The following is a 109,852-nucleotide window of genomic DNA, read 5'->3' as shown; positions in this document are numbered from 1 at the left end:
ATCTCTTGAAAATCGACATCCAGGGCGGCGAACTGTCGGTGTTCAGGAACGGTCGCAGCAAGCTGGCAAAGGCTGTCGCCATTCAGACCGAGGTCTCCTTCGTGCCGCTCTATGCGAAACAGCCGGTGTTCGGCGACATCGATCTCGAGCTCCGCAGCCTCGGCTTCATTCCGCACATGTTCGCGGCCATCAACAAGAAGATGATCGCGCCCATGATGGGGCCAAATCCTGCTGCCGCCATCAATCAACTCGTCGAGGCTGATGTCGTCTATGTCAGGGATTTCATCCAGGCCGAGGCGATGGACAGCGAACAGCTCAAGCACCTCGCGCTGATCGCACATCATTGCTACGGTTCGTTCGATCTGGCGCTGAACTGCGTGCATCATCTCGCCAGCCGCGGCGCGGTCCCGCCGGATGCCAAAAACCGCTACGTCGCCCTGCTCCAAACAATCACCCCAAAGTAGCCGGCGCCAGACTTTAAACTTCAGGGGTTACGACGTAACATGATCTCCGGGCGCGGGACTGCGCCGTACCGGCACACGCTTTCCAGCCAGAACCACAGGCTATCCAATGCTGTCACGGCGCCGCCTTTTGCTGACCGCGGGACTGGCAATCGCCTGCCCTGCAGTGCTGCGCGCCGAGCCGCTGAAGATGCGCCTCGCCCATAGTCTTCCGACCAGCCATCCTGTTCACCCCGCCATGCAGTACTTTGCCGATGCAGCACGCGAGCGTTCGCAGGGCGAACTCGACATCGCGCTATTTGCAGACGGGCAGCTCGGTCAGGAGGTCGACCTGCTGTCGCAGGTGCAGGCCGGCAAACTGGATTTCCTGAAGGTCAGCGCCAGCGTGCTCGAACGTCTCCATCCTGCTTACAAGGTTCTCAACCTGCCCTTCACGTTCCGCGATCGCGCGCATTGGCTGAAGGTGACGAGCAACGAGATCGGCAGCGACGTTCTGGGCTCGACCACATCGAAGGGCCTCACCGGCCTGACCTTCTACGATGCCGGCGCGCGCAGCTTCTACGGCCGCAAGCCGATCCTCCATCCCGATGATCTGAAGGGCTTGAAAATCCGCATCCAGCCATCGGAGACGATGGCCAAGCTCATGCAGTTGTTCGGCGCCGAGGGCGTCGAACTGTCATGGAGCAATGTCTATGTCGCACTGAAGTCGGGACTGGTCGATGGTGCGGAGAACAGCGTGGCAGCGTTGATCGTCGGCAAGCACGCCGAAGTCGCGACGCATTATTCGTTCGACGAACACACCATGATCCCGGACGTGCTGCTGGTGGGCACCGGCCGGCTCAACAGCATGACGCCAAAGCAGCGGGAGATTATCCGCGAAGCCGCGGCGCTCTCCTATCATCACATGAACGAGTTGTGGACCGCATTCGAGGCGCAAACGCGCCTGCAGGTCGAAGCGATGGGCGTGACATTCGTCAAGCCGGACAAGGCCCCCTTCATCGCGAAGGCAGCGCCCCTCGCCGACATCTATGCCGGCGAGGAAGCATCACGGACGTTGCTGCGCAGGATTGCGCAGGCGTAGGTTCATTGGATCGGGCTTATTTGACGCCGAGCAATTCGACGTCGAAGATCAACGTCGCATTCGGCGGGATCACGCCGCCGGCACCACGCGCGCCATAGCCGAGATCCGGCGGAATGATCAGCGTGCGCTTGCCCCCGACCTTCATGGTGGCGACGCCTTCGTCCCAGCCCTTGATGACACGCGACATGCCGATCGGGAATTCGAACGGCTCGTTGCGATCGACCGACGAGTCGAATTTCTTGCCCTTGACACCGTTCTCATAGAGCCAGCCGGTGTAATGCATTACGCAGGTCTGTCCCTTGGCTGGCGTTGCGCCGGTGCCAACGATGGTGTCTTCGATCTTGAGGCCTGAAGCTGTGGTCATGGTTTTTCCTGCGGCTGGCGCCATGTTCTGCGGCGCTTGTTTTTGAGGCGCTTGCGCCATGGCGGAAGAAAAGGAGACGTCGGACACGGCCACAATCATGGCCGCACTGAGCGCGACGGCCGTGGCTCTGACGGCACGCTGGGATATTCGCATCATGTCTCCTGGATGGTTGGGTCTGCGAGCGGCGCAGTCATGCCCCGTCATCGCACCGCAACGCAAGTCCCGGAAATGCCGAGTCCCGGAGCCGTTTCGGTCGAAGGAAAACGGTAAGGAGAATCGCTAATCCGGTCTTAGCCGGCCTTCGGGCTGCGCCGGGCCAGTTGACCCTTGTAATTCTCAAGCAATCGGGTCGCGAACTCGGTCGCCTCATCGCTCCCCTGGATCGACGGACTGTCGGACATCGGCTCTCCGAGCGAGACCGGATTCCTGAAGGTAAACGAGCGGATAACGCGATCGATGGCTGCTTGCATGGATAACTCCCGATGGCGATAGAAACTCCGCATTTTACAGAAAGTTCCTGATCAGTCAGTCGGAGGGCACCGCAGGTTCAAGGCCGCAGCGCGGCCGCTGCAAAGCCACAACAAGGCCTTTTGGTTACAAATGTTGCTAACCGCTTGCTTCTGCAGCGAATTGTAGCCCCTTGAAAGTCAGCTGCCAAGGTCCCGCCCGCTCGCCAGATACAGCCAGCGAATGAAGTGGTCGCCATGTCGCGACTGCAGTCGGCCAGGATGACCGCGGCATAGACGGCCGTCTTCCGGGCATCCATGTCCGCCTCGCGCAGGCTTCATTGTCCGCAAATCATGCGGAAGATTGCCGTAAATCGCAGATAGTTGATGCGTTGCTGCGCTGTCGGCTGTAAACCGCAGCAGAGTTTCGGCCAATGCCAGAATATTTGCCCGGCGGCCGCCCCCGACAATGACCCACCCCAAACGAAAGAAAGCGACAAGGCCTCGTTCATGAGCGGATTCAAGGAACCCAGCTTCGCAGATCGTCAGAAGGCTGCGATCGAAGCCAGGAAGAATATTCTGAACAAATTCAAGGCAGCGCCGGGCCCCGATGATCCTGCCGTGAAGGCCCGTGCCGCCGAGCGCGAAGCCGCTGCCGTCGCACGCGCGGAAGCCAAGGCCATCCGCGACGCCGAGAAGGCCGTCCAGAAGGCCCGCGAAGCCGAGGAAGCCGCCGCCGCTCTAGCCCAGGCTGCGCGCGAGAAGGAAGAGGCGGCGCTTGCCCAGGCTGCGCTGGAAGCCCAGCAGAAAGCTGCCCGCGACGCCCGCTACGCCGCCCGCAAGAAGCGTAAATAAGCACGAGATCAGCGTGCCATCATCCGATGGCACGCTGTCTGAATTGATTGTCCGGGGTCAGTTCGTTTTGCCGAATTGCGGGTCGTCGGGTTTGACGAAATTGTTGCCGCTCGGGCCATAGCCGGTGATCTGGATCACCGCTCCCTCTTCCCGCGTCCCGTCCCAATGCACCGCACCGGCGGGATGCACCATGTAGCCACCGGTCTTCATCGGGATCGACTTTTCGGGCACGAAGGCCTCGCCCGTGCCAGTGTACCAGGTGCCCGACAATACCACGACGTGGCGATCTTCCGGATGCTTGTGAGGCTTGCTCATGATGCCCGGCGGCCATTTGATCCGCAGCACATAGATGCCCTGCTTTGAGGGATCGCCATAGAGTGTCGCGACTTCGACGCCGACACCGAACGGGTTCTTCCAGACTTCCTCGCCCTGATTGATGCGCACGAAGCCCATCTCATCGGTGGCACTCCATGTCGTTACGCTTGGAAACAGCGTTGCCGCAAGCAGACAAGCCGCCGCAACGACAATGCGTCGCTCTTTCTTCATCATGGCCTCCCCGGCATTTTCTTATGTGCCGAGGCTATGCCGAGTTGTCAGGTCCGGCAACGAGCAATGCAACATGACGAGCCCGCCGCGATGACAGGCCCGTCACTGCTATGATGATGACGTTACTTCTTCATCATTCCATCTTCCTTCTTCATCATGCCGTCTTTCTTCATGCCATCGTCCTTCTTCATGGCGTCGTGAGACATGGCATCTTTCTTCATACCGTCACCCTTCGACATGGTGTCCTTCTTCATGCCGTCATCCTTGCTCATCTTGTCCTGAGCGAAAGCGGCGGGTGCCAGCACGAGGCCGAGCGAGACGACAGCGGCGGACACGCCGAGCGCAAACCTGGTGGAGATGGTCATGATGTTCTTCCTCTGATCCATTTCTGAAGCGCGACGTCTGTCGCTATGAACCAGACGCAGGGAGATCGTGGTTTGTTACGTCGCGTCGAAAAAAGTCTTGATGATGCATTCGATAGCCGTTTCATGCGACGCAACATCACTTGCCCGCCGGTTCGGAATGTATAAACGAAGGGGCGCGGTGACGGAGCAACAGGACGCGGACGCATTATGATGTCCCGCCCGGCACTAGACGAATATTTTCAGGAGTTACGCATGTTGACTCGCCGCCACATTCTTGGCTCGGCCCTCGCTGCACCCGCGATCCTCCGTTATGGTATCGGCACGGCGCAGGCGGCGACCACCCTGAAGATCTCGCATCAGTTTCCGGGGGGCACCGTCGACAGGGGCGACTTCCGCGACCGTCTGGTCCGCACCTTCGCAACTGCCATTGCCAAGCAGAGTGGCGGCGACCTCGTTGCCGAGATCTATCCGAATTCGTCGCTGATCAAGGCGGATGCGCAATTTTCGGCCATGCGCAGAGGGACTCTCGATCTGAGCCTCTATCCGTTGCCCTATGCCGGTGCAGAATTGCCGGAAGCGAATATCGGCCTGATGCCCGGTCTGGTCTCGACCTACGATCAGGGCCTGCGCTGGAAGGGCCTGCCGATCGGTAAGGCGCTCAGCGACATTCTCGCCGACAAGGGGATCGTGTTGCTCACCTGGGTCTGGCAGGCCGGTGGTGTAGCCAGTCGCGCGCGCCCGCTGGTGGCCCCGGAGGACGCCAAGGGTCTCACGGTGCGCGGCGGTTCGCGCGAGATGAACATGATGCTGCAGACCGCGGGCGCAAATGTTCTCTCAATGCCGTCCAACGAAATTTACGCGGCGATGAAGAGCGGTGCCTGCGACGCCGGCATCACCTCGTCGACCAGCCTGATCTCATTCAAGCTGAGCGAAGTCGCCAGGAACCTGACCTCCGGCGCTGGCGCGTCCTACTGGTTCATGCTGGAGCCGCTGATGATGTCCAAGGCGGTGTTCGACAAGTTGCCGAAAGCGCACCAGGATATTCTGGTGTCGGTCGGCGCCGAGATGGAAGCCTTCGGCAAGGCCGGCGCACAGCAGGACGATCTCGAAGTATCCAGGGTTTATGAGAAGGCTGGTGCCAGGGTCAGCGCGCTCGACGCTGCGACCGTCGGCAAGTGGCGCGATATCGCGCGCGATACGGCGTGGAAGGACTACGTCGCCAAGACGCCGCTCACCGCGAACCTCCTCAAGCTCGCGATGGACGTCCCGGCATGACACGTCACGTCATCCGTTTGGCACTTCTCAGCGGTTTTTTGCGTTGAGCGCAGAGGCGACACGGCTGACCGGCGGGCGGCCAATCAGAGCGCTGATAGTGTTGGTCGCAGCCAGCAGCTTGTTCATGTCAACGCCCGTCGCAATCCCCATGCCTTCCAACATGTAGACCACATCTTCGGTGCCGACATTGCCGGTCGCACCAGGCGCATAGGGACAGCCGCCGAGCCCGCCGGCGGCCGTATCGATGACGTTGCAGCCCTCCTCCATCCCGGCATAGAGATTGGCCAGCGCCTGCCCGTAAGTGTCATGGAAGTGCATTGCAAGCTTCGGCATGGGAACCGAGCCTGCAACGGCGCGCAGCATCTGCCGCGCCTTCACCGGCGTCCCGACGCCGATCGTGTCGCCGAGCGAGACTTCATAGCAGCCGAGATCAAACAGCGTCTTCGAGACGTCGACGACCGCCTTTGGCGCGACTTCGCCGTCATAGGGACAGCCGAGCACGCAGGACACGTAGCCGCGCACGCGAATGCCGTCGGCCCTGGCGCGTTCGATCACCGGCTTGAACCGCTCGATGGATTCCGCGACCGAGCAATTGATATTGGCACGTGAAAAGCCCTCGGAGGCCGAGGCGAACACGGCGATGACTTTTGCCCCGACGGCCTTCGCGCCCTCATAGCCCTTCTCGTTGGGCACCAGCACATGGAATTCGCCCGGCAAATCGCGCACGCCGAGAAAGACCTGATCCGAGCCCACCATCTTCGGGATTGCCTTGGGCGACACGAACGAGCCGACCTCGACCGTATGCAAACCGGCCCCAACCAGCGCCTTCACAAAGGCGATGCGGTCCTCGACCGACACCGGCGTCTTTTCATTCTGAAGGCCGTCGCGCGGCCCGACTTCGACGATACGAACCTGATCACTCATGGTTATTTCAATCTCACGCGGCTCTTTGTGCAATCAAGCCGAGGGCTCGACTTCAGCGAGTTCGACGCCTTCTCCAACGATGTCGCCGACCTTGCACTTGATGCGCTTGAGCACGCCGGCGAACGGCGCACGCAATGTCTGCTCCATCTTCATGACTTCCAAGGTCAGAATGGCCGCGCCCTTCTCAAGGATTGCGCCCTCCTCGGCCAGCAGCGCCACCACGGTGCCCGGCAGCGGCGCGACGATCTTGTCCTCGTCGACCTGCTCTTCATCGTCGCCGCCGAACGGATCGACCCAATGGATATCGAAACGGCCATTGCGCGTGCGCAGATAGAGTTCGTGGCCCTCGATCACCGAGACGATGCGTGAGCGCGCCCCATCCAGTGTCAAATCGAAATATCCGTCATCGGCCACGGACGCTTCAAAACCCAACTCGCGATCGCCAATCGAGATCGTTGCCGGTCCGCCGCCGTAGTTCAGCGTTACACGCTGCTCGTCCGAACCATGCTTGAACTTGAACACGCGCTGACGACGCCCGACCGGCATCCAGCCGGCTGTCTGCCAGGGCGACGTCTCGGCAGCCTGGGTGGCCTGCTTCTCGCTCCCGACGATGGCAGCCACAGCCGCGCAAAGTTCGAGCTGGCCCGGCACCGCCGAGTCTGGCGTCAGCACCTTCAATTCACGCTCGATAAAGCCGGTGTCGATGGTGTTGGCACGCACATCCGGATGCGTCACAAGCGCAGACAGGAACGGCGTATTGGTGACGATGCCGCGAATGTCGGTTTCTTCCAGCCCTCGATTGAGCCGGTTGATCGCCGCATCGCGCGTCGGCGCCCATGCAATCACCTTCGCGAGCATGGCGTCGTAATTCGGCGAGACCGCATCGCCTTCGCGATAGCCGGCATCGATGCGCAGCCCGTTTGTCTCTGCCGGCGTGCGCCATGTCCTGATCTTGCCAACCGATGGCATGAAGTTCTTGTGCGGGTTTTCCGCATAGACACGCGCCTCGATAGCGTGGCCGTTTAGCTTGATCTCGCTTTGCGTCAGCGGCAACTTCTCGCCGAACGCCACACGCAACTGCCATTCGACGAGATCGACACCCGTGATCAGTTCGGTGACGGGATGCTCGACCTGCAGGCGCGTGTTCATTTCGATAAAGAACACGTCCTTGCCATCGGAGACGAATTCGATGGTGCCGGCGCCGACATAGTTCACCGCACCAGCCGCCTTGCGGGCGGCGGCACAGACGGCGTCGCGCTGTGCGTCGTTCAACGTGGGCGACGGCGCCTCTTCGATCACCTTCTGATGCCGACGCTGCAGCGTGCATTCGCGCTCAAACAGCGAGACCAGGTTACCGTGGCTATCGCCGACGATCTGCACTTCGATGTGGCGGGGATTGTCGACATACTTTTCGATCAGCATGCGGTCGTCGCCGAATGCTGCTTTGGCTTCGCGCTTGGCGCTGACGATGGCCGGAGCCAGTTCAGCCGCCGAACGAACCACGCGCATGCCACGACCGCCGCCGCCAGCAGAGGCTTTCACGAGCACCGGAAAACCGATCTTGTCGGCCGCTTTGGCCAGCGTCGCGTCATCCTGCGCTTCGCCGTGGAAGCCAGGCACCAGCGGCACACCGGCTTTTTCCATCAGCGCCTTGGAGCCGGACTTCGAGCCCATGGCGGTGATCATGTCCGCGGTGGGGCCGACGAAAATCAGACCGGCATCAGCGCAGGCCTGCGCGAATTCTGCGCTCTCGGAGAGGAAGCCATACCCGGGATGGATCGCCTCGGCGCCGGTCTTTCTGGCCGCTTCGAGGATGCGCGCGATATTGAGATAGCTGTCACGCGCGCGTGCCGGGCCGATCAGCACGGCCTCGTCGGCTTCAGCCACATGCAGTGCATTGGCATCTGCCTCGGAATAAACCGCGACGGTGCGCAGACCCATGGCGCGCGCAGTGCGGATAACGCGGCAAGCGATCTCGCCGCGATTGGCGATGAGGAGCGTACGGAAGCGGCGATACAGGACTTTTGAAATCTCGGCGTTTGCCATCATCACATCCTGAACAGGCCGAAGCGCGTCGGCTCGATCGGCGCATTGGCCGAGGCAGACAATCCAAGTCCGAGTACAAGGCGCGTATCTGCGGGATCGATCACGCCATCATCCCAGAGACGCGCCGTGGCGTAATACGGGCTGCCCTGGGTCTCGAACTGCTGACGGGTCGGCGCGCGAAACGCCTCTTCTTCTTCCGTCGACCAGGTGCCGCCCTTGGCTTCGATATTGTCGCGGCGCAGCTGGCTCAGCACCATCGCCGCCTGCTCGCCGCCCATCACCGAGATGCGGGCATTGGGCCACATCCACAGGAAGCGCGGGCTGTAAGCCCGGCCGCACATGCCGTAATTGCCGGCGCCATAGGAGCCACCGACCACCACGGTGAATTTCGGCACGTTGGCCGTGGCGACCGCCGTCACCAGCTTGGCGCCATCGCGCGCAATGCCACCGGCTTCGTATTTCTTGCCGACCATGAAGCCGGTGATGTTCTGCAGAAACACCAGCGGGATGTTGCGCTGGCAGCAGAGCTCGATGAAATGTGCGCCCTTCAACGAACTCTCGCTGAACAGGATGCCGTTATTGGCGATGATGCCAACGGGAAAGCCCCAGATATGCGCGAAGCCACAAATCAATGTGGTGCCGTAGAGCTTCTTGAACTCGTCGAATTCCGAACCGTCGACAATGCGCGTGATGACATCATGCATGTCGAACGGCTTGCGCGCATCTGCGGGAATGATGCCGTACAGCTCTTCAGCCGCGTATAAAGGATCGCGGGGCGGCTGCATGTTCAGCGCGGCCCGCTGTGGTGGCTTCAGCGTCGCGACAATCTTTCGCGCTATGCCGATCGCATGCGCGTCGTTCTGCGCATAGTGATCGGTGACGCCTGACTGGCGCGAATGGACGTCGGCACCGCCGAGCTCTTCCGCGGTGACCACCTCGCCTGTTGCTGCTTTCACCAACGGCGGACCGCCGAGGAAGATCGTGCCCTGATTGCGCACGATGATGCTCTCGTCCGACATCGCCGGCATATAGGCGCCGCCGGCGGTGCAGGAGCCCATCACCACGGCGATCTGCGGAATGCCCTGCGCCGACATCTGCGCCTGATTGTAGAAGATGCGGCCAAAGTGGCGCTCATCCGGAAAGATGTCGTCCTGCTGCGGCAGGAAGGCGCCGCCGGAATCCACCATGTAGATGCAGGGCAGATTGTTCTGCCGCGCAATATCCTGCGCGCGCAGATGCTTTTTCACCGTCATCGGATAATAGGTGCCGCCCTTGATGGTCGCGTCATTGGCGACAATCATGCACTCCCTGCCCGACACCCGGCCAACGCCGGTGACGACGCTCGCGGAATGGACATCGCCGCCATAGAGGCCGTTTGCGGCCAGCGGCGAGAGTTCGAGGAAGGCCGTACCGGGATCGATCAGGAGATCGACGCGCTCGCGGGCCAGCATCTTGCCGCGGGCGGTGTGCTTGGCACGGGAGGCTTCTCCACCGCCGCCAGCCACGGCGCCGAGCTTGTCCTTGAGCTCGGCGACCTGCGCCTTCATCACATCGACATTGCGCTTGAACTCGGCCGAGGTTGGATCGATCGTTGAGCGAAGCGACATCGGCTTCCGTTTCCTGCAGGGCTGTTTCTTGTTTGCACGGCGGCCCGACAAGAGGCCTGCCATGATGGTGTCATCCCGTCGTGGCGGGGCGCAACCCTAACTTTCGATGCTGTCAGGGCGAGAACTGGAGAATTGCAGGGCAAATTTGCCTGCAAACCGGTCGTCAGCGCGACCGGGTCTTGGTCAGGTCAATTAGTGTGACCAAGGCTCCGAGCGGCGGAACGCGAAATTGTCGGCATAGGCAATGGTCCGGGGCGCACGCACCTTGGGCTCGATCACCTGATAGGCAATGCCTTCGCGCTCGCAATAGGCCACAGCCTCTTCCTTGCTGTCGAAATGAATGGACAGCTGCTGCTTCATGTCGCCCGACGACGTCCAGCCCATCAGGGGCTCGATCACCCGCGCCTGCTCCGGCTCGTAATCGAGCTGCCAGTCCTTGGTCTTGGCGAGACCCGCCTGCATGGCGTTCTTGGGGGCTTTGAAGATACGTGCGGTCATGGAATGCGATAGCCTTTTAGGGATGGGCCTTCGTCTAGAGATCGGCCTTGGTCAGCTGCGACACTGCGACAAATTGGTGAAGACGGCGGGGGTGGTATATCCATTTGCCACGAATTTGATCCGTGATTCCGTCGTTTGGCGGCTTCGTTATTGTGTATATTCGTTCCACGGCGTCGTGACAATCGGGGCACGAAGCGGTCTATCTGATCTCGCAATTCGGCATCACGAAGGGCTCCTGAAGCGGCACCCATGGACATTCACGCCATCCTTCCCCCCAAAGGCCGAGACCTTCGGCTGGATCTGTTCCGCGGTATCGCCAACTGGGCGATCTACCTCGATCACATCCCCGACAATGTGGTGAACTGGGTCACGACCCGGAACTATGGCTTCTCCGACGCGGCCGACCTGTTCGTTTTCATCTCCGGCTACACGGCGTCCTTTGTTTACGCCAAAATGATGCTTGAGCGCGGCTTCATCGTCGGCGCCACCCGCCTCACCAAGCGGGTCTGGCAGCTCTATGTCGCCCACGTCATCCTGTTCGTGATCTATATCGCCGCCATCGGCTATGTGGCACAGCGCTACAACGACCCCGACATCATCAACGAGTTCAATGTCGCAGGACTTGTCGACAATCCGATCCAGACCCTGACGCAAGGTCTGCTGCTCAAGTTCAAGCCGCTCAATCTCGACGTGCTGCCGCTTTATATCGTGCTGATGGGCCTGTTCCCGCCGGTGCTGTGGATGATGCTGCGCAAGCCGGATCTCACAATGCTGGCGTCGCTGGCTCTGTATTTTGCCGCCCGCCAGTTCGGCTGGAACCTGCCCGCTTATCCCTATGGGGTCTGGTACTTCAACCCGTTCACGTGGCAGTTGCTATTCGTGTTCGGTGCCTGGTTCGCGCTCGGCGGCGCGCTGGAATCGCGCTCGGTCATCCGGTCGAAAGTGCTGCTATATTTCGGCATCGTCTATCTCTTGTTCTCGCTCGTCATGACCATGGCCGGTCGTTTCCCCGATACCGGCCACATGATCATGCCGGACTGGCTGTTTGAGGCGTTCAATCCGAACGACAAGACCAACCTCGCGCCCTATCGCGTGCTCCACTTCGTGATCATCGCCTTCTTCGTCACCCGCTTCGTGCCGAAAGAATGGAAAGGCCTGGAGTGGCCGGTGTTCCAGCCGCTCATCAAATGCGGCCAGCAGTCGCTCGCCGTGTTCTGCGTCGGCGTGTTCCTGTCCTTCGTCGGCCACTTCCAGCTGATGATGTCGTCGGGTTCGCTGCTGGCGCAGATCTTCGTCAGCGCCGCCGGCATCGGCATCATGACCTGCGTGGCTTATTACATCTCGTGGTCGAAGAAGCAGGACAAGCCGTTGCCGAAGCCTGCTGCTCCGGCAACGTCAGAACAGCGGGCATCACCGTCGAAAGCCGCAGAATAGACCCGTTGTCGAACATCGTGCGGGACAAGCGAGAAATCGCCGTCAGGTGCCTTGCTGCCCCCCGCCTAAGCGTGTATCGACACCGGATCGTCGGGGTATAGCGCAGCCTGGTAGCGCGGCGGTTTTGGGTACCGCAGGTCCTAGGTTCGAATCCTAGTGCCCCGACCATCCCCCATTATATTCAATGACTTACCGCTTCTTGAACAGCGGATGGACCACCTGGTCCCCGGGTGCAATTCCGTATTTTTTAGCGGTGCCTGCGACCACTTCGAGAACCGCCCGTGCCGGACCACCCGAGGAAATGATCTTGAGGGATTGCGGCTCGGTATTCTCCGCGATCCGGAGCACCCGGCCATCACCGGCGATGAAGACCATGTCGAGGGAAACGAAGGTGTTCTTCATCCACATGGAGACCTGCTGCTCTGGCGTGAAGTCGAACAGCATGCCGCGACCGTCTGCGAGCTCCTTGCGATACATCAGGCCGGTCGCTCGCTCTTCGTCGGTCTTGGCGATCTCGACGGAGAACATCCGCACGCCGGACCTGGTGACGATTTCAAGCGGCTGGAATTCGGCGGCCAGGGCTGGCTTGTGAGGGCCGACAAGGGCCAGAGCGGCGATCACCGCCAGCATCGAGAGGCGGCAGCGGGCGGCGAAGCTAAACAGACTCATAAAGGGCAATCCACGCAAGAGCCCGGTCGGGACGCCGGGCGGCGCGACCCTAGCCTGACGATGTATGCCCGCGCCAGACGGTCGCGATGCACAGCCGCGTGATGGACCTATGGTAAAGCCGGCGGGGAACCTGCAAGAACCCGGAAACCGCGAACGGCTTAGTGCGACGAGAGGCCGGGCGCACCGCCCTCGGGCTGGATCTCCGCAGCCATCATGCCCTTGGAGCCGGGCCCGAAGCGCACCAGTACATACTGGCCGGGACGCAATTCGGTCATGCCGAAACGGCGCAGGGTTTCCATGTGGACGAAGATGTCCGGCGTGCCTTCGCCGCAGCTCAGGAAGCCGAAGCCACGCAGCCGGTTGAACCACTTCACCTGCGCCCGCTCGAGGCCACTGGTGGGCGTCACGCTGACATGGGTGCGCGGTGGCAGCATCTGCGCCGGATGGATGGCGGTCGACTCGTCCATCGAGACGACGCGGAAAGCCTGATAGCCCTTGGACCGCTGGGTACATTCCACGACCACACGGGCACCTTCATAGGCAGTCTGGTAGCCGTCGCGGCGCAGCACGGTCACATGCAGGAGCACATCGGCAGCGCCGTTATCGGGAATGATGAAGCCATACCCCTTGGAAGCATCGAACCACTTGATAACACCGCTGATCTCGACGAGATCGACTGCGTTGCCTTCGCCGATACCCGCGAACGGGTCGAGTGCATCGCGGCTTGCGTTGCCTGAGTGCTCATTCCCTGGTCGCGGACCCGCAGCTCCGGGAATCAATCCCCCGACACGCTTGGACTCAAATGCATCCGACCCCATGGCCCCGGATCCTACTATCATTTGCGCTGTCAGCCCTGTCAGCGCCATCTCGCATGCCCCATCGATGCTAATTCATGATGGTACGGTGCGAATCTCTCGATTCGAAGATAACACTGTCGCCTGATCAGCAAAGACAAAAAACGAACACAGTGACAGCTATGAACAGCTTGCACTCCAACGAATCGATCGCGCATCAATTTCCGACGAACGGCCCGAGCGTTTCACCGATATCGTGGCGAATGACAAGGTCGGCATGATCGTCCTGCTCTGTCGGCTCGTTGTTGATGATCACGAGTCGTGCGCCGGCATGTTTCGCCATCATCGGGAATCCCGCTGCGGGCCACACGACGAGCGACGATCCAATCGCAATGAACAGATCGCAACGCTGCGACAGCTCGGTTGCGCGACGCATCTCATGTTCAGGCATCGCCTGACCGAATGAGATCGTCGCAGTCTTCACAGGTTCGCCGCATACCGTGCAGTCTGGCGCCCGTCTTTCGGAATCGAATCTGCTCTTCACCCAATCGAGCTCATAGCGCCTCGCGCAACCAATGCAGCGCGCGTAGGTCGTGTTGCCGTGTAGCTCGATCACGGCGTCAGCCTTGAAGCCGGACGCCTGATGCAGATTGTCGATGTTCTGGGTGATCACGGCGGGAATCTTGCCGGCCTTGTAGAGCGAGGCGAGCGCCCGATGCCCGCGCCCGGGCATGGCCGCAGCGAATGTCTCTTCCATCGCAAAGCGCCGCCGCCAGGCTTCATCGCGTGCTTCCTGGCTGGCGACGAACTCGTCGAACGGAATCGGCTGGTTACGGGTCCACAAGCCACCAGGCGAACGAAAGTCGGGAATGCCCGTTTCGGTCGAGATCCCCGCGCCGGTGAACGGCACGATGGTTCTGGCCTCGGCGATCATCTCGCCAAGACGATCTACGCCGGTGCGAAGGTCGGTTGCAATCATTGGAAGGTCCGAGAAGAAGTGATCCGACGACAATGCCGCAGACCAGAATCCGGTGCCATCAGGCCGGGATCAACGGATGTTTTGCTTCGTCACGGCGTTTCCCCCGATCTATTTCGCTTTGGCGCGTCCGTTCCTGGCGGGCCTGTCGATATCCTCCCGCAATGCAGGATGCTCGGGAACCGAGAGAGATTTGATATCAAGGGTCGGCACAAATACGGTCCGACAAAATATGTCCGCACTCTTTCCCAGGCGCGTCAAATGCGCGCCAGCGCGTACCAATTGAATAAAATATGGACGGTGTCAAAACACCGCATCAAGATCAAAGATCAGGACGGGGCTGAAATGCGCTCCGCCCTCAAGCAGTTAAATACCGATCTGAACAATCTTTATGCAGCCCGCGAAACGTCGGCGGAAAGCTCATTCTTCGACAGATCGTCCTTCTTCGGCTTTGCCACGGGCGCTGTCTGGGACTTCTTCGTGGACTTGCCATACTGCGCGAGCTTATCGAGCTCAGCTTCGAGCTCAGCCTGCCGCGCAGCTACTTTTTCCGCCAGCTTGTCGGATGCATGATCGCGCAATGCCGCAAGTTCCTCGATGCTCAGTGAGTCCAGATCGATCTTGGCCATGGAAATCTCCCGTTTGTTCCGAACTAGCGGTAACACCCATGCGCCGCAAGCATGGCAGCGAGATCATGCACCGAAGACATCACGATGGATGCAATTCAATTGACGTCGAGCTCGCGTTTCGCAGACAATGTATGTGGGATTGAGGAAACGCGTCATGGCATCTTGGAAAGAAGAGCGTGACCGATTGGTCGCGCAGACGCTCGCATTCGTGCAGGAGGTCGCAGCGGCGCATCCGGTCGCGGCCCAGCGACTGAACATCTGGCAGCCGCCGAACCACGCGCCGTCGCAAGCATCCGGTTCAACGGAAGCCGCCACCTCGCCCGCCATCACGGACGCCGATCATACGACGGCCCCTGCTTTGATTGTACATGCGGCGGACGCGGCAATTGCCCCCCCGGAGTGCAGTGCGCAGGACATTCCCGGTGCAGCTCCAACCAACGCGCCATCTCCGGCCCGGAAAAATCCGCTCTATTCCGGCCCATCTGAACGGGCCGAGATCCTCAAGCGCGTTGCTTCGTTCAAGGCTCGCCAGGCCCAGATGATCCACGAGCGCGACGTTTTCTACGAAGCCATGCAGACGCGTATCCGGACAACGCTGCGGAACGATTCCGGACGCGACCGTTTATAAAGCCGGAGCAGTCTCCCCGATGCTCTGTTTTCAGAAAGCCCCGCCCTTCCCCGGCGGGGCTTTCTCCTTACGGCTTCCACGCGGGGAGAGGTCTGTTGGTCCGGGTTATTTGCCGAGGTGTCGCCGCACGGCGGCAACCGAGGAGCCGACCTTTTCGATCGCAGCGTTCAATTCGGTCGGCGAGACGTTGAACCGGTAAGCCCAATAGTCGCGCTGGGAGGCGTCACTGGAATCGATCGCCGGCGGCGGCCGGACGCCGCGTTCGGACGCCAGGACGGCGGCGACTGGGACGAGACTGATCATGCCGGCAGGATAACACGTCGCCCGTACAGCCCAAGCGCATGCTCACTCCAGCGTTAACCGGCGATTGACGCGAACTCGGAAAGCCGGCCGGCCAAAGCAAGCCTTGCCGCGAGCGGCTACTGAACCACCGAGCCCAGCGAGGCCTGGACCTCGTTCAGCGGAATGCACAGCTTCTTGCGGCGCAGGCCACGAATGGCGCCGGTCACCTTCAAGATCTTGCCCGCCGCACATGACCCGTCCTGAACCAGCGCACTTTCGTAAGGCGCCAGGATGAGCGGTTCTGCTGTCCGAATGGACTGAGCGGCGGACGGTGTGGCCAACGCCACCAGAGATATTCCGAAAGTCCCCAAAACCCAAAAACGCATGGTCTTCCCCAACACAGCAAATACGCACCGGTCCAAGGGTAACAATTTCACGCCCTGAATTTTTTGCAGCCGGCTCTAACCGAGCCGTTGCCGCAATTATTGCCCCGGACCACCGCGAAACACAAAGCAATTTTCGCGCCGATGTCCGGCTTCAGCAAAGGGTCAGAGCGTGACTTGCTCGTGACCGCATTCCTTGCAGGTGAAGGACACCCGCGCAACGCCCTTCGGCGCCGAGACCTTGTTCGACGCGCCGCACTTGCCACAGGTCGTCATGATCCGTGTGTCGCCCTGCTTCACCACCAGCGCCTTGCGCTCCATGGTCTCGCGGATCAGACGCTCGGCCTCTTCGCGCATTGCCTGCTTGCTCATGCAGTCCTCCAAAACAGACGCCGAAGCAAAAGGCCCCGATCGAGCGGCCTTATAACCGATGACAATGACACTCTCCATCGCGGATCAAAATCTGGAGCCTGGGATCACACCAGTCCCCTGCAGAATCTCCGTGCAATTCAATCTGCCGCGGCAAGATCGCGGTGGACAGAACGGCGGAGCCAAACTAGAACATAACAAGAACATTCTTCGCCAGTTTTTTATCGGGACGTCACAGGAATCGCCGGGTTGGCGGGGCATATGCGACTGGGAAACAGGGAGACTGACATGGATTTGCTGGCACGTGTCGAGCTTTGGAAGAGCATCGATCCGGATCCGGCATTCTGCCGCAAGGCAGAACGGGAAATGCTGTTGTTGAGTTGTCAGGACGAAGACTGGGTCGATGCGCGAATGCGGGATTTCGAACAGGCCCTCGCTCTGGAGAGTGCTGAATAGCGGAACCTTGTCGCGTTGTCGGCGTCGAAATATCCAACCTCGCTTCAGGGCCGTGAAGCGAGGTTTTGTTTTACCGGTGATTCGGTGCGGGAGATCTCAAGCTGGTGTGAGCGTTGCGGGCTGCGACTTATCCACCGGTCGCCTTGCAAAGATCAGATTGATGCCGCATTCGACATCGATGCTCTCCTTGGGGAGCGAAACAAAGAGAAGAGAATGAACGAAGAAAGAATTTCAGCGGCACGCGCCGACATGGAACGCCGGGTGGCAGAATTTCGCGAGAAGCAGGCAAAGTTTCAGCGCGAGCGTGAAGACTATTACGAGACCACCATCGAAAAGGTACGCGCCACCGACTGGAACGAGTTCGTGACACCACGTCAGGAACGCCGCGCGCGGCACTAGTTACAACCTGCTCGCGCAGGAGCATTCAATAAAAAGCCCGCCATGATCTGGCGGGCTTTTTATTGAATGCGAGTCACGTTCAACGCAAAAGGCCCGAAGCTATGCTCCGGGCCTTGATATTGTTCGGCGCCTACCAATAGCCGTAGCTGCGATAGTAGCGCGGGCCATAATAGGCATAGGGGCCGGGACCATAGTAACCGCCATAGTAGGCCGGCCGATAATAGCGCGGTCGGTAATAACCGTAGCCGGGACCGTAGCCATAATAATAGCGTGGTCCGTATCCGTATCCGTAAGGTCCATACGCGCCAAGCGCCCCCGCTGCCAGCGCACCTGCGGCAATGCCGAAACCGATTGCGGGACCCGGTCCCCAACCTCGACCCCATCCCCGTGCTTCAGCCGGCGCCGTCATGGCAGTGGTGCCGATGGCTGCGACAGTGGTCAGGATCAATGCTGCCTTTTTCATGTGAAATCCTCTCTGTTCACCACTGGCCAAATAACGCCAAGCTTTTTTGTTGGTTTCACGGCCTGTAACATTTCACTGCTCAGGTTCCAGACCGGGAGTGCGTCATGACGCCCATCCGCTATCGCCGCGCGCAGCTCGCCCGTCAGCTTCAGGCCTTTCACGCGGCGCACCCCGAATTCATCAGAGAGCGGCTGCGCCTCTTCGATGAACACAACGGACACGACAAGATGATTCCCGTGACGCATCGCAAACTGAAACCGTCACCCTATACGCATCGTTGCGCTGCACTCCCCCGCGACAAGGCACCGATCATCTCGGGGTGAGGCCTTAACGCAGCCCGCACCGTCTTCATGCTTCATTCACTATGAAGGGCCGGTTATCGGAACGGCTCGTAAAGCCGACGCTTTCCTCTTCATGAATGTACGCGGTGTCGCACAGACGCGCGTACGAGCAGTGGAGTGATGGCGATGATCGAACAGATCGCAAAGATCGACAAAGCGCTCGACGAATTGCTCGTCGGCCTCGGCCAGATGGTGCTGCGCCTGTCGAGTCCGCATGTCACACGTACGCGCGAAGAACGCGAAGCGCTTGCCCGTTCCGTCAATCAGTTCTCCACATGCGCGGCCCGCTCCAGCGATCCGCGGGTTCTCAAGCTTGCTGAAGACTTGCAGGAGACGCTCAAGCCGCGCCTGCGCCTGGTCGCCAGCCGCTGACGGAACTACGTCTCCAGAACGTCCGCGCAGCAACGACGCAGGAACGTTTCTCCCTTTCACCGGTTGGCCAGACACAACCCAAAGGGAGGCTCTACATGCCCATCGAAGCAAGTGAACAAGGTAACCTGATTGGCAGCGACAAGGTCGAAGGCACCGCAGTGTTCGGCGCCGATGACCAGAAGATCGGTTCGATCGAGCGCGTGATGATCGACAAGAAGAGTGGCAGGGTGTCTTACGCTGTGCTCAGCTTCGGCGGCTTTCTCGGCATTGGCGACGAACATTATCCCCTGCCCTGGCAGTCGTTGAAATACGACGCGGAGCTTGGCGGCTATCGCATTGGCGTCACGCAGAAGCAGCTCGAAAATGCGCCAAAATACGGTAACGACAATAGCTGGAACTGGGCTGATACATCGCGGGCCCGCGCGGTGAACGACTATTACGGCGTTCCCATGGGCGTCTGACTCCGGTATGTCACCTATGTCACCCAGCAAAACGGCACCCGATCGGGTGCCGTTTTGTTTGCCTGCTTTGACAGATGCATCGCTTCTAACGGGCCAGCTCCTTGCGCACGGCCGCAGCAGCATTGCCGACTTTCTCCACCGCCGCCTGCAGCTCCTCGCGGGAAACGCCGAGCTGATGGGTCCAGTATTTCACTTCATGCGCCTCGTGCATGTTGATCTTGCTGCGGTCCGGCTGCCCCTTGTTCTTCAGGTCGTCCATCGTTGTTGGCCTCTTCAATCAACTGGTTGATGTAAGTGGCGAGCTGCTCGCCGCTGTCACTGAATTCTTCGTCCATTCAACGAGTTCCGTATGTCGTTTGGTGAGTGCAGAACACGCATTATTGTGACTTGTTCCTGGCGCCGCTCGAGCGATCGTTCAAATGCCGCAGATCTCGCCAACCCGTCTTTAACTGCACTTCCAGAACTCGGAGAACCCAATCGCGCCCCCGGTATTGTCGGGAGATGACGTCCAGAGCCCTTATCGTTCAACCCGTCGAACTGAAGCCGAACCCACCGCCTTACGGCCGGCTGTCATTGCGTATGGGGGCATGGGACCAGTTGCAGGCGAAGCGGGCCTATGACGACCATCGCGAGCCGCCGGAGGAGCCGAGTGAGCTCGACAAGAAGGTCTGAGGCAGCCACCACCTGTCCCGGCAGCGATCCGTGCCTTAGTGCGAAACGCCGCCAGCGACGCCGAGGCTCCCACCGATCCTGATGCAGGTCGACGTCCCCTCGACCAGCACGAAGCCGGCGCCGTATTCCGCACAGGGATTCGGTTTCCGCGGTGCAGGCTTCATCGCCTGCTTGGTCGCGACCGGCTTCCTGGGAGTCTCCGCAAAGGCCTGCAGCGGCATGACAGCGATCAGCAGTCCGACACCGACAATTCTCATGACCTTCCTCCCGCAGCCGCTCGTATACGGTCATATAGCCCATCGGAACGAACGCCGCAGTGCGGTGTTTCCATGGCATGGGACCGAGAGAAGAAGATAATGGCCTATTCCTGCTCAGCGCGGTCGCGCTTGTCTGTGGAATGATCGCCTTTGTACCGCGGCTCCTCGAGCCGACATCCGTTGTTGCCAGCAAGGGCGCCCAGCGTGTCGCCTATGAGCGACCAGCGCCGCAAGAGCCGGTACGCGTGATCGTGCCTTTCACGCCCAACACCGTGCCGAGCCAGCGCTAAAGCTGGCGGGGCCTAGTTGGCCGCTACCGGCTGGCCCGCGGTGCGCACAAGCTTGTCCGCCTTGAGCAGGACGTGATCTGACGTTGGCTGTGGCCGAGCAAAGAAGCTCACGGCAACAAAGGCTGCGCAGAACAGAAATCCTACGAGCATTACCCGTCGATGCGTCGGCTTGTCGGCATTGTGAAACGAAGCGGACATGGGTCACTCCCTCGATGGGAAATGAATAGCTCAGCCGTATTTCCGCGCAATCATACTCTGGTTTTAACCTAACCAATGAAGGTTAGCAGTCAGAACGGATTTTAATGAAGCCGTTTGGGACTGTTAATTTTAGCCGTTTCCGCGATCGAACTAAACTACAGATTCCGCATCGGGAGGCGACCCTGCCCGATCCGTTAGTTTCCTGCTGTGCTACTTCGTGTCGATATTGTCCTGCGAGATCGGCGGAGCGCAGGTCTGCTTCGCATATTTTTCAGCGAGCTCGAATATTTCGCGACGGCGCTCCGGCTCGTTAATGGTGAGGTAGGTCACAACCATTTTTAAGGCCTCCTCATCCGACGCTCTTCCAAACCGCCACACGAGTAACACTCCCAAGTTGTACAGAAAGGTTTCGGAACCTTTTCCCTGTACGTCGAATTGAATGCCTATCAATATACGTAATACTACGACCGATCGGCCAACAAGTTCCGGAGCCTCAGATGATTGGGATCGCTGCATGATCGCCGGTCGGCCCATCTCGGAGATCTGCAGGGAGCTCGCCGTTTCGGCGGAGACCAGCCATCAAACCATTCTGGCGCAACTCCTGCGCATGGCGTCGCTCGAAGCGGCCCGGACCGGCACGCGCCATCAGGACGACGCCAGCATTCGCGACCGTCTGGTCGGCACCTGGGATTGGGATATCGCCAACGACCGTGTCTATGCCGACGGCAAATTCGCCCGCCTGTTCGGCGTCAATGCGGACCTGGCCTCGCGAGGCACGCCGTTGCAAGACTGGCTGGATGCCATTCATCCGGATGACATCGCTGATGTCGCCGCCGATATCAATCGCTCGCTGACGACAGGTCAGGTTTTCTCGCGTGAATATCGTGTCGTCTCTCACGGCGACATTCATTGGGTCTATGCGCGCGGTAAATGCACACTCGATTCGTCGGGCAAGGCGGTTCGGTTTCCCGGCGCCATCGTCGACATCACGCAGGAAAAGATCGAGGACTATAACCTCAGCATCGCCCCGACCTAGCCCTGCCCTTTGGGGCTGCCCGCACGACAAAGTCGCCGGTAAAACAACAAGCGAGCCGACCAGACGGATCATCCGCGGGAACGTAGTCTTGCGTCGGCGGTTATGCCCGCATGGCAAAGAAGTTTTTTAGCGTCGTCGTCGTTCGCTCCGTAGAGGAATCCGTGGAGATCGTTGTCGAGGCGAAGAGTGCCGACGACGCGCATGTTGCGGCTCTCCAACATCTGCACGCCAGCGGCGATGAATATGCGTGGGAAAAGCCGCGCAAGGATTTGACCGTCTGGCACAAGCGCGAGATCGATACGCCCGCCATTGTGGATGTCAGCGCCTGAGGGCAGCGCTCTTGACAATTCAGATGGGGCGCCCTCTTTCTCGAAGCGACATCTGCCATTTGTCTCGTTTAGCTGCTATGGCAGGCGCCGCTGCCCTCGTGGTTGCTCGCTTGTGTCGATCCCATGGAGACAATTCCAATGCGCTACCTTCACACCATGCTGCGCGTCCGCAATCTGGATGCGGCCCTGAAATTCTATGCCGATGCGCTGGGCCTCAAGGAAGTCCGCCGGGTCGACAACGACAAGGCGAAATTCACTCTGGTGTTCTTGTGCGCCGCCGAAGACGAGGTGCTGCTGGCCAAGACCAAGGGGCGCGGCGCGCCGCTGATCGAGCTCACCTACAACTGGGATGAAGAGACATACGGTGAGGATCGCTATTTCGGCCATCTCGCTTACGAGGTCGACGATATCTATGCGACCTGCGATCGGCTGATGAAGCTCGGCATCACCATCAATCGTCCGCCGCGCGACGGCCAGATGGCCTTCGTGCGTTCGCCCGATCTGCATTCGATCGAACTCCTGCAAAAGGGCGACGCGCTGCCGCCGCAGGAGCCGTGGTCGTCCATGCCCAACACCGGACATTGGTAACTCACAAAATGCATCGCTGGATTCGCAGCGGTGGAACGTCATGAGCAGTGCTGCGTTGATGATGCGATACTGATTTCATGGAGGCTGCGACGATGGGACGTGGAATTTTGCTCTGGCTACTGGGTGTACCGATTCCGGTGATCATTCTGCTGTGGCTCTTCTTCGGTCGCTGACGCTTCCCGAGCTGAACCGATGAACAGGCCTCGCTCACGCGGGGCCTGTTTCGTTTGCGGGCTAGCTCCATTGTGAGAGATTGACGCGCGACCGGCCTTGCGATGGCGGCACGTTGCTGGCTAAACCTACGGTGCTTATCCGCCAGCGAGGTTCATCGTGCCACAGACTCCCTCTCCGCCTCTGCAGATCTGGGGCCGCGCCAATTCGGTCAATGTGCAAAAGGTTCTTTGGTGCTGCCAGGAGCTCGATGTCGTCTATGACCGCATCGATGCCGGCATGCAGTTCGGCCGCAACGACGAGCCCGACTATCTGGCGATGAATCCCAACGGCCGCGTGCCGACGCTGGTGCAAGGCGATTTCGTGCTGTGGGAATCCAATTCGATCATGCGCTATATCGCGCTGGCCTATGGTGGCACGTCGACCCTCTATCCCTCCGCCCCAAAGGCGCGCGCCGGGATGGAACGCTGGCTCGACTGGACATTGACGACATTGCAGCCGGCCGAGCGCCCGTTGTTCTGGGGACTGGTGCGCACACCCAAGGCTGAACGGGATATGGCGGCGCTGCAGAAGGTCGCCGACGCCAATGCGCTGCTGTGGGAAATTATCGACCGGCAGCTCTCCCGGAGCGCCTGGATGGAAGGCGATGATTTCAGCCTGGCTGATCTGGCCATCGGCTGCTACGCGCGGCGCTGGTTCGGCGTCGAGGGCGTCACCCGCCCGCCACTTCCGCACCTGCAGCGCTGGTACCAGGCGATCTCGGCACGGCCGGGCTTCCAGACCTATGTTGCGCCGCAGCTTTCCTGAACGCTGACGCGCTCTTATGCGCAGGCGCTCTCTTGTGCGCAGGCGCTCTCTTGTGCGCAGGCGCTCTCTTGAGCGCTATTACAACGAACGTTCGATCAGCAGGATGCCAACGATCACCACCAGCGTGATCGCGGCCACGACAAGGCGTGTGGGCCAACTCATGCCGCGGCTGATCCACCAGAGCAGTGCGCAGCCCATCAATACCGGGATGACGATATCGGGTCGCAAGTCGATCCCGTCCTAGATAATGAAGCGAACGCCAAGCGTCTTGCCGCGGCGCCAGACCACTTCACAAGTACGCCCGGTGCGCGCATCGCGCGAGAAAGCCAGCTTCATCCTGTTGGGGACCGAGGTGGGATCGTCGACAACGACTTTTGCGCCAGAGGCCGAGAGATCCAGCACATTGCATTGCCGGGCCGCGAAGCCGCCATCCAGCGTAATCCATCCGGCCTGGTGCACGGACCGGCGTGTATCGCGTTTTTTTGTCAGTGCCATCGCATCGCTCCACGCCCCCAAAGGAGAGCCTTAGGCCCGCATGCTTTAAGAACCGTTGAAAGGTGCGGAAGAGTTCGAAATGTCCTGTGCACGAGGTTGGCGCGCCCCATGGGGATCATTTACCTGATCCCTCACCGACCACTTGCCGACCCGAACAAACGTCACTATACGTTCGGCCGCTGGCACCAAACTGATTTGCTTTCGGTCGGTGCCGCCCGCGATAGATTAGCCCTAAAGCTTTGATGTTGCGGCGATTTTAGAAATAACCGTGCAGAACCGCGGTATCCTTGGCCTGATTTCGGGCCGCTGGATCGGCCGGGGTTTTTGCTCCCTTCGTCTATCGGTTAGGACGCCACCCTTTCACGGTGGAGAGAGCGGTTCGATTCCGCTAGGGAGCGCCATTTGCCTCCACTCCGAACAGATCCGCGAATCTACAACGGCACGGATGCCGTCAATGTGGTGGGTTTCCGCCATGGCGAAGGCATCAACTTAAGTGCCGCGCCAACTGACCGTGCCTGATCACCAGACTGGGGCTGCCGGGACCGACAGGCGTGAGGCTTGGATGGTATCGTTGCGGTGGATGGCGTAGGTTTCGGTACGCGGGAAATTCGGCTGCTCGCCCCCGCCTATTTCGCCTTGATGCAGCGTCGCAGCAGTCGCGACTGCGGGCAGTCCGCCGGTGAAGGAGGAGCGCATGTACGCCGCCATTCGACAGGGCAAAGCAAAGACTGGCATGGCCGAAGAGCTGGCACGCAGGATCAAGGAGGGTGCCATTCCGATCATCAGTGATGTCGAAGGTTTCATGGCCTATTATGTGGTCTATGCGCCGGACGACACGGTGATGGCGATCAGCATCTTCAACAACCACGCGGGAGCGGAGGAGTCGAACAGACGCGGGCTCGCATGGATCGAACAGAACCTCGCGCCCCTGCTCATCGGGCCGGCCACGGCGGTCGCCGGGCCGGTGATCGTGCATACATTGGCATAAAATACCCGATAGCGTTCGTGCAAATGTACCATTCGTTAGCGTCACGAGGGGACGAGCCACGCTCTTGCCCGATTGCGTGATCCATGCGGATCGGGCTGACCTGGCGAGGAAGCCATCGGCTGATCCGGCCCTGACAAAATCCGAAACAGGCTTCCGCGATCCCGACGACGGAACTTCAAGCAACCGCGCGCCGCCCTTCGCCTGCAGTTCCGTCCAAGAATCAAGCGGCGGGCGTTCCTTATTTCCGCTATCATCAACCCATGACGATCGGGATCACTGGACCCGGACGGAAGGCACCAAGGCAAAACGCCGTGGTCAGATTGACCATTGCGGCTCTCTTCGTAGGAATTTGCCTGATCCTGCTTGCCCTGGCGAGCGACTTTCTGGTCGATTGGTTGTGGTTTTCCTCGATCGGCTATCTGCAGGTTTTTTTAACGGCGATCAGCGCCAAAGCCGTCGTCTTTCTTGCCGTCTGGACGCCGACCGCCGCCGTCCTTTGGTTGAACGGATGGCTCGCGCGGCGTTTTGCCGGGCGGCCGGCGATACAGGCTGCCGCCTCCGCGTGGAACCCGGCTGGCAATGCGCCGCCCGATCCGTTCGCCATTATGATGCGCGATCGACTGACTTGGCCCCGGTTTATCGCGCTCGGTGCAGGTTTGCTCGCTCTGCTGGTCGCCGCTGCAGAGACCGGCGATTGGGGCATCTTCCTGCAATTTCTCTATCAGGTGCCTTTTGGCGCAGAGGATCCCCTCTACAACAAGGACATCGGCTTCTATCTCTTCTCACTGCCCGCCTATATCGCGGTCAAGAACTGGATGCTGTTCACCCTCGTTCTAAGTGCACTTTTCGCCGGAGCGATCTACTGGGTGCGCGGCGACATCGAATACAGCGTTCACCGCCGATCAATCTCGCCGACAGTGATTGCTCACGGCTCGGCGCTGGTCGGCCTTCTCTTCGGCGTGAAGGCCTGGTCCTACGGCCTCGACCGCTATCTGCTGCTTTACGGCGACAATAGCGTAGTCGTCGGCGCAAGCTTCACCGATATCCACGTGGGACTACCGGGCCTGTGGCTCATGGTCGGGCTTGCGATCATCGCGGCGTTCACCGCCTGGGTTAACATGCGGGTGCGCACCTACCGATTGCTTGCCGTCGCGTTCATCCTCGTCGGCGTCGGCTCTGTCGTGCTGTCCGGCCTCGCCCCTTCGCTGTTCCGGCACTTCTTCGTCAGGCCGACCGAGTTGCAGCTTGAGAAGCCCTATATCGAACGCAGCATCGCACTCACGAGGCAGGCCTACAATCTCGAACAGATCGCAGCCAAGCCGTTTGGCGCCGAACATAATCTTACGTTCAAAACGCTGGAGGCCAACAAGGCGACAATCGAAAATATCAGGCTGTGGGACTGGCTGCCGTTGTCGGATACCTACGCGCAGCTGCAAGAGATCCGCACCTACTACAAATTCCTTAATCTCGAGGTCGATCGCTATTGGCTCGACGGCTCCTACCAAAGCGTGATGCTCTCGGCTCGCGAACTGCGACCCTCGTTGTTGCCGCCGAACGCCCAGACATGGGTCAACCGCCACGTGCTGTTCACTCACGGTAATGGCGCAGTGATGAGCCCGGTCACCCGCAAGACCACTGAAGGACTTCCGCTCTTCTATTTGCGGGATATTCCGCCAGTCGCGGACGGAGGTCCCAAGATCGACGAACCTCGCATCTACTACGGTGAAGAGAGCAGCGACTACGTCATCGTCAAGGGGAGCACGCCGGAGTTCGATTATCCGAAAGGGAAAGACAACGTCTATGCCGCCTATGACGGCGCCGGAGGCGTTCCGATCGGAGCGATGGTGTGGAGAACGCTGTTCGCCTACTATTTCAACGACCCGAACCTGCTTCTCTCAAGCTACATCACGAGCGACAGCCGGATCATGATCCGACGCAACATCCAGGAACGGGTGAGTACGATCGCTCCATTCCTCAGGCTTGATCATGATCCCTATCTGGTTATCAGCAATGGGCGAATGTTCTGGATGCAGGACGCCTACACGACGAGTTCCTATTTTCCCTCTGCGCAGCCTGCGCAAGATCTCGACCTCAATTACATTCGTAATTCCGTGAAGGTTACTGTCGACGCCTATAACGGGACCGTCGACTTCTATCTGATCGACCCCGGCGACCCGATTGCGGCGACCTATCAGCGTATCTTTCCGACCTTGTTCAAGCCGTTCACGGCCATGCCTCCGGACTTGCGGAAGCACATTCGCTATCCAAAAGATATGTTCCGGATTCAGGCGCGGCTGTATCAAACCTATCACATGGAGGCTGCCGACGTTTTCTATAACCGCGAGGATCTCTGGCAATTCCCGCGTCAGCCGGACGGCGAAGGCGTCTCACCGATGCCCCCCTATTATATTATCATGCGACTGCCTGGCGAGCCGCAGGCCGAATTCTTCCTCATGGTTCCCATGGTGCCGAGCCGCCGCGACAACATGATTGCGTGGCTCGCCGCGCGTTGCGACGCACCCGACTACGGAAAACTGATTGTCTACGAATTTCCCAAGGACAAGCTCGTGTACGGCCCGTTCCAGATCGAGGCGCGGATCAATCAGAATACGGAGATTTCGCAACAACTCACGCTGTGGAATCAAATGGGCTCGCGGGTCATTCGCGGGAATCTGCTTGTGATCCCGATCGAGAACTCGCTGCTTTACGTGTCGCCACTCTATTTGCGCGCGCAGCAGGGGCACCTGCCGGAGCTGAAACGGGTGATCGCAGCCTACGGTGAACATGTCGTAATGAAGGAGACGCTCGACGAGGCCTTGGCGGCGCTGTTCGTAGAGCCCGGCGCAAAGTCGCCAGTCTCAAGCACGACAGAGGAGACGCCCCTTGCAAGCCCGGCGCCAAGTCACGCACGGGAGGCGCTTGATCGCTACAATCAAGCGGTGGAGCGATTGAAGTCCGGAGATTGGAAGGGCTTCGGCACGCAGTTCGATGCAATGCGCGAGCCGTTGGAGGAAATGAACCGGCGTTGAAAAACTTTCGCAAGAGGTTCGGCTCTCGCATTGATAACCGGCAAATACGCCGCCTGCCCCGACGAAGGAAAATACAAACTTGGTGGCAGTTGGGTCACTGGACACCCAGCGTTGATGCGCGCCGCTCGGAGACGGCAAACTGGACAGATGACGACCTATGCGCGGCGTGCGGGCTACAGCCCAGTCACCCCTCGACCGCCAGCTAGAATTATACCGTAATATCAATAGCATAGACGTTCGAAATTTTACTCTGAACGGGCACCATTCGCTCACGGATCCGGGCCAGACGGCCCCATAACCCCTGCGAGCCTTATTTTGGTTGAACTTGGCCACGAACCTGCTCGAATCCACACGCTTTGGACGGTTTTCCGCGGATTGGAACGATCACACGCCGTAGGACTTTGAGTTTCATGGTCGAAATCACGCCAAGCGCTCCCCGGCACAGTTACGCATCCGAACACAGTCACATGTGGGGGATCGGCCCGCAGCCGATCATGGTTGCCGCCGCAGCCCTGTTTCTGGTCGTCATCGGCATCGGCGGCATCTTGGCGTGGCGCAGCTATAGCGGCGCAACGCCGGAGCCGGAGCGCCTCACCGCATCGCGCCTGCAACAGGCCCGTGTTGCGCAAGCATCCGAACAGCTGATCGAAAAGACCAAGGGCATCGAGGCTACGCAGCAGCAATCGATCGACCAGCTCCAGGTGGTGCAGGATCAGCTGCAGACCATGCAGCGCCTGATGACAGCGCAGCAGACCGAGGCGCGCAAGCTCAACGAGCAGGTCGGCGCCCTCACCTCCACCCTCGACAATCTCCGCCAGTCCTTTGCCAGCACCTCGGCGACTGACGACAAGCCCGCCGCACGGGAGCAGCCGCGTCGCTCGCGATCCCGCGCTGCCGCCAGCAAGGGCCGTACGAAAATGAAGATCGTTGTGCAGCGCAAGCGCCCGGGCGCGCGCGGCTAAGCCATCCCGGCTGATTGCGGCCGGGCACACGTGAACTGCTTGTACTCTCCACAACACCGCGCCTAGTCTGTTCAGCCGAACGCAATCTGCACTACTCAAGGTGCGAGGTCATGCGATCCCGGCAGGGAGCGAGACATGAAGCACGACGGTGGCGATTACCTTCACGCGCATGACAGCGCGATAGCCGAGAAATACGGCAGCACCACCCTGGCAACACTCCGCAAGATCTACGGCAAGTTCTTCGCGGCCGGGCATCCCGACACACTCACGCTCAGCGAAGTGCTGCCGAAGCTGAATGACACCTCGCTCAGCCAGCTCCGCCGCGATCACGACACCGGACATCTCAAGAAGAAGATTTCGAAGGCGGCGTGACAACGAGCGCCAGCGCTGTTTTCAAAACACCTTGCGCAGCAACACTACCGTCAGCACGATCACGACGACCGGCGCTCCAAATGTCACCGGGAGCAGCCATGGGCTGCCCGCGTCGATGAACGTGCCGGGAATGGCGCCGATCAAGGCGTGATCGACGATCCAGACCGCCGCCGACAGGATGCTGGCCGTTTCGAACTTCAGGCGGGGCATTCCGGCGATACCCGCAACGCTGGTGACCAGCGCGCGCGCCGGCCCGATATGATAGCCGACCATGATAGCGGCGAGGCCATAGCGGTCGAATAGTCCGCGCACCCGCGCAACCAGTTGCTGGCGCGATTGAAGCATCGGCATGTCCAGCAGCCGCGGTCCATATCGTTTGCCCAGCTCGTAGGACACGCTCATACCGAGCGCCGCGCCGCAGATCGTCCAGAGGATGAAAGTCCATGACACGACGCCGGCACCGATCAGCACGCCCGTCGCGGTCACGATGGCGGCGACCGGCACAACGAAACTGGAGCCGGCCAGACACCCGAAGAAGGCGATGACGAAACCCAGCGGCCCGGCCCAATCGGCCTGCGCCGCGATCAGCGCCGAGATCTTCTGAATGATATCCATCAGGGAGGGGATTCCGACCGGCACGCTGTGTTTCAAACAAGCAATGAAACAAAACGGTCTCCGACGGAACCATTTCCTTTGTTCTTGCATTCGGCGTGCTGACCGGCGGCGGCCACGCTTACAGCGCCGAGCAGGAGCAGCTTTGCACCGGCGCCGCGATGCGGCTTTGCACTTCGGAGATCCCGGATGTCGATCGCGTCACGGCCTGCAGCGAGGGGGCAAGCTGGTGTCTCCCCCCTCTTCGGCCTGTCAGCCGGCATCGCCGGGGACCATGAAGCAGATCCGGTGCCGGCCAGGATTCGCTGACGTCTAGCGTCGGCGCGCCACGGCGACGCCGAGCAGAAAAGCAACCAGCAGCGAGCCCAGCGGCGCTTCGCGCGCGATATTGGCCAGGATGCTTAAGGGCATTCCTGGCTTTTTGCCGGACTCGATGGCCCCACCGATGCGGTGCACGGTGTCGGTCACCGCCTCCTTCACATCAGTGATCGTCTCTGTGATTGTCGCCCTGCCCTCAGGCGCGGGCTCGATCCCTTCGTAGATGTAGGGCGGTGTCGTTGGGTCGTCGGCCATGGTCATTTTCCGTGCGGCATGAGCTGTCTCAGCCCAATCGACCGAGCGCTGATTGGTTCCAGCCTTGGCCAGGCCACGCCGGCTTCTCTTTTGCCGCAGGCGGCTCCCCCAAGAGTCGCTCTTTCCGGTCTGCTCGCCCGTCTATAATTAAATTCCATGCATCTGCTCGAATCGCTCCCCACTGTGATCGGTATCGCCGCCGTGGCGCCAGCTCTGCTGGTGCTGTGGCTGGTGATTGCTGCCGATGAACGGCCGGGACCACCCGGACTGGTCTGGGCGTCGTTCCTGCTGGGGGCCGCCAGCATCTCCCTGCTCGGCTACGCCCGCGCGCTGTTCGCGGCAATTCCGGGCCTCACGGACAACCCGACCCTGGCCATGGTGCTGCACGCGGTGTTCGGCATCGCCGCCCCCGAAGAGATCGTGAAGATCTTCGTCATCATCGCGGTCTCCACCCAGCGCGCCCGCACCGCCGATCCGATGGACACGGTCGTCTACGGCGCCGCCGCCGGCCTCGGCTTCGCGGCCTACGAGAATCTCGTCTATCTCCTGCAATATCCGGACATGTGGCGGACGCTCGCGGTACTACGCAGCGTGCTGACCGTGCCATTTCACGGCGCGCTGGGCGTCATCGCCGGCGCTTACATCGCCATCGCCCGCTCCGGCCGCGCGCTCGGCGCCCATCGCCGCGACGGCTGGGCCTTTATTCGCACGCCCATGCTCATCGTCCTGGCGCCGGTGACGCTACATGCCTGTTTCGACCTTCCTCTACTGACGCTGCAGCGACATCCGGAGATCGTCGGTATACTGCGTCGCGTGCTGGAGGCCGCCGGCGTGGTGATCGGCTTCGGCACCATTGCTCTCGCTGCACGGCTGGTCCGGCGGATCGGCGCGCATCATGCGCCGCATACCGAGGTGTCACGCGAGCGGCTCAACCAGTTGCGCGGGATGTGGGCGCTGCTGGTGGCCGGCAGCGGTGCAGGGTTTGCCGGCACAGCATTCCTGGTGACGTCGATCCATCATTGGTACATTAACCCGGCACGCAGCGTCACCATGGTGCTGATCCCGCTCGGTCTGGCATCGATCGCCATCGGGGCTGTGCTGCTGGTGCTGACGACGGCGGTCTATATTCTCGGCCGCAACCGCATGCGCACGGCCGCACCAGCACAGTCATAACGTTCAAGACCCCGGCACGACATTCGAGCTATTCCCGATCAACAAACTTGCACGCTTCCGCATGTGAGCGGATAAATGCGAGCCACGGTCGGCATGCTGCCGGCCAGATCAGGACATCGCCGCCATGACCATGCCGCCCAACCTCGCCGAGCTGCAATCGAAGATGAGCGACGCCGTGCGCGCGCATTGGAAGGCATTTCTGATCGAGGGCATCATCCTGGTGATCCTCGGTTTCGCCGCGATGATCGTGCCGCAGGTGGCCAGCATCGCCATCACCGTCATGCTGGGCTGGATGTTCTTCATCTCGGGCGTAGCAGCCCTGCTGATGACCTTCTGGGCGCGCCAGACGCCGGGCTTCATCTGGTCGCTGATTTCAGCAATCCTTGGCATCGGCGCCGGCATCATTCTGCTTACGCGCCCGGCCGAGAGCACGCTGACGCTGACATTCGTGGTGGGCGTCTATTTTCTCGCCGAAGGCGTCGCGACCATCATGTATGCGCTCCAGCATCGCAAGGAGCTGTCCGAGCGCTGGAGCTGGATGGCCTTCTCCGGCCTGATGGATATCTTGATCGCCTTCATCATCATCTCGGGCCTGCCCGGTACCGCAGCATGGGCCATCGGCCTGATGGTCGGCATTAATCTCGTGATCGGTGGCGCGTCGCTGATCGGCCTGGCGATGGCCGCGCGCAACAAGGCCTGACCCGGCCGGTGGTCTGCAGGGGCTCAGCAGCCCTTGCAGATATTCTTGATCATCCGATCGAGTTCGCGATCCTGCGCGTCGATGCGGGACGGATCGTTCTTGCCGGTCTCCGGCGGTAGATCGCCCGGGCGCGGCTGGCGATGGCCGACGGGAGCCTCTGGCAGAGCGCCGCCGCTATTGCTCTGCGTGGTGGGCTGCGAGCGCAGCGTCCTGGGCGGCAGGTTACGGGATGAGTCCTGCGCCAGAGCCAGCGAATGTCCCAGTACGAACAGACCCGCCGTGATCACGAATAATGTTTTCATTTTCTGTCTCCAACACCAGGTGGCGCGTGTAAGCCGAATGTTACGGCTTCGGTGGATAGATATGAACGTCGCCGCAGTAGTCCACCACACGATAGCCCGATTCCGCAGAAGCTTCACCGTCAGCGATGCGGTTGATTGAAGAATTCCCGGACAAATACGCGGGACCGATCGGCGCCTTGCCGTAACCGCCGGGAATATCGAGCACATAGTCCGGCTGGCACAATCCGGAAACATTGCCTCGAATGGCGCGCATCAGGGCCTGCCCCTCGGCGACGGTCGTGCGCAAATGCGCGGTGCCGGGCGCAAGATCACCGTGATGCAGATAATACGGCTTGATACGGCACTCGACGAAGCCACGCATCAGCGCCGTCAGGGTCGCGGCATCGTCATTGACGCCGCGCAGCAACACGGACTGGCTGACCATGGGAATGCCGGCATCCACGATCAGCGCGCACGACGCACGTGCAGCATCCGTCAGCTCGCGCGGATGATTGGCATGCAGGGCCACCCACGTGCTCGCACCCGTGACTTTCAATGCATCCACCATCTCCGCGCTGACGCGGCCGGGATCAGCCACGGGGACCCGCGTGTGCAATCGAATGATCTTCACATGCGGTATGGCCGCGAGATCCGCCATGATCTCGCTCAACCGCCGCGGCGACAGCATCAGGGGATCGCCGCCGGTGAGGATCACTTCCCAAATCTCGTGATGGGTCCGGATGTAATCCAGCGCAGCTGCATAGGCCTCGCGCGATAGCGCGGTCTCCTTGCCGGGGCCCACCATCTCGCGGCGGAAGCAGAACCGGCAATACACCGCGCAGACATGTACCAGCTTCAACAACACGCGGTCGGGATAGCGATGCACGATGCCGTCAATCGGCGCATGGGCGTGATCGCCGATCGGATCGGCATTCTCGTGCAGTTGTGCGTTCAGTTCATCCACACTCGGAATGTACTGACGCGCGATCGGATCGTTGGGATCGCTGCTGTCGATCAGTGCAGCAACGGCCGGCGTCACCGCGACGGCATAACGCGCGGCGACTTTCTCCAGATCGGCCAGTGTCGACGCCGGCGCGAGGCCGTTTTCGATGAGCTCACCGGGTTGCCGAAGGGTCGTCGCAAGTTTCACGTGACGGTTCATAATGCACCTGCCGGCGGCGTCCACACCACCTGATCGATCCGCGTCGCGCCCGACGCGAGCATCACCAGCCGATCGAAGCCGAGGGCAACGCCGGATGCTGCCGGCATTGCCGCTACAGCTTCGAGAAATTCTTCGTCGAGCGGATAGCGCTCGCCATAGCGACGCTCTTTTTCATCCATCGCTTCCGCGAAGCGTCGGCGCTGTTCGTCAGCGTCGGTCAACTCGCCGAAGCCGTTGGCGAGTTCGACGCCGCAGGCATAGACCTCAAAGCGTTCGGCGACGCGCGGATCGCCCGCTGTCGTGCGCGCCAATGCCGCCTCAGGCGACGGATATTCGAACAGCACCGTCATCCGCCCCTGCCCCAGATGTGGCTCGATATATTCTACCAGAATCTTGCTGAAGATATCCGACCAAGTGTCGTCGTCGCTGATCCGCACCTTGCCGGTCGCGGCAGCCGCCAGCGCATCGCGATTGCCCTTAGCACCAGCGATGCTCGCCAGCAGATCGATATCCGCAAAGCGCGTGAACGCCGCTGCCACGGTCAACATCTCCGGTTCGGCAAACGGATCGGCAACATGACCGCGAAAGGCGAACTGCCGAATGCCTGTCGCCTGCGCAGCATGGGCGATGATCGCCACGCAATCGGCGATAACGGTCTCGTAGCTGTCCTCGGCACGGTACCATTCCAGCATCGTGAATTCAGGCAGGTGCTTGTCGCCGCGCTCGCGGTCGCGAAACACCCGCGCGAATTCGAAGATTTTCCTCTCCCCCGCCGCCAGCAGTTTCTTGCAGGCGAATTCCGGCGAGGTCCGCAGATACCGCAGGAGACGTTCGCCATCGCGGTCGATCAATGCCGTCTTTGGCGCGTGCAGATGGGTCTCGTTGCCCGGCGAGACCTGCAGGATGCCGGTCTCGACCTCCAGAAAGCTTTGGGCGCCGAACCACGTCCGGATGGCCCCGGTGATCTCGCCCCGCGCCAGCAGGAAGCCCCGGCGGTCCTGGTGCCGCGCCGGGCTCCACCATGGCGACGGACGGTTAGTTCCAGTCATCAGCAAACGGCCCTTTTGGGTTGCAAAACGCTGGCATCGCCGCGTGAAATCAGTATGTTGCCCCCCGAAACCGCTTCGCTGGCCACAGGACACACACGTCCGGATCGGTCCCGGGCCTGAAATCTAGGAAACATATCTGTGAAAGTCATCGCCAGTTCTATTCGCAAGGGCAACGTCATCGAGCAGGAAGGCAAGCTCTACGTGGTTCTGTCCGCGGAGAACATCCACCCCGGCAAGGGAACCCCGGTCAGCCAGATCGAAATGCGCCGAATCAGCGACGGTGTGAAGATCTCGGAGCGCTACAAAACCACTGACCAGGTGGAAAAGGCGACGATTGAAGACCAGAACTTCAATTACCTCTACAAGGACGCCGACGGCTTCCATTTTATGAACAACGACAATTACGATCAGGTTCAGGTGCAGAAGGACGTCATCGGCGATGCCGAGCCCTATCTGCAGGAGAACATGACCGTGAAGCTGTCGCTACACGGCCTCGTTCCGGTGGCGATCCAGATGCCACAGCGCGCGACCCTCGAAGTCGTCGATACCGAGCCGGTGACCAAGGGCCAGACCGCCTCGTCATCCTACAAGCCGGCAATGCTGTCCAACGGCGTGCGCACCAACGTGCCGCCGCATATCGGCACCGGCACCCGTATCGTGGTGCTGATCGAGGACGGCTCCTACATCGAACGCGCCAAGGACTAAGAGCGCCCGGTCATCGCAAGATTGCCGCAAGGCGGTCGCATCTTGCTCGCAAGACCGCCGGAGGTCCGAAAACGGCTTCCGGCGGTCTTTTTCATGCGTGATTTCAATGTGTTGGCGGTCTGTCCCGCGCCGCGACGCATTGCCCCTGCCACGGCGCAAATCATGCGGCTACAGTGGGGCATGACCAGACGCGATTCCCTGATCGACCGACGCAGTCTGCTCCGCTCCGGCCTGGGTGCCGGCACGCTGTTGGCCATGCCCGCGACCGCCTTCGCGGCGCCGGCGGGCTTCGACCAGTGGCGCGACGCCTTTCGCGCAAAGGCGATTGCCAAAGGCGTCTCTGACGCGACCTATGCGCGCGTGATGGGCCGCATCGAGCCGGACATGTCCGTGTTCACCAAGATGCAGAAGCAGCCGGAATTTCACGAACAGCTCTGGCAATACGTCAACCGTCGCGCGTCCGACTGGCGCATCATCGCCGGTAAGGAAGCGCTACGGAAGAACGAGGCACTGTTCGCGCGTATCGAGCGCGATTTCGGCGTTGAGCGCGGCACGCTGCTGGCGCTATGGGGCGTCGAATCCGCTTATGGCGATCCGATCGTGCAGCAGAACCATATGCGTCCGGTGTTTCCGTCGCTCGCGGCACTGGCGTGGCGCGAACCGCGCCGCCGTGCCTATTGGGAAACCGAGCTGATCAACGCGCTGAAGATCGTTGACAAGGGCTGGAGCACCCCGGACGAGATGCGCGGCTCATGGGCCGGTGCCATGGGCCACACCCAATGGATGCCCGAGGTCTGGCTCAATGTCGGCATCGACTATGACCACGACGGCCGCGTCTCGCCGTTCGGCAAGCCCGACGACGCACTGGGCTCCAGCGCACGCTTCCTGGTCAATCGCGGCAAGTATCCGCGCGGCGAACACTGGGGCTACGAAGTCCGCGCCGACGGCGCTGGCTCATCGGATAGCAATCGCAGTTTTGCAGCATGGTCCGCTGCCGGCGTGACGCGCGCCGATGGCCAGCCGTTCCCGCAGCCCAATGCCAATGCCAAGCTCTGGGTGCCGGTGCAGGGCGGCCCGGCCTTCCTGCTCGGCCAAGGCTTCTATGCCGTGCGCAGCTACAATCCGTCGATGAACTACGCACTGGCAATCTGCCATCTCGGCGATCGCATTCTTGGAGGATCGCCCTTTATCCAACCGTTCCCCGGCTCCGAACGCGCGCTGACGCTCGCCGAAGTGCAGGAAGTGCAGACCCGCCTCACCCGCGCGGGCTTCGACACCGGCGGCGCTGACGGCCGTGTCGGCAACGACACGATGAAGGCCGTGAAGGACTATCAAACCAAGATGGGCCTGCTGCCGGCGGACGGCTATGGCGGGCTGAAAGTCCTGGCGCGTCTGCGCCAGGGCGGGTGAAGCTACCTGATCATCTTCGGCCCGGGATCGGGCACCGCGACGTCGATCACCCGCATCTGCACGCGTTCGGCGCCCTGCCAGCGATCGACGGTGAGCGAGCCCGCCACGTGTAGCAATTGCCCGCGGTTCTCCTGCAGGGCATTGCCGAGCTTCTGTCCGACCGAGCGAAACGCGATGCCGTTGACCATGGCGCCGTCACTGGCCTTGAAGCGCAGTCGCAGATGCGCCTGGCCAACTTCGTCAACATAAGCGAGCTGATGCGCCGGCAACGCAATCACCGGCTCGGGATTCGCTGCACCAAAAGGTCCGGCACGGTTGAGCGTATTCACGAGGTCAGTCGTCACACCGCGCGCGGTGACGGCGCCGTCGATGAACAGTTCTTTTTCGTTGCGTGACTTGCCGACATCGGCGGCCAGCGCGCTTTCGATATAGGCGCGGAATTCGCCGAGCCGTTCCTTGCGGAGCGTGATGCCCGCCGCCATGGCGTGGCCGCCGCCTTTCATCAACAACCCGTCAGTGACCGCCTGCCGCACGGCCTTGCCGAGATCGACGCCGGAGATCGAACGGCCGGAGCCGGTGCCGACGCCGCCCGGCTCCAGCGCTATCGCGAAAGCGGGCCGCGCGAATTTCTCCTTCAGGCGAGAGGCGACAAGACCGACAACGCCGGGATGCCAGCCTTCACTGGCTGTCACGATCACCGAGCCTTTGTCTTCCAGCCCCAATGACGCCAGCGCCTCCGCTTCAGCCTGCGCTTCTGCGGCCTGCTCGATCACGCGGCGCTCGATGTTCAGCCGATCGAGTTCGGCAGCGATCTTCGCGGCTTCGGATATATCGCCCTCAAGCAACAGCCGCACGCCGAGATCGGCGCGCCCGATCCGGCCGCCGGCGTTAATGCGTGGCCCAAGCATGAAACCGAGATGCCACGCTTCCGGCGGACCGTTCAAACGCGCCACATCCATCAATGCGGTATGGCCGACATGATCGCGGCGACGCAAGGCGATGAGACCCTTGGCGACAAAAGCACGGTTCAGTCCGACCAGCGGGGCGACGTCGGCGACGGTGCCGAGCGCGACGTGATGCAGCATGCCGAGCAGATCAGGCTCCGGCATCTCTGCGGTCCAGAAGCCCCGCTTGCGCAATTCGCGATTCACGGCGACCAACGTGATCAGCACGAGGCCAACCGCCGCGAGATGACCGAGACCGGAAATATCGTCGAGCCGGTTCGGGTTCACCACGGCATCGACGTCAGGCAATTCCTCGCCGGTCTGATGGTGATCGATGACGACCACGGACATGCCGAGCTTCTTCGCTTCGGCCAATGGTTCGAAGCTTGTGGTGCCGCAATCGACAGTCACCAGCAGTGTGGCGCCCTTGCCGGCCAGCGTCTTGATGGCATCCACATTGGGGCCGTAACCCTCGAAGATGCGATCGGGAATATGGATCTGCGGATCGAGCCCGCAATGGCGCAGATGCCAGGCCAGCAGCGCCGACGAGGTCGCGCCGTCGACGTCGTAATCGCCAAAGATCGCCACCTTCTCGCGGCGCTGCGCGGCATCTGCAATGCGCTTCGCCGCCGCTTCCATCTGCGTAATGGTGAACGGATCCGGCATCAGCTTGCGGATGGTGGGGTCGAGAAAATCCTCGACGGCGTCAAGCTCGACATTGCGGCCGGCGAGAAGGCGCGCCAGCATTTCCGGCAATTGGAAACGCTGCACCATGGCCAGCGCCCGTGCCGCGCCGCGCTGGTCGACCCGGTCACGCCAGATCCGCCCTGTGGCGGATTCGCTGACGCCGAGGAAGGCCTGCTGGGATTCGACGGGAATGATGGTCGGTGGCGTCATGGGATCAGCAATAGGCTGCGCAGCTGCTTTCGGCAAATCCCAAGCCGGTCAGCAACCCATCCGCTTCGCCAGATCGTTGAAATCATCGGCCACCACGTCCCATGGGCCCTCGGCCTTGAAGTCGCGGTTCTGGTGCGGACCATATTCAGTGACGCGCGGCACGAAGGCGGTCTTCAGGCCGAGTTTGTGCGCGGCATCGAGATCGCTGTTATGCGCAGCCACCATCATCACTTCCGCAGGCTTCAGATTGAGCAGTGCGGCCGCGCCGAGATAGGCCTGCGGATCGGGCTTGTAGTGCTCGAACAGTTCCGCGCTCATAATCAGGTCCCATGGCAGGCCGGCGAATTTCGCCATGTTGGTGAGCAGCGCGACATTGCCGTTCGACAACGGGCTGATGACGTATTTGGTCTTCAGCTTGGTGAGGCCGCTGACCGAATCCGCCCACGGATGCAGTCGGTGCCACCCCAGTGTCATGTGATGCAAATCATCGTCGGACAGCCCGTTGATGCCGAATTTCGCGACCAGCACATCGAGGGATTGCCGATGCAGCGTGTCCAGCTTGACGAAACCGCACTCGGGGTGATGACGCACCACGTCCATCGAGGGCATATAGGCCTGCCGCCAGGCATCGACGAGCGCAGTCCAGTCAGCCGTGACGCCGCGCGCTTTGCCGAATGAAGTACAGTCAGCAATCAGACTGGAGCGCCAGTCCACCACGGTGCCGAACACATCGAAGACAAGAGCTTTAACGGCAGAAATGTCGCTCATGGTATCGCTCCCCAATATTTTTGTTCTTGGTCGTCATTCCGGGGCGCGGTCTCGGCAGCGCCGAGAGCGCGAGCCCGGAATCTTGAAGTGTTCTGCATCGAGGTTCCCCACCACTCCAAGTGGAGCGGCTGAAGTTCACGATCGCGAAGGAGCGCTCGCGCCCCCGACCCACGGCTGTAAGCTTCAGAGTATCTTTCGGTACTGCATGAATCCGGAATTATCCGCAACCTGATCATACAGAATGCGTGCCTGCGCATTCTCGTTCTGGGTCAGCCAGTGCACCCGGCTGCAGCCATCAGCCTTGGCTTTCGCATAAACCGCCTCGATCAAGGCGCGGCCAACACCGAGCCCACGCGCGCCGTTATCGACGAACAGATCCTGCAGATAGCAGTAATTGCCAGGCGTCCAGGATGAGCGGTGATACAGGAACTGCACGATGCCGGTGAGCTTGCCGTCCACATAGGCGCCGAGCAGGAACATCTGCTCGTTGGCGTCGTGGAAACGCTTCCACGCCGTATCGGTCGCGACCTGCGGCAGTGTCGCCTTGTAGAACGTCAGATAGCCCTGCCACAGCGGCTCCCAGGCAGCCCGCTCATCGGGGCCGACCGGGCGGATTTCAACATTCGCCTTCGCCATGTGACCGAACTCAATCCAGGTGGAATTTTTCGAGCTGGCGATGCTCGCCCTTGATGATGCGCACGGTGCCGGTGACCGAACGCATCACGATGGTCTCGGTCTCGATGACGTCGCCGCGGAACTTGACGCCCGACAGCAAGGCCCCATCGGTGACACCGGTGGCGGCAAACAGGCAGTCGCCCTTCGCCATGTCCTCGATGCCGTAGATCATCTTCGGATCAGTGACGCCCATCTTGGCCGCACGCTCGCGCTTCTCCTCGGTGTCGAGGATCAGGCGGGTCTGCATCTGGCCGCCAATGCAGCGCAGTGCTGCAGCCGCCAGCACACCTTCCGGTGCGCCGCCAATGCCAAGATAGATGTCGATGCCAGACTTGGCGGGATCGGTGGTGTGGATGACGCCGGCGACGTCGCCGTCCGGAATGAGACGCAGCGCCGCCCCGGTCGAGCGGATTGCTGCAATCAATGCTTCGTGCCGCGGCCGCTCGAGCACGAGAGCCGTGATCGCCGATACCGGCACGCCCTTGGCCTTGGCGAGGCGCCGGATGTTCTCTTCCGGGGATGCGTCGATGTCGATCACGTTCTTGGCGTAGCCCGGACCGATCGCGATCTTGTCCATATAGACGTCGGGCGCGTGCAGCAGCGTACCGCCATCGGCCATCGCCATGGTGGCGATCGAGCCTGGCATGTCCTTGGCGCACAGCGTCGTGCCTTCCAGCGGATCGACGGCAATATCGACCTTCGGACCGGCATTGATGCCGACCTTTTCGCCGATATAGAGCATCGGCGCTTCATCGCGCTCGCCCTCACCGATCACGATGGTGCCGTCGATCGGCATCTTGTTGAGCTCGCGGCGCATCGCATCTACCGCTGCCTGATCTGCCGCCTTCTCCTGCCCATGACCACGCAACCGCGCAGCCGACACCGCCGCGCGCTCGGTCACGCGAACGATCTCCAGCGTGAGGATGCGCTCGAGCAGTTGCTGCGGCGGGACGGTAATATGGGTCGACATCGGCTGACTCCTTCTACGGCGGATCGGATAATCCCAAGGGATCGGGGGATCCAGTACAACTCTCAACGCGTGGATTTAGTTCTTCTCGATCCGGATAACTTGCGGCTTGCCTGATATCACCTTGTCGCTCTGCACCGCCTGGAGGGCGCGACGCATCGCGTCTTCGGTGGTGGCGTAGGTAATCAGGATAACAGGCACCGGTGACGATTTCGTGCTCTTGCCGACCGGCTCGATGCCGCCATTGGGGTGCCGCTGAACGATCGACTCCAGCGAGATCTTCTGCTCGGCCAGACGCGTTGCGATACGCGCGGCAGTGCCGGCGAGATCACGCGCCATCAGGCGGATATAGTAGCCGCCTTCGTGGCGCTCCATCGGAGCCTTGGTCGTCGCCTTGAGTTTATCGACGGGCCGCCCGAACGGCAGCGCGCGCACACCGCGTGCAACGTCGGCAATATCAGCCAAAACCGCAGATGCTGTCGCAGCTCCGCCTGCCCCGGGTCCGACCAGCGTGATCGGCGCGATGCCGGCACCGTCGACGGTGACAGCGTTGGTGACGCCCATGACCTGCGCGATGGAGGATGACAGCGGCACCATGGTCGGATGCACGCGTTGTTCGATGCCCGTCGCCGTGCGCATGGCGACGCCCAGCAGCTTCACGCGATAGCCAAGCTCGGCGGCCGCGCGCAAATCCTCGGCGGCAATCGACGAGATGCCTTCGACGGACACGGCGCTCTGCGCGACCTTGGTCCCGAATGCGAGGCTGGCGAGAATGGCCAGCTTCTGCGCGGTGTCGTGGCCATCGACGTCGAAGGACGGCTCGGCCTCGGCATAGCCAAGCCGCTGCGCGTCTTTAAGGCATTCTTCGAAGGACAGGCCCTCCAGCTCCATCCGGGACAGGATGTAATTACAGGTGCCGTTGAGAATACCGTAGACGCGATTGATATCGGTGCCGGCGAGACCTTCGCGGATGGTCTTGATGACCGGAATGGCGCCGGCGACAGCGGCCTCGTAGTTCAGCGCGCCGCCATGCTTCTCGGCCGACGCCGCGAGCTTCAGGCCATGCTTGGCAATCAGCGCCTTGTTGGCGGTGACGACCGACTTGCCGGCTCTGAGCGCCGCCTCGATCGATGACAGTGCGGGATCGCCGACACCGCCCATCAGTTCGACGAAGCATTCGACGTCCGGATGCTGCGCAACCGCCAGCGGATCCTTCATCCAGTCGATGCCGCGCAGATCGACGCCGCGCTTCTTGGTCTTGGAGCGCGCGGTGACAGCAACCACCTTGACGCCACGACCGCAGCGCGCGGCCAAAATCGAGTTCTGCTGTTCGATGAGACGGACGACTTCGGCACCAACGGTGCCGAGTCCCGCGATACCCACTTTGAGGGGTGCGACCATTAAGCTTCAGACCTGTCGGAATTCTTGTTGAGCGATGACCGGTCCGAAAACCGGTTGCCGGTTTTCGGGGATCACGCCTATCGCCGGTTGGCGAGAGGAACCACGTTGTGCAACGTTTCGAGACCGCTTTCAAGGAAGCGGCGAATGCCGCGGGCAGCCTGGCGAATGCGCTGTTCATTCTCGACCATGGCGATGCGGACGTAACCTTCGCCATGCTCGCCGAAGGCGACGCCGGGAGATACCACCACGCCGGACTTTTCAACGAGAAGCGTTGCAAACTGCATGCTGCCGACTTCGCGGAATTTCTCAGGTAGCGGCGCCCAGGCGAACATCGACGCCGAGGGCGGCGGAATGTCCCAACCGGCCCGGCCGAAGGACTCCACCATGGCATCGCGGCGCTTGCGATAGACATCACGCATCTCGCGGATGCAATCGTCAGGACCGTTCAGCGCGGCAGTCGCCGCGACCTGCACGGGCGTAAAGGCCCCGTAGTCGAGATAGGATTTCACCCGCGTCAGCGCGGCAATGATGCGCTCGTTGCCGACCGCAAAGCCCATGCGCCAGCCGGCCATCGAGAAGGTCTTCGACATCGAGGTGAATTCGACGGTGACGTCCATGGCGCCCGGCACCTGCAGCACCGAGGGGGGCGGATTCTTGTCGTCGAAATAGACCTCGGCATAAGCGAGGTCCGAAAGAATGTAGATCTCGTGCTTTTTCGCGAAGGCGACGAGGTCCTTGTAGAAATCGAGGCTCGCCACCTGCGCCGTCGGATTCGACGGATAGCAGACGATCAGCGCGATCGGCTTCGGGATCGAATGGATGATGGCGCGCTCGACGGCGGCAAAGAAATCCGGAGTCGGTTCGGACGGCACCGAGCGGATCACGCCGCCCGCCATCAGGAAGCCGAAGGCATGGATCGGATAGCTTGGATTCGGGCACAGCACGACATCGCCGGGCGCAGTGATCGCCTGGGCGACGTTGGCGAAGCCTTCCTTGGAGCCCAGCGTCGCCACCACCTGGGTGTCGGGATTGAGCTTCACGCCAAACCGGCGCTCGTAATAGCCGGCCTGGGCCTTGCGCAGCCCGGTGATGCCCTTCGAGGCCGAATAGCGGTCGGTGCGCGGCTTGCCCAGGGTTTCCTTGAGCTTCTCGATCACATGGGGCGGGGTCGCCAGATCCGGATTGCCCATGCCGAGGTCGATAATGTCGGCGCCAGCGTTCCGCGCGGCGGCTTTGGCCCGGTTGACCTGTTCGAACACATAGGGCGGCAATCGGCGGATGCGGTAGAATTCTTCCATGGGATTTGGCTCCAGAACCGCTTCATCATGCGGTTGAATCGCTTCTTTTTATCACGGAAGCCCGGTGACACCAGTCACGACAGGCAGTTTTGACTATTTGGCTGCCGGTTTAGCCGGCAGTACGACGGCCTGCCGGTCGCGGGCGGCGGTCAGTTCGGCCTGCATCTTGGCCTGGTCCGCCGGCGCCATGGCGGTGCCTTCGCGGGTAGTCGGCAGGTCGTGAACCGGCAGATAGGTCCCCACCTCGGCCGGCCGCGCCGGAGCACCCGCGGGTGTGCCGACCATGGGCATGTCGGCAATAGTCGAGGCGCAGCCGCCAAGAGGCGCGCCAAGCCCCAGCGCCAGCAGGGCGGCCACTCTCGCCACCCGTCCGGTGCGACCATCGATCGCCGTGAATGTCCCTCTACGCGTCACGCCACAACCCTGTATCACATCGCATCAGAATCGATTTTATCCCTATCGCAGCGCACCATCCAACCAATCTGGTCACAAACGATTAATGCCGGGAGAACAAGCTGCAGGCTTGGATCTTCAATATGACGGAAGCAAGACCCAAATCCGAAGACATGACGCAGTGCAGCACATCGAATCCTGCGACAATCCACGAACTGTGCCATCATTGATTTGCGTGGTGACGTACCGTTGCCCGACTGGAATAAAGCTGTTGTTGCGCCATGACCGAAGTTGCCGCCGACGCCAAAGCTGCTGACGACAAGACCTCGGGCGACACGTCCGCCAAGCCGTTCAATCCCGAAGCTTTTGCGCTCAACCTGGCCAAGGCGATGGAAAATGGCGGCAAGGCCTTGTCCGCCTATCTGCAGTCACGCCAGACCGGCGAGACCGTCGACAAGCCGCCGAACGAACTGACGGAGCTGATCAAGACCTTCAGCGTCGTCGCCAATTACTGGCTGTCCGACGACAAGCGCGCCGCCGAATTGCAGATGAAACTTGGCAAGGCCTATCTCGACCTCTGGGGCTCGGCGATGCGCCGGATGGTCGGGGAAGCCACCTTGCCCGCCATCGAGGCGCCGCCGCGCGACAAGCGCTTCAGCGATCCCGAATGGAAATCGAACCAGTTCTTCGACTTCGTCATGCAGGCCTATCTGCTGACCACGCAATGGGCCCACGATCTCGTCAAGAATGCTGAAGGTCTGGATGCACACACCCGCAAGAAGGCGGAGTTCTATGTCCAGCAGATCACCAATGCGATGGCGCCATCGAATTTCGTGCTGACCAATCCGGAAGTGCTGCGCGAGACGGTGATGTCGAACGGCAGCAACCTGATGCGCGGCATGACCATGCTGGCCGAAGACATCGAAGCCGGCAAAGGCTCGCTGCGCATTCGCCAGTCCGACCCGAAGAATCTCGAAGTCGGCGTCAACATGGCGACGACGCCGGGCAAGGTGATCTTCCAGAACGAGGTGATGCAGCTCATCCAGTATCAGCCGGCAACCGAGAACGTGCTGCGCACGCCGCTCCTGATCGTGCCGCCCTGGATCAACAAGTTCTACATCCTCGATCTCAAGCCCGAGAAATCCTTCATCAAGTGGGCCGTCGATCAGGGCATCTCGGTATTCGTGATCTCCTGGGTCAATCCGGACAAGCGCCTCGGCGCCAAGACCTTCGACGACTATATGAAGGAAGGTCCACTGGCCGCCATGGACGTCATCGAGCAGGTCACCGGCGAAATGACGGTCCACACCATCGGCTATTGCGTCGGCGGCACCCTGCTCGCCTCGACGCTGGCCTGGCTCGCCGAAAAGCGCCGCGTCCGCGTGGCCTCGGCGACATTCCTGGCTGCGCAAGTCGACTTCACCCATGCCGGCGACCTCATGGTCTTCGTCGATGAGGATCAGATTTCGGCGCTGGAAAAGGACATGCAGGCGGCGGGTGTGCTGGAAGGCAGCAAGATGGCCATGGCCTTCAACATGCTGCGCTCCAACGACCTGATCTGGTCCTACGTGGTCAACAACTACCTCAAGGGCAAGCCGCCTTCGGCCTTCGATCTGCTGCATTGGAATTCGGATGCGACGCGGATGCCGGCGGCGAACCACTCATTCTATCTGCGCAATTGCTATCTCGAGAACAAGCTCTCGACCGGCAACATGATCCTCGACAACACAAGGCTCGACCTCTCCAAGGTCAAGGTGCCCATCTACAATCTCGCCACCCGCGAGGATCACATCGCACCGGCCCAATCGGTGCTTTACGGCTCGCAATTCTTCGGCGGCCCGGTGAAATATGTGCTGTCCGGCTCCGGCCATATCGCCGGCGTGGTCAATCCACCGGCCTCGGGCAAGTACCAGTACTGGACCAATGACAACGCCCACGTCACCGATCTCGCCGACTGGATGAAGACCGCGCAGGAACATGCAGGCTCGTGGTGGCCGAACTGGCGCGAGTGGCTTGCCGGTATCGATGGCGAAGAGGTTCCGGCCCGCCAGGTCGGCACCGACGCCTTCCCCGCGCTCGAAGACGCCCCGGGCAGTTACGTGCGGGTGCGAGCGTAACAGCTCGCCTGCTCCGCGCTCAGTTGGCGTTGTCACAGCAAACGTCTATGGTTTGAGCCAACGCGCATCGCACCCCACTTGCGGCGTGCGTGTTTTGCACGACCATCTCCGCGTTTTCCGCGGAAATTTCGACCGAAAGGATACCCGGATGACGCGTGAATTGTTCTGGCTGACGCTGACCGTGATTCTCACCGGCCTGCTCTGGGTGCCCTATGTGCTGAACCGCATCGTGGTCCGCGGCGTGACCGGCGCGATGGCCAACCCGTCGCGTAATGACAAGCCTCTGGCCGACTGGGCCAACCGGCTGCTGTTCGCCCATGACAACGCGGTCGAGAACCTCATCGTCTTCGCTCCGCTGGTGTTGATCCTGAACGCTGCGGACGTTTCGACCCCGACCACTGTTCTGGCCTGCGCCGTCTATTTCTGGTCGCGCGTCGTGCATCTGGTCGTTTACACACTGGGTCTGCCCGTGTTCCGCACGCTGGCCTTCCTCGTCGGCTTCTTCGCCCAGGCCGTGCTCGCCGTTGCGATCCTGCGGATTTCGTACTGACGACACCCTCGCCTGATCGATTTGCAATGAGCCACGCTGGCCCCGATCTTCAATTGATCGTCAATGAGATCGCCGACGAGATGGCGCAGCGGACCGACCGCGGCGAGGTCGCGAGCTATATTCCGGAGCTCGCCGGCATCGATCCCAACCAGTTCGGGCTTGTGGTCATCGATGCCGATGGCCAGGTTGCGGCCGCGGGCGATGCCGATGTGCCGTTCTCGATCCAGAGTATCTCGAAGGTTTTCACACTCACCTTGGCGCTCGGCATGGTCGGCGACCGACTCTGGAAACATGTCGGCCGCGAGCCCTCGGGCAATCCGTTCAACTCCATCGTCCAGCTCGAACGCGAGCGCGGCGTGCCACGTAACCCCTTCATCAATGCCGGCGCCATCGCTGTCACCGATGTCATCCTGTCCAGCCATCAGCCACGCGAGGCTATCGGCGAAATCCTGCGCTTCATGCAGTTTCTGTCCGGCGACAGCTCCATCGTCATCGATGAGACGGTCGCAGCGTCCGAGAAACGCACCGGCTTTCGCAACACCGCGCTGGCCAATTACATGAAGTCGTTTGGCGTGGTCGAAAATCCCGTCGACTTCACACTCGGCGTCTATTTCCATCACTGCGCGATCGCGATGTCGTGCCGCCAACTGGCAATGGCCACACGCTATCTCGCTTACTCCGGCCGCAATCCCTCGACCGGCCTCTCGGTGGTGTCCTCGGAGCGCGCGCGCCGTATCAACGCGCTGATGCTGATGTGCGGTCATTATGACGGCTCGGGCGAGTTCGCCTATCGTGTCGGCCTGCCCGGCAAGAGCGGCGTCGGCGGCGGCATCATCGCTGTTGCTCCCGGCAAGGCGTCGATCGCAGTCTGGGCGCCGGGCCTCGACAAGCACGGCAATTCGCATCTCGGCCGCATTGCGCTGGAAGCGCTCACGAAGCGGCTCGGCTGGTCGATCTTCGGCGTCTGACGCCTGTCAAAGCAGCCATAAAAAGAGGGCCGAAACATCGTTGTTTCGACCCTCAATCACTTCAAATCTCCCGCGCGCTGCGCGGCGTCGCTGCCTGATGCCTACCATTAGTGTTCGGTGGTCCGCTTGGCGTCCTGGATGGCAGCCTCGTGGTACCAGCCGTCAACCGCAACGACCGGAGCGGTCTGTGGCATCCGGAACAGGCTCGGCCTGCTGTCCAGCCGGCGCGGGCCGACCGAGGCACGGCCGCCCACCGGAAACCGGTAGATTTTGGCAGTGTGTTGATGCGGAATATTCGTCGTCATAACGCTCACTTTTCCTTCCTGATCAGCTCTTCGCTCTGCGTTTTTCACGTCAGGGTCGGATTGTAACATCGGCGCACTTCTTTTGTGCCGATTGCTCCATAAAAAGCAGATGAATGCCGACAATATGCGCACAAGGGGCCAATGCGCCTTTGGCGCGCAGGTTTTGGCTGCGATATGTCAGCCGCTCAACCGTCAAATGAGCGCTTGAAAGGCAGAAAAGTTCCGGGAAAATATCGCGTGCATCGGGATTGTGCATGGCGCTCCGGAGCGACCGAGCGCCATTGGGTCAAAAATCGCGAAATTAACGCCGATTCGAACGCCGACGGTGCTGCTTCTGGCCGCGCCAGATCGGCATTCCACGGGACATGACCTTTTTACGACGCGGACGGTTGCATCGCGGCAAATTGGCATATTACGTGCTTTATAAGCTGTGCCGCTGGGGGCGGATTTTGCGTCCGCCCGCCGGCAAGCTCAGGGCTCACGCCCTACGCATCGCCAACTCATGAGAGACCCGCATGACAAAGTATAAGCTCGAGTACATTTGGCTCGACGGTTACACGCCGGTTCCGAACCTGCGTGGCAAGACGCAGATCAAGGAATTCGAAGATTTCCCGACCCTCGAGCAGCTCCCGCTGTGGGGCTTCGACGGTTCGTCGACCATGCAGGCTGAAGGCCACAGCTCGGATTGCGTGCTGAAGCCGGTTGCGATCTATCCCGATGCGGCCCGTGAGAACGGCGCCCTGGTGATGTGCGAAGTCATGATGCCCGATGGCGTCACCCCGCACCCGACCAACCGGCGCGCAACCGTCCTCGACGATCCCGGCGCCTGGTTCGGTTTCGAGCAGGAATACTTCTTCTACGAGAACGGCCGTCCGCTCGGCTTCCCGGAGGCTGGTTACCCGGCTCCGCAGGGTCCGTATTATACCGGCGTCGGTTTCAAGAACGTCGGCTCGATCGCCCGTGAGATCGTCGAAGAACATCTCGACCTCTGCCTCGAAGCCGGCATCAACCACGAAGGCATCAACGCCGAAGTGGCGAAGGGCCAGTGGGAATTCCAGATCTTCGGCAAGGGCTCCAAGAAGGCCGCTGACGAAATGTGGGTCGCGCGTTACCTGCTGCTCCGTCTGACGGAGAAGTACGGCATCGACATCGAATTCCACTGCAAGCCGCTCGGCGACACCGACTGGAACGGCTCGGGCATGCACGCCAACTTCTCGACCGAATATATGCGCACGGTCGGCGGCAAGGCCTATTTCGAAGCCCTGATGGCCCAGTTCGACAAGAACTTGATGGACCACATCAACGTTTACGGCCCGGACAACGACAAGCGTCTGACCGGCAAGCACGAAACGGCGCCGTGGAACAAGTTCAGCTACGGCATCGCGGACCGCGGCGCATCGATCCGCGTCCCGCACTCGTTCGTGAAGAACGACTACAAGGGCTATCTGGAAGATCGTCGTCCGAACTCGCAGGGCGACCCCTACGCCATCGCTTCGCAGATCCTGAAGACCATCTCGGAAGTCCCGACCGCCAAGTCGGCAGCCGCGTAAGTCACGCTTAGATCAAACACGAACGGCCCGAACGAAAGTTCGGGCCGTTTTGTTTGGCCCATCAGGCCGCCTCGTGACCGCCCCATATCCTGCTGATTGTTGTCCGCGATACAGGCTCCATACTGGTGCACGCGCACAATGGAGGTATCGATCATCTGCACCGCCGCGTCATGACCGGCGACCAGCGCGTCCACGATCTGGTCCCAGACGCCTGCCCGCCGCCACCGAACGAAGCGATTGTAACAAGTGGTGCGGGGGTCCTACGTCTCTGGCAGGTCGCGCCATGGCGCACCTGAACGGAGGACCCAAAAGATCCCGCGCTTCCGAGATTGACCGCTAGCCGGACACGCCGTCGACTTGCCAAAATCGACGCGATTACCCCGCAACGGACCTCGCCTCTTAAGCCAACTGGTGACGTTCATATCCAGTGCGTGTTCCTCCTGTGATATTAATGACGCGGTCGGCCAAATACGGCGGCGAGCCTTGTCGGATGACCGATATTGGTTGGACTCCGCGATGTTTTCCCCCGCTAACCTGTCTGCACAGAACCCCGCTTAACGGGTCCAAGCACGGCGAGCGCCGCAAAGGCGCAACGGAATTTCAGACGTCGCTATTTGGGCTGCGGGGAGATTTTTTTTGTCTTATTTTGTAGCGTCTGAAGGTGCGCTGGAAACCGGTGCGGCCGTTGTTGCGCGCAAGCGATCGAATAGCCGCTTTGCGGCGCTGACCTTGGCCGTGTTGTCCAACCGCCTGCTGGGCACCAGCTCCATGGTGGCGCTCGGACTGGTCCTGGCAACATCGACGCCATCGCGCGCCTCCGACTGGACCGGCGGCACCTCAACCGACTGGTTCATCGGCACCAACTGGTCGGGCGGCGTTCCAACCGCAGGGAGCAACGCAGATATCGGCACCGTCGCGCTCAATACCACAGTGGTCGGAGCGCCCGGCGCGCAAGCGAACGCTGTCAATGTCGGCAAGTCCGGCATCGGCACGCTGACGATCCAGAACGGCGGCGCGGTGAGCAGCGCTCTCGGCGTTCTCGGCTACAATGGCGGCTCGATCGGCACCGCGACGGTTGATGGCGTCGGCTCGACCTGGACCAATTCCGCCGTGTTCATTGTCGGCCAATCCGGCACCGGCACGCTGACGATCCAGAACGGCGGCGCGGTGAGCAGCGCCACCGGCTATCTCGGGCTCTTTGCGACCGGCACTGCGACGGTTGAGGGCGTCGGCTCGGCCTGGACCAGTTCCAGCGACCTCTTTGTCGGCTATTCCGGCACCGGCACACTGACGATCCGGAACGGCGGCAATGTGAGCAACGCCGGCTTCGGCATGCTCGGCGTCAATGCCGGCTCGACCGGCACCGCGACGGTGGATGGCGCCGGCTCGGCCTGGACCAATTCCGGCGACCTCTTTGTCGGCCAAGACGGCACCGGCACGCTGACGATCCGGAACGGCGGCAAGGTGAGCAACGTCACCGGCGATCTTGGCGTCAATGCCGGCACGACCGGCACCGCGACGGTGGACGGCGCCGGCTCGGCCTGGACTAATTCCGGCGACCTCATTGTCGGCGATTCCGGCACCGGCACGCTGACGATCCGGAACGGCGGCACGGTGAGCAACGTCGCCGGCTATCTCGGCTCCCTTGCCGGCTCGACCGGCACCGTGACGGTTGATGGCGCCGGCTCGTCCTGGACCAGTTCCAGCACGCTCTTTGTCGGCCGTTCCGGCACCGGCACGCTGACGATCCGGAACGGCGGCAATGTGAGCAACGCCGGCTTCGGCTATCTCGGCTTCACTGCCGGCACGACCGGCAGCGCGACGGTTGACGGCGCCGGCTCGACCTGGACCAATTCGAGCACTCTCATTGCCGGCGTTTCCGGCACCGGCACGCTGACGATCAAGAACGGCGGCAAGGTGAGCAACGCAGGCATCGGCGTCCTCGGCTTCAATGCCGGCTCGACCGGCACCGCGACGGTTGATGGTGCCGGCTCGGCCTGGACCAGCTCCAGCGTCCTCATTCTCGGCGATTCCGGCACCGGCACGCTGACGATCCGGAACGGCGGCACGGTGAGCAACGTCGCCGGCTATCTCGGCTCCCTTGCCGGTTCGACCGGCACCGTGACGGTTGATGGCGCCGGGTCGTCCTGGACCAATTCCGGCGACATCTATGTCGGCAATTCCGGCACTGGTACGCTGACGATCCGGAACGGCGGTGCGGTGAGCAACGTCATCGGCTGGATCGGCACCGATGTCGGCTCGACCGGCACCGCGACGGTTGATGGCGCCGGCTCGGTCTGGACCAATTCCGGCGCGCTCGTTGTTGGCTCTGGAGGCACCGGCACGCTGACGATCCAGAACGGCGGCAAGGTGAGCAATGTCCTCGGCTATCTCGGCTTGATTCCCGGCTCGACCGGTACCGCGACGGTTAATGGCGCCGGCTCGGTCTGGACCAATTCCGACACGCTCGCCGTCGGTCAATACGGCACTGGCATGCTGACGATCGCCAATGGCGGCGCCGTCTCGACGGCTTCGGGCATGCAGATCGCCGCTTTGGCCGGCTCGACCGGCACGCTCAATATCGGCGCCGCCTCCGGTCTGGCCGCAGCCGCGCCGGGCACGCTGACCACACCCTCGGTCGCGTTCGGGGCAGGCACCGGCCGCATCGTCTTCAACCACACCGCCTCGAACTACAACTTCGCCCCGATTATCTCCGGCGCGGGGGCGGTGACGGTGGAGAGCGGCACCACCATCCTGACCGCGACCAACCCCTATAGCGGGGCCACCACGGTCAATGGCGGCACGCTGGCGGTCAATGGCTCCATCGCCAATTCGGCGGTGACGGTCAATGCCGGTGGCACGCTCGGCGGCAACGGCACCGTCGGCGGTGCTACCATCAACGGCGGCGGCGTGCTCGCGCCCGGCAATTCGATCGGCACGCTGACGGTCGGCGGCAATCTGGCGTTCGGCGCCGGCGGCATCTACCGCGTCGAGGTCTCGGCATCGGCCGACCGCACCAATGTCACAGGCGCCGCGACGCTCACTGGCGCCACCGTGCAGACGGTCTTCCTGCCGGGCAGCTATGTCAGCAAGAACTACACCATCCTGTCGGCGGCCGGCGGCCTCGGCGGCACCAGTTTCGGTGGCGTGAGCGGGCTGCCGAATTTTAACGTCGGCCTGAGCTACACGCCGACCGACGTGCTGTTGAATCTCACGGCGTCGCTCGGCCTCGGCGGAGCATTGGGCGGCACTCAGCAGAATGTCGCGGGCGCGCTCAACAACTTCTTCAACACTGGCGGTGCGCTGCCGCCAGCCTTTGTCGCGCTGTTTGGTCTCACCGGCGGCAATCTCTCATCCGCGCTGTCGCAGGTATCGGGCGAGACCGCGACCGGCTCGCAGCAGACGACCTTCAGTGCGATGAACCAGTTCATGGGCGTGATGACCGATCCCTTCATCGACGGTCGCGGCGATCCGGTTTCAGCGGGATCGTCCGCGGGTGCATCGGCCTATGCCTCACCGGACATGCCGCGCTCCGGTGCGGCGCGCGACGCCTATGCGATGTTCACCAAGGCGCCGGTCATGGCCGATCCGTTCGCGCAGCGCTGGAGCGTGTGGGCGGCAGGCTATGGTGGTTCGCAGACCACGAACGGCAACACGACACTCGGCTCCAACAACACCACCAGCCGCATCGCAGGCATCGCGGTCGGCGCCGACTACCGTATCTCGCCGAATACGCTGGCAGGCTTTGCGCTGGCGGGCGGTGGCACGACCTTCAGCACCGTCAATGGCGGTTCTGGCCGATCCGATATGTTCCAGGCCGGCGCCTTCATCCGGCACAATGCGGGGGCGGCGTATCTCTCCGGCGCGCTGGCCTATGGCTGGCAGGACATCACCACCAACCGCACCGTGACGGTGGCCGGCATCGACCAATTGCGCGCGCAGTTCAACGCCAATGCCTTCTCGGGTCGCGTCGAAGGTGGCTATCGCTTTGTTAGCCCATGGATGGGCGGCATCGGCATCACGCCCTACGCAGCAGGACAGTTCACCACCTTCGATCTGCCGGCCTATGCCGAGCAGGCGGTCACCGGCGTCAACACCTTTGCACTGGCTTACGCATCAAGGAGTGTCACCGATACGCGCAGCGAACTCGGCCTGCGCAGCGACAAATCATATGCGATGCCGGACGGAATCGTCACGCTGCGGGGGCGCCTGGCATGGGCGCATGGTTTCAACCCCGGCCGCAATATCGGTGCGACGTTCCAGACGCTGCCGGGTGCATCCTTTGTCGTTGGCGGCGCCGCGCAGGCCGGCGACTCTGCGCTCGTCACTGCCTCCGTCGAAAAGAAATGGCTGAACGGCTGGTCCGCCGCCAGCACCTTCGAAGGCGAGTTCTCTCAGCTCACCAGGAGCTACGCCGGCAAGGGCGTGGTGCGGTATGCGTGGTGAGGTGACGACTTCCGGTTTCGGCACTTTTCGGACGTGCCGTCATGTCCGACTTGAATCCGGAATGCGCACCAAAGCGGACGTCCACCGACTACCCTGAATTTATGAGTTCGCGCTCTAGCTACGCGCTCAACGCAGGCGCCAAAGAGGAAGAGCTGAAGGAGATCGTCAATCTGACGACCGTCCATGCCGGTTTTCCGCGCGCCGTCGAAGCGGCGCAGACACTGAGCGAGATGTTCAAGGAGCGTGCGCAGAAGCCGGGGTCAGCGACAAGAGCATAGAAAAAAGGCCAGAACGCAAGTTCGGGCCATTTTGTTGCTGACGCACCTGCTCATATGTCGCGTCACAAGAAGACCGGCAGTTTGGTATGATATCGACGCGTATGAACACGCGCGCATCAGCTCCAACGGACAGGACTGCGATGTCTTCCGAGTTACCTGCAACCCATCCGGTTCAATTCGACTGGTGTCACGACGCAGCCGCAACCGATGCTATCCTCGGCATCCTGCTGGCGTATGACGATCCCGCCTATATCTCCCATTCGGAACTGCAATACGGCGTCGCCGAGGCCATCGGCCGGTGGGCCCCGGATCGCGCGACCAAGGCCCGGCACTATGTCGCGGATCTGCTCTCGGATTCGTCAGGCAATGAAACGATGGTCGCGACTGCGATACAGGATGGCACGATCGTCGGATTTGCCCTAATCGAGATCTCGCGGCTCAATCCGGAGCGGCCGTTTGCCACCATCCACGATGTGCTGTTTTCTCCGGCGGTTCGCGGCCACGGACTTGGCGGCGCCCTGTTTGATTGGCTCACGGAGCAATGCCGCGCGTGCGGTGTGAAACGCTTCTTCCTGGAGAGCGGCGTCGACAATCACCGGGCCCATAGCTTCTTCCAGCGGCACGGCTTCCAGCAAACATCGATCGTCATGATGCGCGATCTCTGACAGGCTGACGGAGCAGCAGGCGGATCGGCGAAACAAGAGCCGACCACGCACCCGCTTTCTCCGTCATGGCGGGCTTGTGCCGGACATGACGGAGTGTGTGGATCAAGAAGCGGAGCATCCCTTACGGGAACATCGCCGGCTGATCGATGCCCAGCGTCTCGGCAAAACCGAGTACCAGATTCATGTTCTGCACCGCCTGCCCCGACGCGCCTTTGGTGAGGTTGTCGAGCGTCGAGACGATGATGGCGCGGCCCGGGATACGGTCAGCGGCAACGCCGATGAAGGTCATGTTGGAGCCGCGCACATGCCGCGAATGCGGCGTCTTGCCGAATGGCAGGATGTGCACGAACGGCTCCTTCTCATACTGCTTCACCAGGACGTCGTGCATGTCCTGCGCCGTCTTGCCGCGTCGGCCCCGCACATAGATGGTCGAGAGGATACCGCGGTTCTGGGGCAGCAGATGCGGCGTGAAGCTCACCACCACCTCCTTGCCGGCGGCCTTAGAAAATTCCTGGTCGAGCTCTGCCATGTGCCGGTGATGACCGACACCATAGGCGTTGAAGCCTTCTGACACTTCCGAGAACAGCATCTCTTCCTTGGCCGAACGCCCCGCTCCGGTCATGCCGGATTTGGCATCGATGACGATCTCGTCGGTTTCGATGGCGCGCGCTTTCAGCAGCGGCACCAATGGAAGGATCGCGCATGATGTGTAGCAGCCGGGATTGGCGATCAGCCGCGCCTTCTTGATGTCGCGCCGATAGAGCTCGACGAGGCCGTAGACGGCTTCCTTCTGCAGCTCCAGCGCGTGATGCTCATGGCCGTACCATTTCGCATAGGCGGCGGCGTCCTCGAGCCGGAAGTCGGCAGACAGATCGATCACCTTGGTCTGCGGCGCCTTGGCCAGCAGATCCTGCAGCACCTTCTGCGTGGTCGCATGCGGCAGCGCGCAGAACACCAGATCCAGACCGATGGTTGTCCAATTCACGGAGTCGATGCTCACAAGCGTCGGCAGTTCATAGGGTGCGAATTGCGGGAATACGTCGCCCATCGCCTGCCCGGCGCGCCGGTCGGCTGTCAGCAGCGCGAGTTCGACCTTGGGGTGGCGCAGCAGCAGCCGCACCAGTTCGGCACCGGTGTAACCGGACGCGCCGAGAATGCCGATCTTCTTCTTCGTGCTCATCACATCATTCCTTCGAGGGTCGTCGCAAAAGCGGAGCGAGGTCGACGCCCATGCCTATTTCAATCCAGGCCGAGCATCAGCCGCATGTTCTGTACCGCCGCACCGGACGCACCCTTGCCGAGATTGTCGAGCCTGGCGACGAGAACCACCTGGCGGTGCCTGTCGCTGGAGAACACGTAGAGTTCGAGCATGTTGGTCTCGTTGAGCGCCTCAGGCTCGATCCGTCCGCGCGTGATCGCCGCGTCGTCCATCGGCATCACCGACACGATGCTGCTCGCGGCGTACCATTTGGCCAGCGCGGCGTGGAAGTCGGCGGCATCAGGCTTGCCGGGCAGAGCATCGAGATGCAGCGGGATCGAGACCAGCATGCCCTGTCGGAAATTGCCGACCGACGGCACGAAGATCGGCCGCCGCGTGAGGTGGGAATAGAGTTGCGTCTCCGGCACGTGCTTGTGCTCGAAGCCGAGGCCATAGAGTTCGAAGGCCGGCGCGGTGCCGTCCTCAAAACTTTCAATCATCGATTTGCCGCCGCCGGAATAACCGCTCACCGCATTGATGGAGACGGGGTAATCGGCGGGCACCAGTCCGGCATCGATCACCGGCCGCAGCAGCGCGATCGCGCCTGTCGGATAACAGCCCGGATTCGAGACTTTCCGGGCGGCGCGGATCTTGTCCGCCTGATCCGGCGCCAGCTCGGCAAAGCCGTAGGTCCAGTCGGGCGCTACCCGATACGCGGTCGAGGCATCGAGCACCTTGGGGCCTCTGACTCCCATACTGTCGATCAGCGCGACAGTCTCCTTCGCCGCATCATCCGGCAGACACAGGATGACGAGATCCACTTCCTCCATCAGCGCCAGTTTTGCGGCGGGATCCTTGCGCTTCTCCGCGTCAATGTGTTTGACGGCCACGACGCTCTGACGCGCGAGACGCTCGCGAATGCCGAGCCCGGTCGTTCCTGCGGCGCCATCGACGAATACGGTGGGCGTTGCCGAGAGGCCGCCAGCCGCGCCAGCCTTTGCCTGGATGGTCCTCATCACATCGTTCCTTCGAGACTCGCCATAACATTCAATTGTGACACATCATCCGCGAACAGATGCGGACGCAATTTGCGCATCGCATTTGAAATCTCGAACGCGGCAGGCTCCGGCCGCAGCGCCAGTGCGCTCATGACAGCCAGATGATCGGCATCTGACTTGTGCTGGTTGAGCTTGGAGCTACCTTCCACCTCGTCCACTGTCATCACCACACCGACGATCGCCTTCTTCATCGCCTCAAGCCGCCCCGCCGCCATCTTATCGGAGGTCCAGGGCCTCTTCGGCGCCAGCCGTGTTTCGAACCTTGCGCTCAGCGCGTCAAGATGCGGGCCCAGTTCACCACCCGACAGGATGCGCACCGGTCCGGTGAGATGGACCGCCTGATAGAGCCAAGTCGGCACCTGATCGGGAGATACGTACCAGTCGGCCGACACATAGGCATCAGCGCCCAGGATGGCCATGGCCCATGGCGTCACGCCGTCTGCGAGCTTGAGCAGCGGATTTTGTCGCGCAAGGTGAAAGGCCAGACGCGGCGTGCCGTCATTGCCGTAGTCGAGGCAGAAAGGCACCGCGGAGGCGATCGGCTTCCTGCCATCGAAGGCGCAGACCGTGCCGAAGCCGCGCGCGCTCGCAAACGCCAGTGCGTCGGTCCGGTCGGTCTGAAATTTGGGCGGCGTATACATGACGGGCTCCTTCCTGAGTGAAGGCCGCCGGATGGGTCGCGCTGCTGTTGGGAGAAAGACTGCCGCGGGCCAGATCCGGCGGCAGTGAGAGATCGAAACGCTTATGCGCGCATATCTCCACCTGCCGCGAGAATGCGGCGGCGGCGGGCGATGATGCTGGTCGCTGTCTTGATCATGGGCGCGGTCATAGGGCCGCGCCCGCGATCCGTCAAGATCGTCAGAGCACCGGGCTCCACGGCGCCGGCACCACGCGGTAGCCGTTGCCGTCCTTTTCGACGAAGCCGTTGGCCGGGAACGGATAGTGGAAGCCCTGCACCCGCATCCTGTCGGCGACCAGCATGTCATAGACCTTGTGCCGGGTGGTGGCCGCCTGCACCGGGTCCTGATCGAACATGATCTGCCAGTCCGGATGGGCGGCGAACAGCGCCGGATGATTGGTGACGTCCGACTGGATGAAGACCTTGTCCGAGCCGGACGACAGCACATAGGACGTGTGGCCCGGCGTGTGCCCGATCGAGGCGATGGCCAGCAGCCCCGGCGCGACGTCCTTGCCCCACTCATAGGGCGTGACCTTCTTCTTCAGCCCGGCCTCGAACACCCGCCGGTTGTTCTTGAACAGGCCGGTCATGCGATCGCCGGTGGCACGGCTCATCTCGCCGTCGTCCATCCAGAACTTCCACTCCACTGCCGGCACCAGCACTTCGGCATTGGGAAACGCCAGCACGCCATCCGCCGTCAGCAGACCGTTCACGTGGTCGCCGTGGAAGTGCGAGATCACGACCATGTCGATCATCTTGGGATCGAACCCCGCCGCCATCATATTGGTGGCGAACTGGCCGACATTGCCCTTCGTTGCCGCAAAGGCGCCGGGCCCGTTGCCGGTGTCGATCACCACCAGCTTGCCACCGGTGTTGATCACCAGCGGCGCATAGAAATTCGTGATCTGGTCTTTCGGCAGAAACGCCTTGGCCAGTGCGGCGTTGATGTCGTCTCGCTTGGCGTTGGGGATATAGGTGTCAGCCAGCGGAAAGGTTGCCGCGCCATCGGATATCGCGTTCACCTGAATGTCGCCGACCTTGTAGCGATAGAAGCTGGGCGCCTGTTTGTCGGCCAGAGGCGCTGCCGCCTTTGCCGGAGCCGAAGAAAGCAGTGGCGTCACTGCGAGCGCGGCGGCGCCGGCCAGTGCATGCCGTCGTGACAGATCCATGAGGTCTTCTCCCATCGCTTTGCGTGGTCGCTGTTGGCGCGACTCCCGTGCAGACTGGCACGGCGCGATGCCGGAGGCGACGGTTTTCGCGGGAGCGGCGGCCTGCGCAGCAGCGCAGGCCGGAATGGTCAGGCTTCGCTTAGATCACCGGGCTCCACGGCGCCGGCACCAGCCGATAACCACCACCATCCTTTTCGACATAGCCATTCGCCGGGAACGGATAGTGGAAGCCCTGAACGCGCATCTTCTCCGCCACCAGCATGTCATAGACCTTACGCCGGGTTGTTTCCGCCTGTGCCGGATCCTGATCGAACATCAGATGCCAGCCGGGATTGGCGACGAACAGGGACGGATGGTTGGTGACGTCGGACTGGATGAACAGCTTGTCGCTGCCGGACGACAGCACGAACGACGTGTGGCCCGGCGTATGACCAACCGACTCCACGGCGAGAAGGCCCGGCGCGACGTCCTTGCCCCACTCATAGGGGGTGACCTTCTTCTTCAGCCCATCGTTGAAGAGTTTCCGGTTGCTGGCGAACAGACCCTTCATGCGGTCATTGGCGGCCTTGGCCATCTCGCCATCGTCGTTCCAGTACTTCCACTCGGCGGCCGGGACGAGGACCTCGGCATTCGGAAAAGCCGGCGTGCCATCGGCGGCAAGAAGCCCGTTCACGTGATCGCCATGGAAATGCGAGATGATGACCATATCGACGTTCTTGGCGTCGATGCCGGCGGCGGCCATGTTGTTGGCGAACTGGCCGACATTGCCCTTGGTGGCAGCGAGGGCTCCGGGGCCATTGCCGGTGTCGATGACGACCAGCTTGCCCCCGGTGTTGATGACCAGCGGCGCAAAGTGGATGGTCATCTTGTCCTTCGGCAGGAAGGCCTTGTCGAGCGCCGCGTTGACTTCATCCTTCTTGGCGTTGAGCACGAAGGTGTCAGCCAGCGGGAAGGTACTGGCGCCGTCGGAGATGACATTTACCTGCGCATCGCCGACCTTGTAGCGATAGAAGCTCGGCGCCTGCTTGTCGGCCAGCGGAGCTGCGGCTTTGGCGGAACCTGTAGCGAGCAATGGAGATGCGGCAAGCGCGGCGGCTCCGGCAAGGGCGTGACGACGTGACAGGTCCATGATGTTCTCCTGGGTGAAGCAGCGAGCGGCGCGAGACAGGGGCTGGCGGAACTATCTACCAGCGTTCGATGACTTCTGCGAGTTGTCGCGGCATGCGGACACCGCGACACGTCAGCCGTCTAACACCCGGGCACGACGGTTATTCCCCGCCGGACTACTTCAGCTTCCAGAGCCATTCCACGGTCATCGACAGGCCATCGCCGAACAGCAGAAGAACGCCCGCCCAGATGAAGGCAGAGGTGAAGTTGGCGACCTGAAAACGCCAATATGGCATTTCGAAAATGCCGGCCGCCAGTGGCACCGAGGCCCGCAACGGGCCGAAGAAGCGGCCGATATAGATGCTGGGTACGCCCCACCTCTTCACGAAGGCTTCGCCGCGCGGAAGCAGCTCGGGGAATTTGGACAGCGGCCAGATCTGGGCGACCTGATCCTTGTATCTGAAGCCGAACCAGTAAGAGAGCCAGTCGCCAAGCGCCGCACCGATGGCCCCGGCAATCAGCACCGGCCAGAAGCTGATGCCGCTCGCGCCAACGAGCGCGCCGATAGCCACCAGCGCCCCCCAGGCCGGCAGCAGCAAGGAGATGAAGGCGAGCGATTCCCCGAAGGCCAGCAGCAGAACGATCGGCGCCGCCCAGACCTGGTTCTGGCGCACGAATTCGATCAGCCCGTGCATCCAGCCTTCCATATGGAGAGTGTTCCTTTACGGTTCTGGCACCGACCTGATTGGCCGCGAACCGTTTTAATCTTCAAACGCCCGCGACAGGTAATCCGGCCACGCCGATCACATCAAGTCACAACATCTGAGAGCCGACAGCCCCGATGCGGGTGCCCGCCGGTAGATTTGAACCTTTTCCCGGTTTCTGTGTCCAAGGTCACAGACCGGCTTACCCAATGGCACCTCTGTACCGCGGTTGGGACCTCCCGCCCGCTGTCAAAATCTGGAACTCAAAGGACTGAAGATGATCGGATCGCTGATGATGTGCGTGAGTGCAGTTGTATTGTTGATCGGCATGGTCGCCGGCGTTGTGATGGGCATTCGCCAGGACTTCCTGCTGAGCCCCGCACATGCGCATCTCAACCTCGTCGGCGGCGTGCTGCTGTTCCTGTTCGGGTTGTATTACCGTCTGATACCCGCAGCCGGACGCTCCCAGCTGGCCAGGATCCAGGGCGTCATGCACATCATCGGCGGCATCGTGTTCCCGGTCGGCATCGGCATTACCCTGCTCGCCAACCACGCCTATGTGGCCATTCCGATCGTCGGCTCGCTGATCGTGCTTGCGGCCATGGCCCTGTTCGTCGTGATCGTGCTACGCACCGAGCGCTCCGGCACCGCCTGATCGCCCCGAGGTCGCAGCCACATTGCCAACCCGAACGTGGCATAGTCACAGCAACGATTCGCCGCGCGTCGCGCGGCGCAACCCAAGACAAGACTTTAAGACATATGGCCAAGGCACAGAAATCAAACGCGAAAGCCGATCTTTTCGGCGGCGCCAGCGCACCAAAATCGGCTGCCGCACCAAAGGCGCCCGCCCGCTCCGCCACCGCCGAGGACGGCTATACGGCGGCCGACATCGAGGTTCTCGAAGGCCTCGAGCCGGTACGACGTCGCCCGGGCATGTATATCGGCGGTACCGACGAAAAGGCGCTGCATCACCTGTTCGCCGAAGTGATCGACAACTCGATGGACGAGGCGCTGGCTGGCCATGCGACCTTCATCGAGGTGGAACTCACCGCCGACGGCTTCCTCTCGGTGTCCGATAACGGCCGCGGCATTCCGGTCGATCCGCATCCGAAGCACCCGAAGAAATCCGCCCTCGAAGTCATCATGTGCACGCTGCATGCCGGCGGCAAATTCGACTCCAAGGTCTATGAGACCTCTGGCGGTCTGCACGGCGTCGGCGTCTCCGTGGTCAACGCCCTCTCCTCGCTGCTCGAGGTCGAGGTCGCGCGCAACCAGCAGCTCTACAAGATGACGTTCGCCCGCGGCATTCCGCAGGGCAAGCTCGAGGATCTCGGCAAGGTTCATAACCGCCGCGGGACGCGCGTGCGCTTCAAGCCGGACACCGACATCTTCGGAGCCAAGGCAGCCTTCAAGCCGCAGCGCCTGTTCAAGATGGCGCGCTCCAAGGCCTATCTGTTTGGTGGCGTGAAGATCCGCTGGAAGTGCGATCCGGAATTGCTCAAGGGCCTCGAGGACACTCCGGCGGAGGACGAATTCCACTTCCCCGGCGGCCTCAAGGACTATCTCGCCGCGGCTATCCACGCCGATACGCTGGTGCATCCGGAAATCTTCTCCGGCAAGTCGGGCCGCAACGGCGCCCATGGCGCGTGCGAATGGGCGGTTGCCTGGACTGCCGACGCCGACGGCTTCATGTCGTCCTATACCAACACGGTGCCGACGCCCGACGGCGGCACCCATGAAGCCGGCATGCGCAGCGCCATGTTGCGCGGGTTGAAGGACCACGCCGAACGCGTTGGCCAGGGCAAGCGCTCCGGCACCATCACTTCGGAAGACGTCATGGTCGGTGCCGCCGTGATGCTCTCGGTATTCGTGCGCGAGCCGGAGTTCCAGGGCCAGACCAAGGACCGTCTCGCGACCGCTGAAGCCCAGAAGATCGTCGAACAGGCCATCAAGGACCCGTTCGACCACTGGTTGTCCGGCAATCCGGTGCAGGCCAACAAGTTGCTCGAATTCGTGCTGGAACGCGCCGACGAACGCCTGCGTCGCCGTGCCGAGAAGGAAACCTCGCGCAAGACCGCGGTGAAGAAGCTGCGTCTGCCCGGCAAGCTCGCCGACTGCACCAATACCGCGACCGAAGGCTCCGAACTGTTCATCGTCGAGGGCGACTCGGCAGGTGGCTCAGCCAAGCAGGCGCGCGATCGCAAGACCCAGGCCATCCTGCCGCTGCGCGGCAAGATCCTCAACGTCGCCTCGGCGACCAAGGAAAAGCTGACGGCCAACGCGCAGATCAGCGACCTCATGCAGGCGATCGGCGCCGGCACCGGCGCACATTACCGCGAAGAGGACCTGCGCTATTCGCGCATCATCATCATGACCGATGCCGACGTCGACGGCGCCCACATCGCGTCACTGCTGATCACCTTCTTCTACCGGCAGATGCCAAAGATGATCGATGAAGGGCATCTCTATCTCGCAGTGCCGCCGCTCTATCGCCTCACCCATGGGAGCAAGACCGTCTATGCGCGCGACGACGCGCACAAGGACGCATTGCTGAAGAGCGAATTCAACGCCAACGCCAAGGTCGATGTCGGTCGCTTCAAAGGCCTGGGCGAAATGATGCCGGCGCAGCTCAAGGAAACCACCATGGACCCGGCAAAGCGCACCTTGCTGCGCGTGCAGCTGCTGCCGGAAGACCGCGACGGCACTGCTGACTCCGTCGAGCGCCTGATGGGCACCAAGGCCGAAGCCCGGTTTGCGTTCATTTCGGACAAGGCGGAATTCGCCAGCGACGAATTGCTGGACGTTTAAAACTCCCGCAGGCATCGCCTCTACGCGATACCTGCGCGGACGTCGAAACTATCGGCGACGACGCGCGTAGCTATCTACATGCGTGCACCATTCCTCACCCTCGGCATTCTCGCCTTCCTGATCGGCACCCTCTGGATCGGCCAGGGCACCGGCCTCGTCAATTGGCCGAGATCCAGCTTCATGATCAGCCAGATGCAGTGGGCCTATTACGGCGCTGCTCTCGCCGCGTTTGGCGTCGGCCTGATGGGACTCGGTCTCATGCGGCGGTAACGCCCCTCTTCCATCTTCCCGCCAGTCTTGCGATGATCCGTTCCAGACGCGCCACAGAATGCGTCGGACATCACAAGTCGCGGGGCGGACATTCTTGACCAGCAATCTCTTTGACCTCACCGGCAAGGTCGCCATCGTCACTGGCGGCAATACCGGTATCGGCCTCGGCATGGCACGCGGGCTGGCGAATGCCGGTGCCACCCTCGCGATCGCCGATCGCAACAGCGATAATGCGGCTCAGGCTAAAGCCGAACTTGAGAAATCCGGACATGCCGTGCTCGCGCTGACGACTGACGTCACCGACGCCAGGTCTGTCGCACAGATGGTCGCCGCGACATTGAGCGCGTTCGGCCGCATCGATATCCTCGTCAACAATGCCGGTATCAGCATCTCCGCGCCGATCGAAGAGATGGCACTGGCGGACTGGCAGAAGGTCATCAACGTCAACATGACCGCGCCTTTCATCTGCGCGCAGGCTGTCTATCCGCCGATGAAAACCGCAGGCGGCGGCAAGATCATCAATATCGCCTCGGTGCTGGCCACGCTCGGCGCCGGCCAGGCCGCAAACTACGCCGCCAGCAAAGGTGGCATCCTGCAATTCACCCGCGCGCTGGCGACGGCATGGGCTACGGACAACATCCAGTCCAACGCGATTCTGCCGGGGTGGATCGACACTGATCTGACCAAACGTGCCAAAGAAATCCGGCCCGAACTACATGACCGCATTCTCGGGCGCGTACCGGCGCAACGCTGGGGCACCCCAGATGATCTTGCGGGCGCGGCCGTGTTCCTGGCCAGCGCGGCTTCGGATTTCGTGAACGGAGCCGCCCTCACCGTCGATGGCGGCTTTTCGATTCAAGGCTGATGCAATGAGGACAACACCATGACTACAGGACTATTCGATCTCTCCGGCAAAGTGGCCATCGTCACCGGCGGCAATGGCGGCATCGGGCTCGGTATGGCGCGGGGTCTGGCGCAGGCTGGCGCGACCATCGCCGTAGTCGGCCGCAATCAGACCAAATCCAAGGACGCCGTCGCGGAGTTGACCGAGAGCGGCGCGAGGGCCGTCGCCATAGAGGCCAATGTGACCGACAAGACCGCTGTCGACGGCATGATCGCACGCGTGCTGAAAGAACTCGGCCGCATCGATATCCTCGTCAACAATGCCGGCATCAATATCCGCAAGCCGCCACACGAAATCGCACTCGACGAATGGGACAGCGTGATCAAGACCAATCTCACCAGCGCCTTCGTCTGTTCGCAGGCGGCGTATCCGGCGATGAAAGCCGCAGGCGGCGGCAAGGTCATCAATATCGGGTCGATGCTGTCGATCTTCGGCGCATCTTTCGCGCCGGCCTATGCCGCTAGCAAAGGCGGGATCGTGCAGTTCACCCGCTCCTGCGCCGTCGCATGGGCGCCGCACAACATCCAGTGCAACGCCATCCTGCCGGGCTGGATCGATACCGAACTGACACAGAATGCACGCCGTGAAGTCGACGGCCTGCATGACAAGGTCCTGGCACGAACGCCCGCCGGCCGCTGGGGCGCATCCAGAGATTTTGCGGGCATTGCCGTGTTCCTGTCGTCACGCGCCTCGGATTTTGTCACCGGCACGGCAATCCCCGTGGACGGCGGCTTCTCGGTGCAGGGATAGTCTGTTTCAGGCCTCAGGCGATCGCACGTGTTCCGGCCGCACACCGATGGCCAGGAAGCGTGCGGTCAGCCCCTGCAGCGGTGGAAACGCGCTGACCAGTCGCATGATCAGCGGCGGCGTCAGCGGCTCGCGGCTCTTGGCCAATGCCCGGCTGATGATGTTGTTCTGCATCACAACCTGCATGCCCTGTGTTACGCGCATCGGGAATTCGCGACGACGCCGCACCGCGCCGAGGTCGTCCTCGGTCACCAGTCCCTTCGCCAGCTTCGCCGCCAGCAGGTTGGCGGTCGCGACGGCGTCCTGCACCGCGATATTCACACCGACGCCGCCAACTGGGGACATCGCATGCGCGGCGTCGCCGATGCACAGCAGCCCCGGCCGGGTCCAGCGCTTGAGCCGATTGATCGCGACGGTCAGTAGTTTGACGTCGTCCCAGCTCTTCAGGTCTCCGATATGCGCGCTCAGCATCGGCGCCAGACGTGACGTCTCGGCACGGAAAGCCTCAAGGCCACGCGCCTTGATCTCCTCGTAGTGTCCCTTCGCAATCACATAAGCACACTGCCAGTAGTCGCCGCGATCGATGGTCACCATCATCTTGCCGGGCTCAAGGCGCGCGAACACGCTCTCCGTCTCCGAACCCTTGGCGACGCGAAACCACAAGATGTCCATTGGCGCTGCGATGTCTTCGACCTCCAGCTTCGCAGCCGGCCGCACGATCGAATGCCGACCATCGCAGGCCACGGTCAGATCGGCATGGATCTGGACCGGCCCCTGCTCGGTCATGGCTTTGACGCCAATCACCTGCTCGCCCGACCAGATGAGATCGGTCGCCTCGGTGTTCATCATCACCTTCAGATGCGGATAGCGTTGCCCCTTGTCGCGCAGGAAATTGAGGAAATCCCACTGCGGCATGAAGGCGATGAACGGATATTTCGCGCTGGTGCGGCTGATATCCGCAATGCGCAGCTTATGCGTTCCGAAGAAGCCATCCATTTTCTGGATACGGTCGTGCTTGATCTTGAGGAAGTCGTCGATCAGGCCGAGCTCATCCATCACCTGCAGCGTCGAAGGATGCACGGTGTCACCGCGGAAATCGCGGAAGAAATCGGCATGCTTCTCGAGGACAATCGTATCGATGCCGGCACGGCCAAGCAGATAGCCAAGCATCATCCCGGCAGGGCCGCCACCAACGATGCAGCAGCGCGCAGTCAGCGAGTTCTCGTTCGCGCCTGCCGTCATTCGTTTTCCTCAAGAACAGAATTACAACTTGAGGGAGGCTGCGGGTTTCCGTCAACGGAAAACGCAGTACTCTAGCTTGCGGGGATCGGCGTGCTCTGGAAAGCCAGCAATTGCCAGCGATCGTCACGACGGATCCAGACGACTGTCGTTCGGCTGTTGAGCTGTCTCAACTGCCCGGCGATCATGACCTCACCCGTCATACGGCCCGTCACAAGCGCAGCCTGACCAGCGATGCGGATATCCTGATCCAGGAAATTCAGCTCGTGATAGCGATAGTAAATGATTGTCGAGCTTGGCGATATATTCCGCCATCGTGTCAACTTCGGCGTTCGAATGCGTGTAGACCAGTTCTTCGGCAAAAAGCTCTTCGAGCTCTGGCACATCCGATCTCAACATCGCCTGCCGGCAGCGTTCTTCAAGCTCTTTGATGTCGGCGATGACTTTGGCTCGCAGGGCGGTGTCGATCATGCTTATCGATTTCCAGAACGTCGAAAGCTCTTGATTTCCGATACGCTGCCGTCGCGGAAGGTCAATTCGACAGAAACGAACTTCGTGGTCGCAGGGATCTTGATATACGGTTCGGCGCCAGATGGTGTCGCAATCGGGTCGTGCAGATCGCAGGGCGGGAATTTTAGAACCTTGTCCGGCACGGCACTGTCGATACCCACGCGGGCTTCGCGGATGGCGCAGCGATATGACATCAGGTGCGTATAGTACATCAACGGTGTGTTGTAGCCACCGAAGGCAAGCCAGCTTCCAGCGGTCATATCGAGGATCTTGCGCTGGTCGCGAACCAATGCGGCTTCCGGATCGAAGCGTATCGGAAAGGGGCCCTGCATTTCGCCGTTGGCGTCGATGTAACGCAGATAGATGGTCGCCGCCGCGGCATCGGCATCGAGCTGGATCGCCGGATTCGGCATCCGCTTGCGCGTACGTGGATCGAGCGTGTCCATGAAGCCGGTTTCGCGGAAGCTACCCGCCTCCCCCATCCGCCAGGATATGCCCAGCGTCGGATCGGCGATCGAGAACATCACGGTCCAGCCGCCATTGTGGCGCGAGAAGCTGGCGATCGGTGCGTTCACCGCATCGTTGGCGGGCGGCAGTTGCGGAACGTTGACAGGCGGCAGCGCAGCGACCTGCTGCAGCGGTTCGGCCGGCTGCGCATTGGCCGGCTTGGGCGCCGGACCATTGAGAAAGACGTCATCGACCATCTGGTCGAAATACACCGGCACCTGGCGGTGCTTCACGGTCTCCGCCATCTCGCTGACGGTCCGCCGCGTGCGCTGCGCAACCTGCACCAGGTTCAGCGATGGCTCCTGCAATTCCTTGATGAAGGCGCGCGTGAAAACCGAATTCGGATCGGTGTCGTTGTTCGACAAGCGATCCAGCGCGGTCTGCCGCGGCCCTGCCGAGAAGATCGAAAATACGCCTTCCGGGAGCGTTGTCATCGGGGCGAGGCCGCCGCTGCCGGCCACTGCGCGAGTGCCAGCGCGCTCGAACGGATTGTTGCGACAGGCATCGAACACCAGAATCGACGTCCGCGCGCCGCGCATCTGCAGGCGCGTCACGATACGGTCGGCAAGGATCGCGGAGTCGCGCACCAGTTCTTCCTGCCCCTCGGTGGCCGCCGGGACGTCCGTCGGCAGCAGGAAATTCTGGCCAGCGATCTCGAAACCGTGGCCCGCAAAAAAGAAAAAGGCCGTATCGCCTTTTTCGATCGTCGAATCGAAAGCGAGCAACGACTGGCTGAAGCCCTGCCGGGTCTGGTTCTCGGCCACCATGACACTGAAGCCGAGACCCTTGAGGGCGTCGCCCATGCTGCGGGCATCGTTTACAGCCTTCTGCAGCTTCGGCACGTTGCGGTAGTCATTATTGCCGATGACCAGCGCCACGCGTTTCGAGGCAAAGGCCGGCGCTGCCGAAAGTGCTGCCGCAGCCAGCGCCGCCAGCAGAATCAAAAGCCGTCGCATTGTTCTATCCCCGCCCCGCCAGCGCACTATCCGTATGGTGGCTCGACCGCGTGATTCTCTGCCTTGGTCGAGGCAGAATGGCGGCCGGTTCAAACCGAGGTCTAGCCGCTACCACCCATTTTGTCCCGCCTGCTCAGGCAGATCTTCTGCCCGCCGATTACAGCCCGCTGCCACATTTTCCGCCTTAATCTCCGCTAGCCCGAAGCCAATCAGAGTCTGGAGATCATCGTGAAATCACTCGTCCTCGCAGCCGCGCTGCTGCTTCCCACCATGGCACTTGCGCAGGATGCGGCCCCCGCCACCGCGGCAAAGCCCCCGGCTGCCGCCGCCAAACCGAAGCGCGCACCAGTTGCCGCCAAGCCTGCACAGACCACCCCGGAAGTGCTGGATATCACCCAGATCATCGGGATCCGCCAGGTCGATCCAGCGACATATGAGGTCGATGCCCGTCTACAGAGCGGCAGCGAAGTGCATCTGCGCATGAATGCTTTCGTGATGCAGAATCTCGGGATGCAGCTGGGCACTTATGGCAAATAGGCACCTTGCGGTATTCCTCGCACGCGCGCCGGAATTGGTGGGCTTTCGGACGCCTCGGCGTACGCTTTCGATCGAGGGTGATGACGTACCGCGCGTCGCGATGTCCTGTGGATAAGAGTTGCGCGGCAAACCATCGACATGATTGCCCCGACATGTGCTATGTGACAATTCATGAGGTCCGGAGCCAATCCGGGGGGCAATTGCTAAAGCCGGCCCCTGCTACAGGCAACCACGTTAGGAAGCGCGTCTCAGGAACTTTGCGTTCCTCCGTAGCTTGGCGATCTGAGGACGGGATTTTTTAGACTGTAAGATTTCAGGCAGTTTTTAATCACCCGCCCGAAGCCCGCTACGACTGGATACCTGACGACCAATGGCAAAAAAGATGATTACGCCCGGGCACGAGTTGCTGCTTCGGGTCAACCAGGCTTTCCTCGATCACGGCTATGCCGGTCTGTCGATGGTCGGTCTCGCCAGAGAATGCGGCTTCACGCAGCGCGCGCTCTATTACTATTTCAGCAACAAGGAAGAAGCATTTCGTGCGAGCGTCGCCCATCGCAACGAGGTTGCGATCGCGCAGGCGCTTGAAGCCGGCCAGAAAATCCGGGAAAGCGGCGGCAGCGCACTCGATATCTTTGCGACGATCATCGACCTGAGATACGGCGAAACCCGCCGGATGCTGACCTTCTCTCCGCATACCGTCGAGCTTAATGCGGAGGCCTTTCGGCGCTGCCGCGATCTCATGATCGAGTCCGCCATTGCCTTCCAGGCCGAGTTGGAAAAGCTGATCGTCGATTTTCACTACAGCAAACTGCTGGTCCTGACCGGTCGTTTCACGGCTGCACAGATCGCGCAGGCGCTGGCCGATGGTGGACGGGCAGTCAATCAGGCCCTCCCTCCGATCGCGGCGAATGACTTCTCGGCTCGCTATCGGCAGACCTGCGAGATGATCCTGTATGGCTGCGCGGCAGTGCCAACGCAGATCTGAAACGCCGCGGTTCGCCGCATATTCGCCCTCTCGACTCATAGAGTTCCATCGACATATGGTCCGCGCGGGCTGCGGATGACGCGTAATGCGTCACCGCTGAGCGATGCGGGGCTTCAGATGAACGACCAAGTACGGACGCACAGGGCGCCGACCAGCGCAGCCATGCCGACTGTTGCGGCACGCCTGGACGGCCTGCCAGTCTCGCCGCTTCACCTCGGTATCTTTGCGCTCTGTGCCTTCGGCCTGTTCGCAGACATCGCCGAAGTGGCGCTCAGCAATGCTTTTTCCGGCATCTTCCTTGCGCCACCTTATAGTATTTCGCGCGGCGATTTATCGTTGTTGTTGGCGTCGGTATTTGCCGGCGGTGCCGTTGGGGCGCCTGTTTTCGGCTGGATTGCGGATCGCTATGGTCGGCAGATCGCGCTGCAGAGCGCGCTCGCAGTTCTGGCGCTGAGTTCACTCGCCGTCGCCGCCAGTCGCGATGTCGCAACCATGACTGCCTTCCGCTTCATTTCCGGCCTCGCCATCGGCGGCTATCCGCCTCTGACATCGGCCTATCTGTCAGACCTGCTGCCGCCGAAGCGCCGCGGCCTGCTGATGATGCTGTGCGGCGCGCTCGCCTTTCTCGGTGCACCAGCGATCATCCTGATGATCCGCTGGCTGACGCCCATCGCGCCATGGGGCATCGAAGGCTGGCGCTGGGCTTTGATCTTCGGCAGCGCGTGCTCGACCCTGACGGCCCTACTGTTCTTCCTGGTGCCGGAATCGCCGCGCTGGCTCGCATCGGTCGGACGCGACGCCGAGGCTGATGTCGCGTGCCGTCGCTTCGAAGCGTCCGCGCGTCAGCCATCGCCGCCAGCGATCTCCGCTCCTGAAACGATTGCAACCAAATCCAGCGGCTTCCGAGCACTCGCCCGCGACCGGATCAGCCTGCGGCGCACAGCGCTTCTTGCCGCGCTCTATGTCCTTGGGCCCTGGGCCACGATCGGCTTCCCGCTGCTCAGCGCCGCAGTGATGGTGCAGAAGGGATTCCATGTCAGTGAATCCCTGCTGTTCGCTGGTCTCACAATGTTTGGCCCGTCGATCGGCATCGCGGCGGCAGCGGCCTTCGTCGATCGCATCCCGCGCCGCCTCGCTCTGATCGCCTGCGCTGTAGTGATGATCGCAACCGGACTGACTTTCGCGATCAGCACGGTCCTGACGCCGCTCATCGTCACCGGCATCGTCTTCAATCTCGCCAGCGCGGTCTATAGTGCCGTGCTCAGTCTCTATGCGGTGGAGTTGCTGCCGACACATCTGCGCGCCTCGGCCACCGCCGGCGCCTGGGGCCTCGGCCGCATTGTATCTGCACTGGTACCGATCGCACTGCTGCCGCTACTCGGCAGCCACGGCGCCATTGCGATGTTCACGGTGATCTCGGCCGCGCTCATCGTGAGCGGAACGCTGATCGGTATCGCCGGGCCGCCCGGCCGCGAACGCAAACCGGTCGACTAGATATCCCCGCGACCTCCGCGGGAAGTGCCGCGGGAGACCGTCAAAACGAGCTTTTATGGCCATTTATGCGTAAACATTAAGCGTTTTCGGCCGTTTCAGAGGGGGACGGATTGACTTTGGCCGATTCCGGCCTATGTTCCGGCTCGACGCGGCCCGGTATCGAAACGCGATATCTTGAGTAAGCCGCCTGTCAGCGCCCAGCGTCTCCGTGCATGTTTGCGTGCCGCTCCGGGGATAAGCGCTGCAGTATTTTCCGAGAATCCAAGCGGCGGTTTCGACCTGAGGCGTGATTCCGAACGGTGATCATCCGGATACCGGATCAGATCATGCCCCCATACAGAGGCTCAATGTCCTTCTCCAATCTCGGCCTGTCCGACAAGGTTCTCGCCGCAGTCGCGGCCACCGGTTACACCACCCCAACCCCCATTCAGGAACAGGCGATTCCTCATGTGCTGGCGCGCAAAGACGTGCTCGGCATCGCCCAGACCGGCACTGGCAAGACCGCTGCCTTCGTTCTCCCGATGATGACCATGCTGGAAAAGGGCCGAGCCCGCGCCCGCATGCCCCGCACGCTCATTCTCGAACCAACCCGCGAACTGGCCGCACAGGTCAAGGAGCAGTTCGACAAATACGGCGTCGGCCAGAAGCTCAACGTGGCACTGCTGATCGGCGGCGTCTCGTTCGGTGATCAGGACACCAAGCTCACCCGCGGCGTCGACGTGTTGATCGCCACCCCGGGCCGCCTGCTCGACCATACCGAACGTGGCGGACTGCTTCTCACCGGCGTCGAATTGCTTGTGATCGACGAAGCCGACCGCATGCTGGACATGGGCTTCATTCCCGACATCGAACGCATCTGCAAGCTAGTGCCGTTCACACGTCAGACCCTCTTTTTTACGGCGACCATGCCCGCCGAAATCCGCCGCGTCACTGAGACCTTCCTGCATAATCCGGTGAAGATCGAAGTCTCCAAGCCCGCCTCCACCGCCGTCACCGTGACCCAGTCGCAAGTGGCCGTCGGCCGCGAGCCGCACGAGAAGCGCGAAGTGCTCCGGGCCCTTCTCCGCGAAGCCACCGACCTCAAGAACGCGATCATCTTCTGCAACCGCAAGCGCGAAGTCGCGTTGCTCGCCAAATCGCTCCAGAAGCACGGCTTCAGTGTCGGCGCCCTGCATGGCGACATGGAGCAGTCGGCCCGCACGGCCGCGCTGGACCAGTTCCGCAAGGGCGAGCTGCCGATCCTGGTAGCTTCCGACGTCGCCGCCCGCGGCCTCGATATTCCTGCGGTCAGCCACGTCTATAATTTCGACGTCCCGCATCATTCCGACGACTACGTGCACCGCATCGGCCGTACCGGCCGCGCCGGCCGCACCGGCTCCGCGATCTCGCTCGTGTGCCCGTCGGACCAGAAGTCCATGCTGGCGATCGAAAAACTGATCGGCCAGTCGATTCCCAAGGTCGAAACCTCCATAGCGATCTCCGAGCCCGTCCAGGGCGAAACCGCTTCTGCCGAGGCGCCGCGCCAGTCGCGCAACCGCACCGGCAATCGCGAAGCCAATGCCGAACATCCGCGCGGCAGCCGCGACGGTCATCGCAAAGATCAGCCCCGTGAAGGTGGACGGGATCGCAAGCCGCGCCGTGAGCGTGGCCCGCGCGGTGAAGGTGGTCGTTCGGAAGGCGGCGAGCGCAGCCCGCAACCGCAGGCCGCTGAAACTTCTTTCACAGCACCCGTGGCAGCGGCAGCCCCGCAGGCGCAACGCCCGCCATCCATCGGCCGCGCCGAAGCGCCACGCCCGCGTCGCGAGGACAACGAACCGGCGGATCACTCGCACCTTCCCGCCTTTTTGTTGCGCCCCATCCGAGCACGCGCATAGGCAGTGTCCCGCCAGGAGCGTTTACGTGCCGTTCACTCTCGTCCCCTAATCTGAATGCGATATTTTTAACAAAATTGCATTTCAGAGGACGGCGCATAGCCGCTGTCCACGAGGGCACAGAACGTGACCGGCATCCTGGACGAACAAGAGCGGACTTTGGCCTTTGCCGAAGTCGCGCTGGGCCAAATCCGATCCCTGCGCCAGACGGCGATTCCGCGCAACTATGAGATCTGGTACGTCTACGCGACTGGCTACAATTCGGCGCTCAACAAGGTCATCAATGAGACGCTGGCCCGCAATGGCCGCCTGACCGAAGCCGACCTCGACCAGATTCACGACACTTATCTCTCGCAGATTCGCACCACCGATCGCATCGATCAGGTCGGCGCCCGCGTTATCGGCGAGATCGACGACGTGATGGCGCTCATCACAGATGCGCTGGGCATGACGACGAACTTCAATGCCAGCCTGGATGGTGCCAGCCAGGATTTATCACGGGCGCACGATCCTGTTGCGGTGAAGGCCGTGATCGAGAGGCTCGTCAAATCCACCCGTGAAGTACACGACACCAACAAGGCGCTGGAAGAGCGGCTACTGTCCACGAAGAGCGAGGTCTACACGTTGCAACAGAGCCTCGAGGCGATCCGCGCCGAGAGCCTGACCGATCCCCTCACCGCGCTCGGCAACCGCAAATATTTCGACCGTGCGCTGATGGCGGCAATCGATACCGCGGTGAAGCGCGGCGAACCGTTGTCGCTGCTGATGCTCGACATCGATCACTTCAAGTCCTTCAATGACAATTACGGCCATCTCACCGGCGACCAGGTGCTGCGCCTTGTCGGTCAGTCGCTGAAGCAGACCATCAAGGGGCAGGATATCACCGCGCGCTATGGCGGCGAGGAATTTGCCGTGGTGCTGCCGAACACACCGCTGCGCCAGGCGCTCACCGTCGCCGATCACATCCGCCGCGCCGTGATGTCAAAGGAACTGAAGAAAAAATCGACTGGCGAGATCCTGGGACGCGTCACGATTTCAGTCGGCGTCTCGATGCTGCAGATCGGCGACGATACGGAATCGCTCATCGGCCGTGCCGATGCCTGTCTCTATGCCGCGAAGCGCAACGGCCGCAACCGCGTCATCTGCGAACTCGATCCGGAATATTCGGCGGAACTGCAGTTTCAGGTGGCGTGATGCCCCGCACTCCGTCCTCATGATGAAGAGCGCGTCCCGAAACATGAACTGACGCGCTGGCGCCTGTGGCCATCCCCAGCGAATGGCTTCACCATTCGCACGCCGCGCAAGCGCGCGGTTCCTCAGGACGGGGACCTGCGCTTCTTTGCGGCTTTATTCGCTGTCTTGCCCGCGACCTTCTTGCCCGCAGTCTTCTTCGCCACTTTCTTTTTCGCTGCGATCTTGTTCACGACCTTCGCGGTCGTCTTCTTCACCGTCCGCTTCTTGCTTGCCTTTGCCAGCGACGCACGGATCGCTGCGGCATGCGCGACCCTTGCCCATTCGGTGACTTCATCGGGATCGTCATAGAGCCGCTCCGGCAATCGCCAGTAGGATCCAATCATCCGCAGCTTGCCGCGCATCTCATATTGGAAACACTGCGAGCCCTCGCTCTCGAAGCGAGGGATCGAGTTTTCGTCGGCGCGCAGATAGATCGCGCCGCGCAGCACCAGCGCGAAGTTGATGCCATCGGCAGATACGCCAAAGCCGGAAAACATCCGGCGGATCGTCACCGGGCCAAAGCCGGCGAAAAGTTCACTGAGGAAATCGCGGTCCATGGACGAAGTGTAGGACGGGTCGCGCGATTGCGGAAGCGTCCCATCCGCTCGCTCTCCCTGCGTCATGGCCGGACTCGATCCGGCCATCCAGCTTGCTTTTTGCAAGGCTGCACAAAGATGGAATGCCCGGATCAGGTCCGGGCATAACAGCGCTTCCGCTTGAAGGGTGTTGGTTCTTGAGAGCCTGACGAGCGAAGCCTCAGCCGTCGATCTTCGCCGGCGTCAGTTGCACGGACTCGCCGCAGCCGCAGGCCGAGATCTGGTTCGGGTTGTTGAACACAAACTGGGCCTGCATGCGGTCGGTCTTGTAGTCCATCTCGGTGCCGAGCAGGAACAGAACGGCCTTGGGATCGACCAGGATCTTCACGCCCTTGTCCTCGACGATTTCGTCGGTCGGCTTGATGTCATGGGCATATTCGACAGTGTAGGACTGGCCGGCGCAGCCGCCGTTCTTGATACCCACGCGCAGGCCGACGATTTCTGAATCGGCGCGCTGGGTCAGCTCCTGGATCCGCGTCGCGGCAGCATCGGTCAGCCGCATCACCTGCGGACGGGGTCGCGGCTTCGGCTTGGTAGCCGGTATGGTCGGGTTCGGTGTCATCTCAGTCATGTGTTCAGTCCTGGCGGCCATTCAAGGCCGCAAATCTCGCTTCAACGAACCAGACGCAACCATCACCACATATTCAGGACGAGACGGGCCTCGTCAGTCATCCGGTCCGGCGTCCAGGTCGGTTCCCAGACGATATCGACCTTGACCAGGCCGACGCCCGGCACGCTGGCCACGGCGTTCTCCACCATGGTCGGCAATTCTTCTGCCGCCGGGCAGTTTGGCGTCGTCAGCGTCATCTCGACCTGAACGGAGCGATCGTCCTTGATGTCGACTTTATAGATCAGGCCGAGCTCGTAGATGTCAGCCGGAATTTCCGGGTCGAACACGGTCTTCAGCGCGGCGACGATCTCGGTGCCCAGACGTTCGGTTTCGGCGGGATCGAGCGCCGAGGTGGTCTGCATGTGAGCAGGCTTCGCAGCCTCGGGGGTCGCGTCCGGCGTTTTGGCTTCTGCAATGTCACTCATGCAAACAACTCCCGTGCCTTGATCAGCGCCTGTGCGAGGTGGTCGACCTCCTCGCGGGTATTATACATTCCGAATGATGCACGGCACGTGGCCGTCACATTGAATCGCTCCAGAAGCGGCATCACGCAGTGGGTTCCAGCGCGGACAGCTACGCCCTGCCGGTCGATCACCGTCGCCACGTCATGGGCGTGTGCGCCCTTCAGTTCGAACGAGATCACCGGTCCCTTGTTCTTGGCGGTGCCGATGATGCGCAGCGAATTGATCTCGCGCAGCCGGTCCTGTGCATAGGTCAGGAGGTCGTGCTCATGCGCAGCGATCCGCTCCTTGCCGATCGAATTGACATAATCGATGGCAGCACCGAGGCCGATGGCTTCGACGATGGCAGGCGTGCCGGCCTCGAACTTGTGTGGCGGATCTCCATAGGTGACCCATTCCTTCGCCACTTCACGGATCATCTCGCCGCCGCCGGCATAAGGCCGCATCGCGACCAGCTGGTCATATTTGCCATACAGCACGCCGATGCCGGTCGGTCCGTACAGCTTGTGACCGGTGAAGATGTAGAAGTCGGCGTCGATGTCCTGCACGTCGATCGGCATGTGCACAGCAGCCTGGCTGCCATCGACCACGACGGGAATGCCGCGTGCATGCGCGAGCTTCACCACGTCCTTGACCGGAACCAGCGTGCCCAGCGCATTGGACATCTGGGTGATGGCGACGATCTTGGTGCGGTCGGTCAGAAGCTTCTCGAACTCGTCGATCAGGAAGTTGCCTTCATCATCGACCGGCGCCCATTTGATGACGGCGCCCTGACGCTCGCGCAGGAAGTGCCACGGCACGATATTGGAATGGTGCTCCATGATCGAGAGCACGATCTCGTCACCCGGCTTGATGTTCTCGCCGCCCCACGCCGCCGCGACAGTGTTCAGCGCGTCGGTGGCGTTGCGGGTGAAGATGATTTCTTCCGGGCGCTTCGCATTGAGGAAATGCTGCACCTTGATGCGCGCACCCTCATAGGCCTCGGTCGCCGCATTGGCGAGGTAATGCAGTCCGCGATGCACATTGGCATATTCGGACTTGTAGGCCTCGGTCATACGGTCGAGCACGGCATAGGGCTTCTGAGCCGACGCCGCGTTGTCGAGATAGACCAGCGGCTTGCCATAGACCTTCATCTCAAGCGCCGGAAAATCCTCGCGGACGCGAGCGACGTCATACGACCCGTTCGAGACCGCGGGATGTAATGTCATGCGCGCGTCTCCAGCCAGCGCTCCGCAGCCGATATCGCCACGTCACGCAGATCGTCATTCCCGATCGACTCCAGCGCTTCACCGACGAATGCCTGGATCAGCAGCGCCTGTGCAGCCTTCTCCGGCAGGCCGCGAGCCCGCAGATAGAACAGCAAGCTGTCATCCAGGGCGCCGATGGTCGCACCATGGCCGCACTGTACGTCGTCAGCGAATATCTCGAGCTCGGGCTTGTTGTCGATCTCCGCCTCGTCGGACAGCAGCAGCGCCCGCGACATCATCTTGCCGTCGGTCTTCTGCGCGATCTGATGGACGTTGATGCGGCCCTGGAACACCGAATGCGCGCGATCGTCGAGCACAGCGCGGAACAGCTCACGGCTGAGGCAATTCGGTGCCGCATGCTCGATTACGAAGGTGCAGTCGCCATGCTGCTTGTCGCGCAGCAGGTGGACGCTATTGGTCGACAGCTCCGAGTCCACGCCAGCCAGCGTGATGAAGCTCTGGTAGCGGCTAACGCCGCCGCCAGTGGTCAGACTGAAGGTGTTGAACTTGGTGCGCGCACCGACCGTGACAATGGCGGTTGCGATATTCGCGGCATCGCCGGCGTCTTCCATCACGCGCACATGCTGCAGATCGGAATCGTCACCGATCCAGATCACGACAGCGTCATGGGCCTGATAGGACTTCGCGGTCTCTGTCGCGACAAAGCTCTCGACCAGCGTCACACGCGCACGATTGCCAATGCGCACCAGCGATCGCGTGAATGCCGCCACGCTCGGGCGTGTCGCGACATGTATGATGTGCAGAGGCCGGGCCGGAGCGGCATCGTCAGCGATATCGACCAGCATGCCGTCGGTGGCGAAGGCGGCATTCAGTGCGATCATCGGATCTGCGACGCGCGAGCGCAGCAGATCAGCCCGCGTCGCACTGGTGGCATCGTCGAGCATGGCACTGAGTGCATGCACGGTCACGCCGCCGCCCGACGTCAGATCGGAGAGACCCGCAGCGAAGACACCGTCCACGATGACGAGCTTCTGCGTATCGCCCGTGCCGAGCGTTTCGACCATCTTGGCAGCCTGTGCCAGCGCAGCCTGATCCGGCGCCGGCGCAAGCGGCGCCACATCGCGCAGCAGGTTGCGCAGGTCGGTATATTTCCATTCCTCGATGCGCCGGGTCGGCAGACCCGTGCGCGCGAAATCGTCGAACGCCTGCTGGCGCGTTTCGGCCACCGTGCCGACGCCCGGCAACCGGCCGCGCGCAGCGGCGAACGTGCCGTCCAGCACTGCGCCCGTTGTCGTCTTTGCGAGAGCTACATTCATGATTGTCTCACTCAGGCCGCCGCTTCTTCATACTGTGCGTAACCGGACTCTTCGAGTTCCAGCGCCAATTCCTTGCCGCCGCTCTTCACGACGCGGCCCTTTGACATCACATGCACATGGTCTGGCACGATATAGTTCAGCAAGCGCTGGTAGTGGGTGATCACCACCATGGCGCGATCCGGGCTGCGCAGTGCATTGACGCCGTCGGCCGCGACGCGCAACGCGTCGATGTCGAGACCGGAGTCCATTTCGTCGAGGATGCACAGGCTCGGCTGGAACAGCGCCATCTGCAGCACTTCGTTGCGTTTCTTCTCGCCGCCGGAGAAGCCGACATTGACGCCGCGCTTCAGCATATCCATCGGGATGTTCAGCGAGGCCGCGACTTCGCGGACCTTCCTGAGGAAATCCGGCACCAGATATTCGGATTCGCCGCGCGCCTTGCGCTGTGCGTTCACCGCGGTGCGCAGGAAGTTCATCGTCGTCACGCCGGGAATTTCCACGGGATACTGGAACGCCAGGAACACGCCCTTGGCCGCGCGCTCGTCGGGCTCCATTTCCAGCAGGTCTTCGCCCTTGAACAGGATCTCGCCGCCGGTCACCTCATAACCGGGCTTGCCGGCGATGACATGGCTGAGTGTGGATTTACCCGAACCGTTCGGCCCCATGATGGCATGCACTTCGCCGCCATTCACGGTCATCGTCAGCCCATGAAGAATCTCGCGATCCTCGACACGAACCTGCAGGTCTTTCACTTCAAGCAATGCAGTCATCAGTCTCTATCCTTTGATCATCATCGTCACCCTCGCCTGAACGCGCTTGGGTTCAGGCTGGAGTGCTCGCCATTCGCGACGAGCCTCTAAGGATGGTTTTCAATTTTGCCGACATCCTGGAAGCGCCGCTGTGCGGCCATCCGCGATGGCGGGACTTAGCCCACCGATCCCTCAAGCGAGATCGAAATCAGCTTCTGTGCTTCGACTGCGAATTCCATCGGCAACTGCTGCAACACGTCCTTGACGAAGCCGTTCACTACGAGGCCCACGGCCTCTTCCTGCGACAAGCCACGCTGGACGCAATAGAACAGCACGTCTTCGGAGATCTTCGAAGTGGTGGCCTCGTGCTCGAACAGCGTCGAGGCGTTCTTCGCCTCGATATACGGCACCGTATGCGCGCCGCACTGATCGCCGATCAGGAGCGAGTCACAGGCCGTGAAGTTGCGTGCGTTCGTTGCCTTGCGATGCGCGGTGACTAGACCGCGATAGGTGTTCTGCGACTTGCCGGCAGCGATGCCCTTGGAGATGATCCGGCTCGTCGTGTTCTTTCCGAGATGGATCATCTTGGTGCCGCTATCGACCTGCTGATAGCCGTTCGAAATCGCGATCGAATAGAATTCGCCGCGCGAATTGTCGCCGCGCAGGATACAGCTCGGATATTTCCAGGTGATCGCCGAACCGGTCTCCACCTGTGTCCAGGAGATCTTGGAGTTATCACCGCGGCAGTCGCCGCGCTTGGTGACGAAATTGTAGATGCCGCCCTTGCCCTCGGAATTGCCGGGGTACCAGTTCTGTACCGTCGAATACTTGATCTCGGCGTCATCCAGCGTGACCAGCTCGACGACAGCCGCATGAAGCTGGTTCTCGTCGCGCTGTGGCGCGGTACAGCCTTCAAGATAGCTGACATACGCGCCCTTGTCGGCGATGATCAACGTGCGCTCAAACTGACCGGTATTGCGCTCATTGATACGGAAATAGGTCGACAGTTCCATCGGGCAGCGAACGCCCGGCGGCACATAGACGAACGACCCGTCCGAGAACACGGCCGAGTTCAGCGTGGCATAGAAATTATCCGAGGTCGGCACGACCGTGCCGAGATACTGCTTCACCAGATCGGGATGCTCGCGGATGGCTTCCGAGATCGGCATGAAGATGACGCCGGCCTGCTTCAGCTCTTTCTGGAACGTGGTCGCGACCGACACCGAGTCGAACACGGCGTCGACGGCAATCCTGCGCTCCCCCTCGGGCCGAACGACGCCTTCCAGCGCCTCGATCTCACGGAGGGGAATGCCGAGCTTCTTGTAGGTTTCGAGAATCTCGGGATCGATCTCGTCGATCGAGCCGATGGTCTTCTTCGGCTTCGGTGCCGAATAGTAATAGAGATCCTGGAAGTCGATCTTCGGATACTCGACCCGCGCCCACTTCGGCTCTTCCATGGTCAGCCAACGGCGATACGCCTCAAGACGCCATTCCAGCATCCATGCCGGCTCGTTCTTCTTGGCGGAGATGTAGCGGACGGTGTCTTCGGAGAGACCCTTCGGGGCCTTCTCGGATTCGATGATGGTCTCGAATCCATAACGATATTGATCAACGTCGATCTGGCGAACCCGATCGACGGTCTCTTGTACGGCAGCCATTTTATCCTCCGCTCGCGGTTTCAAGGACCGCGGTGGATCAATCCAGAAACGTGAAACTCAAAGCTTGTCGGGGTTCTTTACGATGTTCCCGCGGAGAAATCACCCCTCTTAGAACCGTTCAAGCTGTGTTTCGTCGCTATGTTTAAGTAGTGTACCCGAGAGCTTTCGCCAAGCCTCCAGGCATCGATCGACATCCGCTTCGGTGGTCGACCAGCCCAGACTGAGACGCACGGCACCCCGGGTCAGTTCCGGCCCGAAACCCATGGCTTCCAGCACGTGGGACGGCTGCACCTTACCAGAGGAACAGGCCGACCCCGACGATACCGCGATACCTTCGAGATCAAATCCAATCACGGCAGTTTCGGCCCGCAAGCCGGGGGCGCCGAACAGGACCGTATTGGGCAAACGCGGCACGTCTTGGGCAAACACAAGTCCGTTGCTGGATTGCCGCAAGCCCGCCTCAAGCCGCTGACGCAGTTTTTCGACCCGCTTCATGTCATCAAGCGACGCCATTGCGGCCATCACAGCGGCGCCGAAGCCGGCGATTCCGGGCACGTTTTCGGTTCCCGCCCGGCGGCCGAGCTCCTGTCCGCCGCCGCGGAGCAACGCATCGAGCCCCGCGACGCCATTAGCCAGGATCAGCGCACCGATGCCCTTGGGGCCACCGATCTTATGTGCAGAAATAGATAGAAGATCAGCCTGCAATTGACTGATATTAATTGATATCTTTCCGAACGCCTGCACCGCATCGACGTGCAGCAAGCCGCCGGCCTCATGCACGATGCCGGCTAGCTCAGGAATCGGTTGAAGGGCACCAGTTTCATTATTCGCCAGCATCACGGAAACCAGCGAGGGCTCCTCATCAGCCAAAGTCGCCCGCAACTCATCCGGTTTCACGACGCCTTGGCGGTCCACGCCCAGCACCTGGAGATCTCCATCGGCGAAGCGCCCACCCGCGAGCACCGAGGCGTGCTCCACCGCGGAGACGATCAGCCGCCGTACGGGCATGCCCGGCTTCCGTACCAGCCCGGGGGTCAGCGCCAACACATTGGCTTCGGTTCCGCCCGAGGTGAACACCACGTTCCGCGAATCTGCCCCCACTGCGCCTGCGACCGCCGAACGGGCATCCTCGACCACACGACGGGCCTGGCGGCCCTCGGCGTGAACCGATGACGGGTTACCGACGAGATCCCACGCAGCCGCCATCGCCGCCCGCGCCTCGGGGCGCAGCGGAGTGGTTGCATTCCAGTCGAGATAGACCCGGTCTTTGGCCAATTTTTCTTTATCCTGAAGGGCTTGGAGCTTCGATGGCGGAATCGGACCTTATCCGATGCTCATCAACATCACTCTTAGCCCAACTGGCCGCCAAAAGCGCCCATCGAAGCGCATCTCAGAACCGCCGAGGCGTTCAATATGCTTGCTTTTCGCCCCTACGCTCATGGTAGAACGCGGCCTCAACTTCACCCGGCGCCGCCCGCTCTTACCCGACGGTGCCAGATCGCCCTTCCTCGCAGGGTCGCCTCCGAGCCATTCTCGCCGAGCCCTGCGCGAAACCGGCTGATCACGCCAATAACGGGACCTAAGGATCACTATGCCCGAAGTCATTTTCACCGGTCCCGCAGGCCGCATCGAAGGCCGCTATCATCCGGCCAAGCAGAAGAACGCGCCGATCGCGATGGTGCTGCATCCGCATCCGCAATTCGCGGGCACGATGAACCACCAGATCGTCTACCAGTGCTATTACGCCTTCGTGCACCGCGGCTTCTCGGTGTTGCGCTTCAACTTCCGCGGCGTCGGTCGCAGCCAGGGCTCGTTCGACCACGGGACCGGCGAGTTGTCGGATGCAGCGGCAGCGCTCGACTGGGCACAGACCATTAATCCCGAAGCCCGCGCGTGCTGGGTCGCCGGCTTCTCGTTCGGCGCCTGGATCGGCATGCAGCTTTTGATGCGTCGCCCCGAAGTCGAAGGTTTCATCTCGATCGCGCCGCCGGCCAATCTCTATGACTTCTCATTCCTCGCCCCCTGCCCGTCGTCGGGCCTGATCGTACACGGCGAAAAGGATGCCGTCGTGCCGCCGAAGGACGTCAATACGCTGGTCGAGAAGCTGAAGACCCAGAAGGGCATCGTGATCGATCAGCACATCATTCCGGGCGCCAACCACTTCTTCGACAACAAGCTCGAGCCGCTGATGGAGTCGGTCACCGGCTATCTCGACATGCGTCTTGCCAACGTTCGCTGAGGCCTGAGGCCGCTCGCGCAGCAGTTGCTCCAAGCTTCACAAACAAAAGCCCTCGACCAGTTCTGGCCGAGGGCTTTTCGATTCAGGTTCTGATCGGGATCAGAACGAACGCAGGATCTGAACCGCGCCGCTATAGATGTTCTGATCCTTGATCTGATAAGTTTGGTTCGCCGGCTTGCCGGAGACGGTGCCGGTATAGGTGCCGTCGAGGCTCTGATCGAGGCGGCTGTAGGTGAATTCAGCCGACAGGGTCAGGTTCTTGACCGGTGTCCAGGAAGTTACGGTACCGACCTGGGCAATGCCGAAGTCGAAGTTGTTGGTGGTGCCCGAGAGGCTGCCAGCCGTAGCACCCGACGATGTTGCGCTGCTCGATCCCAAGCGACCGCCCGCAGGGCTGAAGGCTGCCGCGAGCAACGCGTTGCCCGTATCACCATAAGAGATGTGGCTGTAGTTGCCCCACACCGAGGTGCGCCAGGCTGGATTCCAATAGTGCTCGTAGAACGCGCTAACTTCCCAAGCGTCGCTCAGCTGGATTGAGCCACCCGGAGAGAACACGCCGTCAAGCACATAGCCGAAGCCAACCGAATTGCCATCAAACTTGGCGAAACGGCCGCCACCCGAAGTATCGATGGTACCGCCGGTGAAAACGTACCTGGCGGCGCCCTTGCCGTAGGACGCTTCGAGTTTCAGGCTGTCGGCTGAGCCGGTCGGCAGGTTCTTGAATTCAACCGCACCGCTGACCGCGAAGCCGTAGGCATCGTCGGCGTGGCCTGTCGATTCGTTGGCACCGTAGAAGCCCGGCGTCGAGGTATGCATCGCCGCAGCAAAGTGCAGCGAGCCCCATTTCTGATCGAGCCGAATGTTGCCAACGATGTCAGGGATATGGTTGCCACCGGTCGCATTGCCGAGGAACGTGTTCGAGGTCACACCATAAGCCGTGCCCGTGAACGAGCCCGCACCTGGCGCCAGCATGAAGTTAGCCGTGTTGTAGAGGCCGGCATTGCGATAGGGCGACGCGTTTTCAAGCGAGATCGTGCCCGAGAGGCCGTTACCGAATTCCGCCGTGTAAGCGATCTGCGGAAGGCCGGTTGAGTTGTTGGAGCCGGCGATGCCGCCCGACGAAATCCACGGCTTGGTGAGCGCCCACTGCGGGTCGAAGTTCGACACGGCCTTACCGAAGGTGAAGCCTGCGAACTGGATGAACGCGAAGTCAACTTCGACGAAGCCCCCGGCGATCGATTCACGGTTCTGCGTGAAGTCGAACAGGATGCTCGAATAGGTACGAACAACACCGTATTCGGTTCCGGTACGGGTATCGACGGTGCCGATAATACGCTCGCGGGTGAGGAAGTTGTCCTTGGTCCAGAGGTTGTTGCCGCCGGCGCCGCCCTGCCAGTATGGCGTGTCCTGGGCATTGCCGTTGAAGGTGGTGTTGAGGCGGATCGCGCCGCCGATCTTGATGCAGGTGTCGGTGCCTGGGATATAGTAGAATCCGGCGCCGTAGAGTGAGCAGATCTTCACGTATTCGACGGGCTTGGCCTTCACCGGAAGGTCCGCCGCCTGCGCACCACTCACTGCCAGCAACGCTGCTGCGGAACCAAGTATCATTTGCTTCATCATGGTCATATCGCCTCCAGACCGATCTTATCGGCACGCCAATAGCCTCGGGCGCGCCACTCATGTGGCAGAGTTGTGGAAGATCACATTGCGAAACAATGAGCGGGGTCGATTGTCGCAGCATCATTTTCCGGCTGTGTGCTTTCGGCAACATAATTGGCAGGCTGCGGCATTGCGGTACCGAACTCATCACAGGATTCGGCGATGCTCTCACGCATTCGTGTCCGCGGCGGCAACAACAAGCATAAACGCCGTCGGTCGCGATCAACTTGATTCGTTGGGTGAATCGAAAGGTCGAAGTTACGGCAAACTTCGCACTAGCTCGCGAGATAGTCCGCTTTCACGCCGCCCGTCATCGGTTTCGGCACACCGGTTGTTGCCGGATAACTCAACGGCAAGCCCAGGAGGGAACGCACTGCCAGAAATGCAAAAGCCTGCGCCTCCATCGCGTCGGTGGACCAACCCAGCACATCTACGCTCTCGACTGTCGCAGCAGGCAATCGTTGCCGCAGCATATTCAGCATTGTCGGATTGCGTGCGCCCCCGCCAGTAATCACCCAGCTAAGCGGCGGCTTGGGCAACAGCGGCGCAACGCTGGCGATGGTCGCAGCGGTGAACGCCGTTAAGGTCGCTGCGCCGTCCGCCGGCGTAACGTCTTCCAGCACCAGTGCCGCAAAGTGATTACGATCGAGCGATTTTGGCGGTGCTGCCGCAAAGAACGGATTCTGCAATCCCTTCGCGATCCACGCATCATCGACGCGGCCCTGCGCCGCCAATGCGCCATCCGCATCGAACGGCTGCCCCGTCGCGCGCAACATGAAGTCATCGAGCAGCGCATTACCCGGACCGGTGTCGCAGGCAATCAACGCGATATCCCCATCAATGTAAGTCACATTGGACACGCCGCCGATATTGACCACGGCAATGGGCCCGTCGCGATGCAGTCCCTGCGCCAAGGCACGGTGATAGACCGGTACCAGCGGCGCTCCCTGCCCGCCCGCAGCCACGTCAGCCGCGCGCAGGTCGTGGATCACGGGCAGACCGACCATCCCGGCCAGACTAGCCGCGTCGCCAATCTGTACGGTGAGTCGATCGGCGGGACGATGCAACACGGTCTGTCCGTGAAAGCCGACGATGTCGATGCTGTCACGTGCGATGCCGTGATCAGTCAAAAACGCCTCGATGGCCTCGGCATGGGCCGATGTCACCATCCGCTCCGCCCCGGCCAGACTGCCCGGCCTGATATCCCGCCGGCTCAGTTGCACGGCCTCGGCCAGCGCCTGCCGCAACACGACACGCTCAGCCTCGCTATATGGCCGATACCCCGACGGGCCGAACGACCCGACCCGTTCGCCGTCCGTCTCGATCAGGGCGACATCGACCCCGTCCAGCGAGGTTCCGCTCATTAGTCCGATCGCGGTCAGCATATCAGGCACGCGGCAAAGCCCTCATTTTCGGGTCAAAACTTGTGTCGAAGCGCCCAATCTTATAATGCCACAGGCACTTTGGGGCGGCCAGCACGCCCTCCACCTTGCCGCCAATCCATTGAGACAGCGTAAAATTATCCCAACCGAGCCGTAAACCGATGACCACCTACAAGTCCGATTTTCTCAACGTCCTGCAGAGCCGCGGCCTGATCCATCAGGTCTCCGATGCCGAGGCGCTGGACGCCGCCTGCAGCAAGGGACCGGTCACGGCTTATGTGGGCTATGACGCCACGGCGACCAGTCTGCATATCGGCAACCTGATCTCGGTGACCATGCTGTACTGGTTTCAGCAGACCGGGCATCGCCCGATCACGCTGATGGGTGGCGGCACCTCCATGGTCGGCGACCCGTCGTTCCGGGACGACCAGCGACAATTGCTGACGGTCGAGAAAATCGCGGAGAACATCGAAGGCATCAAGAAGATCTTCGGCAAGATGCTGACCTATGGCGACGGCCCGACCGACGCACTGATGGTCAACAATGCCGATTGGCTGCTGAAGCTGAACTATGTCGAATTCCTGCGCGACGTCGGCCGCCACTTCTCGGTCAACCGCATGCTGTCCTTCGACAGCGTGAAGCTGCGCCTTGACCGCGACCAGTCGCTGTCCTTTCTTGAATTCAACTACATGATCATGCAAGGCTACGACTTCGTCGAGCTCAACCGCCGCTACGGCACGCTGCTGCAGATGGGCGGCTCCGACCAGTGGGGCAACATCATCAATGGTGTCGACCTCAGCCACCGCATGGGCGGCCCGCAGCTCTACGCGCTGACGACGCCGCTACTCACCAAATCGTCCGGCGAGAAGATGGGCAAGTCGGCCTCCGGCGCCGTCTGGCTCAATGGCGATCTCTTCAGCCCCTATGACTTCTGGCAGTACTTCCGGAACACCGAAGACGCCGATGTCGGCCGTTTCCTCAAGGTCTTCACGCGCCTGCCGCTCAACGACATCGCCAAGCTCGCGGCCTTGGGCGGTTCGGAGATCAACGAGGCGAAGAAGATCCTCGCCACCGAAGCGACGGCAGTGGTGCACGGCCGCGATGCAGCAAATGCCGCTGCTGAGACGGCACGCAAGACCTTCGAGGAGGGCGCGCTCGCTGACAGCTTGCCGACCGTCAATATTCCGCAAGCCGAACTTGAAGCGGGCGTCGGTGTCCTCGCGGCCTTCGTCAATGCCGGTTTCGTCGCGTCGAACGGCGAAGCGCGGCGGCAGATCAAGGGTGGCGGCTTGCGCGTCAACGATATTGCGGTCACCGACGAGAAGATGATGCTGACCCCCGCGCTGCTGACCGAAGGCGTCATTAAGCTCTCGCTCGGGAAAAAGCGGCACATCCTGCTCAAGCCTGCATAGCCACATTCGTCTGGCGCACTTGTTCATGCACTGCGAAACGCGCTCCATGGCGTAGCTGTCGTAAACGCCGTGAAGAAGAAGCCAGATGGATTTGAAGACGTCCCAACGCACCGGACTCACTGTTCTCGGTGTCTGTTTCACGTTGTCCGTGCTGGGACGCGGCCTGCAGGAAAGCTTCACTGTCTTTCTGCTCCCGATCTCGCAATCCTTCGGCTGGGACCGCGCCGAGGTCGTCTCGATCTATTCACTCATCGCGCTCTGCGTCGGCCTTGCGGGACCGCTGGTCGGGCGGCTGTTCGACCGCTCGGGTCCGCGTACTGTGTTCCTGACCGGCATCGCCCTGCTTGGTGGCTCGCTGCTCGCGGCAGCCTATGCAGAGAAACTCTGGCAATTTCAGCTCGCACTCGGTCTCTGCCTGGGTTTCGCAATAGCATGTATCGGCAATGTGCCGAACTCGCTGCTGCTCGGACGCTGGTTCGGCAAGCGGCTGCCGACCGCCATGTCCGTCGTGTATTCGGCAACCGGCGCAGGCGTGTTGTTGATGCTTCCTATCGCCCAGTTGCTGATCGATCACTTCGAGTGGCGTGGCGCCTATCGCATCTTCGGCTTTGGCGTCCTGGCGCTGCTGGTGCCCTTGCTGTTTCTGCCGTGGCGCAGGTTCGGCGCAGGCTCACCACATCTCGAGAAGCCGCAGAGCAGCGAGACGCTCATCGACGAGGGCTGGACCCTAATTGGCGCCATGCGCCATCATGCATTCTGGGCCTTGTTCGGGACCTTCTTTTTCACCGCCATCGGCATGTATGCGATCTCACCGCAGGTCGTCGCCTATCTCATCGATGTCGGTTTCCCGCCGCTGCAGGCGGCGACCGCCTGGGGCTTCAGCGGGGTGGTGCTGCTGTTCGGCATGCTCGGCGTCAGTTGGCTCGACGGCGTGATCGGTCGACGGCCATCCATTCTGTTCAGCTACAGCCTGTCGCTCCTCGGCATCGTCATGCTCTGGCTGCTGCAATGGTATCCGAACTATGCGCTGCTTACTGGCTTCGTCGTCTGTTTCGGCAGCATGATTGGCTCGCGCGGACCGCTTCTGACAGCGACGGCGATGAAGATCTTTCGCGGCAAGCGAGTCGGCACAATTTACGGAACGATCACTTTCGGCAGCGGGCTTGGATCGGCACTTGGGTCATGGACCGGCGGCCTGCTGCATGACTGGACCCAGAGCTATAACTCGTTGCTTGCCTTTGCCTTGATCAGCGTTGTGATCGGCATGATCCCGTTTCTCGTCGTCCCAGCATTGCGCCAATAACGCCCAAACCTTTCGACGCAATAGTTCGCACCCGAACGATCTGTCTGAGTTTGTCAGCTTTCACGATTGGTAAGTGACTCGCTGGTATTTTTTTGCCAGTTTTGCACGGACCAGAGGTCAATATGAGTTTGCTTAGCCGTTTCACCATCCGCACCAAGCTCACCAGCATGGTGTTGGTATCCGCAGCGTCCATCTGTGCCGTCATCGCGGTGGCCGCTTCGCTAAGCCAGAAGCGCATGCAGCAGGACCGTATGGAGCAGCTTCACACGGCGACCGACCTGATGCTCGGCATGGCCGAAAGCCTGCAGGAGGAAGTGGCGGCCGGGAAACTCAGCCTCGCCGACGCCCAGATGCAGTTTCGCATGCGCGCGCGCAACATGACGTTCGGCAACAAGCAGGGTTACCTCGTTGCCTACCGCCCCGACGGCGTCATCCTCGTCAATGCCGGCAACCCCAAACTCGAAGACAAGAACACGGGCGCCAAAGACTCCAACGGCATCCTGATCTCGAAAGCGATCATCGACGCCGGCAAGCAGAGCGCGACCGGCGGCATGACCTATTATCTCTATCCACGACCGGGCCAGACCGAGCCCACCGCCAAAATGGTCTATGCTCGCCACTTCGCGCCGTGGGATGCCACGCTCAGCTCCGGCCTCTATGTCGACGATCTCGATGCCGACGTGTACGCTTTGCTGGTCCGACTGGGTTCGCTCGGCGCCGGCGTGCTCGGCGTCATGGCGCTCCTGTCCTTTCTGATCGCCAGCGACATTCTCGGTGCGCTGCGCCGCCTCCAGGCCCGCATGCATGAGATCGCCAATGGCTCGCTCGACCAGACGGTTGGCGAGACCGATCGCGGCGACGAAATCGGTCGCATGGCGGAAACGCTGGAGATGCTGCGCCAGACGTCGCTGACCGCCCGCTCCCTCGAAGCCGAGCAGGCCAAGCTGAAGCAGATGAGCGAAGCCGAGAAGCGCGACGCGCTGATCGCTCTCGCCGATCGCTTCGACTCCTCGGTCGGTCAGCTGGTTAGCCTGATGGCATCGGGCTCCACCGAGCTTGAAGCCACCGCTCAGTCGATGAGCGGCACAGCCGCTCGCACCAACGATCAGGCAGGCGTCGTCAGCGCCGCCGCCTCGCAGGCCAGCACTCGCGTGCAGACGGTTGCCGCCGCCGCCGAAGAATTGTCGTCGTCGATTGCCGAGATCGCGCGTCAGATGGCGCAGTCGGCCAAGATCACCACCCACGCGGTCGATAGCGCCCGCCGCACCGACACCATCGTGCGCGCACTTGCCGATGGCGCACAGCAGATCGAGCACGTGGTCGAACTGATCTCCACCATCGCTGGCCAGACCAATCTGCTGGCGCTGAACGCGACCATCGAAGCCGCCCGCGCCGGCGACGCCGGCCGAGGCTTTGCCGTGGTGGCCACCGAAGTGAAGAGCCTTGCTGGTCAGACCGCCGACGCCACCAAGGAAATCAGCACCCGCATCGCGCAGATCCAGAGTGCGACCAAGGAAGCCGTCGACGCGATCCAGGGCATCACTGCCACCATCGAGGAGGTCAGCGCCATCGCCACCACGATCGGCTCTGCGATCGAAGAACAGGGTGCCGCAACGGCCGAGATCGCCCGCAACGTGACCCAGACGGCGCAGGCCACGCAGGACGTCACCACCAATATTGGAGGCGTCAGCGCTGCCGCGCACGAGACCGGCGACGCTGCCGGCATGGTGCTTAACGCCGCTTCCGGCCTGTCGAAGCAGGCCGAGCAACTGTCCGGCGAAGTCACGACGTTCCTCGCCGGCGTGCGTGCTGCCTGATCTCCAGCAGCACAATCCAACGTAAAGGGCGCGGTCGTTGCTGACCGCGCCCTTTGTCTTTGTAAGTCGACGATGCCGCAATCAGCGCGCGGTAAAACCACCATCCACCGGCAGCGCGACGCCGGTCACGAAGGACGCGTCATCGGAGGCGAGCCACAGTGCGGCATGCGCCACATCCTCGGCCTTGCAAAGGCGGCCCATCGGCACCGCCGCCAGCAGCTTGGCCTCATTGGCCGCGGCTTCCGCGGCGACACCCGAACGGCCGGTGAAACCGAGTTTCATCGGCGTATCGGCGAGACCAGGGCAGATCACATTGACGCGGACGCCTTCGGGCGCAAAGGTCTGCGCCAGCGACTTGGTGAGGCCGACGACCGCGAACTTCGCGGCTGAATAGATAGGGCTCATCATCGAACCAACGATACCCGACACTGACGAGGTGAAGATCACCGAGCCGCCGCCGCGCTTGCGCATGTGTCTGATCACTTCGCCGGCCGCAAGCGTTGCCGAGGTCACGTTGAGCGCCATCGCGAATTCGTATGCCACAAGGTCGAGGTTCTCGACGCCGGCCGGACCGGGCGTGCCGGCATGGGCCCACAGGATATCGATGCCACCAAGCGCGACGGCCGCGTCGTTGATCGAACTCTTCATCTGTTCGATCTTCGACAGATCCGCTTGAATGGTGGTGAGCTCATAACCCAGCTTCTTCATATCGGATTTGAGCTGCGCCAGCGCGTCCGCATTGACATCGATGGCGACGACCTTGGCGCCTTCCTTGAGGAACAGTTCGACGCCGGCGCGTCCCATGCCTGATGCAGCGGCAGTGACGGCGGCAAGTTTGTTGGCGAGGCGCATTCTGTTTCCTTGTGGTTTCGAAATCGCAGCTCGGACAAAAACGCGCAGCGCGGGGTCACCGACATCTGCGCGTTTCTTTCTTTTGCATTTTCTTACTTGATCAGCGGACAGCCGCCATCCTTGAGCGGACGGAAGGCCGTATCGGCTGGAATGGTCGCGAGCACGTTGTAATAATCGTACGGCTTCTTCGACTCTGCCGGCTTCTTGACCTGCAACAGGAACATGTCGTGCAGCACGCGACCGTCTTCACGCAGCGTGGTCTTGCCAAACAGCGGGTCGTCGAACGTACCCATCTCGCGGATCGCCTTGACGACCGCAGCGCCATCCTTCGGTGAGCCAACCTTGGCGACCGCCTTCAGATAGGTGAGAGACGCCGAATAGGCGCCGGCCTGGTTCATGCTAGGATAGCGGCCGTTGTTACGCTTGGCGAAACGTTCGCCGAAGATGCGGGTCTGCTCGTTGAGATCCCAGTAGAAGCCCTCAGTGAGCTGCAGGCCCTGCGCGGTGTTGAGACCGAGCGAGTGGATATCCGAAATGAACATCAGCATGCCGGCAAGCTTCTGGCCGCCTTGCACGATGCCGAATTCGGATGCTTGCTTGATCGCCTTGATGGTGTCGCCGCCGGCATTCGCCAGCGCGATGATGTCGGCCTTCGATGCCTGGGCCTGCAGCAGATAGGACGCGAAATCGTTCGAATCTGTCGGATGCTTGATGCTCCCGAGCACCTTGCCGCCATTGGCGTTGATCACCGCAGTCGCATCGCGCTCCAGCGACGCGCCGAGCGCGAAGTCCACGGTGAGGAAGAACCAGCTCTTGCCGCCGGCCTTGGTCATGGCATCAGCGGTGCCATGCGCCAGCGCCCAGGTATCGTAGGTCCAGTGCACCGAGTTCGGAGTGCAGGACTTTCCAGTCAAATCGGAAGTGCCCGACGCCGTGAACAGTGCGACCTTGTTAAGCTCCGCCGTTAGCGGCGCGACGGCCAGCGACGTTGCACTGGTGGGAATGTCCACGAGAGCATCGACGCTTTCGGTCTCGTACCATTTGCGGGCGATGTTGCGCGCGATGTCCGGCTTGTTTTGCGGATCGCCTTGGATCACCTCGACCTTGAACTTGTCGGCGCCCGGCAGCTTGTTGAAGTCCTCGACAGCCATCTTGGTGGCGTCAAACGAGCCCATACCGCCGATATCCGAAAAAATACCAGACATATCGGCGAGCACGCCGAGCTTCACCGGCGTCTGAGCCGACGCCATGGGCGTTGACAGCAATCCGAGCGACAGCGCCACAGCTGACACGGCAAGAGTATTGCGAATGGTCATCTATTCCTCCCCCTGACACATTCCGCGCTTCACCCCAGGCAAAGCGCCAGCCGGAGTTCGTGCGAGTAATTCTTGTTTATGAATTTATAAAACCTATACATGAATACTAAGTCAAGACCACCGCTGTCGATGTGGATGGCTTTCAATGCCATTTCAGCGATACAGAGGCCAACCAGACCGTGCAAAAACGCGGGCAGCTCGCCATTCGTTGCCAGCCCCAAAGGGAAGAACGAGAATTTCAATGCTGGTCAGACAAGCTGCCAATGTCCTCGAATTGATGGAGTATTTCGCTCGGCGAAAACGCCCTGCGACGCTGGCCGAAATTTCGGACGACCTCGGCTGGCCGCGCTCCAGTACGTTCAATCTCGTCGGCACCATCGCCGAGAAGGGCTGGCTCTATGAGCCGCGCGCGCGCAACGGCTACTATCCCAGCCCACGCTGGCTCACCCTCGCCCGCACCGTTGCAGATGCCGAGCCACTCCCGGACGCGGTCCATGCGCTTGTGACCGAAATCGCCGACCAGACTGGCGAAACGACCGGCGTCGCGGCCCTCGCCGGAACGTCAGCAATCTTCCTAGATGTCGTCGAGTCCACGCACTCGGTGCGGTACTTCGCGCAGATTGGCGACCGCGTTCCGGTCCATGCGAGTTCGGTGGGCCGCGCCATTCTGGAGCAGCATTCACCCGAGGAGCGCAAAGCGATCTATCGCAAGATCAAGTTCGAAGCCTTCTCCGACACGACGCCGACAACGGCAGAGGCAATCGAGAACGAACTCAGAGAGGCGGCCGAGCGCGGCTATCAGCAGAGTTCATCGGAGTATATCGCCGACCTTGCGGGAGTCGCCATGCCCTTGCCGGTGCAACATCGCCGGTTGTCACTCGTGGTCGCCGGCCCGACGTCGCGCTGCCTGACACGGCGTCCTGAAACGGCAGCCATCATCCAGAAGCTGATACAGAGGTTCGCATCCGAACTCGCGTCAAGCTAAGCCCGCACAGTGCGGCGAGCACTGTGCTTGAGCCACAGACGTCACTAGTTGCTGTTGTTATTCTGGTTCGGGAATTCGACCGAATTGTTCTGCTTGCCGGTACCGAACTCGAAGATCTTGCGGAACACACCCGGTGCCATGGCCGAGATCGGATTGACACGCAGCACCGGTGCACCGGGCGTACCGACGACTTCGTAAGTGACGCCGATCAGGCCTTCATTGCTGCCGCCCCCGAGAAACAGTCCGACGATCGGGATCTGACCGAACATGTTGTTCAGCCCGTACATCGGCACGAAGGTGCCGCTCATGCGTACCTGGTTCAGCGGGTAGTCGATACTGCCTTCGATGGTCGCACCGACGGTCGGGCCTTTGACGACGCCATCCCGAATGGTGAGCTGACCGTTCTGTCGCGTGAATTCGGCACGCAACCGCGAGAAGGCGACGCTGCTCTGCGCTGCGTTCTGCCCGCCTCCGGCAACACTGGCCAGTTGCGCCTCGCCCTTGACGTTGAAGTCGCGGATGTTGATCAGGCCTTCCTTGGCGCGGGTGTCCGACGATGGCGGATCCATTGCCAGTGCGAGCTGGCCTCCCGACATCTTGGAATAGGTGTCGGTCGCGCGCAGGAAGGCGCCGGCGTCGTTGGTCTCGATATAGATGACGTCACGGCCAGCGCCCTGGGCGCGTCCGCGCATATCGCCTGTCAGCGGCGTGTCGCGTCCGAGCTTTCCGCTCAGGGAGAATTTCTGGATCGTGCCGTTGCGCCGCGAAATCTTGGCATCCACACTGCGAACCGCCTCGCCGTAGTAACCGGCAACGGCCCCGAGCTTTACATCAATATCGAAGTCGACCGATTTGGCTTTGCTCTTGGGATCCCCATCCTTGCCGGAAATCGCCGATTTCAGGAAGCCGCGACCGTCGAACACGTCGCCACGCATCGTGACTTTCAATACGCCATCCGGACTACGTTCCGCCTTCAACGACGTCTTGTCGCCTTCGGACGGTGAATAAGTCGGGAAGTTCACACCGACGAGGTCACCGTTCTGATCGACTTCGACGGAGCCCTTGATCGAAGCCCCACCGCCATCGACGACAATGTCTTCCAGACGGGTTGTGTCGCCCTTCTTCACGACGTTGAAGACAGCGCGAGCGCTCTTGCCGGGCAGCTTCATCCAGCCCGGCAGGATGTTGTCGAGCTTCAGCGGCGTCAGATCGGCGTCGACCCCGAGCTTGCTGTCACGGTCCCCGGAGCCAATCTTACCGACAACCTTGATCGGGAGATTGCCGGCCACCGCCGGTCCGAGGTCCATACCGAGGCGCGCGCGGCTTGCATCGTCGAGCGTCGCGTTGAGACGCACATCGGCATCGCCATCGGTTGGCTTGCGATAGTCAAGCGATGCCGCCTGCCCGCTGATCTTGACGTCACCCTTGACCTGATAGCCCTGATTGTTCGCTGTGACCTTCAGCGAATTGGCTTCGAGCTTTTGGTTCATCACCAGCTTGTCGGCGGAAAATGCGGTCAGATCCGCAGTGATGTTGTAGGTCGTATCGGCCTTGGTCAGTTCGCGCTGGATGGGCATGCCCATGGCGACCTGCGCGGTCACGTTGCCCTTGGTGGCCGCCGGGTCGAGCATGTTGCCGGTAACTTCGCTCAGACGGTTGGAGTTGAGCACATCGGCCACTGCCGCAACCGGCCCCTCCAGCTTGAAGCGCACGCGGGCCGGCGATGGCTTCGGTGCCATATCCGGAACTTCAAACACGATATCGCTGAGATTGAGCTTGCGTCCGCCCGCCGTCTCAGTGTTTGCCTGACCGACGGTCACGGTCGCGGTCCGTCCCGTGACGCGCGCGCGCAGATCGCCGTCGCGGATCACCGGCATGCCATCCACCGGACGCAGCGCCACGCCATTGGCGAGGATCTTCACCGACAGCCCTTCATCGGGGATCGGCGGCCCGCGCCGTGTCAGGTTCTTGGTCGGGGAATTGACCCCGATCTCGATGCTCTGGAGCTGCCCAGCCTCGATGCGCTCGGTGACCCATTCGCGCACTTCCGGCACAATCAGGATCGGCCACATGCGCTTGAGCGCCGAAGCCGACATCGGCGTTCCCGCAAAGCCGAGGGTCATGCGCGGCTCGCCTGCATAGTCGATGCTGCCGGTGCCGGCAACGCCGATCTCACCGTTGCTGATATTCGCACGCGTCAGCAAGACCCGGCGGTTGTCGGAATCGAAAAGCAGGCCGATGTCGATGCTGTTGAAGATCAGTGGCGCTTCGCCTGGACCTCCTCCCAATACGATGGTGCCGCCGCTGATGCCTGCCTGCCAGGAATCGGTCGCGCCATTGGGCGGCTCGACATGAGCAAGTGAAGTGACGCGGTTCTCACCGGACACGAACTTGAACGGCGCCAGCAGCACACGGCGGCCGGCATCCCACTCGACGCTCACCTCCGCCTGATCGATCGGCATCGGATAATCCGGCGTGTCGTTATCGACAATGTTGCCGGCGCCTGCCGTGAGCTTGCCGCGGAAGTAGGTTGGCAAACCATCGCGCCCGATTTCGCCCTTCAACTCGCCTGTCAGCGGCAGGTCGGCACTGTAGGTGAGATCCTTCATGCGCAACGCGAGCAGGACGTTGCGGGTCGAGACCTTGTCGGCCCGAAGACTGACCGAACGCACGCCATTGGCCGGCGCACCGACGGTGACGCCGAGAGTCCATGGCGCCTTGCCACCTTCGCCCACCGTCATCATGACGCCGCCGCCGCTCGGTCGGCGCAGAGTCAGGCTGATATTATTGAAGTCCCATTTGTTGCCGCGCTGTTGGTCGTCGACCACCAGCTTGCCGTTCTTCAGACCGATCTCGTTGAGGTTCTGTCCGTCGAGGCCCGAAAGAGTCAGGCTGTCGAGCCAATCGAGACCCGCAAGCAGGCCGAAGGATGCTTCTCGCTTGTCGGCAGAAGGCTGCGGAAGCTGGACGACCGGTGGCTGCGGCTGCCGCGGGAAAGTCAGTTCCGGTTGTCTGCCCGGACCGAGCCACGAACCCGGTATGCGCGGCGATGCGACGCCTGTCGCGATCGGGCGAGCGTTCTCGCCGGTCGAGACGGTCACCTGCCCATCCGGCGTAATGCGCACGGCGAGCACAACATCGACCAGGTTGAGACTTTCGGCACGCAAGCGCCCCATCATCATGGCGGCAGCGGAAAGCCGGACTTCGGCTTTCGGCGCACTGGCCACGACGGCGTGATCACGATCACGCACGACGATGTCACGAATCCGCACCGCCATCCGGACCCGCCCGGCGCGTTCGATCTGCGTGCCGCCGACTTCGACCGTATTACCCTGCCCGATATTGTCCTGGATCGCCTCGACCAGCCATGGTGTAGCCATGTCGAAATTGATCGGGCCCGCGCCCAGTCGGACCCACAAGGCGCCAAAGCAAACACCACAAATAATCAGCAGGATGCCAAGGACAGCCGCGATCCGCTTGACCCATCGGCCACCGGACAGCCAATCGCGAGCCGCAACGAGCCTGTCGCCGAAACGGTGCCAGCTGCTATTCTTCTTGGACAGCAAGCGGCGCGCACGGTGATGCCCCGCCTCGTCATGCTGATGATCCCAATCGGCATCATCCCATTGCAAGGACTCGTCATCGGCGCGCGGTCGATACGCTTGTGGCGGCTTATTTCTGGCCATTGCCTCTCGGTGCTGGCGCTGACTGGGAGAATGATCGTCACCGGCCCTTCGCGCATCGACAACCGACGAGCGCCTCTGTGCCGGCATCGCTGCCAATCCCCGGTTTGAATTATAACTCGTCGTCCGGTCGTTGCCGCACCCTTATGGCGCACGGAACGTGTGTTGCGTCGAATCCTTTGTAACCATACTCCGAGGACAGCATATTTGCACCGCAACGTGCCGCCATTCGGCCGCCGGTGTTACCTTGCAATGCCATCACACTGAGCCGCCGAAAGCGACGAAAGGAAGGCGTATGTCCAAGAAATCGCGCAAGAATCTCTCGAAATGGGCGTTCCGTATAGTGGCAGGAAACGCATTGCGCAGGAAAGCCGGAACGACGCCAGAAACTGCGGCCAAGCGCCTCGCCCGGCGCGCCGCCCAATTGATCCGCTGAACGCGACGAAAGGACCATCATCCATGGCCAAGAAAGCCAGTAAGAAACCCGCAAAGGCCGCGACGAAGAAGGCGACCAAGACGGCGACCAAGACGGTCACCAAAACTGCGTCACCGAAGGCGGTGAAGAAGCCGAACAAGGTTGCGGTGAAGGCTCCCGCCAAGAAAGCTGCGACCAAATCAGCCAAGCCAGCGGCGAAAGCCCCGGCCAAAGCGTCGAAGCCACCCGCTGCCAAGTCGAAGCCGCCCGCTGCCAGGAAAGCTCCAGCGGCCAAGACCGTTGTGGCGACGACGATTGCCGTAAAGGTCCTGCCCAAAGCGTCGGCAAAGCCCGCGGCCAAACCCACGGCGGCTCCAAAACCGGCTCCCGAGAAAATCGCATCGGAGTCACCCAGTTTCGCGACCGAGGGCGCTAAGGCACCGGCGTTCAGGCTGCCACGCGATGGCGGCGCCGAAGTCTCCCTGTCAGACTATGCCGGCCGGAAGCTGGTGATCTTTTTCTACCCGCGCGCCAGCACGCCCGGCTGCACCAAGGAAGCCATCGACTTCACCCGGTTGTCCGCCGAGTTTCAGGCTGCCGGCACTGCCGTGCTTGGCGTCTCGGCCGATCCGCTGAAGGCTCAGGAATCGTTCCGTGACAAGTTCGCTCTGGGTGTCCCGCTGCTTTCCGACGCCACGCAGACGACGCTGAAATCCTATGGCGCCTGGGGCGAGAAATCGATGTACGGCAAATTCTTTGAAGGTGTTCTTCGGACGACGGTGCTGATCGATGCCAACGGCAACGTCGCCAAGATCTGGCGCGGCGTTAAAGTGGACGGACACGCGGACGCGGTACTCCAAGAAGCGCAGCGAATTTGATGGATACCATTTGCTCAAAATTAACCATGAAGGGCTCAAATCGCCTCCATTGAGCTAGCCGACGAGTCTCCGGCTGGCACTGGAGTGCTGATGTCGAACCGTCCTACCCAATATGCCGAGTACCCTCAGCACCACGCACATGACCATGGACGGCCACAGGCGCGCCGCGTCGGGCCGGTCAAGGCGCCGCCTCCGAAAGCCAATCAGAGCGACTATACGATTGCCCATCGCGGCAAGCAGGTCCGCATCGGGCCTGTGGTGTTCTGGATCGTCGTCGGCACGGTGACCGTGCTGGGGGCATGGTCTGCGGCCACAGCCACTTACTTCGCATTTCGCGACGACGTGCTGACCAAGCTCATCGCACGCCAGGCTGACATGCAATACGCCTACGAAGATCGTATCGCAGAACTGCGCGCCAAGATCGATCGCACCACCAGCCGGCAAATGCTGGATCAGGAGCAGTTCGACCAGAAGCTCGATCAGATTATGCGTCGCCAGACCACGCTGGAATCGCGTGCCACGGCGCTCGGCGCCATGCCCGATCTGTCGGTTACGGGTTCGATCGGCAAGCCGCCTGCCCGTGGAGCCGCGATCGAGCCGACGACATCGATCCCCAAGCCATCGCCGATCAGCGACACGGTGACCTTCGTGGCGCCGCCGGATCGCGAAGCGCGGCTAGAATCCCGCACCCCTGCTCTCGCAGCCCAGCAACCGAACCAGCTCGCCAAACTCGGCGGCGTCGACAATGTGATCGGTCGCCTGCAGGCGTCGCTCGATCAGGTCGAGAGCCGCCAGATTGCGACACTCGCCGCGGCTGAAGAATCCATGGACTCCAAGGTTCGTCGCATGCGCGGCGCTATCTCGGATCTCGGGCTCAATATGGCAAAACTCGAATCGGCCACACCGCGCGCGCCTATGGGCGGCCCGTTTGTGCCGGTCAAACTCTCATCAAGCGCGGATCCGTTCGAACGCCAGCTCTATCGCATCCACGTCACCCGCGCGCAGATGGACAAGCTCAATCGGACCATGGCGCTGGTGCCCTATCGCAAGCCCGTCGTCGGCGAAGTCGAATTTACGTCAGGCTTCGGGGTGCGCAGCGATCCGTTCCTCGGCCGCCCTGCGATGCATACCGGTCTCGATTTCCGCGGTGCCACCGGCGACCCGATCCGCGCGACGGCAAACGGGCGCGTGGTCTCTGCAGCCTACGCCGGCGGCTATGGCCGCATGGTCGAGATCGACCATGGCAATGGCTTGTCTACCCGCTACGGCCATATGTCCGCGATTAACGTCAAGGTCGGCGACACCATCAAAATTGGCCAGGTCATCGGTCTGGTCGGCTCGACCGGCCGATCCACCGGACCGCATTTGCATTATGAAACCCGTATCGACGGCGAAGCGGTCGATCCACAGAAGTTTCTCCGCGCAGGCGTTCGTCTCAACGCCGGCTAGGTGCGGCACGCAGGGCATTGTTGCCCCGCCCTGACTGTGGTTGAAGCGGGTCTCAGTCGATTAGAGGCAACCCGTTGAAATCCCCCCGACGCATCGGCCCCCGTTTCCCCCGCTTCGGCCGGTTCTGTTTCCGCGCCACACGCCGGGTCACGACCTGGACGATGACGCTGGCAGGTTTTCACGCCAACGACTCCCACTTTACAGTCCGCCGCATCTCGGAGATCCGCGCCAAGCTGGCGCGCGGCGAAACGGTTCTGCTTGCCGGCCTCGGACTGCCTGGCACGCACAATTCCGGAGTGGCGCTGGTCGAAGTCACGCAGGCTCACGGCCCGCGCCTTATCATCAACAACGAAGAAGAGCGCTTCTCCGGCGACAAGCACACCACGCAATATCCGCGGGCAGCACTCGATGCGATGCGCGCCACGCTGCGCGCGATGGGCCGTGACGTCGCTGATATCGATGCATGGCTGACGACCTGGGACTATCCCGATCTGCTGGGCACACTAACGCGGAGCATCGTCGAAGAATTTCCCGACGGGTTGAAGCTGCTGCGCACCAAGAACTCCGTCAGCTTCGACGCACGGCGCCTCGAGCAGATGACGCGCACACCGAAATTGCTCCGCAAGCAATTCGGGTTGCCCGCGCGCGTCCCGCTGCTGATGATGCCGCATCATGACAACCACGCCTGGTTCTCATTTGCCGTGTCTCCATTCGATGACAGCAATGAGCCGGTCGCGATCGCGGTGCTCGACGGCACCGGCGACCAGGGCTCGGTATCGACCTATGTGGCGCAAGGCGGCGCCATGCAGAAACTCTACTGCAACAACAGCGTCTTCGACTCCCTTGGGGCCTTCTACAGCGTGATCTCGTCAACCCAAGGCGGCTGGACCTGGCTCTCAAGCGAAGGCCGCTACATGGGCGCCGCTGCCTGGGGCGACATGGATCGCGCCAGCAATCCCTATTACGCACGCCTGCGCGAGGTGCTGCATTTCGGTGCGAATGGCGAGATCCAACTCAACCGCGCCATGGGCAACTGGTACTGCGATCCGTTCGAAGCGCCCTACAAGCAAGCGCTGATCGACATTCTTGGCGAACCGCTGACGCCGGATCAGCTCTGGAATCCGGACGCAGTGCTGCGCGTCGAGGATATCCAGCACCGGCCGGATACGCAGGATCGCCTCGACAAGGCCGCGGCCACGCAACTGGTCTTCGAGGATGCAATGATCCATGTGGTCGCCGGCCTGCTGAGCAAGACCGGTGCGCATCGGCTGGTCCTCACGGGCGGCGTCGCGCTGAATGCGCTCGGCAATATGCGACTGCTCGAACACTTCGATGAAACGTGGTTCGCACGTGAACAGGGCCGCGACGCGCGCCTGCATTTATGGATTACGCCGACGCCCGGCGATCCCGGCGTCACCATCGGCGCCGCCTGGATGTTTGCCCATCTCATCGGGGCGCCGCGCGGCGCGTCGATGACGCATGCGTTCTATTGCGGCGATGCACCGACGCAGCCTGACATCACCGCGGCACTGCAAGCTGACGACATCAAGTCACAGGTGATCGGCAGTATCTCAACGCCTGAGGGCCGTGACGCCGTCGCCGACCTGATGGCCTTCATGGTCGCGCAGAACGGCATCATCGCGCTGTATCAAGGCGCAGCGGAGACGGGTCCGCGCGCGCTCGGCCATCGCTCGATCCTCGCCAATCCCTGCGACGCTGGCACGCGGGAACGGCTCAATGAGCGCGTCAAATATCGCGAAGCCATCCGCCCATTGGCGCCGATGGCGACGCTCGACGCGGCCTGTGAGTATTTTGATTTGCTGGATGGAGCGTCCGACGCGAACTACAATGCCTACAATTACATGGTGCTGACGGCGCAATCGAAGCCGCATGCACGGGACAAAATCCCGGCCGTGATCCATGCCGACGGCACCGGACGTGTCCAGATCGTTCGCGCCGAAGACGATCCGCTCACGCACGCTTATCTGAAAGCACTGGGGCGCCATATCGGCGTCGAGCTTTCAGTGAACACCTCATTCAATGTCGCCGGCCCGATCGCCCAGACGCCGCAGCAGGCCGTCGAGACGCTACGGCGCTCCGCAGGTCTCGACGTTGTACTGATGGTGGCCAGCAGCGGTCATGTGACCGCCGCCTGGCACGGCGGCGCCCGCGACAGCGGCCGCTTCACGGCATGGCTGTCGGAGTGGATGCGCAGCCGCGGCTAGCGCACCCACAGGCGAAGTATCAGACCTTGCCGATCTTCTTTGCCACCGCCACCAGACGCGCGCTGTCTTTCGCGATGAATTGTGCGAAGTCATCTGCGTCCTGATAGGCAGGCATATTGCCGGCCGCCTCGAATGTCTTCGTGACCTCTGGATCGTTCATCGCCTGCCGCATGCTATCGCGCAGCTTGGTCAGGACCGGTGCCGGCATTCCCTTCGGCGCGAACAGGCCGGCCCAGATGTAAAACTCGACATCGGGGTAACCCAGTTCCTTGAACGTCGGGAGATCCGGAAATGCCGCCAGGCGCTCGCTGCCAAAATTGGCCAGAACACGCAGCGTGCCGGCATCGACGTGCTGCTTCAGCGTTCCCGGTGCCGAGGCTAACGCCTGAATCTGTCCACCCAGCAAGTCACTGATCGCCGGCGTTGCGCCTCTGTAGGGCACATGAAGCAGCTTGAGGCCTGCCGCGATTGCGAACATTTCCATCGAGACATGAAGCGTACCGAACGGACCGGACGATCCGTAGGAGATCGCGCCCGGGCGCGCTTTCGCGTCAGCGACGAAATCGGCGATCGTCTTCCAGGGCGCGCTAGCTGGTACCGCGAACAGGGTCGGATCTGCTAGCACGCGTGCGATCGGTTGCAATTGATCGACCTCATAGGCGACCGGGCGTTCGTAGATGCGATCAGCTTCCGGCAACACCGCAAGCGACGACAATGTCATCAGCAATGTGTGTCCGTCGGGCTGCGCACGCGCTACCATCGCGTTGCCGAGCGAGCCGCCGGCGCCGCTGCGGTTATCGATAATAACAGGCTTGCCGAGTGCCTTCTGCAGCCATGCCGCGATCGGACGTCCGGCGATATCGGCCTGCCCGCCTGCCGGGAACGGCACGATCATACTGATGTTGCGGCTAGGCCAGGCATCCTGGGCGCGCACACTTTGACCGGTCAGAGCGAGCGTCGACAGGCCACCGAGGCCCGCAATGAAGTCACGACGTTTCATACACATGTCTCCCGTTTTGTTCTTTGAGCAACGCATTGGATTCAGTCACACCCAGGGGACGACGCGCAGTCTCGGGAGACAGCGCTTGCGCGCCTCGGAGCTCACTTAAATCTCTAAGTTGTTGAATCTTACAGAATTCGGCGCGGGGCAGACGATGCCCCGCGCTTCATTTTTAGATCGGCAGGTGCTGCGAGCTGCGTTAGCCGACCGGGTTTTCGAGCTTACCTATACCCGTAACTTCGATCGTCACGACATCGCCCTTTTTGAGGAAACGCGGCGGCGTAAAGCCAAGGCCGACGCCAGCCGGCGTTCCGGTCGCGATCAGATCACCGGGCTCCAGGGTGATCCCTGCCGAGATACACTCGATCAACGTCGGAATGTCGAAGATGAGATCGGTCACCGACGCATCCTGACGGCGTTCGCCGTTGACGGATGTCGTCAGCCGCATTTTCGTCGGATCGGGCATTTCGTCAGCGGTCAGGATCGCCGGGCCCATCGGGCAGAAACCATCGATGCCTTTGCCGATGAACCACTGGCGATGCTTGTGCTGCAGCGTCCGCGCCGTCACGTCATTGATGATCGTGTAACCGAACACATGCGCCAGCGCGTCCTGCTTCTTGATCCCGCGGCCGCCGCGGCCGATGATCACCGTCAGCTCGCCTTCATAGTCGGTGCTGTCAGTCGGATCGAGATAGTTCGGAATCGACTTGCCGGAACCGATGACGGTGCTGGACGGCTTGGTGAAGATCACCGGCGCTTCCGGCACGACTTCCTTCGCAGAGGAGTCAAAACCGCTACCCGCAAATTCCTTGGCATGCTCATGGTAGTTCTTGCCAACGCAAAACACGTTGCGCGCCGGGCGCGGAATGGGCGCAAGGAGTTCTACGCTTGCGACGGGCAGCGGCGCGCCACCAGCAGCGGCAAGCGTGCCCTTCAGGCGATCGAAGTTGGCAATCAGCGTGATCATATCGGGGGCGACGTCGCGCGGCAGCGGCGAGACCTGAGAGAGCGCCTGATCTGCAATGCCGACCGTGGCCCGGCCCTCATGCAGGAAAGTAACAAGGTGCATTCTTCCTCCTGATATATCTGCTTGTCGGCGAACGGATCGCCGCATCTTCCAAAGACACCATTATCTTCGATAGAAGATTTTGGCAAGCTGGGCATCCTGACCATTTATTCTTTAGAAGACACGCGCGATCATCTGCCGCAGCAGGATGTGACATGGCGGGCAACCACGCCTAAGATGGAATCACCAGCGGATTACAACGGAGCATCACCCGATATGGCGAAGCCGGCGACACGGAAGGTCGTTCGTGAAGACCCCGTCAGTCGCGCATTCGGCGATCGTGTCCGCATATTGCGTGAACAGGCCAACCTGACTCTGGAGCAGTTCTCCAAGCAGTCTGGTGTCAGCCGTGCGATGCTGTCGAAGGTCGAGCGTGGCGAGAAAAGCCCGACAATCGGGGTCGCGCGACGTATCGCGCTTGCTTTGGAGACATCGTTTTCAACGCTCATGGGCGATGACGACGCGCCGCGCCGTGCTTTCGCAGTCGTTCGGAAGGATCAGCGCCAGATCTTTCGCGATTCAAAGACTGGCTTCGAGCGATTCCTGCTGTCGCCGGTCATGGCCGGCATGGCCGTCGAAGTCGTCCTGCATCACCTGCCCCCGAAAACCTCGACCGGTAAATTGCCCGCCTACCCGCAGGGCACATCCAAACACGTGCTGGCCACGCATGGACGCGTCACCGTGCGCACCAAGGATACGGAGACGGTTCTGGATGAGGGTGACTCGCTGTATTTCGAGGTCGATGTCGAGCACTGGTTCGAGAACAAGACTGCGCGCCGGTGCGAATACTACCTCGTGATTTCGGCTCCGCCGAGTTACGGACGACGTAGCGACGGCAAAGGCTAGCACTCATCCGCAAGTTTGAAGTCCCCCGCTCCCCTGTGAGCGAGGGACCTGTTTGCTCGCAGCCGATCCTGGTCGGCCACACGATTACTTCTTCAAGCAGAGGCCGACGGTTGGCGTCGTCGTGCACTTGGTGCCATCCGGCGCGCCGCCGCTCGGGCAGACAACGGACACCAGCGTCTCCGTCGCGTCGCAGCTGACGGCACCATCTGCCTGCACCGCGCGGAGGTTGACCGGTGCCGCATCGCCCTTATCACCCTTGGCGCCGGGCGTGCCCTGCGGACCTTGCGGCCCTTGTGCACCCGCCTGCCCCTGCGCGCCGGGAATGCCCTGAACGCCTTGCGCACCTTGTGGGCCGGCTGGCCCCTGCGCGCCGGTCTCGCCCTTCGGGCCAGCCGGTCCGGGATCGCGGCCGCAGCCGCCCAGCATCAATGCAACGCCGATCGCAAGAATTGGAATGATCTTCTTCATGCCCCACACCCGTTGAATTCGTGACACCGCGATATGCGGCGTCGGGATAAGCTAGCGCCGGATATTGAGTTCCGGCCTGGGGATGATATCGGGTGGCAGGAAGAACGGAAGCGGCCACGCAGCGACGTTACTGTTTCAAGACGCCGCAGACTTTGGCAAGCGCTTAGCTCGCTCTGCCATCTCTCGGTTGCGAGATGAGCTCGATCATTCTGGCTTCGTCATCGTCGGGCGCGAAAGCCTTCGCCTTTTCATAGGCTTCAACAGCCGCCGCGCCGACCAGGGGGCTGGCCTGCAAAAGCTGCTCCGCCAATCTCACCGCATAGGCCGCATCCTTATGGCGCAGTGCAGCGGTGAAGGATGCACCTGAATAATCGCGCGCCACCATCCGCGGCGCGTGTCGCAGGACCTGTGGGCTTGCCGCAACGCCGCTCGCGATGGACTCCAGAACCAGCTTCATGTCCAGCCCGGCATGTTCTGCGATGGCCAGACCTTCAGCGAGCCCGGCGATATGGATCGCGCCCATCAGGTTGTTGATGAGCTTGTAGACCGTGCCCGATCCGACGGGACCGAAATGCCGGATTGTCGATCCAATCGGCACCAGGAACGGCCGGGCCTTTTCAAGGTCCGCTGTATCCGCGCCGATCAGCAGCGTGAGTTTGCCACTGGCAGCCGCGTCCGGCAGGCCAGTGACAGGACAATCGATATAGGTCAGGCCGCGATCCTGCAGCGCTTTCGCAAGGTCGAGCACGTGCTGGTGCGACACTGTCGAACATTCGATCGCCAGCGCGCCCTGCTTCGCAGTTTGCCCGGCACCATCGGTACTCAACCACACATTTTGGGAAGCTTCGTCATCGGCGACCATCGTAACGATGGCGTCGGCGCCTGCTGCGGCTTCCGCCGGCGACGCCGCCCAGCGCGCACCGCGTGCGATCAGATCTTCTGCTTTCGCCCTGCTGCGATTCCAGACGGCAGTGGTGAAGCCGGCGTCGAGATAACGGCCGGCCATGCCATGCCCCATGCGTCCCAAACCGATGAACGCAACATGGGGCATCTCTTAGTCCACGTCGTCGATGGCGCCCGGCGATGTGCCGAAGGCGCGCTGCGCCAATGTCGCCGCCATGAACTCGTCAAGATCGCCGTCGAGCACGCCTGAGGTATCCGAGGTCTGTACGCCGGTGCGCAGGTCCTTCACCATCTGATAGGGCTGCAACACGTAAGAGCGGATCTGGTGACCCCAGCCGATATCCGTCTTGGCGGCCTGATCGGCGGCGGCCTTCTCTTCGCGCTTCTTCAGCTCGATTTCGTAAAGACGCGCACGCAGCATGTCCCAGGCCTGGGCCTTATTCTTGTGCTGCGAACGGCCGGCCTGACAGACCACGGCCACGCCGCTCGGAATATGCGTCAGACGCACCGCGGATTCCGTCTTGTTGACGTGCTGACCGCCGGCGCCGCCCGAGCGCATCGTATCGACGCGCACATCGGACTCGTTGATGTCGATCTTGATGCTGTCGTCCACGACCGGGAAGATCGCGACGCTGGAGAACGACGTGTGCCGACGGGCATTGGAGTCGTAAGGCGAGATCCGCACCAGGCGATGCACGCCGCCTTCGGTCTTCAGCCAGCCATAGGCATTGTGACCGGAGATCTGGATCGTCGCCGACTTGATGCCCGCTTCTTCACCCTGGGTCTCTTCGAGATACTCGATCTTGAAACCGTGCTTTTCGGCCCAGCGCGTATACATACGCAGCAACATCGAGGCCCAGTCCTGGCTCTCGGTGCCGCCGGCGCCGGCATGGACTTCCAGATAGGTGTCGAAGCGATCCGCTTCCCCGGACAGCAGCGCTTCCAGCTCGCGGCGCGCGACTTCCTTCTTCAGTGCCTTTAGCGCGCTCTCGGCTTCCGTCACGACGCCCTGATCGCCCTCGGCTTCGCCGAGCTCGATCATTTCGATATTGTCGTCAAGTTCGCGCGTGACCTTTCCGATGCCCTGAAGCGAATCCTCAAGCGAGGTGCGCTCCTGCATCAGCCTCTGGGCCTTCTGCGGATCGTTCCAGAGATTGGGGTCTTCGGCGAGAGCGTTCAGCTCTGCAAGTCGTGCCGTGGATGCATCGACGTCAAAGATGCCTCCTCAGCAGCCCGACTGACTGCTTGATCTCTTCTACGAGGCGTTCGATTTCAGCGCGCATGGCGGATTCCGTTGGTTCGTCGCACGTGTACCCGCCGCGCCGGGGATATTCAACCTTCAATCGAGTCTTGTGGAAGGAGCCTGCCTCATACACATTCACCCAAAATATAAATGTGGAGGGAACATGCGCTTGAAGGCACCCATAGGTATTTGCGTTGCGATCGCCGCCGCATTGGCCGGCTCGCAGGCTCATACAGCCGAGATGAAGGTCACTCTACTCGGAACCGGAACGCCGACTCCGCGGCTGACGAGTTTTAGCGCATCGACCCTTGTAGAAGCCGGCAACCAACGCCTCCTGTTCGACCTCGGACGTGGTGTGACCATTCGGCTCTTCCAGAAGCGAATCCCGCTGGGATCGATCAATGCGCATTTTCTCACACATCTGCATTCCGACCATGTCGTGGGATTGCCCGACATCTGGCTAAGCGGCTGGATCGGCACGCCCTGGGCGTCGCGCAAGGCGCCGTTCACGTTGTTCGGCCCAGTGGGAACGACGGCGATGATGGAGAACCTCACCAAGGCTTTCGCCGACGACATCCGCATTCGCAGCGACGACGAACATCTGCCTGCAGCCGGCATTGCGTTTGCCGCCAAGGACATCGCGGCCGGCGTCGCCTACACGGCCGATGGCGTCACCGTCACAGCCTTCGACGTTAATCACGGCGAGAAGATCAAGCCCTCCTTCGGCTATGTCGTCACGTTCGAGGGCAAGAAGGTCGTGCTATCGGGCGACACCAAATATGATGAGCGCGTGGTTGCTGCTGCCAAAGACGCGGATCTCCTGATCCACGAAGTGGCGATCATCGAGCCCGAGCTTGTGAAGGACTATCCGTCCTATCGCGAGATCGAAGCGCATCACACGTCGCCCGAGGAAGCCGGCCGCGTGTTCGATC

Annotated in this window: 118 protein-coding genes, 2 tRNA genes and 1 pseudogene (2 of these 121 cut by a window edge); 56 read left to right on the top strand and 65 right to left on the bottom strand. The window is 61.6% G+C overall.

Annotated elements, in window-relative coordinates:
- Together AC1RLZ_RS12425 and AC1RLZ_RS12420 are read left to right on the top strand one after the other, a co-directional pair.
- On the top strand, positions 1–464 hold the 3' portion of the coding sequence (locus tag AC1RLZ_RS12425) for an FkbM family methyltransferase (protein WP_493188866.1). The gene continues 412 nt to the left of window position 1, outside the view; 464 of the gene's 876 nt are visible here — the last part of the coding sequence; its start codon lies beyond the left edge, outside the window; it ends in the stop codon at positions 462–464.
- Positions 465–570: 106 nt separating this feature from the next.
- Positions 571–1,542 (top strand): TRAP transporter substrate-binding protein, encoded by a 972-nt coding sequence (locus AC1RLZ_RS12420; protein ID WP_493188865.1) that lies wholly within the window; start codon positions 571–573, stop codon positions 1,540–1,542.
- A gap of 16 nt (positions 1,543–1,558) precedes the next feature.
- Here AC1RLZ_RS12420 and AC1RLZ_RS12415 read toward each other — a convergent pair whose 3' ends face one another.
- Positions 1,559–2,059, bottom strand: coding sequence for an FKBP-type peptidyl-prolyl cis-trans isomerase (locus tag AC1RLZ_RS12415; RefSeq protein ID WP_493188864.1), 501 nt, complete (start codon positions 2,057–2,059; stop codon positions 1,559–1,561).
- A gap of 137 nt (positions 2,060–2,196) precedes the next feature.
- Positions 2,197–2,376 carry a hypothetical protein gene (locus AC1RLZ_RS12410; protein WP_493188863.1) on the bottom strand — a complete coding sequence of 60 codons (180 nt, stop codon included), beginning with the start codon at positions 2,374–2,376 and terminating at the stop codon, positions 2,197–2,199.
- A gap of 486 nt (positions 2,377–2,862) precedes the next feature.
- Between AC1RLZ_RS12410 and AC1RLZ_RS12405 the strand changes: the two genes are divergently transcribed.
- Positions 2,863–3,207 (top strand): DUF6481 family protein, encoded by a 345-nt coding sequence (locus tag AC1RLZ_RS12405; protein WP_493188862.1) that lies wholly within the window; start codon positions 2,863–2,865, stop codon positions 3,205–3,207.
- A gap of 57 nt (positions 3,208–3,264) precedes the next feature.
- Here the strand turns inward: AC1RLZ_RS12405 and AC1RLZ_RS12400 are convergent, their stop codons facing one another.
- Positions 3,265–3,753 carry a cupin domain-containing protein gene (locus tag AC1RLZ_RS12400; protein ID WP_371421410.1) on the bottom strand — a complete coding sequence of 163 codons (489 nt, stop codon included), beginning with the start codon at positions 3,751–3,753 and terminating at the stop codon, positions 3,265–3,267.
- A gap of 122 nt (positions 3,754–3,875) precedes the next feature.
- Positions 3,876–4,118, bottom strand: a complete 243-nt coding sequence (locus tag AC1RLZ_RS12395; protein WP_493188861.1) for a pentapeptide MXKDX repeat protein — start codon at positions 4,116–4,118, stop codon at positions 3,876–3,878.
- A gap of 252 nt (positions 4,119–4,370) precedes the next feature.
- Between AC1RLZ_RS12395 and dctP the strand changes: the two genes are divergently transcribed.
- Positions 4,371–5,393, top strand: coding sequence for a TRAP transporter substrate-binding protein DctP (gene dctP, locus AC1RLZ_RS12390; protein ID WP_493188860.1), 1,023 nt, complete (start codon positions 4,371–4,373; stop codon positions 5,391–5,393).
- Positions 5,394–5,420: 27 nt separating this feature from the next.
- Here dctP and AC1RLZ_RS12385 read toward each other — a convergent pair whose 3' ends face one another.
- From AC1RLZ_RS12385 to AC1RLZ_RS12370, 4 genes are all read right to left on the bottom strand, one after another.
- Positions 5,421–6,317, bottom strand: a complete 897-nt coding sequence (locus tag AC1RLZ_RS12385) for a hydroxymethylglutaryl-CoA lyase (protein ID WP_493188859.1) — start codon at positions 6,315–6,317, stop codon at positions 5,421–5,423.
- Positions 6,318–6,350: 33 nt separating this feature from the next.
- Entirely contained in the window at positions 6,351–8,363 is a 2,013-nt protein-coding gene (locus AC1RLZ_RS12380) for an acetyl/propionyl/methylcrotonyl-CoA carboxylase subunit alpha (protein ID WP_493188858.1), read from the bottom strand.
- Between the two features lie 2 nt (positions 8,364–8,365).
- Positions 8,366–9,970, bottom strand: coding sequence for a carboxyl transferase domain-containing protein (locus AC1RLZ_RS12375; RefSeq protein WP_371421405.1), 1,605 nt, complete (start codon positions 9,968–9,970; stop codon positions 8,366–8,368).
- 192 nt (positions 9,971–10,162) lie between these two features.
- Positions 10,163–10,468 (bottom strand): ETC complex I subunit, encoded by a 306-nt coding sequence (locus AC1RLZ_RS12370; RefSeq protein ID WP_089264254.1) that lies wholly within the window; start codon positions 10,466–10,468, stop codon positions 10,163–10,165.
- A 249-nt stretch (positions 10,469–10,717) separates the two neighbouring features.
- Here AC1RLZ_RS12370 and AC1RLZ_RS12365 point away from each other — a divergent pair, with 249 nt between their 5' ends.
- Both AC1RLZ_RS12365 and AC1RLZ_RS12360 read left to right on the top strand, forming a co-directional pair.
- Positions 10,718–11,902 (top strand): OpgC domain-containing protein, encoded by a 1,185-nt coding sequence (locus tag AC1RLZ_RS12365; RefSeq protein WP_493188857.1) that lies wholly within the window; start codon positions 10,718–10,720, stop codon positions 11,900–11,902.
- Positions 11,903–11,993: 91 nt separating this feature from the next.
- A tRNA-Pro gene (locus AC1RLZ_RS12360) sits at positions 11,994–12,070 on the top strand.
- A 21-nt stretch (positions 12,071–12,091) separates the two neighbouring features.
- Here the strand turns inward: AC1RLZ_RS12360 and AC1RLZ_RS12355 are convergent.
- From AC1RLZ_RS12355 to AC1RLZ_RS12340, 4 genes are all read right to left on the bottom strand, one after another.
- Entirely contained in the window at positions 12,092–12,532 is a 441-nt protein-coding gene (locus AC1RLZ_RS12355) for a DUF192 domain-containing protein (protein WP_493188935.1), read from the bottom strand.
- Between the two features lie 197 nt (positions 12,533–12,729).
- Positions 12,730–13,389: a cold-shock protein gene (locus AC1RLZ_RS12350; RefSeq protein WP_371421403.1), complete on the bottom strand. Its 660-nt coding sequence runs from the start codon at positions 13,387–13,389 to the stop codon at positions 12,730–12,732.
- Between the two features lie 193 nt (positions 13,390–13,582).
- Positions 13,583–14,344, bottom strand: coding sequence for an SIR2 family NAD-dependent protein deacylase (locus tag AC1RLZ_RS12345; protein ID WP_493188856.1), 762 nt, complete (start codon positions 14,342–14,344; stop codon positions 13,583–13,585).
- Positions 14,345–14,730: 386 nt separating this feature from the next.
- The gene (locus AC1RLZ_RS12340; RefSeq protein ID WP_493188855.1) at positions 14,731–14,970 is read right to left on the bottom strand and encodes a hypothetical protein; all 240 of its coding nucleotides are present in this window, start codon (positions 14,968–14,970) and stop codon (positions 14,731–14,733) included.
- Between the two features lie 184 nt (positions 14,971–15,154).
- Here AC1RLZ_RS12340 and AC1RLZ_RS12335 point away from each other — a divergent pair, with 184 nt between their 5' ends.
- Entirely contained in the window at positions 15,155–15,598 is a 444-nt protein-coding gene (locus AC1RLZ_RS12335; protein ID WP_493188854.1) for a hypothetical protein, read from the top strand.
- 105 nt (positions 15,599–15,703) lie between these two features.
- Here AC1RLZ_RS12335 and AC1RLZ_RS12330 read toward each other — a convergent pair whose 3' ends face one another.
- The 3 genes from AC1RLZ_RS12330 to AC1RLZ_RS12320 form a co-directional block, all read right to left on the bottom strand.
- Positions 15,704–15,901, bottom strand: coding sequence for a DUF3606 domain-containing protein (locus tag AC1RLZ_RS12330; protein ID WP_493188853.1), 198 nt, complete (start codon positions 15,899–15,901; stop codon positions 15,704–15,706).
- A gap of 116 nt (positions 15,902–16,017) precedes the next feature.
- Complete coding sequence (locus AC1RLZ_RS12325) at positions 16,018–16,227, bottom strand: hypothetical protein (RefSeq protein WP_371421398.1); 210 nt, start codon at positions 16,225–16,227, stop codon at positions 16,018–16,020.
- 201 nt (positions 16,228–16,428) lie between these two features.
- Positions 16,429–16,635: a hypothetical protein gene (locus AC1RLZ_RS12320; RefSeq protein WP_371421397.1), complete on the bottom strand. Its 207-nt coding sequence runs from the start codon at positions 16,633–16,635 to the stop codon at positions 16,429–16,431.
- Between the two features lie 285 nt (positions 16,636–16,920).
- Here AC1RLZ_RS12320 and AC1RLZ_RS12315 point away from each other — a divergent pair, with 285 nt between their 5' ends.
- Positions 16,921–17,088, top strand: a complete 168-nt coding sequence (locus AC1RLZ_RS12315; RefSeq protein ID WP_493188852.1) for a hypothetical protein — start codon at positions 16,921–16,923, stop codon at positions 17,086–17,088.
- Positions 17,089–17,301: 213 nt separating this feature from the next.
- Positions 17,302–17,487, top strand: a complete 186-nt coding sequence (locus AC1RLZ_RS12310; protein WP_371421395.1) for a hypothetical protein — start codon at positions 17,302–17,304, stop codon at positions 17,485–17,487.
- Between the two features lie 130 nt (positions 17,488–17,617).
- Here AC1RLZ_RS12310 and AC1RLZ_RS12305 read toward each other — a convergent pair whose 3' ends face one another.
- Entirely contained in the window at positions 17,618–17,950 is a 333-nt protein-coding gene (locus AC1RLZ_RS12305) for a hypothetical protein (protein ID WP_493188851.1), read from the bottom strand.
- Positions 17,951–18,054: 104 nt separating this feature from the next.
- On the opposite strand from AC1RLZ_RS12305, the gene AC1RLZ_RS12300 reads away from it, so the two are divergent.
- From AC1RLZ_RS12300 to AC1RLZ_RS12290, 3 genes are all read left to right on the top strand, one after another.
- Positions 18,055–18,273, top strand: coding sequence for a hypothetical protein (locus tag AC1RLZ_RS12300; RefSeq protein WP_493188850.1), 219 nt, complete (start codon positions 18,055–18,057; stop codon positions 18,271–18,273).
- Positions 18,274–18,417: 144 nt separating this feature from the next.
- The gene (locus AC1RLZ_RS12295) at positions 18,418–18,663 is read left to right on the top strand and encodes a hypothetical protein (protein WP_493188849.1); all 246 of its coding nucleotides are present in this window, start codon (positions 18,418–18,420) and stop codon (positions 18,661–18,663) included.
- Positions 18,664–18,758: 95 nt separating this feature from the next.
- The gene (locus AC1RLZ_RS12290; protein ID WP_493188848.1) at positions 18,759–19,124 is read left to right on the top strand and encodes a PRC-barrel domain-containing protein; all 366 of its coding nucleotides are present in this window, start codon (positions 18,759–18,761) and stop codon (positions 19,122–19,124) included.
- Positions 19,125–19,209: 85 nt separating this feature from the next.
- Here the strand turns inward: AC1RLZ_RS12290 and AC1RLZ_RS12285 are convergent, their stop codons facing one another.
- Positions 19,210–19,383 carry a DUF3606 domain-containing protein gene (locus tag AC1RLZ_RS12285; protein WP_371421390.1) on the bottom strand — a complete coding sequence of 58 codons (174 nt, stop codon included), beginning with the start codon at positions 19,381–19,383 and terminating at the stop codon, positions 19,210–19,212.
- 242 nt (positions 19,384–19,625) lie between these two features.
- Here AC1RLZ_RS12285 and AC1RLZ_RS12280 point away from each other — a divergent pair, with 242 nt between their 5' ends.
- Positions 19,626–19,796 (top strand): hypothetical protein, encoded by a 171-nt coding sequence (locus AC1RLZ_RS12280; protein WP_493188847.1) that lies wholly within the window; start codon positions 19,626–19,628, stop codon positions 19,794–19,796.
- A 35-nt stretch (positions 19,797–19,831) separates the two neighbouring features.
- Here AC1RLZ_RS12280 and AC1RLZ_RS12275 read toward each other — a convergent pair whose 3' ends face one another.
- Positions 19,832–20,053 (bottom strand): hypothetical protein, encoded by a 222-nt coding sequence (locus tag AC1RLZ_RS12275; RefSeq protein WP_493188846.1) that lies wholly within the window; start codon positions 20,051–20,053, stop codon positions 19,832–19,834.
- Positions 20,054–20,130: 77 nt separating this feature from the next.
- On the opposite strand from AC1RLZ_RS12275, the gene AC1RLZ_RS12270 reads away from it, so the two are divergent.
- Complete coding sequence (locus tag AC1RLZ_RS12270) at positions 20,131–20,343, top strand: hypothetical protein (RefSeq protein WP_493188845.1); 213 nt, start codon at positions 20,131–20,133, stop codon at positions 20,341–20,343.
- A 12-nt stretch (positions 20,344–20,355) separates the two neighbouring features.
- Here the strand turns inward: AC1RLZ_RS12270 and AC1RLZ_RS12265 are convergent, their stop codons facing one another.
- Entirely contained in the window at positions 20,356–20,541 is a 186-nt protein-coding gene (locus AC1RLZ_RS12265) for a hypothetical protein (RefSeq protein ID WP_493188844.1), read from the bottom strand.
- A 210-nt stretch (positions 20,542–20,751) separates the two neighbouring features.
- On the bottom strand, positions 20,752–20,877 hold the full coding sequence (locus AC1RLZ_RS12260; RefSeq protein ID WP_493188843.1) for a hypothetical protein: 126 nt from the start codon (positions 20,875–20,877) through the stop codon (positions 20,752–20,754).
- Positions 20,878–21,055: 178 nt separating this feature from the next.
- Between AC1RLZ_RS12260 and AC1RLZ_RS12255 the strand changes: the two genes are divergently transcribed.
- From AC1RLZ_RS12255 to AC1RLZ_RS12240, 4 genes are all read left to right on the top strand, one after another.
- Positions 21,056–21,577, top strand: coding sequence for a PAS domain-containing protein (locus tag AC1RLZ_RS12255; protein WP_493188842.1), 522 nt, complete (start codon positions 21,056–21,058; stop codon positions 21,575–21,577).
- Positions 21,578–21,687: 110 nt separating this feature from the next.
- Entirely contained in the window at positions 21,688–21,906 is a 219-nt protein-coding gene (locus AC1RLZ_RS12250; protein WP_371421383.1) for a hypothetical protein, read from the top strand.
- A 138-nt stretch (positions 21,907–22,044) separates the two neighbouring features.
- Positions 22,045–22,494 (top strand): VOC family protein, encoded by a 450-nt coding sequence (locus AC1RLZ_RS12245; protein ID WP_371421382.1) that lies wholly within the window; start codon positions 22,045–22,047, stop codon positions 22,492–22,494.
- Between the two features lie 330 nt (positions 22,495–22,824).
- The gene (locus AC1RLZ_RS12240) at positions 22,825–23,472 is read left to right on the top strand and encodes a glutathione S-transferase family protein (protein WP_493188841.1); all 648 of its coding nucleotides are present in this window, start codon (positions 22,825–22,827) and stop codon (positions 23,470–23,472) included.
- 78 nt (positions 23,473–23,550) lie between these two features.
- Here AC1RLZ_RS12240 and AC1RLZ_RS12235 read toward each other — a convergent pair whose 3' ends face one another.
- The gene (locus AC1RLZ_RS12235) at positions 23,551–23,700 is read right to left on the bottom strand and encodes a hypothetical protein (protein ID WP_493188940.1); all 150 of its coding nucleotides are present in this window, start codon (positions 23,698–23,700) and stop codon (positions 23,551–23,553) included.
- Positions 23,701–23,712: 12 nt separating this feature from the next.
- Positions 23,713–23,967, bottom strand: a complete 255-nt coding sequence (locus tag AC1RLZ_RS12230; RefSeq protein ID WP_371421380.1) for a PilZ domain-containing protein — start codon at positions 23,965–23,967, stop codon at positions 23,713–23,715.
- Positions 23,968–24,293: 326 nt separating this feature from the next.
- On the opposite strand from AC1RLZ_RS12230, the gene AC1RLZ_RS12225 reads away from it, so the two are divergent.
- The 5 genes from AC1RLZ_RS12225 (at position 24,294) to AC1RLZ_RS12205 (ending at position 29,318) form a co-directional block, all read left to right on the top strand.
- Positions 24,294–24,368 (top strand) — tRNA-Glu (locus AC1RLZ_RS12225).
- Positions 24,369–24,661: 293 nt separating this feature from the next.
- Positions 24,662–24,955 carry an antibiotic biosynthesis monooxygenase gene (locus AC1RLZ_RS12220; RefSeq protein WP_371421379.1) on the top strand — a complete coding sequence of 98 codons (294 nt, stop codon included), beginning with the start codon at positions 24,662–24,664 and terminating at the stop codon, positions 24,953–24,955.
- A 260-nt stretch (positions 24,956–25,215) separates the two neighbouring features.
- Complete coding sequence (locus AC1RLZ_RS12215) at positions 25,216–27,984, top strand: UPF0182 family membrane protein (RefSeq protein WP_493188839.1); 2,769 nt, start codon at positions 25,216–25,218, stop codon at positions 27,982–27,984.
- 401 nt (positions 27,985–28,385) lie between these two features.
- Positions 28,386–28,946 (top strand): hypothetical protein, encoded by a 561-nt coding sequence (locus AC1RLZ_RS12210; RefSeq protein WP_493188838.1) that lies wholly within the window; start codon positions 28,386–28,388, stop codon positions 28,944–28,946.
- A 135-nt stretch (positions 28,947–29,081) separates the two neighbouring features.
- Entirely contained in the window at positions 29,082–29,318 is a 237-nt protein-coding gene (locus tag AC1RLZ_RS12205) for a hypothetical protein (protein ID WP_371421370.1), read from the top strand.
- Between the two features lie 21 nt (positions 29,319–29,339).
- Here the strand turns inward: AC1RLZ_RS12205 and AC1RLZ_RS12200 are convergent, their stop codons facing one another.
- Positions 29,340–29,933 (bottom strand): DedA family protein, encoded by a 594-nt coding sequence (locus AC1RLZ_RS12200; RefSeq protein ID WP_493188837.1) that lies wholly within the window; start codon positions 29,931–29,933, stop codon positions 29,340–29,342.
- A 309-nt stretch (positions 29,934–30,242) separates the two neighbouring features.
- Positions 30,243–30,503, bottom strand: a complete 261-nt coding sequence (locus tag AC1RLZ_RS12195) for a hypothetical protein (protein WP_371421368.1) — start codon at positions 30,501–30,503, stop codon at positions 30,243–30,245.
- 156 nt (positions 30,504–30,659) lie between these two features.
- On the opposite strand from AC1RLZ_RS12195, the gene AC1RLZ_RS12190 reads away from it, so the two are divergent.
- Positions 30,660–31,676: a PrsW family glutamic-type intramembrane protease gene (locus AC1RLZ_RS12190; protein WP_493188836.1), complete on the top strand. Its 1,017-nt coding sequence runs from the start codon at positions 30,660–30,662 to the stop codon at positions 31,674–31,676.
- Between the two features lie 124 nt (positions 31,677–31,800).
- Positions 31,801–32,376 carry an HdeD family acid-resistance protein gene (locus tag AC1RLZ_RS12185; protein ID WP_493188835.1) on the top strand — a complete coding sequence of 192 codons (576 nt, stop codon included), beginning with the start codon at positions 31,801–31,803 and terminating at the stop codon, positions 32,374–32,376.
- Between the two features lie 23 nt (positions 32,377–32,399).
- On the opposite strand, the gene AC1RLZ_RS12180 is transcribed toward AC1RLZ_RS12185, so the two are convergent.
- Genes AC1RLZ_RS12180 through epmA form a run of 3 tightly spaced genes read right to left on the bottom strand, consistent with a single transcriptional unit; the run spans position 32,400 to position 34,868 of the window.
- Entirely contained in the window at positions 32,400–32,678 is a 279-nt protein-coding gene (locus AC1RLZ_RS12180; RefSeq protein ID WP_371421365.1) for a hypothetical protein, read from the bottom strand.
- A gap of 40 nt (positions 32,679–32,718) precedes the next feature.
- Positions 32,719–33,819, bottom strand: coding sequence for a lysine-2,3-aminomutase-like protein (locus AC1RLZ_RS12175; RefSeq protein WP_493188834.1), 1,101 nt, complete (start codon positions 33,817–33,819; stop codon positions 32,719–32,721).
- On the bottom strand, positions 33,816–34,868 hold the full coding sequence (epmA, locus tag AC1RLZ_RS12170) for an EF-P lysine aminoacylase EpmA (RefSeq protein WP_493188833.1): 1,053 nt from the start codon (positions 34,866–34,868) through the stop codon (positions 33,816–33,818). The genes AC1RLZ_RS12175 and epmA overlap by 4 nt, the downstream gene beginning before the upstream one ends.
- A 138-nt stretch (positions 34,869–35,006) precedes the next feature.
- On the opposite strand from epmA, the gene efp reads away from it, so the two are divergent.
- Together efp and AC1RLZ_RS12160 are read left to right on the top strand one after the other, a co-directional pair.
- A complete protein-coding gene (gene efp, locus AC1RLZ_RS12165) occupies positions 35,007–35,573 on the top strand; it encodes an elongation factor P (protein WP_371420881.1) in 567 nt (188 codons plus the stop codon).
- Between the two features lie 180 nt (positions 35,574–35,753).
- Entirely contained in the window at positions 35,754–36,983 is a 1,230-nt protein-coding gene (locus AC1RLZ_RS12160; protein WP_493188832.1) for a lytic murein transglycosylase, read from the top strand.
- A gap of 2 nt (positions 36,984–36,985) precedes the next feature.
- Here AC1RLZ_RS12160 and recJ read toward each other — a convergent pair whose 3' ends face one another.
- The 7 genes from recJ to AC1RLZ_RS12125 all read right to left on the bottom strand — a co-directional run bounded on the left by recJ (position 36,986) and on the right by AC1RLZ_RS12125 (position 44,347).
- Positions 36,986–38,824, bottom strand: coding sequence for a single-stranded-DNA-specific exonuclease RecJ (gene recJ / locus AC1RLZ_RS12155; protein WP_493188831.1), 1,839 nt, complete (start codon positions 38,822–38,824; stop codon positions 36,986–36,988).
- A 48-nt stretch (positions 38,825–38,872) separates the two neighbouring features.
- The gene (locus AC1RLZ_RS12150) at positions 38,873–39,592 is read right to left on the bottom strand and encodes a haloacid dehalogenase type II (RefSeq protein WP_493188830.1); all 720 of its coding nucleotides are present in this window, start codon (positions 39,590–39,592) and stop codon (positions 38,873–38,875) included.
- Positions 39,593–39,775: 183 nt separating this feature from the next.
- Positions 39,776–40,228, bottom strand: coding sequence for a GNAT family N-acetyltransferase (locus AC1RLZ_RS12145; protein WP_371420877.1), 453 nt, complete (start codon positions 40,226–40,228; stop codon positions 39,776–39,778).
- Between the two features lie 10 nt (positions 40,229–40,238).
- On the bottom strand, positions 40,239–41,237 hold the full coding sequence (gene glpX, locus AC1RLZ_RS12140; RefSeq protein WP_371420876.1) for a class II fructose-bisphosphatase: 999 nt from the start codon (positions 41,235–41,237) through the stop codon (positions 40,239–40,241).
- 75 nt (positions 41,238–41,312) lie between these two features.
- Complete coding sequence (locus AC1RLZ_RS12135; RefSeq protein WP_493188829.1) at positions 41,313–42,635, bottom strand: homoserine dehydrogenase; 1,323 nt, start codon at positions 42,633–42,635, stop codon at positions 41,313–41,315.
- Between the two features lie 77 nt (positions 42,636–42,712).
- Positions 42,713–43,933 (bottom strand): LL-diaminopimelate aminotransferase, encoded by a 1,221-nt coding sequence (locus AC1RLZ_RS12130; RefSeq protein WP_092143358.1) that lies wholly within the window; start codon positions 43,931–43,933, stop codon positions 42,713–42,715.
- Positions 43,934–44,026: 93 nt separating this feature from the next.
- Positions 44,027–44,347: a hypothetical protein gene (locus AC1RLZ_RS12125; protein WP_493188828.1), complete on the bottom strand. Its 321-nt coding sequence runs from the start codon at positions 44,345–44,347 to the stop codon at positions 44,027–44,029.
- Positions 44,348–44,715: 368 nt separating this feature from the next.
- On the opposite strand from AC1RLZ_RS12125, the gene AC1RLZ_RS12120 reads away from it, so the two are divergent.
- The 3 genes from AC1RLZ_RS12120 (at position 44,716) to AC1RLZ_RS12110 (ending at position 47,961) form a co-directional block, all read left to right on the top strand.
- Positions 44,716–46,443: a PHA/PHB synthase family protein gene (locus AC1RLZ_RS12120; RefSeq protein WP_493188934.1), complete on the top strand. Its 1,728-nt coding sequence runs from the start codon at positions 44,716–44,718 to the stop codon at positions 46,441–46,443.
- 148 nt (positions 46,444–46,591) lie between these two features.
- Complete coding sequence (locus AC1RLZ_RS12115; RefSeq protein ID WP_371420871.1) at positions 46,592–46,993, top strand: MAPEG family protein; 402 nt, start codon at positions 46,592–46,594, stop codon at positions 46,991–46,993.
- Between the two features lie 26 nt (positions 46,994–47,019).
- The gene (locus AC1RLZ_RS12110; RefSeq protein ID WP_493188827.1) at positions 47,020–47,961 is read left to right on the top strand and encodes a glutaminase; all 942 of its coding nucleotides are present in this window, start codon (positions 47,020–47,022) and stop codon (positions 47,959–47,961) included.
- A 107-nt stretch (positions 47,962–48,068) separates the two neighbouring features.
- Here AC1RLZ_RS12110 and AC1RLZ_RS12105 read toward each other — a convergent pair whose 3' ends face one another.
- Positions 48,069–48,266, bottom strand: coding sequence for a DUF2735 domain-containing protein (locus AC1RLZ_RS12105; protein WP_371420883.1), 198 nt, complete (start codon positions 48,264–48,266; stop codon positions 48,069–48,071).
- Positions 48,267–48,315: 49 nt separating this feature from the next.
- Complete coding sequence (locus tag AC1RLZ_RS12100; protein WP_493188826.1) at positions 48,316–48,522, bottom strand: hypothetical protein; 207 nt, start codon at positions 48,520–48,522, stop codon at positions 48,316–48,318.
- Positions 48,523–48,781: 259 nt separating this feature from the next.
- On the opposite strand from AC1RLZ_RS12100, the gene AC1RLZ_RS12095 reads away from it, so the two are divergent.
- Positions 48,782–49,816, top strand: a complete 1,035-nt coding sequence (locus tag AC1RLZ_RS12095) for a glutamine synthetase beta-grasp domain-containing protein (RefSeq protein ID WP_493188825.1) — start codon at positions 48,782–48,784, stop codon at positions 49,814–49,816.
- A gap of 62 nt (positions 49,817–49,878) precedes the next feature.
- Here the strand turns inward: AC1RLZ_RS12095 and AC1RLZ_RS12090 are convergent.
- A pseudogene (locus tag AC1RLZ_RS12090) lies at positions 49,879–50,202 on the bottom strand (transposase); the annotation flags it as partial.
- Between the two features lie 250 nt (positions 50,203–50,452).
- Here AC1RLZ_RS12090 and AC1RLZ_RS12085 point away from each other — a divergent pair.
- The 3 genes from AC1RLZ_RS12085 (at position 50,453) to AC1RLZ_RS12075 (ending at position 55,205) form a co-directional block, all read left to right on the top strand.
- Positions 50,453–54,262 carry an autotransporter outer membrane beta-barrel domain-containing protein gene (locus AC1RLZ_RS12085; protein ID WP_493188824.1) on the top strand — a complete coding sequence of 1,270 codons (3,810 nt, stop codon included), beginning with the start codon at positions 50,453–50,455 and terminating at the stop codon, positions 54,260–54,262.
- A gap of 41 nt (positions 54,263–54,303) precedes the next feature.
- The gene (locus tag AC1RLZ_RS12080) at positions 54,304–54,540 is read left to right on the top strand and encodes a carboxymuconolactone decarboxylase family protein (RefSeq protein WP_493188823.1); all 237 of its coding nucleotides are present in this window, start codon (positions 54,304–54,306) and stop codon (positions 54,538–54,540) included.
- Positions 54,541–54,680: 140 nt separating this feature from the next.
- The gene (locus tag AC1RLZ_RS12075; RefSeq protein ID WP_493188822.1) at positions 54,681–55,205 is read left to right on the top strand and encodes a GNAT family N-acetyltransferase; all 525 of its coding nucleotides are present in this window, start codon (positions 54,681–54,683) and stop codon (positions 55,203–55,205) included.
- 121 nt (positions 55,206–55,326) lie between these two features.
- Here the strand turns inward: AC1RLZ_RS12075 and argC (AC1RLZ_RS12070) are convergent, their stop codons facing one another.
- The 6 genes from argC (AC1RLZ_RS12070) to AC1RLZ_RS12045 all read right to left on the bottom strand — a co-directional run bounded on the left by argC (AC1RLZ_RS12070) (position 55,327) and on the right by AC1RLZ_RS12045 (position 61,123).
- The gene (argC, locus tag AC1RLZ_RS12070) at positions 55,327–56,385 is read right to left on the bottom strand and encodes an N-acetyl-gamma-glutamyl-phosphate reductase (protein ID WP_493188821.1); all 1,059 of its coding nucleotides are present in this window, start codon (positions 56,383–56,385) and stop codon (positions 55,327–55,329) included.
- A gap of 59 nt (positions 56,386–56,444) precedes the next feature.
- The gene (gene argC / locus AC1RLZ_RS12065) at positions 56,445–57,419 is read right to left on the bottom strand and encodes an N-acetyl-gamma-glutamyl-phosphate reductase (RefSeq protein WP_493188820.1); all 975 of its coding nucleotides are present in this window, start codon (positions 57,417–57,419) and stop codon (positions 56,445–56,447) included.
- The gene (locus AC1RLZ_RS12060; RefSeq protein ID WP_493188819.1) at positions 57,419–58,102 is read right to left on the bottom strand and encodes an FMN-binding negative transcriptional regulator; all 684 of its coding nucleotides are present in this window, start codon (positions 58,100–58,102) and stop codon (positions 57,419–57,421) included. Before AC1RLZ_RS12060 ends, argC (AC1RLZ_RS12065) begins: the two co-directional genes overlap by 1 nt.
- Before the next feature lie 217 nt (positions 58,103–58,319).
- Positions 58,320–59,309 (bottom strand): MBL fold metallo-hydrolase, encoded by a 990-nt coding sequence (locus AC1RLZ_RS12055; protein ID WP_493188818.1) that lies wholly within the window; start codon positions 59,307–59,309, stop codon positions 58,320–58,322.
- A 139-nt stretch (positions 59,310–59,448) separates the two neighbouring features.
- Positions 59,449–60,438: an MBL fold metallo-hydrolase gene (locus AC1RLZ_RS12050; RefSeq protein ID WP_493188817.1), complete on the bottom strand. Its 990-nt coding sequence runs from the start codon at positions 60,436–60,438 to the stop codon at positions 59,449–59,451.
- Between the two features lie 154 nt (positions 60,439–60,592).
- The gene (locus AC1RLZ_RS12045) at positions 60,593–61,123 is read right to left on the bottom strand and encodes a DedA family protein (protein ID WP_493188816.1); all 531 of its coding nucleotides are present in this window, start codon (positions 61,121–61,123) and stop codon (positions 60,593–60,595) included.
- 274 nt (positions 61,124–61,397) lie between these two features.
- Between AC1RLZ_RS12045 and AC1RLZ_RS12040 the strand changes: the two genes are divergently transcribed.
- From AC1RLZ_RS12040 to AC1RLZ_RS12020, 5 genes are all read left to right on the top strand, one after another.
- Complete coding sequence (locus AC1RLZ_RS12040; RefSeq protein WP_493188815.1) at positions 61,398–61,775, top strand: hypothetical protein; 378 nt, start codon at positions 61,398–61,400, stop codon at positions 61,773–61,775.
- A gap of 104 nt (positions 61,776–61,879) precedes the next feature.
- On the top strand, positions 61,880–63,928 hold the full coding sequence (gene parE, locus AC1RLZ_RS12035) for a DNA topoisomerase IV subunit B (protein WP_493188814.1): 2,049 nt from the start codon (positions 61,880–61,882) through the stop codon (positions 63,926–63,928).
- Between the two features lie 78 nt (positions 63,929–64,006).
- Complete coding sequence (locus tag AC1RLZ_RS12030; RefSeq protein WP_493188813.1) at positions 64,007–64,198, top strand: hypothetical protein; 192 nt, start codon at positions 64,007–64,009, stop codon at positions 64,196–64,198.
- Between the two features lie 94 nt (positions 64,199–64,292).
- The gene (locus tag AC1RLZ_RS12025) at positions 64,293–65,063 is read left to right on the top strand and encodes an SDR family NAD(P)-dependent oxidoreductase (RefSeq protein ID WP_493188812.1); all 771 of its coding nucleotides are present in this window, start codon (positions 64,293–64,295) and stop codon (positions 65,061–65,063) included.
- Positions 65,064–65,081: 18 nt separating this feature from the next.
- The gene (locus AC1RLZ_RS12020; protein ID WP_493188811.1) at positions 65,082–65,852 is read left to right on the top strand and encodes an SDR family NAD(P)-dependent oxidoreductase; all 771 of its coding nucleotides are present in this window, start codon (positions 65,082–65,084) and stop codon (positions 65,850–65,852) included.
- Positions 65,853–65,858: 6 nt separating this feature from the next.
- Here AC1RLZ_RS12020 and AC1RLZ_RS12015 read toward each other — a convergent pair whose 3' ends face one another.
- From AC1RLZ_RS12015 to AC1RLZ_RS12000, 4 genes are all read right to left on the bottom strand, one after another.
- Positions 65,859–67,091 (bottom strand): FAD-dependent oxidoreductase, encoded by a 1,233-nt coding sequence (locus AC1RLZ_RS12015; RefSeq protein WP_493188810.1) that lies wholly within the window; start codon positions 67,089–67,091, stop codon positions 65,859–65,861.
- Positions 67,092–67,162: 71 nt separating this feature from the next.
- Positions 67,163–67,303, bottom strand: coding sequence for a hypothetical protein (locus AC1RLZ_RS12010; protein WP_493188809.1), 141 nt, complete (start codon positions 67,301–67,303; stop codon positions 67,163–67,165).
- The gene (locus AC1RLZ_RS12005) at positions 67,281–67,559 is read right to left on the bottom strand and encodes a DUF4440 domain-containing protein (RefSeq protein ID WP_493188808.1); all 279 of its coding nucleotides are present in this window, start codon (positions 67,557–67,559) and stop codon (positions 67,281–67,283) included. Before AC1RLZ_RS12005 ends, AC1RLZ_RS12010 begins: the two co-directional genes overlap by 23 nt.
- Before the next feature lie 2 nt (positions 67,560–67,561).
- Positions 67,562–69,061, bottom strand: coding sequence for a caspase family protein (locus AC1RLZ_RS12000; RefSeq protein ID WP_493188807.1), 1,500 nt, complete (start codon positions 69,059–69,061; stop codon positions 67,562–67,564).
- A 228-nt stretch (positions 69,062–69,289) separates the two neighbouring features.
- Between AC1RLZ_RS12000 and AC1RLZ_RS11995 the strand changes: the two genes are divergently transcribed.
- The 5 genes from AC1RLZ_RS11995 (at position 69,290) to AC1RLZ_RS11975 (ending at position 75,142) form a co-directional block, all read left to right on the top strand.
- Positions 69,290–69,598: a hypothetical protein gene (locus AC1RLZ_RS11995; RefSeq protein WP_493188806.1), complete on the top strand. Its 309-nt coding sequence runs from the start codon at positions 69,290–69,292 to the stop codon at positions 69,596–69,598.
- Between the two features lie 370 nt (positions 69,599–69,968).
- Positions 69,969–70,583, top strand: a complete 615-nt coding sequence (locus AC1RLZ_RS11990; protein ID WP_371421641.1) for a TetR/AcrR family transcriptional regulator — start codon at positions 69,969–69,971, stop codon at positions 70,581–70,583.
- A gap of 117 nt (positions 70,584–70,700) precedes the next feature.
- Positions 70,701–72,077 (top strand): MFS transporter, encoded by a 1,377-nt coding sequence (locus tag AC1RLZ_RS11985; RefSeq protein ID WP_493188805.1) that lies wholly within the window; start codon positions 70,701–70,703, stop codon positions 72,075–72,077.
- A 347-nt stretch (positions 72,078–72,424) separates the two neighbouring features.
- Complete coding sequence (locus tag AC1RLZ_RS11980) at positions 72,425–73,951, top strand: DEAD/DEAH box helicase (RefSeq protein WP_493188804.1); 1,527 nt, start codon at positions 72,425–72,427, stop codon at positions 73,949–73,951.
- Positions 73,952–74,074: 123 nt separating this feature from the next.
- Positions 74,075–75,142: a GGDEF domain-containing protein gene (locus AC1RLZ_RS11975; RefSeq protein ID WP_493188803.1), complete on the top strand. Its 1,068-nt coding sequence runs from the start codon at positions 74,075–74,077 to the stop codon at positions 75,140–75,142.
- A 122-nt stretch (positions 75,143–75,264) separates the two neighbouring features.
- On the opposite strand, the gene AC1RLZ_RS11970 is transcribed toward AC1RLZ_RS11975, so the two are convergent.
- From AC1RLZ_RS11970 to AC1RLZ_RS11935, 8 genes are all read right to left on the bottom strand, one after another.
- The gene (locus tag AC1RLZ_RS11970; RefSeq protein WP_493188802.1) at positions 75,265–75,804 is read right to left on the bottom strand and encodes a TfoX/Sxy family protein; all 540 of its coding nucleotides are present in this window, start codon (positions 75,802–75,804) and stop codon (positions 75,265–75,267) included.
- A 133-nt stretch (positions 75,805–75,937) separates the two neighbouring features.
- Positions 75,938–76,348, bottom strand: a complete 411-nt coding sequence (locus tag AC1RLZ_RS11965) for a HesB/IscA family protein (protein ID WP_493188801.1) — start codon at positions 76,346–76,348, stop codon at positions 75,938–75,940.
- Between the two features lie 62 nt (positions 76,349–76,410).
- Entirely contained in the window at positions 76,411–76,812 is a 402-nt protein-coding gene (locus tag AC1RLZ_RS11960; protein ID WP_493188800.1) for an SUF system Fe-S cluster assembly protein, read from the bottom strand.
- Positions 76,809–78,056 (bottom strand): cysteine desulfurase, encoded by a 1,248-nt coding sequence (locus tag AC1RLZ_RS11955; RefSeq protein WP_371421647.1) that lies wholly within the window; start codon positions 78,054–78,056, stop codon positions 76,809–76,811. The genes AC1RLZ_RS11960 and AC1RLZ_RS11955 overlap by 4 nt, the downstream gene beginning before the upstream one ends.
- Positions 78,053–79,372, bottom strand: a complete 1,320-nt coding sequence (gene sufD, locus AC1RLZ_RS11950) for a Fe-S cluster assembly protein SufD (protein ID WP_493188799.1) — start codon at positions 79,370–79,372, stop codon at positions 78,053–78,055. The genes AC1RLZ_RS11955 and sufD overlap by 4 nt, the downstream gene beginning before the upstream one ends.
- A gap of 11 nt (positions 79,373–79,383) precedes the next feature.
- Complete coding sequence (gene sufC, locus AC1RLZ_RS11945; RefSeq protein ID WP_371421649.1) at positions 79,384–80,142, bottom strand: Fe-S cluster assembly ATPase SufC; 759 nt, start codon at positions 80,140–80,142, stop codon at positions 79,384–79,386.
- A 155-nt stretch (positions 80,143–80,297) separates the two neighbouring features.
- Positions 80,298–81,779, bottom strand: a complete 1,482-nt coding sequence (gene sufB / locus AC1RLZ_RS11940) for a Fe-S cluster assembly protein SufB (protein ID WP_493188798.1) — start codon at positions 81,777–81,779, stop codon at positions 80,298–80,300.
- A 108-nt stretch (positions 81,780–81,887) separates the two neighbouring features.
- Positions 81,888–83,054 (bottom strand): cysteine desulfurase family protein, encoded by a 1,167-nt coding sequence (locus tag AC1RLZ_RS11935; protein WP_493188797.1) that lies wholly within the window; start codon positions 83,052–83,054, stop codon positions 81,888–81,890.
- Positions 83,055–83,370: 316 nt separating this feature from the next.
- Between AC1RLZ_RS11935 and AC1RLZ_RS11930 the strand changes: the two genes are divergently transcribed.
- Positions 83,371–84,018, top strand: a complete 648-nt coding sequence (locus AC1RLZ_RS11930; protein ID WP_068736626.1) for an alpha/beta hydrolase — start codon at positions 83,371–83,373, stop codon at positions 84,016–84,018.
- A 99-nt stretch (positions 84,019–84,117) separates the two neighbouring features.
- Here the strand turns inward: AC1RLZ_RS11930 and AC1RLZ_RS11925 are convergent, their stop codons facing one another.
- Both AC1RLZ_RS11925 and AC1RLZ_RS11920 read right to left on the bottom strand, forming a co-directional pair.
- Positions 84,118–85,644, bottom strand: a complete 1,527-nt coding sequence (locus AC1RLZ_RS11925) for a porin (RefSeq protein WP_493188796.1) — start codon at positions 85,642–85,644, stop codon at positions 84,118–84,120.
- Between the two features lie 308 nt (positions 85,645–85,952).
- Entirely contained in the window at positions 85,953–87,062 is a 1,110-nt protein-coding gene (locus AC1RLZ_RS11920) for an anhydro-N-acetylmuramic acid kinase (RefSeq protein WP_493188933.1), read from the bottom strand.
- A gap of 158 nt (positions 87,063–87,220) precedes the next feature.
- On the opposite strand from AC1RLZ_RS11920, the gene tyrS reads away from it, so the two are divergent.
- The 3 genes from tyrS (at position 87,221) to AC1RLZ_RS11905 (ending at position 91,591) form a co-directional block, all read left to right on the top strand.
- A complete protein-coding gene (gene tyrS, locus AC1RLZ_RS11915) occupies positions 87,221–88,471 on the top strand; it encodes a tyrosine--tRNA ligase (RefSeq protein ID WP_493188795.1) in 1,251 nt (416 codons plus the stop codon).
- Between the two features lie 85 nt (positions 88,472–88,556).
- A complete protein-coding gene (locus AC1RLZ_RS11910; protein WP_493188794.1) occupies positions 88,557–89,774 on the top strand; it encodes an MFS transporter in 1,218 nt (405 codons plus the stop codon).
- Between the two features lie 122 nt (positions 89,775–89,896).
- Positions 89,897–91,591 (top strand): methyl-accepting chemotaxis protein, encoded by a 1,695-nt coding sequence (locus AC1RLZ_RS11905; protein WP_493188793.1) that lies wholly within the window; start codon positions 89,897–89,899, stop codon positions 91,589–91,591.
- Between the two features lie 81 nt (positions 91,592–91,672).
- Here AC1RLZ_RS11905 and AC1RLZ_RS11900 read toward each other — a convergent pair whose 3' ends face one another.
- Together AC1RLZ_RS11900 and AC1RLZ_RS11895 are read right to left on the bottom strand one after the other, a co-directional pair.
- On the bottom strand, positions 91,673–92,443 hold the full coding sequence (locus AC1RLZ_RS11900) for an SDR family NAD(P)-dependent oxidoreductase (RefSeq protein ID WP_493188792.1): 771 nt from the start codon (positions 92,441–92,443) through the stop codon (positions 91,673–91,675).
- Positions 92,444–92,535: 92 nt separating this feature from the next.
- On the bottom strand, positions 92,536–93,759 hold the full coding sequence (locus AC1RLZ_RS11895) for an ABC transporter substrate-binding protein (protein WP_493188791.1): 1,224 nt from the start codon (positions 93,757–93,759) through the stop codon (positions 92,536–92,538).
- 241 nt (positions 93,760–94,000) lie between these two features.
- On the opposite strand from AC1RLZ_RS11895, the gene AC1RLZ_RS11890 reads away from it, so the two are divergent.
- Complete coding sequence (locus AC1RLZ_RS11890) at positions 94,001–94,744, top strand: IclR family transcriptional regulator (RefSeq protein ID WP_493188790.1); 744 nt, start codon at positions 94,001–94,003, stop codon at positions 94,742–94,744.
- A 44-nt stretch (positions 94,745–94,788) separates the two neighbouring features.
- On the opposite strand, the gene AC1RLZ_RS11885 is transcribed toward AC1RLZ_RS11890, so the two are convergent.
- Complete coding sequence (locus tag AC1RLZ_RS11885) at positions 94,789–97,995, bottom strand: YhdP family protein (RefSeq protein WP_493188789.1); 3,207 nt, start codon at positions 97,993–97,995, stop codon at positions 94,789–94,791.
- Between AC1RLZ_RS11885 and AC1RLZ_RS11880 the strand changes: the two genes are divergently transcribed.
- The 5 genes from AC1RLZ_RS11880 (at position 97,978) to AC1RLZ_RS11860 (ending at position 103,394) form a co-directional block, all read left to right on the top strand.
- Positions 97,978–98,538 carry a hypothetical protein gene (locus AC1RLZ_RS11880; RefSeq protein WP_493188788.1) on the top strand — a complete coding sequence of 187 codons (561 nt, stop codon included), beginning with the start codon at positions 97,978–97,980 and terminating at the stop codon, positions 98,536–98,538. The two genes, AC1RLZ_RS11885 and AC1RLZ_RS11880, sit on opposite strands and share 18 nt — an antisense overlap.
- 184 nt (positions 98,539–98,722) lie before the next feature.
- Positions 98,723–98,863, top strand: a complete 141-nt coding sequence (locus AC1RLZ_RS11875; protein ID WP_493188787.1) for a hypothetical protein — start codon at positions 98,723–98,725, stop codon at positions 98,861–98,863.
- Between the two features lie 23 nt (positions 98,864–98,886).
- Complete coding sequence (locus AC1RLZ_RS11870) at positions 98,887–99,720, top strand: peroxiredoxin (RefSeq protein WP_493188786.1); 834 nt, start codon at positions 98,887–98,889, stop codon at positions 99,718–99,720.
- A gap of 90 nt (positions 99,721–99,810) precedes the next feature.
- Positions 99,811–101,169 (top strand): M23 family metallopeptidase, encoded by a 1,359-nt coding sequence (locus AC1RLZ_RS11865; protein WP_493188785.1) that lies wholly within the window; start codon positions 99,811–99,813, stop codon positions 101,167–101,169.
- A 161-nt stretch (positions 101,170–101,330) separates the two neighbouring features.
- Positions 101,331–103,394, top strand: a complete 2,064-nt coding sequence (locus AC1RLZ_RS11860; RefSeq protein ID WP_493188784.1) for a carbamoyltransferase C-terminal domain-containing protein — start codon at positions 101,331–101,333, stop codon at positions 103,392–103,394.
- A gap of 19 nt (positions 103,395–103,413) precedes the next feature.
- Here AC1RLZ_RS11860 and AC1RLZ_RS11855 read toward each other — a convergent pair whose 3' ends face one another.
- Both AC1RLZ_RS11855 and AC1RLZ_RS11850 read right to left on the bottom strand, forming a co-directional pair.
- Positions 103,414–104,394, bottom strand: a complete 981-nt coding sequence (locus AC1RLZ_RS11855) for a tripartite tricarboxylate transporter substrate binding protein (protein WP_371421662.1) — start codon at positions 104,392–104,394, stop codon at positions 103,414–103,416.
- 199 nt (positions 104,395–104,593) lie between these two features.
- Positions 104,594–105,463, bottom strand: a complete 870-nt coding sequence (locus AC1RLZ_RS11850) for a fumarylacetoacetate hydrolase family protein (protein WP_493188783.1) — start codon at positions 105,461–105,463, stop codon at positions 104,594–104,596.
- A gap of 21 nt (positions 105,464–105,484) precedes the next feature.
- Between AC1RLZ_RS11850 and AC1RLZ_RS11845 the strand changes: the two genes are divergently transcribed.
- Entirely contained in the window at positions 105,485–106,306 is an 822-nt protein-coding gene (locus AC1RLZ_RS11845; RefSeq protein WP_493188782.1) for a helix-turn-helix domain-containing protein, read from the top strand.
- Positions 106,307–106,390: 84 nt separating this feature from the next.
- Here the strand turns inward: AC1RLZ_RS11845 and AC1RLZ_RS11840 are convergent, their stop codons facing one another.
- The 3 genes from AC1RLZ_RS11840 to prfB form a co-directional block, all read right to left on the bottom strand.
- Positions 106,391–106,774 (bottom strand): hypothetical protein, encoded by a 384-nt coding sequence (locus AC1RLZ_RS11840; RefSeq protein WP_493188781.1) that lies wholly within the window; start codon positions 106,772–106,774, stop codon positions 106,391–106,393.
- A gap of 163 nt (positions 106,775–106,937) precedes the next feature.
- Positions 106,938–107,825 (bottom strand): NAD(P)-dependent oxidoreductase, encoded by an 888-nt coding sequence (locus AC1RLZ_RS11835; RefSeq protein ID WP_493188780.1) that lies wholly within the window; start codon positions 107,823–107,825, stop codon positions 106,938–106,940.
- Positions 107,826–107,828: 3 nt separating this feature from the next.
- Positions 107,829–108,960, bottom strand: a protein-coding gene (gene prfB / locus AC1RLZ_RS11830) for a peptide chain release factor 2 (RefSeq protein WP_493188779.1) whose coding sequence is annotated in 2 segments (ribosomal slippage) — positions 107,829–108,890 and positions 108,892–108,960 — 1,131 coding nt in all. Because the reading frame shifts where the segments join, the coding sequence is not laid out codon by codon here.
- Between the two features lie 123 nt (positions 108,961–109,083).
- Between prfB and AC1RLZ_RS11825 the strand changes: the two genes are divergently transcribed.
- Positions 109,084–109,852 carry the 5' portion of an MBL fold metallo-hydrolase gene (locus tag AC1RLZ_RS11825; protein WP_493188778.1) on the top strand. Its footprint extends 218 nt past the window's final position, so the window shows 769 of its 987 coding nt (coding positions 1–769); its start codon is at positions 109,084–109,086; its stop codon lies beyond the right edge, outside the window.

The organism is Tardiphaga sp. GW822-FHT04G09 (genome assembly GCF_058800725.1).
Note: the sequence above shows the minus strand (reverse complement) of the source record. Positions and strands in the feature narration are given on the sequence as shown.

Bases quoted from the DNA above. Each gene is read 5' to 3' on its own strand.
- AC1RLZ_RS12420 (WP_493188865.1), top strand. From the start codon at position 571: ATGCTGTCACGGCGCCGCCTTTTGCTGACCGCGGGACTGGCAATCGCC.
- AC1RLZ_RS12415 (WP_493188864.1), bottom strand. From the start codon at position 2,059: ATGCGAATATCCCAGCGTGCCGTCAGAGCCACGGCCGTCGCGCTCAGT.
- AC1RLZ_RS12410 (WP_493188863.1), bottom strand. From the start codon at position 2,376: ATGCAAGCAGCCATCGATCGCGTTATCCGCTCGTTTACCTTCAGGAAT.
- AC1RLZ_RS12405 (WP_493188862.1), top strand. From the start codon at position 2,863: ATGAGCGGATTCAAGGAACCCAGCTTCGCAGATCGTCAGAAGGCTGCG.
- AC1RLZ_RS12400 (WP_371421410.1), bottom strand. From the start codon at position 3,753: ATGAAGAAAGAGCGACGCATTGTCGTTGCGGCGGCTTGTCTGCTTGCG.
- AC1RLZ_RS12395 (WP_493188861.1), bottom strand. From the start codon at position 4,118: ATGACCATCTCCACCAGGTTTGCGCTCGGCGTGTCCGCCGCTGTCGTC.
- dctP (WP_493188860.1), top strand. From the start codon at position 4,371: ATGTTGACTCGCCGCCACATTCTTGGCTCGGCCCTCGCTGCACCCGCG.
- AC1RLZ_RS12385 (WP_493188859.1), bottom strand. From the start codon at position 6,317: ATGAGTGATCAGGTTCGTATCGTCGAAGTCGGGCCGCGCGACGGCCTT.
- AC1RLZ_RS12380 (WP_493188858.1), bottom strand. From the start codon at position 8,363: ATGGCAAACGCCGAGATTTCAAAAGTCCTGTATCGCCGCTTCCGTACG.
- AC1RLZ_RS12375 (WP_371421405.1), bottom strand. From the start codon at position 9,970: ATGTCGCTTCGCTCAACGATCGATCCAACCTCGGCCGAGTTCAAGCGC.
- AC1RLZ_RS12370 (WP_089264254.1), bottom strand. From the start codon at position 10,468: ATGACCGCACGTATCTTCAAAGCCCCCAAGAACGCCATGCAGGCGGGT.
- AC1RLZ_RS12365 (WP_493188857.1), top strand. From the start codon at position 10,718: ATGGACATTCACGCCATCCTTCCCCCCAAAGGCCGAGACCTTCGGCTG.
- AC1RLZ_RS12355 (WP_493188935.1), bottom strand. From the start codon at position 12,532: ATGCTGGCGGTGATCGCCGCTCTGGCCCTTGTCGGCCCTCACAAGCCA.
- AC1RLZ_RS12350 (WP_371421403.1), bottom strand. From the start codon at position 13,389: ATGGGGTCGGATGCATTTGAGTCCAAGCGTGTCGGGGGATTGATTCCC.
- AC1RLZ_RS12345 (WP_493188856.1), bottom strand. From the start codon at position 14,344: ATGATTGCAACCGACCTTCGCACCGGCGTAGATCGTCTTGGCGAGATG.
- AC1RLZ_RS12340 (WP_493188855.1), bottom strand. From the start codon at position 14,970: ATGGCCAAGATCGATCTGGACTCACTGAGCATCGAGGAACTTGCGGCA.
- AC1RLZ_RS12330 (WP_493188853.1), bottom strand. From the start codon at position 15,901: ATGATCAGTCTCGTCCCAGTCGCCGCCGTCCTGGCGTCCGAACGCGGC.
- AC1RLZ_RS12320 (WP_371421397.1), bottom strand. From the start codon at position 16,635: ATGAGCAAGCAGGCAATGCGCGAAGAGGCCGAGCGTCTGATCCGCGAG.
- AC1RLZ_RS12315 (WP_493188852.1), top strand. From the start codon at position 16,921: ATGGATTTGCTGGCACGTGTCGAGCTTTGGAAGAGCATCGATCCGGAT.
- AC1RLZ_RS12310 (WP_371421395.1), top strand. From the start codon at position 17,302: ATGAACGAAGAAAGAATTTCAGCGGCACGCGCCGACATGGAACGCCGG.
- AC1RLZ_RS12305 (WP_493188851.1), bottom strand. From the start codon at position 17,950: ATGAAAAAGGCAGCATTGATCCTGACCACTGTCGCAGCCATCGGCACC.
- AC1RLZ_RS12300 (WP_493188850.1), top strand. From the start codon at position 18,055: ATGACGCCCATCCGCTATCGCCGCGCGCAGCTCGCCCGTCAGCTTCAG.
- AC1RLZ_RS12295 (WP_493188849.1), top strand. From the start codon at position 18,418: ATGATCGAACAGATCGCAAAGATCGACAAAGCGCTCGACGAATTGCTC.
- AC1RLZ_RS12290 (WP_493188848.1), top strand. From the start codon at position 18,759: ATGCCCATCGAAGCAAGTGAACAAGGTAACCTGATTGGCAGCGACAAG.
- AC1RLZ_RS12285 (WP_371421390.1), bottom strand. From the start codon at position 19,383: ATGGACGACCTGAAGAACAAGGGGCAGCCGGACCGCAGCAAGATCAAC.
- AC1RLZ_RS12280 (WP_493188847.1), top strand. From the start codon at position 19,626: ATGACGTCCAGAGCCCTTATCGTTCAACCCGTCGAACTGAAGCCGAAC.
- AC1RLZ_RS12275 (WP_493188846.1), bottom strand. From the start codon at position 20,053: ATGAGAATTGTCGGTGTCGGACTGCTGATCGCTGTCATGCCGCTGCAG.
- AC1RLZ_RS12270 (WP_493188845.1), top strand. From the start codon at position 20,131: ATGGGACCGAGAGAAGAAGATAATGGCCTATTCCTGCTCAGCGCGGTC.
- AC1RLZ_RS12265 (WP_493188844.1), bottom strand. From the start codon at position 20,541: ATGTCCGCTTCGTTTCACAATGCCGACAAGCCGACGCATCGACGGGTA.
- AC1RLZ_RS12260 (WP_493188843.1), bottom strand. From the start codon at position 20,877: ATGGTTGTGACCTACCTCACCATTAACGAGCCGGAGCGCCGTCGCGAA.
- AC1RLZ_RS12255 (WP_493188842.1), top strand. From the start codon at position 21,056: ATGATCGCCGGTCGGCCCATCTCGGAGATCTGCAGGGAGCTCGCCGTT.
- AC1RLZ_RS12250 (WP_371421383.1), top strand. From the start codon at position 21,688: ATGGCAAAGAAGTTTTTTAGCGTCGTCGTCGTTCGCTCCGTAGAGGAA.
- AC1RLZ_RS12245 (WP_371421382.1), top strand. From the start codon at position 22,045: ATGCGCTACCTTCACACCATGCTGCGCGTCCGCAATCTGGATGCGGCC.
- AC1RLZ_RS12230 (WP_371421380.1), bottom strand. From the start codon at position 23,967: ATGGCACTGACAAAAAAACGCGATACACGCCGGTCCGTGCACCAGGCC.
- AC1RLZ_RS12220 (WP_371421379.1), top strand. From the start codon at position 24,662: ATGTACGCCGCCATTCGACAGGGCAAAGCAAAGACTGGCATGGCCGAA.
- AC1RLZ_RS12215 (WP_493188839.1), top strand. From the start codon at position 25,216: ATGACGATCGGGATCACTGGACCCGGACGGAAGGCACCAAGGCAAAAC.
- AC1RLZ_RS12205 (WP_371421370.1), top strand. From the start codon at position 29,082: ATGAAGCACGACGGTGGCGATTACCTTCACGCGCATGACAGCGCGATA.
- AC1RLZ_RS12200 (WP_493188837.1), bottom strand. From the start codon at position 29,933: ATGGATATCATTCAGAAGATCTCGGCGCTGATCGCGGCGCAGGCCGAT.
- AC1RLZ_RS12195 (WP_371421368.1), bottom strand. From the start codon at position 30,503: ATGGCCGACGACCCAACGACACCGCCCTACATCTACGAAGGGATCGAG.
- AC1RLZ_RS12190 (WP_493188836.1), top strand. From the start codon at position 30,660: ATGCATCTGCTCGAATCGCTCCCCACTGTGATCGGTATCGCCGCCGTG.
- AC1RLZ_RS12185 (WP_493188835.1), top strand. From the start codon at position 31,801: ATGACCATGCCGCCCAACCTCGCCGAGCTGCAATCGAAGATGAGCGAC.
- AC1RLZ_RS12180 (WP_371421365.1), bottom strand. From the start codon at position 32,678: ATGAAAACATTATTCGTGATCACGGCGGGTCTGTTCGTACTGGGACAT.
- AC1RLZ_RS12175 (WP_493188834.1), bottom strand. From the start codon at position 33,819: ATGAACCGTCACGTGAAACTTGCGACGACCCTTCGGCAACCCGGTGAG.
- epmA (WP_493188833.1), bottom strand. From the start codon at position 34,868: ATGACTGGAACTAACCGTCCGTCGCCATGGTGGAGCCCGGCGCGGCAC.
- AC1RLZ_RS12160 (WP_493188832.1), top strand. From the start codon at position 35,754: ATGACCAGACGCGATTCCCTGATCGACCGACGCAGTCTGCTCCGCTCC.
- recJ (WP_493188831.1), bottom strand. From the start codon at position 38,824: ATGACGCCACCGACCATCATTCCCGTCGAATCCCAGCAGGCCTTCCTC.
- AC1RLZ_RS12150 (WP_493188830.1), bottom strand. From the start codon at position 39,592: ATGAGCGACATTTCTGCCGTTAAAGCTCTTGTCTTCGATGTGTTCGGC.
- AC1RLZ_RS12145 (WP_371420877.1), bottom strand. From the start codon at position 40,228: ATGGCGAAGGCGAATGTTGAAATCCGCCCGGTCGGCCCCGATGAGCGG.
- glpX (WP_371420876.1), bottom strand. From the start codon at position 41,237: ATGTCGACCCATATTACCGTCCCGCCGCAGCAACTGCTCGAGCGCATC.
- AC1RLZ_RS12135 (WP_493188829.1), bottom strand. From the start codon at position 42,635: ATGGTCGCACCCCTCAAAGTGGGTATCGCGGGACTCGGCACCGTTGGT.
- AC1RLZ_RS12130 (WP_092143358.1), bottom strand. From the start codon at position 43,933: ATGGAAGAATTCTACCGCATCCGCCGATTGCCGCCCTATGTGTTCGAA.
- AC1RLZ_RS12120 (WP_493188934.1), top strand. From the start codon at position 44,716: ATGGAAAATGGCGGCAAGGCCTTGTCCGCCTATCTGCAGTCACGCCAG.
- AC1RLZ_RS12115 (WP_371420871.1), top strand. From the start codon at position 46,592: ATGACGCGTGAATTGTTCTGGCTGACGCTGACCGTGATTCTCACCGGC.
- AC1RLZ_RS12110 (WP_493188827.1), top strand. From the start codon at position 47,020: ATGAGCCACGCTGGCCCCGATCTTCAATTGATCGTCAATGAGATCGCC.
- AC1RLZ_RS12105 (WP_371420883.1), bottom strand. From the start codon at position 48,266: ATGACGACGAATATTCCGCATCAACACACTGCCAAAATCTACCGGTTT.
- AC1RLZ_RS12100 (WP_493188826.1), bottom strand. From the start codon at position 48,522: ATGCACAATCCCGATGCACGCGATATTTTCCCGGAACTTTTCTGCCTT.
- AC1RLZ_RS12095 (WP_493188825.1), top strand. From the start codon at position 48,782: ATGACAAAGTATAAGCTCGAGTACATTTGGCTCGACGGTTACACGCCG.
- AC1RLZ_RS12080 (WP_493188823.1), top strand. From the start codon at position 54,304: ATGTCCGACTTGAATCCGGAATGCGCACCAAAGCGGACGTCCACCGAC.
- AC1RLZ_RS12075 (WP_493188822.1), top strand. From the start codon at position 54,681: ATGTCTTCCGAGTTACCTGCAACCCATCCGGTTCAATTCGACTGGTGT.
- argC (WP_493188821.1), bottom strand. From the start codon at position 56,385: ATGAGCACGAAGAAGAAGATCGGCATTCTCGGCGCGTCCGGTTACACC.
- argC (WP_493188820.1), bottom strand. From the start codon at position 57,419: ATGAGGACCATCCAGGCAAAGGCTGGCGCGGCTGGCGGCCTCTCGGCA.
- AC1RLZ_RS12060 (WP_493188819.1), bottom strand. From the start codon at position 58,102: ATGTATACGCCGCCCAAATTTCAGACCGACCGGACCGACGCACTGGCG.
- AC1RLZ_RS12055 (WP_493188818.1), bottom strand. From the start codon at position 59,309: ATGGATCTGTCACGACGGCATGCACTGGCCGGCGCCGCCGCGCTCGCA.
- AC1RLZ_RS12050 (WP_493188817.1), bottom strand. From the start codon at position 60,438: ATGGACCTGTCACGTCGTCACGCCCTTGCCGGAGCCGCCGCGCTTGCC.
- AC1RLZ_RS12045 (WP_493188816.1), bottom strand. From the start codon at position 61,123: ATGGAAGGCTGGATGCACGGGCTGATCGAATTCGTGCGCCAGAACCAG.
- AC1RLZ_RS12040 (WP_493188815.1), top strand. From the start codon at position 61,398: ATGATCGGATCGCTGATGATGTGCGTGAGTGCAGTTGTATTGTTGATC.
- parE (WP_493188814.1), top strand. From the start codon at position 61,880: ATGGCCAAGGCACAGAAATCAAACGCGAAAGCCGATCTTTTCGGCGGC.
- AC1RLZ_RS12030 (WP_493188813.1), top strand. From the start codon at position 64,007: ATGCGTGCACCATTCCTCACCCTCGGCATTCTCGCCTTCCTGATCGGC.
- AC1RLZ_RS12020 (WP_493188811.1), top strand. From the start codon at position 65,082: ATGACTACAGGACTATTCGATCTCTCCGGCAAAGTGGCCATCGTCACC.
- AC1RLZ_RS12015 (WP_493188810.1), bottom strand. From the start codon at position 67,091: ATGACGGCAGGCGCGAACGAGAACTCGCTGACTGCGCGCTGCTGCATC.
- AC1RLZ_RS12005 (WP_493188808.1), bottom strand. From the start codon at position 67,559: ATGATCGACACCGCCCTGCGAGCCAAAGTCATCGCCGACATCAAAGAG.
- AC1RLZ_RS12000 (WP_493188807.1), bottom strand. From the start codon at position 69,061: ATGCGACGGCTTTTGATTCTGCTGGCGGCGCTGGCTGCGGCAGCACTT.
- AC1RLZ_RS11990 (WP_371421641.1), top strand. From the start codon at position 69,969: ATGGCAAAAAAGATGATTACGCCCGGGCACGAGTTGCTGCTTCGGGTC.
- AC1RLZ_RS11985 (WP_493188805.1), top strand. From the start codon at position 70,701: ATGAACGACCAAGTACGGACGCACAGGGCGCCGACCAGCGCAGCCATG.
- AC1RLZ_RS11980 (WP_493188804.1), top strand. From the start codon at position 72,425: ATGTCCTTCTCCAATCTCGGCCTGTCCGACAAGGTTCTCGCCGCAGTC.
- AC1RLZ_RS11970 (WP_493188802.1), bottom strand. From the start codon at position 75,804: ATGACGCAGGGAGAGCGAGCGGATGGGACGCTTCCGCAATCGCGCGAC.
- AC1RLZ_RS11965 (WP_493188801.1), bottom strand. From the start codon at position 76,348: ATGACTGAGATGACACCGAACCCGACCATACCGGCTACCAAGCCGAAG.
- AC1RLZ_RS11960 (WP_493188800.1), bottom strand. From the start codon at position 76,812: ATGAGTGACATTGCAGAAGCCAAAACGCCGGACGCGACCCCCGAGGCT.
- AC1RLZ_RS11955 (WP_371421647.1), bottom strand. From the start codon at position 78,056: ATGACATTACATCCCGCGGTCTCGAACGGGTCGTATGACGTCGCTCGC.
- sufD (WP_493188799.1), bottom strand. From the start codon at position 79,372: ATGAATGTAGCTCTCGCAAAGACGACAACGGGCGCAGTGCTGGACGGC.
- sufC (WP_371421649.1), bottom strand. From the start codon at position 80,142: ATGACTGCATTGCTTGAAGTGAAAGACCTGCAGGTTCGTGTCGAGGAT.
- sufB (WP_493188798.1), bottom strand. From the start codon at position 81,779: ATGGCTGCCGTACAAGAGACCGTCGATCGGGTTCGCCAGATCGACGTT.
- AC1RLZ_RS11930 (WP_068736626.1), top strand. From the start codon at position 83,371: ATGCCCGAAGTCATTTTCACCGGTCCCGCAGGCCGCATCGAAGGCCGC.
- AC1RLZ_RS11925 (WP_493188796.1), bottom strand. From the start codon at position 85,644: ATGACCATGATGAAGCAAATGATACTTGGTTCCGCAGCAGCGTTGCTG.
- AC1RLZ_RS11920 (WP_493188933.1), bottom strand. From the start codon at position 87,062: ATGCTGACCGCGATCGGACTAATGAGCGGAACCTCGCTGGACGGGGTC.
- tyrS (WP_493188795.1), top strand. From the start codon at position 87,221: ATGACCACCTACAAGTCCGATTTTCTCAACGTCCTGCAGAGCCGCGGC.
- AC1RLZ_RS11910 (WP_493188794.1), top strand. From the start codon at position 88,557: ATGGATTTGAAGACGTCCCAACGCACCGGACTCACTGTTCTCGGTGTC.
- AC1RLZ_RS11905 (WP_493188793.1), top strand. From the start codon at position 89,897: ATGAGTTTGCTTAGCCGTTTCACCATCCGCACCAAGCTCACCAGCATG.
- AC1RLZ_RS11900 (WP_493188792.1), bottom strand. From the start codon at position 92,443: ATGCGCCTCGCCAACAAACTTGCCGCCGTCACTGCCGCTGCATCAGGC.
- AC1RLZ_RS11895 (WP_493188791.1), bottom strand. From the start codon at position 93,759: ATGACCATTCGCAATACTCTTGCCGTGTCAGCTGTGGCGCTGTCGCTC.
- AC1RLZ_RS11890 (WP_493188790.1), top strand. From the start codon at position 94,001: ATGCTGGTCAGACAAGCTGCCAATGTCCTCGAATTGATGGAGTATTTC.
- AC1RLZ_RS11875 (WP_493188787.1), top strand. From the start codon at position 98,723: ATGTCCAAGAAATCGCGCAAGAATCTCTCGAAATGGGCGTTCCGTATA.
- AC1RLZ_RS11870 (WP_493188786.1), top strand. From the start codon at position 98,887: ATGGCCAAGAAAGCCAGTAAGAAACCCGCAAAGGCCGCGACGAAGAAG.
- AC1RLZ_RS11865 (WP_493188785.1), top strand. From the start codon at position 99,811: ATGTCGAACCGTCCTACCCAATATGCCGAGTACCCTCAGCACCACGCA.
- AC1RLZ_RS11860 (WP_493188784.1), top strand. From the start codon at position 101,331: ATGACGCTGGCAGGTTTTCACGCCAACGACTCCCACTTTACAGTCCGC.
- AC1RLZ_RS11855 (WP_371421662.1), bottom strand. From the start codon at position 104,394: ATGAAACGTCGTGACTTCATTGCGGGCCTCGGTGGCCTGTCGACGCTC.
- AC1RLZ_RS11850 (WP_493188783.1), bottom strand. From the start codon at position 105,463: ATGCACCTTGTTACTTTCCTGCATGAGGGCCGGGCCACGGTCGGCATT.
- AC1RLZ_RS11840 (WP_493188781.1), bottom strand. From the start codon at position 106,774: ATGAAGAAGATCATTCCAATTCTTGCGATCGGCGTTGCATTGATGCTG.
- AC1RLZ_RS11835 (WP_493188780.1), bottom strand. From the start codon at position 107,825: ATGCCCCATGTTGCGTTCATCGGTTTGGGACGCATGGGGCATGGCATG.